The organism is Volucribacter psittacicida, assembly GCF_004339025.1.
In the GTDB taxonomy this organism is placed as follows: Bacteria; Pseudomonadota; Gammaproteobacteria; order Enterobacterales; family Pasteurellaceae; genus Volucribacter; species Volucribacter psittacicida.
Genome location: NZ_SMFT01000002.1, coordinates 469,744 through 581,966, shown reverse-complemented (window position 1 = coordinate 581,966; position 112,223 = coordinate 469,744). Strand labels below are relative to the sequence as shown.

Here is a 112,223-nt window from a genome sequence, read left to right as displayed (position 1 = left end):
TTGGCATAAACTCAAGGCTTATAAAAGCCATTATCGGCATATCATATAACTAAAATAAAAAGGGTTAGTAACTCGCTAACCCCTATGAAAATATATTAAATATCTACGGGTTTCCAATCTTTACCCTCTAATGGTGGCAAATAGGATAAACCTTGTAATTGTTGTTGCCACAAATTATCAGGAAAATCATAATGATCTGTACGCTGAGGATCGATAGTGATTTCAATTTTTTGTTCTTGTCCTGTTTTAAGTAAGGTGGCAAGATTAGGATTAATCATGACCGCTTTACCAACCGCAATAAATTCAGCCCACCCCGTATTAAAGGCATCTAGGATTTGTTGCCCCGATAATAAAGATCCCACCCCAATTAAAGGTAACTTTCCATCAATATGTTGATGAATTTGCTCTATTCGGGTTAATTCTGGATTTGCGCCACGGCGTGCTTTTTTATAGAAATCCCAAAGTGAAATATGTAAATATTGGAGCGGTTTTTTGACTAAAGCATCAAGCAAAGCAAAGGTGTCGCTCATCGTCAATCCTCTTTCGCCTGGCTCTTCTGGTGAAAAACGATAACCAATAATAAAATCAGGGCGTTGATGTTGTTGACGTACCTGATCAATAGCATCAATAATGGCTAAGGGAAAACGCAAACGATTTTCCAATGAGCCTCCCCATTGATCCGTACGCTGGTTAGTTTGTGCCGAGAAAAATTGTTGGATTAAATAGCCATTTGCCCCATGAATTTCCACGCCATCAAATCCAGCTTGAATCGCCAAATCAGCAGCTTGAGCAAAATGATTAATAATATCAATAATTTGTTTTTCAGTTAATGTTTCAGTTTGATGCGTTCCTGAGGGAGAAACTGGCAAAGTACCTTCAAGCAACTCAGGTAAGGCTTGATCACCGCCATGATGAATTTGCAAAACCGCCTTAGCCCCCTGCTGTTTGATTATATCCGCCTGCGCTTGCAAGCTGGCTAAATCCGAAGCTTGAGTAGCATAGGGTTGCCCCACAAAAGCTTTCCCCTCTAATGAAACGAGTGTTGCAGCGGTAATAAACAGACCAAAATCCGTTGCACGATGCGCTAAAAAGCGGCGTTCTTGTTCGCTTATACTGCCATCTGAATGAGAGCCATAATGCGTCATTGGGGCAACCACTAAACGATTTTTAATCGTTACACCGTTATTTAATTGATAATGTTGAAATAAAGGACTAAATTTTTCTACTTGCATATTTTCTCCTATTTACATTTCCTTAAATCTAAAAAAATAGATTTATAGACTGATAAAAAAATGCGATAAACGCACCGCACTTTTGTTTATAAATAATACTGTAATTGCTGTAAGAATCTCTCAATCGCTTTTGGATTATAACGATAATAGGTCCATTTACCCACACGTTTTGATTCAACCAACCCAGCTTGTTTCAATGAATTTAAATAACCCGATACCACAGATTGTGCTAAACCTGCTTTAGTCGCAATAGCTCCTACACAAACGCCACCCTCAAAATTTTTTTCCTCAGTTGCCATTTGATAAACAGAAAAATGTTGCAAGGGCGCTTTTAACCATTGCAACATTTGCAAACGGTATTCATTACTTAAAATCTTTAAAATTTCGTTTATTTCCATAATGGGAGCAAATCATATCTATATTTTTAGATTTGTCAATATAAAAATACAATTATTCTCTCTTATTTCAAACTAGAATGAGTAGAAAATAACTCCCATTAAATCATAACACCATCTCTTTTATGTCTTTTTTTTCATCAAATAAACCAAAAAGTGAAAAACAACGATTGACAGATTTCAAGAAGTCAGTAAAATGCGCCTCACTGATTACGAATATTAAAAAAGCGTACTCAGAGCAATGCGGGAATAGCTCAGTTGGTAGAGCACGACCTTGCCAAGGTCGGGGTCGCGAGTTCGAGCCTCGTTTCCCGCTCCATTGCCCGAGTGGTGAAATCGGTAGACACAAGGGATTTAAAATCCCTCGGCTTTCGAGCTGTGGCGGTTCAAGTCCGCCCTCGGGCACCATTTAAAACGTCAAAAAAAGATAAATAAAATCACAAAGTTAGTCGCAGTAAGCGGCTTTTTTTATACCTAATTTTTGCTAATTCCTCACTCGCTTATTTTGCTAAATGTTCATCTAGTGGCTGTTTGGTGGCTGTTCAGTGGCTGTTGTGTATTTTGGGCAACCTTTTTATAAAAAATTCTGGTGGCTGTAACAGCCACCAAAGCGAATAAAAAACAATCAAAAGATGACGTAAAATATAAAATATTATTATTTATCAGTATGTTATGAATTTATGTTGATTTTTCAGATCATTTTTAACTGAAAACCACTGAAATTCACTGAAATTTTTTCAGTTTAGATCATTATTGCGATCCCTTTTGCGTACTGGTTTTATCTCATTTTTATCCTGAAATTTAACTGAAAAATCAGCAAAATTTTTCAAAAATTCCGCGGGGGAGGAAGTGGATTTTTCGTGACGTGAAGTTTTACGTAAAAATTTTACGTGGAAAATAAAAAATGCCTTTGGGATTAGCAAAGGCATTGATGATGTATTTTAGGATAAAGGAAAGATTATTCTATGATTGGCGTTAGTTTTGCTTTTTCTTGGTCGGCTCTATTCTTATAGTTAGTAAAGGTTCCAGCTTGATCAGGGGGTGGGCTTCCTCTATGGGTATGTGAACTTACCGTATTAGATAAATCTGCTACAATTTGGATCAGCTCCTCTAATATTCTAAAAATATTTTGGTCTTGTGAACCCATATAGCTTTGAGGGGCAACCATTCTATTTTTAGTGCCGGATAAGCGTTCAGCTACGCCCTCGATACGTTCATTAAGATCTCCGCCAACGCCTGATATTTTGTTGCTTGCGGTGGTTTGTTGAATATTGCCAAGCACATTAACGATTTGATTGCCGCCAATATTTTCAGTTATATCAGAATCAATATTGTGCGTAGCTGTGCCAATGGTTTTATTTTCCTGATCCGTTTCAATGGTTCGAGTAAAAGACTTATCTTTTATATCCTGGTCTGTTTCACGAATTTTATTCCCAGCGGAATCGGTACGCTCGTACACGCCAGGGCGTTGTTGTTTTAGCTGTTCGCCTATGCCTACGGCTGGCACTGTTTTTCCTTGAGCCAACATAGTGCGAACGAAAGGCTTATCAGAACGCCCATAAGCAAAACCAACCTCAACTATCGTTCCCACTTCAGGAAAGGCAAAATCGCCCCCTTGTGAACCTGTGCTTGTTACAGGTAGCGGAACGGCTGGATAAACTGGCACAGTGCTATCCTCGTTGCCGTTTTCATCTAAAATTTGTAATTCAACGGCGTATTTGGGGCGAAATGGATCGGAAATATCGCCACCGCCAGAGGGATCAGCAACGCCAATAATTTTTGCATATTTGGGTAAATGATAGCCACCTGCTAATTCAGGGAAACATTTTTCCATTTGCCGTTGTTCAGGGCTTTTTTCTAAAGGCTTTCCTACTTGATCTAAGTTTTCCCAGAATAAAACATTAATATCACCGCTTAATTCTACTTTGGTAATTTTATTGCCATTAATCATTATTCCTGGGCGAATCTCGGGCATAATAGGGATTGTTAGTTCATTACTGCCATTTGATAAGGTCACTTCGCTATCTAATACGATATTCTTACCAAACCAACTTGAATCATTATGCGAACCAATAAACAATGAGCCATCAGGCGATTGTTGCCACATATAATGAGGAATTGAAAATTGTCTGCCAATATTATGCAATAATTGATAGCCACTGCCATTGTGGGTAAATAATGGGATAGGTTCGTCCGCATAATCAGCAACGGGGATTTTGACTTCAATCCCCGTTTGCTGGCTAATCCATTTGGCTAATTCTCTTAAAGTAATATGACGATGTGAGCAATTTAACGGCTTTTCAAAAATGGCGACTTTCTCACGAATAAACAATTTTTTATAGCCATTATCAGTATGTTGTTCACGTTCAACAATACCATTAAACCATTTATAATAATTATCGTAAGTACCAATTTCTAGCTCCACGCTTTTCCCTACGCAATCTTTATCGGTTAAAACAGTAATAAACCCTCGCCCCGTATTATTCAATTCTAAAACTAAATATTCTTCGGCAAGTTCTAAGGTTTCGCCATTTATTAGGCAATTTTTAATTATCTTCATTTAATTTCTCACTTTTCCAACAGCGTCATCAAGAGTTTTCCAAAAAGAATTATCCTCTTGTTCTGGTTGGCTCTCTTGTGTTTGCTCTGTCTGCGGTTTCGCTACAGGGGCTTGCTCCGATTGCACTTTGGCTTGTGGTTTTGCTTTTCTCGCCTCTTTCTTCTCCGCAATAGAATTAACTTCTCGCAAGGTAAAAGAAATTTGCCAAGCCATATTATTTTGCTGTTCCGTTGCGGTAATGCTATCGCTAAAGGTAACTTCACGCATATTCACTGATTCAGCAATAATTGCTGATACACGATATTTTACTTGCTCGCCTTTTTCATCTTCCGCCTCTGCCAATTTAAATAAATCCGTCAACCATTCTTTACATTTATAAGGAATAATCCCATTAACGGTTAATTCTTTTGCTTTAATACCTTTATCACTTTTCTTTGTACTTGATTTTTGTCCGCTCATATCTTTTTCTTCTCGTTTAACGGACAAACTCATAATGATATTATTTAAATAAATCGGTGTGCCATTGAGTGCAAGCTGTACACTAGGTTTTTTAATTGTCATATAACATTCCCCGAATTGCAGATAAATCTTGACCAATAAATAAAACGCAAGCGGTAAACACATTACTTGCTGACGGTATATTCACTCGCATTTTTGCTTGAGCGTTCTCTAAAAAATCTTGGGTTGAGAAAGCAAAAATTGAACCTTGTGCAGAGGTTATTTGTTTTACTTTTTGTTGATTCTGCTGTTCTCGTTGTTGTTTAAGTTTTAATAAATTTTGAATGGCAATCATAGGATCACCTGTTTTTGCCGCATTGGCGATTGAATTAGCATTACGCAAAATACTTTGCAACGTACGATTAGAACCTGGTGTAATATCCGCTGACTGACTAAATGCAGGGCTTGCTATTGTTGGTGTCTTAATCATTTTGCTATCCGCCAAATTTCGGCTTGATTTTGCGTAATCTAATGCCTGTTGAAAGCAAGGCTCGGGCAACAAAACTTGTACGCTTTCTAATTGCAAGATAAATTCATCAATATTTGAACTGGTTACCATAATGGCAATAATATCTTGTCGGTCTTTTGGGCGATTAGGATCGCTATAGTCCAGCATTTTATCGGCAAAAACTTTAACGGCATTTTCAGGGGACAAATAACGATTTGATTTTTCTTCTATGCCATGTGTCCAGTTATGCACGCCAATTTTTGTTCCTTTTACGGTCAAATTAATATTTTTGCCATTCATTAATGCGGTTTCTACTTGTTCTGACACTTTAAGCTGTTTTTGTTGCCACATCATCAATCCTTACTTAATTACTTCAAAATCCGCAGGATATTGCCGTCTTAACACCTCGCTTTCATAAGCGGTTTTACAGTGGTTTGGGTCAAAAAATAGCTTATTCACAAAGCTGTACCAAAACCGCCAACGCTTTTTAGGATTTTTAGCTAATATCGCTCCACGATAGCAACGGCTAGAAAAGGTTTCATCTGCACCGCCGCCTGTTAGAGCATTAATAAGTTGATCAATGGCTATTAATACGTGATAGCCCCATTTTTTAGCTTTCTTAATGGTTTTCTTCATAACATTTACTCCAACCTGTTGAATAATCATAAGTTAATGGATCATCAGCCAATAACATTTGTTGTTTATGGTATTCTGCGTTTAAATGATCGGCATTTTCTGCTTGTACCATAGCGATAAAGATTTCATCTAATAAAGTGCGGTTCATTTTGACCACAGTATTATCGTAAGTTTTCCAATCAATTTCGCCGAGCTTATCAATCACACGATCTAAACCGAGATACTTGGTTTTTTCTTCCTCGCCTGTTTGAAACCACTTGCCAATACTTTCTACATACACCCCACCTAAGCCATTTTGGTAGCGTTTTTCTTTGATACGCTCCCACATTTCGGCTTGTTGTTGTGCTTTAATCTCGGCTTGTTTGGTTTCGTCAATAACCCACTTCTTACCGTCCCAATAACAAGGGTAATCTAACGGAACAAGTGCGGTTAAATTTTCAGGAATTTTCCCTAATTGGGTAATCTCTACCTTTTCCCCTGTTTCCGTTGAATAAAATGTTTTGCCTCGATAATCTTCAATCTCAAGCCAAGTATTTGTGCCTTTATCGTATTGATAAATTACGCCCTCTTTAAGCTCTGGCGGTGCAATATCTACCGCATTAAACGGCAAGAGATAGATCCCTTCTTCAAGTGGCGATTTATCTGCCACCGTTGCCCCAATAAAATAGCCGTTATTATCTAACTGGCTGACTATTTTTTCTGTCATATCCTCTCCTAATATTTAATGCAGTACAGTAAAGCCACGTTTCTAGGACGGGTTTCATTTCCGCCAAAATTTTCTGTGCTATATTCTTTTCCTGAACCAGTATGTAAAGCCCCTTCCCAAGGTCCAACATTTCCTGCGGCAACACCATTTATCTTTAATTGATGTTTATGTTCTTTTATTTCATCATTTTGCCAAGAACCAAAACCTCGACTACTATCAACACCTCGGCCGTCATCAAAGCCTCTAACAAACTCACCACGCAAATCAGGTAAGTTAAACGTGGTTGAACCATTTCCTGCTCCAAAAGTCGTACCAATTGCTTGAAATAAATCCGCATAAGTTGTTCTTGATACTGCTGCACCATTACATCTTAACCAGCCTGCAGGTGGTGTAGTCATCGCAAATGCACATATAGCCCCTGTAAATTGTTGAGTAACCCAACTTTGATAAGCAATTACTTCCCGATTGGTATAAACTGTAGGAAAAGCAATATATTTCTGCACTCCCACTTTGGGTTTATAAACCATATTTAATCGGGTTTCTTCATTGGACTTTGGGTGAAATTCTATCCGCCACTGTCCGCCATTGTGGGTAGTGCCGTTATCATATAAATTAAAAAACAATCCATTCCAATTTGGCGTGGTACAATTAAATGTAAAATCATTAACAACGATTTTGCCGTTAATCACCAAATCCCCAGTAATGGTATCTCCTGCACGGTCAACCTTATTATCATTTAAAAATTTCCCCTGACGAGCAGATAAGCCTGCGGTTTTGCTATCACTATTTAAATTATCAATTACATCGCCGATAATCAGCCAATTTTCAAACCCACTGGCTTGATTGGTTCGGCGAATATAGATAATTTGATTATCAAACGGCACATAAAGTTGAATACCTTGATAAGCAGATGGCAAAACAAATAGCGTTCCTGCTTTTTGCTCTGGATAGTTTAATGCTGTAAGAGCATTGCTATTACTACTTTGCGAATAAACACCGTATTTTCTTGCCCCTTTTAAATCATTTAAATTGGTCGTATTGTCCAAGGAAGAGGTAGCTGAAAAATTTTGAAAGGGTGTGCCTAATCCGTCAATAAGGCGTTTTAACTCTCGCCCTTGCTTAGCAGTAAGAGCCATATTGTTGGCATTACTTAGTAAATTATCGACTAGTTGCACAATTCCAGTAATTGAGGTACTGGCTTTAGCTATCTCATGCGTATGCCCTGTATTATCCGCCGTATTTTTTGTATTTTCATCAATCTTTTTCGGGGTAATTTGTTTAACAAACGACAATAATCGGCGATCAGTAACATTTGCATTACGATCAATATCCGCAATAATCTGTACATAATGTTGATAACCTGCCGAATCGATATAATCATTTTTATTTTGTTGTAAGAACTTAATTTCTGTTTCGTAGCGACCTGTTACCGTACAATGATGCACCACATCAATATAAATAGAACAAGGAAGAGTTGCGGCAGTAATGGTTTGCTTGCTTGTTAGATCAGCCCGTACGCCCTCAATATATGCTGTGCCTTTTTCAATATAAAATTGATTGCCGCTTTTTCTCGTGACTAAAAAACTTTCATCAAAAAAGACCGCTCTTCCATAAAGATCACGATTAGTTAAACGAATTTTTTCATCAATTCCCTGTAATCTGGCAGTAAAATCAATTTGCCATGTATTGGCATTAACATTGATATTGGTTAATTGCTTTGCTCCTGCAAATTCCAATAGTACAGAACGGGTAATACTATTGCCCTGAATATTGTCCTTATTCTTGATTTTCTTAATTGTGTTCGTGCTAATAGCTACGGCAAGCATATTATTTGATTTGTTAATTAAGCCTATAAAATTAAAATCAAAATCGCCAATTTCAGTACCAATAGTTATAGAATAGACAACGGAATTTTCATTCACTACGCCTTTTTGTGATATTGCTTGTCTATGCACAATTTGGCTATTGTTCGGTATCGTTAAATAATTTGCTAAGTTTTGCTCGGTTAATCCTGGAATATTAGCGAAAATAAATTCATCTAAAATAACCGTACCGCTATTTGTGGTTTGGTTTGCAATATATTTTTCAAATTCTTTTGTGATTAAACTTGCCATATAACACCTTTTTTCTAGTTATTAATGGTTAAATGAAAGCATTGATAATCGTGATTAAACTCGCCTTGGTAAATAATCACTTGTTCATTGGTTAAAATTTCAAATGTATATCTTCGGCAAGTTCTGCCATATTTTCTAATGATTAAATTCAATAGCTCGTGATTTTTAGATAATTGCGAATCACTTAGCCTAATTTTGATAACGTCCCAATTTTCGTTATCAAAACGTTCTTCAATTTCTACATAGCCAATGCCTAAGCGTTCAAAAATACGAATAAAACCAATTTTGCTACCTGATTCTTTGGCATTGATATAGGCATATTTAACCCGTTTTCTAAATAAAGAAAGTGGTTCATTATTAAAACGTTCTATATCTCGTTGGTAGGCAATAAGGTTTAATATTCTTTCACTACAATTTTCTTCATCTAAGATATTAAATTGAGTCTGCAATAAATTCAGAATATATCCCCACCAATTTTCAAACAGGCGTGCAATTTTTACTAACTCGCCTTTATTTAGCCAAAAAGGTAATGTAATTTTTATCATTGCATAGCCTCAAGTGTTAAGGTTTCAATACGTGGAATACTTAACTCGCTTTTTATATCAGTTTGCCCCCAAGTAATAGACTGAATTTCAGTAAAGGTTTGATGTATTTCTTCGCCAAGTTTTGACCAAGAAAATAAGGTAAATGGATAAGTTTTCGTTACCTGATAATTATTATTTTCACGAAAGGCACAACGGATCATATTTTCCACCGCTGTTAGAATTTCGGCTTTTCTATTGGCGGTAATACTGTTATTTAAATAAAGTTTGCAACTGATTCTGTGCTTGGTTTCAGGCATAGCAAAACACATTAAATCATCACCATGCCCATGGTAGCCCTCGGTTTGGACATGATGATTTACTTTATCAACAAAGGGCTGACTAATAACCCCCGTATCTAATAATAAATAAGCATTAGCCGTACCTGGCCCACGTGGGGCTTCATGTTGAAAATAAATGCGATCAACGGATAACCCTGCAACTTTGGCAATAATGCCTTTGTAAACGGAATCAATATGATGTTGTCCCACACTAGAAAACTGCGTGCGATAACGTTGTCTTAATTCTTCGTCCGTTTCTTGATCTGCACCTGGTTCAATAAGCCAATCTTCTTTATTTTCAACACTTTTTACGCCGTTAATATGTTCAGTAAGAATACGATAATATCCGCTTGCCAAGTTATAATTTGCCCCAGCATTTTCAGCGATAACTGGCACAGGGGCAGTTAATGTACCTTTAGGGATTAAGGTATCTTCGCTCACAATTAAACGATAAATAACATCATTAATGCGTTCTGTTTGTACAAGTGTGCCTTGTTTAATGGTTAAATCTGTTAAATCGCTTTCTTTGGTAAAATGAATAACCCCTACGGATTTTGTGGCGGCTTTAAAATCAAGCCCAATCGCCCAAGCTTGAAGTTGTAACCATTTTCCCTTTGCGGTTTTAACAAATAAATTGGGCAAAATATCCTCAATTAAATAATCGGTTAGCCATTTCACTGGTTTTACTGCAATGGCAGTAATTAACCGCCAAAATGGCGACATTTTAGAGGTATTTGTAATAATGCCTGCTTGTTGGGTTAAATTTTCAAACTCTTGCTTTATTTGGCTTTCTTCGGTCGGTAAGCCTTGTTCTTGTAATAATTGTTTAAACTCACTCATAGCTAATTCCTTGCGTGATTGTGCCAAAGTCATAAGTTTCTGAGGTTAAAAAAAGCCGATTATGACTTTCTTCGGTAATACTAATTGACCCAGGGATTAAACGTTGATCTTCTTCTACCAATAGGATAATTCTTAAAATAATATCTCGTCTTAAAATACGACTACGCTCGCCAATTAATAGGGTAACTAAACCGCTTTCTAAAATGGCGTGTTTAATATCTTGAGCAATAGAAATACGGTTATTACAAATAATCGGCATATTGCCCGAATCTAACGTAATATCCTCATCTGTAATCAATAAATCTAAATAAAGCTCTTGCATAATTACCCTTGTAATTGCTGATGATTTCTAATGGTTTGCATGATATTTTCTTTATCATCATGACTTACATTTAAATTCTGAATATTGACTGAATTATTAATATTACTGGTTGAATTATTAACTTTATTTCTTAATGCCCCTTGTTGAACATCAGTATTAGGCTTCATCTCATTTGGCATTGCTATCGGTGCTAACTGTGCCGATTGCATTGCAATACCTGCGATATTTGTTGCCATTAAGGCACTTTGACTAGCAACTGCCGTATCTGCTCCAGCTTCAGCAGGACTAATCGCATTTTCATCAACAATAGGGATTAAAGGAATTTCCACGCCAGGCACTTTATTAATTTGTTCAATCGCCCAGTTAATCATATTGATAAAGGCATTTTTAACGCCTGTGATCATTGTTGAGAATACCGCTAAAATCCCCTCACAAATTGCCATTAATGCCCCTAAAATATCGCCCTCTTCAAAGCCTTTAATCACTTTTTGCCACATTGTGATGACAATATTGACAACATTAACGAAAGTATCAGCAAATATACCAATACCATTAGCCATAGCCTCTATAAGAGAAATAATAATATTTAGTGCCTCGCCGAAAACACGTCCTGATAATTCCCCATAATTAGCCCAAGTAGAGATCTCATCATTTGCTCCAAATAACAAATTAATCACTCTACCAATGGCACTAGCAATTTTTTGAATAGATTGCCAAACGTTATTAAAGGCAGAGAATAAAGGGTCAAAGGATACGCCTGCTTGTTTAAACCCTTTGATAAAACCTGCAATAAAATCTGCAATATAATTTCTTAATAAATAAATGACACCAACCACTAACATAATTTTGGCGGCTAAAATAACCACTGGAATAACGATTGCCACAAAAGCGACTGCAACAATTTTCAATACGGCAATAAAACCGCTGAAAATGGTAATAACCCCAACAACAGCCCCCATACTCATAAAAATGCCAACGATTACCCCTAATAACCAAGCCAAATTTTTATAGGTAGATAACCAGTTTTGAAATGCTTGCCCCATATTGGCGATTTTGGTCATAATAGGATCAAGGGTGCGTAAAATTTCCGTACCAATGGCAACTTTAATATTTTGGATAATTTCCGCTAATCTTGCCCAAGGATCGGTAGTCATCTTAGAAAGGCGAATGGCATCATCAAGGTTGTCAATATCGCCAATTTCTTTGATGTTATCTTTTAGTTGATCAATCTTAGGTAATAAGTAATTGATAACTGCTACTGCATCATCAGAACCAAAGGCTTTACTTAATTGCAATGCCTCTACTTCGTCTATGGTGTCGCCATAACTATTTTTAATTTGGGTTAAAATTTCAGTGATAGGACGCATTCTATTTTGGCTGTCCAGAAAATCTAAGCCTAGTTTCTGTTGGGCTTTTCCTACCCCTTTTAAAAATGCGGCGTATTTCGTACCCGACATACCGCCAGGCATAACTGATTGTAAATTACCCAATACTGCAAATTGTTCAGCTAATGCAATCCCTTTTGATTGCCCTGTGGACATTAAATTTGTAAAGGCTTGGCTAAGGCTTTCCCCTGATGATTTAAACATATTGGCGGTTAATGTGGCTTGCCCAGCCATCATTTTGACCCATTTAGCCTTGCCCATTTGATCAGCCTCTTGTTGGAAAATACCGTACATAGTAGATAAGTACGATCCCATTTCTTGTACGCTAGACCCTGTGGCTTTGGCTAAAATATTTGAACCCTCGGCAAAGCTAATTAATTCATCTTCGGTTAAACCGTCAATGGCTCGGGCAATTTCATTAACTGAATTAACGACTTCTTTTGATGATATGCCAAAGGTTGAAGAAAAATCTAAGGCAAATTTACTGACTTTCTGCAAACCGCTAGCCGATACGCCAGCCGCCTCAACTTCCGCTAATGCTCGATTAAATTCAATGGCAGGATCAAGGGCATTTTTGAGCGCTAGACCCGCACCAACAACAGCCGCCATACCCATACCAATTTGCGATATAGCTTCTTTGCCCTTTGAGCCTAGTTCTTCAATTTGCTTGCTAATCCCCCTTAATGGGGCGGATATTTGATCCGTCAAGCTGATAATATATTCAAGTCCTTGTACTGCCATTTTTTATCCTAAAACACTTTGGCGATTCCACTGGCTACGGCGGTGGCTAAATTTTCAAAATATTGTTTATTTAGCCAAATAGCTCTTGCCAAATTAATATCGCTATCATCTTCGTGCGGTAAATAATGTTTACGCAAAGCAATGGCTTGTGATAAACCGTTGCTTTCAATATTTTCCACACGAATAGCTATTTTTTTAGCGATAACTCAATTTGTGGAATTAAGGCTTTATTAACCATACCTGCAAGATTAATCGCCAGTCCTGGCACATTGATAATTTGTAATAAGTCCTCACGTTGTTCACGTTTAACAATCGCTAATAAATAATCTTTCATTGGGGTAACTTTATTATCAGTATTAATTTCATTAATCATGGCATCATAAGCGGAATTATCACGCACAAAGGTAAAATCAACGCCTGCCACCGAAACGGTAACTTCGTTTGAGGTTAAGGCATTTAATTTTTCTAATAATGAAGTTGCTTGATTTGTGGTTGTCATAATGTTTCCTTTTTATGGTTTATTATTAATTAAATTCATATTGTTATGATTTTCTATGCAATCATTTAATACTTGGTAAGCAATAACACAATGGGATAATGTGGTTAAGCTATTGTGCAAGGCTTGTACTAAATCCTTATTTTGCTTAATCCTAAAGTTACTTAGTGTTTTGCAATCGCTCGTTATGGGGCAAATTATCGGCGTTTTTATGGGTGTTACTTGCCTTGTTGAACAAGCGAATAACATCATTAGGCACAGGCTGATTAGCCCAATCTTGATGATGTTGTAAGGCTTGATTAAGCGCATTTTGTCGTTGCTCCGTTTGTTGGGTTAATTGATTAATCTGCAGTGTCATTGCTTTAGTTTGCTGATAAAAATCAGCGATTTGTTGATGACTATCAACAAGTTGTAATTGCAATGTTTGTTTCTCAATTTGGCTAACTTGGTATTTGTGATAAGTGGTTTTATATTGCCAATAGAAATAACTTAGCCCTAATAAACTCACTGCACAGAAAAACAATAAGGCTCTTTTTACCAAATCCATTAATTACCCTCTTGTAAACACAGTGCCTTTTCTTGCTGACGGCGTTTTACCAAGCCATTTAACTTTTTACCGTTTGAATATACCCAACGTTCAAACTGGTTACACATCTCTGGCGTATAGCCCTGATTTGCCATTTTAAATAAGGTAGATTGTCGCATTTTGCCACAGCCCACATTAAAGCTGATTGATACCAAAGCATCAAACGCCCCCTGTGGCATTGCTTTACCATTAGCATAACGATTAACGCATTGCTCGGCTTGGCGTACATCATTGGCAAAGCGTTCGGCAATTTCAGCTTCACTATATTGCCGTTGCTGAATAGGTTGCCCTGTTTGGGCGGTAGAGCCAATGCCGACCGTTAAAATACCTGCTGGGCAATAATAGGGCTGTTGGCGGCAACTTTCCGCATTGCCGATCACCAATAAACCTTGTTCGCTAGTGCGTAATTGTGAACTGGGATAATTGGCAACCACTAAAGCCACAATGCTACTGACCGCACAGGTGGCAATGATTTTTTTAGTGAGTTTCATCTTCTAGCCCTTGTTTTAAACGAGCCATTTTAATAGCGTGTAATTCTTCGGCTCGCTGTTGTTCACGTTGCTTGATTTTGCGTTCTTCATTACGGTTGTATAAATTAACCACTGAGGTAACCACCCCTAAGGCCAAACTAAGAATCATCAAATTTTGATGGTCAGAAAACCAAGCTAAAATACTGGTAATAATTGACCATAAATAACTTTGGGTACTTGAGTCTTTAAACATTTTTTATCCTTAAGATAGGGGATAAGTCGCTCTTCCATTTATTATTATTGTTATGCGTAGTGTTCGACTTCCCCTAATTCTGTTTACTAACCGATTAAATCCCTTGTATCGTCATTGGATAAATAAGGAATACCATTGATCCGCACAAAATCAGGACTAGTTACAAAAAACTTAATTTTTTTGGTTGATTTAGCGCCGCCTTTTGGATCAATATTTAAAATATCGGATAGCACTAATTTATTACCAAAACTTTCTACTTTATCCCGTACTCCGCCACGTTGAGCAAAAAAGACAAAATCCACTTCAGGAATATCCCGATAACTGCCAGCGGTAGCGGCGGCAAGGGTTAATTTTTGAAAGTTTTTGGCATCTAATTCAATTTCGCCCTCGGCAGTAACATCACCCGATACCCAACCATCAGGAATACCCCTTGTTTGTGCGACTGTTGAATTATCAGTAATACTTAAACTTACAGATTCGGCGTGAACTGGGGCACCAAATACATAAAAATCAAAACTCATTCCGCTAATACGTTCAGCCATTTTCTAATCTCCCAAGGTTTCTAAATCTAATAAAATATTGACACTAATATCTTTCGGGCAATCATACGGACGAACCGTAATATAAATTTTTACAGTGGTTTTATTAACCCAAGTAATCACTACAGATTCATCACTTGGCGGATAACATTCCCCTGGAAAATCCTTGCCATTGACTGTCGTTGATTTGCTCATTTCTCGCATAACAGCAGCAAAATAATTTTTATGATATTCAATGCTTGATAAGGTTGAGTTAAACGAGCGATCCGCAATTTTTGCAATGGCTTTTAATCGCACTCGGCGAGCTACTTTATCCACGACTCGGACATATTCCACACATTGAAAATCTCCGCCCTCAACGTCAAGCATACGTCCGTCCGCCCAATAGTAGCCGTCATAATCGGGATACCACATAGGCACAGAATAACGGGCTTGCTCTAAGGATTTTAAGTGGGATAAATTCAACTCTACGCCGTCTTTATCTTTCGGTTTTTCGGCTGAACCTAAATCTAATAATGCTCCAGTCAGTACACGGGCAGGGCTATCCGCAATAGATACCGCACGATTAGCTAAACGCCCAGCAATCACGCCCACTTCATTACCAAATAACAAAGGTACTAACATCACATGATCCGCAACCACCGTATTTTGTAGTGTGGTTAAACGTTGAATATATTTATCCCAGCTTTCGCCGTTAGTTTGATCATTATTGATTTTTTCAATGGCTTGAATCACAAAGGTACGCCGCCCAAATTTGGTTAATAGATCGGTATATAAACTTTGTAATTTATTGATTTTGGCTTTATCCACGCCTGTGGTATAAGTATTCACAACATATTCAAAAGAGCCCACATTATTGGCTTCTAATACCGCTTTGGGAAAGTCATAGTTATCTTGAGAAAGAATATAAACATAGGCTAACCAGTTTTGCCCTGCATTACGCATTGCAGAACGCACATAGGTTTTTAATTCCGTTTCGGTACTACCGAAAACTTGATCAAAATCGCTATCAGGCGATACTGATAAAATTTTGCCAACATTATGCGTACCAACCCCAACAAATAGGGCTGTACGTTCAATTTCTTTTACTTCGCCACTTAATTGGTTCAGTGAGTTAATTTGTACGGTTGGGAACATTTTTATTTCCTCTTGTTATTATTTTTATTAAGAAATTCATTAATAATTTTTAAGATAATTTCCGCATTTTCTTTTTCTCTTGTATCTAAAAATGCGCGTTTTTCAGTGGGAATAATCCACTCGGTTAAATTCCTACCTTGTTTTTTCCCGTTTCTTTCCTCTAATTTTCTAATAATTAAACTGGCTTTCGCTCGTGATAATGATGTTCTTATTTCTTTTAAACTGGGTTTGCGTTTTTTCTTTATCCCTTTTTTATTTACCCCAGCAGAAACGCTATAACCTAAATCTTTTAGTTTTTTTGCTTGCCGTAGTGTGCAAGGTTCTTTCATTGAACCGCCTTTATTTTTGCCAGTAAAATCAGATTTTTTAAAAATATGATCTATACCCTCTTGATGCTCTGTGGCAATTTGTCCCGTTCTTTTGTTTTTATAAAATAATTTACCTTGTTTATTTTCTGCCTGACTGTTTGCTAATTTAGCAATACGCCTTAGCATTTTTGCTGTACCAGTTTTTCTTTTCTTCCAAGATTTACCACTTGGATCTTGCTGTTTCGTGGTGTTTCTAACAGAAACACGCTTTATCATTTGCAATGATCTGATTAATATCTCTTTTTTCTTTTTAGGGGGTAAAGATAAGAGTTCTAAATCTCTTAAAAATGCTTTTAAATCTTTGGGATTTAACTCCATAGCGATATTTTTATTCATAATTAATCAGTCATACTAAAATCATTAGCAATATAAATTTCTATTTCTGATAAGCGATAAGGTTTATTATTGATTGATAAATTCCCTTGTACATCTTCAAGTGCGGTCAGTTTTTCTAAAAATTCAATGGTAAAGGTTAAATCTGCGATTTTTTCATCAACAATATCAAGTTCAAATTTAATCTCATATTCATCTAAAATATCTCGCATTTCGTCATTATCATTGAGCCATAACTGAATAATCGCCATTAAATAGCTTGCGGATATTTCACGATAAGGAAATTCATCAAAAAATAATACGGCATCATATTTAATATGAGCGATTTCTACGCCTTGTTCAGTAACATTCTTGCCCTGGTTTAATAAACTTCCATTTTCAATCCAGCTATAAAAATGATTTCTATAACGGATTGGCAACTTAGTTAAAATATGTTGCGTGAGTTGCTGATATTTCATTGCATTTTCTAAATTAGCCATACAGCACTCCGTTTCTTTCCCTTTAATGTTCTAATGGCAAAAGTTGCCTCGGCTAATAAACTTTTCTGTTCATCAGCATATTTTCTATTTTCGTGAATTTCTCGGGCAGATAGCGTATTAAACTCGCTAAGTAAATCGGCTTTAGCTCGTGCAAATACCGCTTTTTTGTATAAAGTTTCCGCATAATTTTCATTATTAATCATTACGCTAGATACTTCGCTTACCTTCGTTAAGCCTTTGTTTTGGTATAAGCTCGCCACGTCCGCTAAATCAATTTCAACACCTTGCATTGCGGAAACTAATACCGATTTAACCATTTCATCAGGAATATTAAAGGGAATAGCCCTTGTTTTCTGAAACTCACTTACCGAAATATCACACCAAAAGCCACTGTTTAAAATTACAGTATCATCATAATCCGTTTGGCGACCATTAAACATTTGTTAGCCCGTCCTTTTCATTCGGATTAGGTGGGCAGGAGCGTAACTTTTCAATGATTAAATCAAAATTGATAGCCTCATTTTCAAAGCTAAGTCCTGCCACTGGGGGAATTCTTTTATCTTTTTTTCTAAGGGCATTTAATCGCATTACGCAACGTTCAATCATTGTTTTAACCCCAATTTTAGGATTAAGCTGAAAGGCTTTATTGCATAGCTGAATTGCCAATATTAAGCGTTCATAATCAATCACACCCGAGGCATTAACTATCCCTTTGTTTCGGTTACGCAATAATAATTCCGCCGCCATTTTTAGCCATTTTGCGGTAACCACTTCATGCAAATTCCACTGGGTCGCCACGTTTTGCAAAGTCTGGCTAAAATATGGTTCAACGGATAAGCCCACTGCGGCGGTTTTGTCTGCCCATTTGTAAATCTGATCAGCCACAAAGGTAGGCAAATTTGACGAAAAGCGATCAGGCATTGCTTGATTTTGTTCAATCGCCTGTTCTGCCAGTGCCAATGCACGATCAAAATCGCCCACATCAAAAAGATAAATAATGCAGTAAATGAAATAATCATTTTGATAAACCTGTTTATCTGCTAAATATTGTTCAACAAAAGGTAGCCACTTCGGTAGAAATTCTTGCCGTTTAACCTCTTTGCGTTGTTCAAAAGTCGGTAATGCACGAATACGATTTACATCATTCTGCAAGGCAATTAACAAGGTTTCATACTCGCCACTTTGTTGCTGAATAATTTGGACTTGTTCCGCTTGGCTTGCCTTATTGATTTGCTCTACTTGCTCTAATGCTTTCATTCTGGCTTGAAATTCACGCATTACCATACCTTTTCCCCTTATTCGCTATCGCCAAGTTCCACTTTGCTATGATCAATGGCGGTCATTAAGCCAAGATCTTCAACTACATAGCCCTCTTGACGATAGTAAGAATTGCGAATACCTTTGCGGTCTTCATCGTTATAAATGGCTCGGCGTACGCTTTCCCCTTGGGTATAAATACTCAAGTTGCTAAGTGTCGTTACTACCGCACCTTTAGCTGGGAAATTCGGCGGAATAATGGCTTGCATACCGCCAAAGCTACCCATTAAATTATGCGAACCTAACGCCGCTTTTTCCGTTGGGGTTAAGCCATGTTGTTTTTGGATAAGTTTGGTTTCTTTACCCACTAAATCCGCTCCCACTAAGAACACCAAATCATTACGATCACGATGTCTTAAATCTAAGCCTTGTTTTAAGTCAAAGGCGAGATCATCTAAATTGACGTAGTCAGCCCCAGCACCAAAAATTTTAATTTTGCCTGTTTCTTTTCCTTGTGTAAGGAAGTTTGCCGCTCGTTGTTCGGCGAGGAGTTTTAACCAGCCTTTGTTTACATCAGATAAATCGGCTTTTGTGGTATTAGCCGCAACACTTTGCCCATGCCAGCCAATTTGCAACATATCCAAAGCAATTTGGGTTTGTACATATTCGCCATAACGTTCAACAAGTCTATCTTTGAAAGTGGCAAAGGTATCAAAAATTTCCCAAGGCAAAATAACGCCTGAATCGGTTTCGGATAATTCATAGCCTTGTTCTGAATGTTCTAAGGTGGCAATATAACGTCCGCTTGCTTTTCGTCCTGTAATCCCTTTTTCGGTTGCCCCTAACAATTTAGTGCCTTTTAAGTGGGAAACCGTCAACATATTAATCTGTTTTAAAAAGTCAGATTTCTTTTGAATATTTTCACCTAATTGTGCCGCTTGTGGCACAGTAAGTGAAAAACTTTGACCTCGTAAAATAGAATTTGAATCGCTGTTATATTCCTGTGCAATATCTTCAACTAATTCATAAAATAATTTGATATTTTTCATTGTTTAAAATCCTTTCAAGTTAAATCTATTGGTGTTTGTAACTGCGGGTTCGCCATTTGGTACAGCAGTTACTTCTTTGGTCATTTGGTTAAACTGTTTTTCTAAGTTTTTAACCGTTTCTATTAGCTGATTAAATTGTTCAGTCGTAACAACGCCTTTTTCTGCGGTTTGTTCGGTTTCCTGTACAGGCGTTACATCAGCTTGTTTCGCTGAAAAGGATTGATCAATCTTGCTACTTAAACCATTTACCGCCTCGATCAGCTGGTTAAATTGTTTTTCATTCATTGTTTGTTCCTCATTATTATTGTTATCGTTATTAGAGTGATTTTGAGTAAAAAAGGCTTTTAATACATTGAAAAATGAACGCTGTTCTTGATTAAGTTCTTCCTCATTTTTTAAGCCAAAATTGACTTGAAAATTTTCAGAAATAAGCGTGTTCTGTGGAATCTTAATATTAAAATTGAGTTGATCTGTGCCAACACTGGCAGGGGTATCGGTTACACCTAAACCGAAAAGATAATTTTCACCGCTATTGCGGAAATTTGGCACAATTTCTACACTGGTAAATAAATATTGCCCCTCTTTATTCCAGTTAATTAAATGTTCAGAGGGACTAATCACCGCATAAAGTTTTGTTTCGCCGTTGTCTTGGTCTTCGGCTTTTAATTCCAATACCTGCCCTAAGTTTATCCAACGTTTATGATCGGGCCACAAATTGGCGGTATAAAAATTAGGATCATAATTTTTTGCCATTTCGTGCAGTTCTTGGCTGGTAATTTGGCGACCGTCAACGCTATAGCCTGACGTGGCTACACAAATAAAATCGGTTCTTAATTTACTTTTATTCACAGTTTCAAATCCTCAAAATGGCTAAATATCAATAGAAGTGCGGTTAGTTTTACTGATATTTTTTATAAAATCATTCTCATTTATTCGGATATTTTCGGATATAAGCCAAATTTGCCCTATATCCGAAAATAGCCGAATTTATCTATAAGAAATTTGCTTGTGATATTGCCAAAATACGCCTAAACCAATTAAAAAACAGAGAAACAAGGGCGAATATGGTCGCAAAATTAAGAATAAGAAAAAGCAAGCGATATGATGACGAGATAATTTACTCGGCACGCTTTTTGTATTTAAAAAAATATACCCCTAAGGAAATAGCGAAAGAGTTAGGGCTTAATTCCGCACGTCCTATTTATTATTGGGCTGAAAAATATAACTGGCGTAATTTAATTAGCGAGGGCGGTATTGAAGAAATGATCGCCTTGCGGATATTAACTCTAACAGATAGAGAAAATAAAACCGATCAAGAAATCAAAGAATTAGAAGCCTTAATTGATAAGGATATTCAATATAAAAAGCAACGAGCAAGCCAACAAGCCAAAACTCAATCACTCACACAAGCGGATAATGGGCTTATTATTGATGAAACTGCACCAACAGAAAAGAAACGCAGTAAGAAAAGCAAAATTAAAAATGATATATCCCATATCACGCCTGAAATGGTTCAGCCCTTTATTGATTCTTTATTTGAATATCAAATTATTTGCCGTAACAATAAACATCAAGATGTCCGTAATATTTTAAAAAGTCGGCAAATAGGCGCAACTTACTATTTTGCTTTTGAAGCGTTAGAAGATGCAATTTTTAGCGGCGATAATCAAATCTTTTTATCCGCCTCTAAACGACAATCAGAAATATTTAAAAACTACATTGTTAAAATGGCTAAAGCCTATTTCAATGTGGAATTAAAAGGCAATCCTATTATTTTATCCAATGGGGCGGAGTTGCACTTTTTAGCCACAAATGCCAATACTGCACAGGGTAATAGCGGTCATGTTTATGGTGATGAATATGCGTGGATCAGAGATTTTAAACGTTTTAATGATGTAGCCAGTGCTATGGCAACACATAAAAAATGGCGAGAAACCTATTTTTCTACCCCCTCATCAAAATTTCACGAGTCTTATGGCTTTTGGTCTGGCGAAACTTGGAAAGATGCAGATCCAAAACGTAAAGAGATTGTTTTTCCACATTTTAACGAATATAGAGACGGTGGGCGATTATGTCCTGATGGGCAATGGCGATATGTGATTACCATTGAAGACGCTTTAAAAGGCGGAGCAGGTGTATTATTTGATATTGATAAACTCAAATTGCGTTATAGCAAACACACCTTTAATCAGCTTTATATGTGTGTTTGGGTTGATGATGCCAATTCTATTTTTAATGTCCAACAGTTGCTTAAATGTGCCATTAATGCCGAGAAATGGAAAGATTTTGATCGCAATTCTGCTCGCCCTTTCGGTCATCGTGAAGTTTGGGCGGGTTATGATCCTGCTCATAGTAGCGATTCTGCGAGTTTTGTCATTATTGGCGTGCCTGTTTTACCTAATGAAAAATGGCGTGTGCTAGAACGTCATCAGTGGCAAGGCTTATCTTACAAATGGCAAGCTGAACAAATTAGGAAAATCAATGAAAAATATAATATTACCTATTTAGGTATTGATACAACGGGCGTAGGTTATGGGGTTTATGAAACCATTCGGGAATTTATGCGGCGACAAGCTACCCCCATTAATTATAGCCCTGATGTTAAAACCTCAATGGTATTAAAAGTACATGATCTGGTTGAACATAACAAAATTGAATGGTCAAACGAGGAAAAGGATATTTTGGCCAGCTTTTTAATGATTAAACAAACCACAACAAGATCAGGTACCGCCACGACCTTTGTTGCGGATCGCACCGTAAAAACACAACACGCTGATGTATTTTGGGCGATTTGCAATGCCATTAACCATAAACCAATCACAGATAAACCACGTAAAAGACGTGGCTGGAGAATCTAAACAATGAAAAAACAGAAACAACAAACCGCTAAATTTTCTATTATCCCTTTTGCCGAGCATAACGAAACCGCAAGCCCAGCGTTAGATTATATGGGATTGAGTGTTGATCAGGATTATCACTGTTATTTGCCGCCAATTAATCGCTTTGCTTTGGCGAGATTACCCCAGCAAAATGCCCAACATGGCGGAATTTTACATAGTCGGGCGAATATGGTAAGTGCCAGTTATCAAGGTTCATCATTATTAAGCCGTATTGATATGCGGGCATTATGCTTGAACTTAATCCAATTTGGCGATGTGGCTTTATTAAAAATCCGTAATGGTTTCGGTAAAGTGGTTCGTTTACACGTGCTATCTAGCTTATATCTGCGTGTGAAAAAAGACGGTAGTTACAGCTATTTAATGAAAAAATCCCTTTATGACACCGTAAATAATGATATTTATCATTATTCCCCAGAAGATATTATTTTTATAAAGATGTACGACCCTTGGCAACAGGTTTATGGCTCGCCTGATTATGTAGGCGGTCTTCAATCAGCTTTACTAAATTCTGATGCAACAAGATTTAGACGGCGTTATTTTAGTAATGGGGCACACATGGGCTTTATTTTATATTCTACTGATCCTGAATTAAGTGAGGAAATGGAAGAAGAAATTGCCGCCAAAATTACAAGCTCAAAAGGGGTAGGGAATTTCCGTTCTATGTTTGTAAATATCCCTAATGGACACCCTGACGGCTTAAAAATTATTCCCATTGGCGATACAGGCACTAAAGATGAATTTGCTAATATTAAAAATATTTCTGCTCAAGATGTTTTGACTGCACACCGTTTTCCGCCAGGGCTAGGGGGAATTATCCCCAATAATACAGGTGGATTAGGTGATCCACTCAAATATAGGGAAGTTTATCATCAGGACGAAGTACAACCCTTACAAGAAATTATAGCGGAAACTATCAATCATAATTTAGGTTATGAATTAATCAAGTTTAAACAAAATTTCATCACTAAAAAGGAGTAAAAACAGTGTATAAAAAAACAGTTATTATGCTATAATTCTTAAACCTTAATTTTGTTTGGGATTGTTAAAATGGCAAGGACGACAAATATTTATTGTAAAATCTGTGGTAGTAAATCGGTAGTAACACGCACTGAAAGAATGACCAGTGATTATAGCCGATTATATTGTTCTTGCCGTAATCCTGATTGCCGTCATAAATTCGTGATGAATTTAGAATTTAGTCATAGTACAAGCACTTCTCAACTTACCAAAGATCAATTATTTTCCTACCTGATTAAAAATTTAAGTGTGAATGATAAAAAAGACCTGAAAAAGCTACTTGATGAATAAATTTTTTTGAGAAAAGTAAAAATAATTGTTGATTTTATTATAGTATATAATATAATAACAACCATCTAGCAAGGGGCTAGATACAAGAAACCCCGACTTGTAGAAATCGGGGAAACCTGGAGTAGGTAAGATGACTTTAACTCACAAAATCATCATTATCTTAATCCTGTTAATAGTAAGCCAGCCAGCTTACTAGGATTAAACCAAGGGGGCGAAGCACCGCCCCTGCGGTTCTCCAAATACTATAACGAATAACACATTAAAAAGTCAAGGGGAAATAATATGGCAAACGCAATGACCGAACACAGTAAAAAATTAAGAGCTAAAACCGCCAATGAATACAATAAAAAAATGCGTGAACAAGGTAAAATTCGTACCATTTTATTAAGATTAGACAGCAATTTAGCGGATAGACTAGATAATGTGTTAAATGAATTAGGCGAAAGCCGACCAACAGGCATTAAAGCCTTGCTTGATTTCTATGATAAGCATAAATAATAATGGGGCGATTGCCCCATTATTTAATCCTATTTTTTGCTAATTCAAAATAATATTGATTTATTTCAAAACCAACACAGTCAAATCCAAGCATTTTGCAAGCCACTAAACTACTTCCACTGCCAACATGGGTATCTAATATAAGCTGGCCAGCTTTAGCATATTTTTGTAATAGCCATAAATAGAGATTAACAGGCTTTTGGGTAGGGTGAATGCGTTTTTCATTCAACTTTTTATTTCCTTGTTGAATATGACCTTCTTCAATGCTTTTCCCTTGCATCATTCCATTCCACATATAGCGAAATTGTCTTACACTATTGTGTAAACTGCAGTATGCGATTTCGCAATCACTGAATGAGCTTTTACCATTGACTTTATCCCATACAATTCGGCCAGAACCAAAATTGTAATTGTTAAAATAATTAACACCCCAGATTATTTGATGTTTACTCACCCGAAATAATTCATCAAAATATTCAACAGTAGGTAAATCCCAAGTACCTGTTTCAGCATATAATCGCTGAACGCCAATAGAGCTTGCTTTATTGCCATAATAGTTTCTTTTTTCTGGCCCACTAAAATAAGGTGGGTCAACGATAGCTAAATCAAAGAATTTATCAGGATATTTTTTCAGTCCTTGTAAGCAATCTTCATTTCTAAAATCAATCACTGAATCCCCCTAATTTATAAACCATTCAAAGCCTCAACATAACCCTTTGCTTGGCGAATATTGATATAGCTTGTCATCATATCGCCACGGTTTTCTATTGGTGCAAACATAACTAACATTTGCCCTTTACTATTGCCCTTGGTTTCTAAGCCTGTTTCATTATGGATAAAGGCAACACGTCCCCCTGTAATAAATACAATTCGAGTGGCATATTGGGTACAAAGCTCAAACCATTTTGTAGAGTTATCAACATTAAGTAACATAACAACCGTTTTTCCCTTGCTTTGTTCCTCGATAGCTTTCTCAATAAAAGGCAATGGGTTTGAATAAGGGGGATTGCACCAGCAATACTTACCATTCCAGGCTGTTTTTAACGTATCTTGTTCAGGGGTAATAAAGTTATTAGGCACTTTGGTGTTATATTCCAATGCACAAACATCAAGATCAAATTTTTCATCACATAAATATTTTTCTGCAAAATGGAATAGCCACCAAGGTGTAGCCCAAAGATCTTTATCTTCCTTTTTGGTATTAGATTTATTTATTGCCATTATCGCCACCAATTAAGTCAAAAAAGCGTTGGGAGTAGCCATTTATTGTATGGCTATAGTTATAATGGCTTGCTACACTGATAGGAACAGCGATTGAGCTATAATAATCAAAAGAATTAATAACCTCTTGACTAGATTTAAAACGCCCATTTTGCAATAACTCAATAATTTCTAATTTAGTAATATAATCTTTCGCTAATTTTATGGTTTTAATATAAGACTCAAGGGGCATAGAAAGATGAATATCAAAATCCGCAAGAATCTTTTTTAAAATTTGTTGTTCTAATTGAGCAAAGTAACGTTTGATATAGGATTGATTTTTTAGTGGGGTGCAAATATTACCAATAATCGCTTGTGGTGAATCATATAATAGTCCTACTAGTTGAAATTCTTCGTTATAGCCCATCTGGGCTAAAGCCTTAGATACCGCAACAGAATGATCCGTAGAAAATCTTCCGTTACCATTAAATCTTCGGATTGATGATAACTGTTGTGAGATATAGCCAATACTTAATTTATAGCTTGTCGGATCGTTAAAATCAAAACATTGTCCGTTTGCTAAAGCAATTTTATTCATAGTGTTATCCTCTCTAACTCACTAAATGACGTAATTTTTTTAAATAATCAGGTTCATCAGCAAAATGTAGTTGTGCTGTGTCGTTGGTGTTGATAATGACTTCGCCATTTTTTATGTCTATACGTTGATAATTATTTAAAATCAGCTTTTTATTGCTTATTAAATAATCTATTTGATAGTCATTTAATGGCAAACGAATAGGAATTAATGCTTTTTGTATTTTATCTTTCAGATCCTCCCGTGATTTTTCGGTTACAGTTACTGACACAAGTCCAAGGCGACCGTTGGTCGCTGTTTGTGCGGTGCTTTGCACCGCATTAGTTTGATTGTCTGACTTCGGTTTTCTCTTAATAACCCATTTTTTGAGCCTTGTTTTAATAAACTCAAAGGCTTTTTGGGCTAATTGTATGCCGTCAATCTTTTTCCGTTTCTCGCCGTATTGATTTGGTTCTTCCTCGCTATAATGTAATTTAACAGGTTGATCCGCTCGTTTTGCCAATGCACCGCCTTGCCGTTTTAAATAAGAGGCATAGCAACCCAAATCGGCACAGATTCGCATTTCTTCAATGATGTCATCATCACATTGCCCAGCCACTAAACGGCGTAATTCACGCCATACCGAAATTGAGGCACCTCCATAAAACTGGAATTGACGAATACCCCAAAGGCTAGACCAGCCTTTGGCTCGCATAGCATTTTCTTTTAAAGGTAAATCAGGATTTTCATCAGAAACTTCATCATCTAAGGCGAAACCGTCCATATTTTTTGAAATGTATTTAGCAACATAAGCGGTAGCAGAGCCTTTACTTTTATCGCATTCTTCCACTTTAAAACGGTGTTTCTTCGCTCCCTTTTCGTTACCGTCCATTTCTAAGGCTTTTGCTTTAAATAGGCGAATAACTTCATCTTTATCTTCAAGTGGCACATAAAACAATAAATGCCAATGGGGTGTGCCGTCATGGTGCGGTTCAGCTACACGCATACCATAGGCTTTAATTTTGCGTTTACTTAATAACGCACGATATTGTTTCCATACTTGGTTTAAATAGGCTTGGGTTTCTTTGGGGCTTGCACCATTCCACTTAGGATTATTTTCCCCATTATGTAACGTTGCGTGATAGGCAGAGGGGGCAGTTAGCGTTATAAATAATCCTTTATGACCGCTTTCGTCCGCCCATTTTTCTATGCCGTCTAATCTTGTCATCATTTCTATACGGCGTATAGCAGGATTGCTTGATGAACGTAAATACATATTCAGCAATTCCGCTTGTTCATCAGGATTATCAATATTTTCAACAATCATTGTTTTTAAGAAATTGAGATTTTTCTTAAGCTGATAACGATAATCTCTTAGTCCGTTATGGGAAATATACATACTGGTTTGCTTTCTTACTTCGCCGCAAGCAATGGAAATATGTTCAACCATTTGCTTTTGCACTTTTCGCATTGTGCGAAACCAATATTTTTCACAAGCGACTTTGCTTAAAGCAATATCAATAAGTTCCCCTTTAATTTTTTTGTTGGCACAATACTTTGCCCAGTGCGGAATAGGAAAGCCTATCATTTCACAGGCTCGCCCACATTTGGCATAAATATTTAAGGTAATCTCTGCTAATTCTGCCGAGCTAAAACTGCGGTCTTGGCTAGCTAATTGTGTAATAAAATCATATTGTTGCTTGCTTAATAACATTGCTATTTGATAGGCAATTTCCTTTAGTTTGCTTTCTGTTATCAGATAAAAAGGTAGGCTCGCTTTTTGGCGTTCAACCTTGAAATAATGTTGAACATAGCTAGGGATTTTCTCTAATTCTTGCTTGAGCAAGGTATATTCTTCCCTTGTTGGTACTGTGACTAAATTAAGCTGATATTTTGCTTCTAAGTTAATATCCTGTACCCAGTTAGGTTCAGTGTTAAAGGATTGCAAAAAGGACACATTACATTTGTATTGTTCCAAGACCTTACGCAAACGATAGCCCAAAATATCCCGCAAGAAAGCATTTGCTCGCTTGGTTTGTAAATTGCCGCAAGCAAAGGCGATACTGCCGTCATCAGCCACAGAATGATATTCTTTTAAATAGAGCTTTCTAAAATGCTCCCGTTGGCGTTGTCTTGGTAATTGTTTTAATAAATTCTCGACAAATTGATAATGATCAGGAACAGTAGCAAATAATTCTAACTGGCATACCGTTTTGGCGGATTGAGGTAAAGGGCGGTCTGTTTTTGCGTTATATTTTTTATGCTGATTTTGCGAGTTTTGATAAACAGGCATAATCTCGTCTTCCCATTTTGCGAGTGGGATAGAACCTTGAGAACTGACAAAACAAGAAGACGATAGCATAATGAAGACAATTAATAAGATTGGCTACGACAAATCACATCACGAATTTCCGCCAAAATGGCTTGTTGTACCTTTTTGCAATCTTGCAAACTCAATACATCTTCTTGGCTTAATTCGCATTGTTCTAAATACTGGATAACGCTTTCAAAATTCGGGCAATGTTGCTTAGTTTGGATTTCATATTGCCCATTTTGATTAAGCATAAGTTGATTAACCATAAAGCCACGATCACTAACAGCAATTTGATAACGATGAGAAAGCTCAATAATATGTTGTTCGTTCATAATAAATCCTTAATGTACTGGGCTTGGTGTTGAACTTGTGGCTAAACGAATAAGCCAAGCTAAACTTTGATATTGTTCTCGGCATTGTTTCGCCTTTTGCAAATATAAGTCTTTTTCTGCAGGGCGTTTTTTAGCTAAGGCTAAATTGACATTATGCGTATCTAACCAAAGTAACATTGCCTCGCGGCATAATTTCACATTGATATGTTTTGGGTTAAGGTAAAAGTTATTCATAAGATACCTCGGCGTTATAGTTAGGATCAGTTTTATAAAAATCACTTGTTGACATTGTTTGGGGAAAAGCATTAACAATATTTCTAATTAGGCGTACCGCATAAGCAATTTTGCCTTGTCCTTTAGGGCTATAATGGCTTAATTGATAGCCTGTTAAATGGGGTTCTCTTAAATCTTCGGCAGGAAGAATATTAGCTAGCACAATAATGATTTGCTTTTCTTTAAGGGGTAAACCATTAAAGGCACGTTCAACGGCGTAACGGCTTTTATTCAATAAATTCCATTGGCGAGCAAACCATAGTTCTTTTTCTTGTTCCGTCATATCTTCCCCCTTTAAACAGGATTATTTGTTGTCAATGCTTGAGCTTTTGCGGTATGCTTTATAGCAAAGTCGCCCAATTTCACTATTTAATTGCAGGAGTTTTTCACATGGCGGACGTTCAGAACCCAGAATTGTTGCAACAGCTTCAAGTGCAGATAGCTCAACTTCAGGCAAATCAGATAATGCAAGAGAAAGTAATTTCTGTTTTACTTCGTTTACTCGCTCAACAGCCCGATTATCTTGATCAGATAGAGGCTGACTTTTTTGAGCTTGTTGGCGAAGTCGCTGAAAAGTCACCGCCAGCGAGCGATGAGCTTGAACGTTATCTTGTTCGGTTGTTGAACAAATCCCTTGATGATATTCATCAACAAAAATAATTAAGCCTTTTTGTAGTTTCATAATTTTTCCTTACATTAAAAATTTGCTAAAATTGACCGCACTTTGATGTGCGGTTTATTGTTGTGCTAATGCCTCTTTCATTAAGGCAATCATATTGATATAGATTTTTCCTTTACCTGATGGGCGATTTCTAATGGGTAAAACACCTTTTCCCACAAGTCTTCTAACAGCTTTTGCATCTACACCGTTGCGACGGGCAAATTCTTCTACAGGTAAAAACGGCATATCCACTTGGATAATGATGGGCTGATTCATTTCTTCCTCCTTTCTCGTGTATCAATCGCTTCTTCAATCAACTTGGCACACATTTGCGACATATTTCTGCCGTCTTTAATGGCATATTTTTTAATAATGTCGTAGTAACGACGTGGGACATGAGTTTGTAGTCTTACCCTTTTAATCATTGAATCTTCTGTATTTTTATCCATATATAAAAATCCCCTTTGTTATGTTATAGTCTCTACAGACTTTAAATAGAGTATCGATAGAGGTTCATTTGAGAGTTTTAATATATAACTCTCATTTGAGGGTGTCAATATATTATTTTCTCTCATTTTTATGATTAAAGAATTTTTAGGCGGAAAAGAAGTTATAGATAGACTTCAAAAAGCATACGGTTTTTCAAAAAGAAAAGAGTTTGGGGATTACTTAGGAATTCCATCAAATACCTTTAGTACTTGGGTTAAACGCAATCATTTCCCTGCTGATCTTGTTGCAAAATGTGCAATAGAAACAGGAGCAAGATTGCAATATTTGGCATACGGCGAAGAGCCGATTTTTGACAATTTAGCGGACTTGAAATATTTTCATACAATTAAATTAGATAACGGAAAATCTTTCATAATGGATAATAAGCCATTCTTATTAAACTATTTTCCTTATCTAAACAGCCGAGAAGATTTTGATAAGATTTTCTGTGTGATTGAAGATAAACACACCTATTTTTGTATTAATGAATTTGATTTAGTTGACGGCGAATATTTCGTTGTTGTTGAAAATTCCCACCTTATCCGCTACATCACTGTATTACCACAAGGCAAAATTCGTGTAGATGGCGGCAAATTTTCCTTTGAGGCGAATGTTGATGATGTGCAAATAGCTGGGCGTGTTATTTTGAAAATGGAGAAGTCTTGATGAAAAAAATCACAGTATTCGCATTTATACTGTTGGCATTTGCCCAAGTATCTGTTGCAAATAGTATTGATAACCAATGCAAAATAGCAAAAGGCATATCATCAGAGGGAGAATCTTTATTATCAGAACTATTAGCCCCCTTTGATAATGTACAAACAGCCGATCCTAAACAATTATCAGATAGAAAAGTAAAACTTTTTAATCCTAAATACACTAAATTCAAACAAAAATACCCAATCAAAACGCCAATTCCTTTTGATCAAGAACTACTAGAAGAGGCAAATAATGTTAAGGTAGGGATTGGTGTTATTGCAAATTATTTTGTTCGTATCGCAAAAGCTCCAACTAAGAAAGAAAAAGAAAGGCTATTAAATGAATTAAAGGGTAGTTGGCTAAAATCTTTTTCAAATCTAAATGAAATGATAAAAGAGCAATGTAAATAATTTCTATCTAAAACCTAACCATAAGGAAAATATCAAATGGCTTATAAATACAAAATGGTTCAAGTACCACCCAATATTATTGCTGATCGTAGAAACATTAAAACTGCGGCGGCAGATTATTTAGAAACTTTAGTTAATAAATATGCTGAACAAGGTTGGGAATTTTACCGAATAGATCAGTTTTCTACAGAGGAAAAAAAAGGTTGTTTATCTGGTGGAAAAATGACTATGGCTTTTTATAATGTTGTTACGTTCAGAAAAGAAGTTTAATCGTGTTAGTTAAACTAAGCATAAAATTTATTAAATTATACCAACGATTAGCCCCCACGAAAATTCGTGAGGGCTGTCGTTTTGAGCCGACTTGCTCAAATTACGCTATTTTAGCTTTAACTAAATATGGTTTTATTAAAGGTTGGAAAATGGCAATCAACCGATTAAAACGCTGTAAATATCCTAATGGTGGTGAGGATTATCCTTAATGAAAAAGTATATTATTGGTGCTGTAATAATCAGTGTTTTCCTTATTATCATTGATGTTTTATTAAATATTTATTTTCCTAGTTTATCTAATTTTATTACTAATTGGGTTATGGCTATAGGAACTGTTTTTTTGGTTTGGATTGCATATAATACTTCTGATTCATGGGTAAAACAGAGTAAACCCAATGTAATATTAGGTATAAAGAAAGAGTTTGATGATCTATTATCTAAATTTATTAGATTCGATGAATATGTTCATAAAGAAGATAAATATAGTAGCTTTTTCTTAAAAGTAGGGGAACCTGAGGACAATCTGAGACCTTCAATTGCACCAGAAATTAATTATGTAAAGGATATGCATAATAAGTTTCTTTTAGGAATTGAAAATAATTTTAATAATTTTTTATATTTATTAAAAACACATAGAGATTATTTTTCTAAAAATAATGAATTTGATAATTCTATTTTTTCTTTAGCTAAAGAATTTAATGATTTTAAGGATATATATAATAAAGAAGAAATTGACAAAAAATTTAGAGAATATTATGAAAAATGCAAAGATAATATTTTATACAGCATGCGTAGTATTCCCGTTGAGATATTTTTACTTGAGAATGGATATTACTCTGAAACTGCAAAAAACTCAAGGTTTTATAGATATATAATTAAAAATGATAAGAATAAGCTAGAAGTTATTAATAATAAAGCATATTTTGTTTTTTATAATGAAAATGATGAACCATTTAATATGGAGGTTTCTTTATGTTTATATAAAAAAATAATTAAAGATTATATTGATAAATTTCAAGAGGAAGTAGATAAAGTGATCTCTCATAGCATATAGAAATTAATATGGCAGTCCGCAAAGATAACACCAAAAATGGCAAATGGTTAGCTGAATTTTATAAAAACGGTAAACGTGTTCGCAAATGGTTCTTAACCAAAGGCGAGGCATTACGCTTTTATAATGAAAACCAAGCACCAGTAGATAACTATTCAACTATTATTTCAAATATTACTGGCAAAGAATTTCAACAAGAGTCGCCAGCATTAAGCTATTTTGTTCAAGAGTGGTACGAATTACATGGGCAAACCTTATCTGATGGTGAGGCACGATTAGCTAAATTAGAAAATCTATGCAAAAACTTAGGCGATCCGCCTGCTAATAAATTTACTACGGAAGACTTTGCCGAATATCGTAAATTACGACTTGCTGGCAAGTTTTCCGCTAATCCAAAACGCCCTCCTAAAGAGGCTACAGTTAATCGTGAACATTCCTATCTGCGTGCGGTATTTAACGAATTAAAATATCTGGGTAAATGGACGGGTGAAAACCCTTTACAAGGTATTAGACAATTTAAAGAAACAGAAACCGAACTCGCTTTTTTATATTCTGATGATATAAAGCGATTGTTAGAGGAATGCGACAACTCAAGAAACCCTGATTTAGGCTTAATCACTCGTATTTGCCTTGCCACTGGGGCAAGGTGGAGCGAGGCGGAACAATTACGCCAATCGCAAATAATGCCTTATAAAATCACTTATACCAACACAAAATCTAAGAAAAATAGAACAATCCCTATTAGCAAAGAGCTTTACGACCTTTTGCCGAAAAAAAGAGGGCGTTTATTTAATGATGCTTATGAATCTTTTGAAAATGCAATTAAACGGGCAAATATTGACTTACCCAAAGGACAATTAACCCACGTCTTACGCCATACCTTTGCAAGCCATTTTATGATGAACGGGGGAAATATTTTGGTGTTGAAAGATATTCTAGGACATTCCACTATTGAAATGACTATGCGATATGCTCACTTCGCCCCATCACATTTAGAAACCGCTGTAACACTAAACCCACTAAATAACCTAGATGACGACTAAAAAAGGGATTTAATCCCTTGTACTTTAACCGCAAATTCAGGTGGCTGTTATTCTTTCTATTCGTCTTTATTAGTCCAAGATTGTCTATTAAATTTCTTTAAATAACAATAACTAATTGATTTATAACTTGTTATTTTAGGATTTAAAATCCCTCGGCTTTCGAGCTGTGGCGGTTCAAGTCCGCCCTCGGGCACCATCTATACGCACATCATAAAGCGTATCAATAGAGCTACTTATTTAGCTTTATGGTACCCAAGCCTAAACAAGAATTTTAATCATATTAAAATCCGTGACTTTACTAAAGTAGTTATTATATAGTTATCTTGTAGGACAAATTTTCGATTAATTTTTATAGCGAGAATTTGTTATGCAAAATCAAATAAATCCTTTCATTGTTACTGTTATGTCCACAAAAGGTGGCGTAACTAAATCAACTAATGTTGCAAATATCGGGGCATTTTGTGCAGATCATGGTATCAAAACCCTGATGATAGATACTGATACTCAACCCACTATTTCATCTTATTATCATATTGCTGAACAATCTAATTTTGGTATAGTCCTTTCAATTTAAAATAAAACAAGTCGGTATACAAAATAGCTATAAACAAAAAGAACCTAGTATTGTAAAATACCAGGTTCTTTTTTAGATAAAATTAAAAACCTAAGGTTTTACCATCCGGATTACGAGGATCAGAATAACCGTAAAATCCCTCTTGTTCAGCTTGGATAATTTGCACACGCCCCATAGGTGCTTTTAATTGAATGCGATGTCCTTTTTCTTGTAGGATTTTCAAGGTATCTACACTAATACCTTCTTCAATTCTTAATTCATCGGGTAACCATTGATGATGTACTCTTGAAGTAACTATTGCTTCAGCAGGATTCATACCATGATCAATCACATTAGAAATACTTTGCAAAACTGTGGTAATAATTCTTGCTCCGCCTGGGCTACCTGTAACTAACCAAGGTTTATTATCTTTTAGCACAATAGTTGGAGTCATTGAAGAGAGAGGGCGTTTTTTCGGGGCAATGGCATTGGCTTCTCCACCAATCAAGCCAAAAGTGTTTGCGACACCAGGCTTAGCCGAAAAGTCGTCCATTTCATTATTGAGTAAAATCCCTGTGCCTTCCGCAACGATACCACTGCCAAAATTGAGGTTTAAGGTATAGGTTACCGCTACCGCATTACCTTGTTTATCCATGACTGAGTAATGTGTGGTTTGATCGCTTTCAAAAGGTTGAGGATTGCCAGGTTTAATGTCTTTGGCAGGACGAGCCTTTTGTTCATCAATTTGCTCAATCAATTGTTTAGCATATTGTTTATTGATTAAACCAGCTATAGGAATATTGACAAAATCAGGATCGCCTAAAAACTCTGAACGATCAGCATAGGCTAACTTCATTGTTTCTGCTAAATAATGGATTGTTTTGGCACTATTTGCCCCATATTGATCTAAGGGATAGTTTTCTAACATATTAAATATTTGTACTAAATGTACACCGCCAGAGCTTGGTGGTGGCATTGTGATAATTTTATAACCTCGATAATCGCCCACAATAGGTTGTCGTTCAATGGCTTGGTATTGTTGCATATCTTGCATACTTATTAAGCCACCATGTTTTTTCATTTCAGCGACAATTTTTTCTGCAATTTCTCCCTGATAAAAAGCCTTTGAACCCTGTTCCGCAATAAGGTTAAGGGAATGAGCAAGATCTTGTTGAATAAGGAGATCGCCAGCTTTTAAGGTTTCTCCATTTTTAAAAAAGATCGCTCGGGTCGCTTCCCATTTTCCTAAGGTATCTTGTTCTCGTTTTAATTGCTTGGCTAAAGTGGAGCTTACGATAAAGCCCTCTTGAGCCAGCTTAATAGCAGGTGCCATTACTTGTGGTAAAGATAAACTTCCCCATTTTTTTAATGCTAATTCTAAACCTGCAACTGTTCCCGGCACACCAACGGCAGAATGAGTAAGAATAGATTTGCCTTCAATTATCTGTCCGTTGTCATCTAAATACATATTTTTACTGGCTTTTAAAGGAGCAGTTTCTCGGAAGTCAATGGTAATGTTTTCGCCTGTTTTAGCATCATGTAAAACCATAAAACCACCGCCACCAATATTACCTGCATTAGGTAATACCACTGCTAGAGCAAAACCTACTGCGACGGCGGCATCAACGGCGTTTCCCCCTTGTTGCAAAATATCCACACCAATTTGTGTGGCTAATTCTTGTTCAGAGGCAACCATTCCTTGTGTCGCATAAATAGGGTGAAAAATATCTTTACTACTGTCATAACGAGCGGCAGCTTGTTGAACTAAAGAAAGCGGTGCTTGTGTATTTGTTTCGTTACTGGATACAGGCAAAGCAAACAATAAAGAACAGCTTAATAAACTGATTTTTAGGGTTTTATTAATGTGTTGTAGCATATTTTCTTTTCCTTATTGGCAATAAGATGATGTTATGGTTGAAAAAGATAAATATCATAATTTATTTATAAAGAACAAATAATATTTCATTCCGAATTAATCTTTTTGGTTATATTAAGGAGGAGTAGTGTGATAAAGAAAGGTTTATTATAGTCCTACTATAGTCGTCCCACTTTAAAATGATACAGCCTTGTTACATCTCGCCGTACTACTTGTACTGATTTCAATATACCGCCTTATCTCCATTTTTAATTGAAACGACTATAAAAATACCACAAACACTACTTAAAATGTGATCGAGTTAGCAATTTTGTTCTTTTTCGCTCATAAATACTGATTATTTCTGCTAAAATAATAACAATTTATTCGTAAACGAATTTTTATTAGGTTTTGTGGGGATACTATGATGCAATTAGCGACAAATTTGCAGGCTAATATGCGTATGCAAACCGATGTGATTATTATTGGTGGTGGTGCGACAGGCGCTGGAGTTGCACGTGATTGTGCTTTGCGAGGATTAAGTTGTATTTTGCTTGAGCGGCGTGATATTGCTACGGGAGCAACGGGGCGAAATCACGGATTATTACATAGTGGGGCACGTTATGCCGTCAATGATCAAGAATCAGCCAGAGAATGTATTGAAGAAAATAAAATCCTTAAACATATTGCTCGCCATTGTATTGAGGATTCAAAAGGCTTGTTTATTACCTTACCTGAAGATGACCTTGCTTATCAAAAAACCTTTTTACAAAGCTGTGAGGCTTCTGGCATAGAAGCGGTAGCGATTGAACCTGACTTAGCCAAAAGATTAGAACCTTCAGTTAATCCTAGTTTGATTGGGGCGGTTGTTGTACCTGATGGTACGGTTGATCCTTTTCGTTTAACCGCGGCGAATATGCTTGATGCCAAAGAAAATGGCGCACAGATATTTACTTATTGTGAAGTAAAAGGCTTAATTCGTGAAGGTGGGCGAGTCATTGGGGTTGAGGTTTATGATCATAAACATAATATTCAGCGACAAATGTTTGCACCTGTGGTTGTCAATGCTGGAGGAATTTGGGGACAAGGTATTGCGGAATATGCGGAGTTAAAAGTCAAAATGTTCCCAGCCAAAGGGGCATTGCTCATTATGGGGCATCGCATTAATAATTTAGTGATTAATCGTTGCCGTAAGCCTGCCGATGCGGATATATTAGTACCGGGTGATACCATTTGTGTTATTGGTACAACATCAAGCCGAATTCCTTATGATCAAATTGATAATATGGAAGTGACCCCTGAAGAGGTAGATATTCTATTCCGAGAGGGCGAAAAATTAGCACCGAGTTTACGCCATACTCGGGTGTTACGTGCTTATGCAGGGGTGCGTCCGTTAGTGGCGACAGATGATGATCCTTCTGGGCGTAATGTAAGCCGAGGTATTGTCTTGCTCGATCACGCTCAACGTGATGGGTTAGAGGGATTTATTACCATCACAGGTGGGAAATTAATGACCTATCGCTTAATGGCAGAATGGACAACAGATTTAGTTTGTCAAAAATTAAATCATCATAAATCTTGTGAAACCGCACACCGCCCTTTACCGGGATCAAATGAAAGTGCAGAAGATACCCATCGTAAAGTGATTTCATTACCTAACCCTATTCGCATTTCTGCGGTTTATCGTCATGGTTCAAGAGCCGCACGATTATTGGCTAAAGATCGGCTAGATCGCAGTTTAGTCTGTGAATGTGAGGCAGTAACCGCAGGAGAAGTGCGTTATGCCGTTGATGAGCTTAATGTGAATAATTTAGTGGATTTACGCCGCCGTACCCGAGTGGGAATGGGAACTTGCCAAGCGGAGCTTTGTGCTTGTCGTGCCGCAGGTTTAATGGCAAGGTTTCAAGTCGCCACACCACGCCAATCTACCACACAATTAGCGGCTTTTATGGAGGAACGCTGGCGTGGTATTGAGCCTATTGCTTGGGGGGAAGCTATGCGTGAAGCAGAGTTTACAAGCTGGGTGTATTACAGTTTATTAGGATTAAATGATGTTCAACCGCTTGATGACCAAGCGCAAAAAGGGACAGATAGCAATGAATTTTGATGTCGTGATTATCGGAGGCGGATTAGCGGGGCTTACTTGTGGCATACAATTACAGCAACAAGGGCAACGCTGTGCCATTATCAATAATGGGCAAGCGGGCATTGATTTTTCTTCAGGATCATTAGATTTATTAGCCTGTTTACCTGATGGAAAAAAAAGTTTATCTTTTGACCGTACTTTTGAGCAACTAGCTCAACAAGTCCCACAACATCCTTATGTTTTATTGGGGAAAGAGCAAGTATTAGCTCAATTACAAGTTTTTGAACAACTTGCTCGTTCGCTTGAGTTAAATCTCATTGGTTCAACCAAGCAAAACCATTATCGTGTTACCCCATTAGGAGGATTGCGTGCCACCTGGTTATCGCCAAATAGCGTACCTACCGTACAAGCTAGCGAACCTTTTGCTTATGACGATATTGCCGTATTGGGCATAGAAGGATACCACGATTTCCAACCGCAAATGTTAGCGGATAATCTTAAACAGCAATCGGCTTTTGCCCATTGCACATTGCGTACAGGCTATTTACATATCCCAGAATTGGATCAACTTCGCCAACAGTCGCGCGAGTTTCGTAGTGTTAATATTGCCCAATTATTAGAGCATAAATTGGCTTTTGGCGATTTAGTGCGTGAAATTAAACAATCGGCACAAGGGGCAAAAGCCGTCTTTTTACCAGCCTGTTTTGGTTTGGAAAGCCAAGAATTTTTTAATCTCTTGTGTGAAGCCACAGGACTGGCATTATTTGAACTTCCAACACTGCCTCCCTCTTTGTTGGGTATTCGCCAACATAAACAATTACGCCAACATTTTGAACAACTTGGCGGCTTAATGATGAATGGCGATAGAGCGTTGTATGCCGAGTTTAAAGGGCATTATGTCAGTAAAATCTATACCCAAATTCATCAAGATGTAGCCATTTCTGCCAAACATTTTGTCTTAGCCACAGGCAGTTTTTTCAGTAATGGGCTTATTGCCGATTTTGATCGTATTTATGAACCCGTTTTTGGTGCTGATATTTACCAAACTCAAGATTTTATTGCCAACGAACGCTTATCTTGGACGACCTCTCGTTTTAGCCAACCACAGCCTTACCAAGCTACAGGTGTCATCATTAATCAACATTGTCAGGTACAAAAGGGCGGTCAGTTTTTAGAAAATTTATTTGCAGCAGGTAATGTGATTGGCGGATATAACCCTATCCAATTAGGTTGTGGCTCAGGAGTAGCCATAGCCACAGCGTTATCTGTGGCAAAATACATAGGGGGACAATATGAACATTAATCAACTGATTGAGCAAGCAAAACAAAATACCCTACCCACTATCACGCATCAATATGTTGATGAAAGTTTTGAAAGCTGTATAAAGTGTACCGCTTGTACTGCCGTTTGCCCGGTTTCTCGTCAAAACCCTTTTTACCCGGGGCCAAAACAAGCTGGGCCAGATGGCGAAAGATTACGCTTAAAAAGTGCCGCACTTTATGATGAAGCCCTAAAATATTGCACAAATTGCAAACGTTGTGAAATTGCTTGCCCTTCCGATGTAAAAATTGGCGATATTATTGTTCGTGCCAGAAATAATCATCTCGATCAACAAAATAAAAAACTTATCCACAAACTGCGTGATGCCGTATTAAGTAATACGGATATTATGGGCAAAATGAATACGCCTTTTGCACCTATTGTCAATAAAATTGTCGGCTTAAAAGCCACACGTTTTTTACTGGATAAAACCCTCAACGTCAGTCGTCATCGCACCTTACCTAAGTATTCTTTTGGCTCGTTTCGTCATTGGTATAAAAAACACCAAATGGAACGGCAAGCACTATATCCTGAAAAAATCGCTTATTATCACGGTTGCTATGTCAACTATAATAACCCACAGCTAGGCAAAGAACTCATTGATGTATTCAATGCAATGAATATTGGCGTCTTGTTGTTAGAAAAAGAAAAATGCTGCGGTTTACCCCTTACAGTAAACGGTTTTCCTGAACGAGCTAAAGCCCAAGCAAAATTTAACCTCGCACAATTAGAAAATACCGTTTGTGAACGAGAGCTTGATGTGGTGGGAACTTCTTCAAGTTGTACCATGAATTTACGCGATGAATATCATCACGTATTAGGTATGGACAATAGTAAAGTACGCAATCATATTGATATTGTTACCCGTTATTTATATAAACTTTTTGCCCAAGGTAAACAATTACCTTTGGCAAAATTGCCGTTGCGTATTGCCTATCATACTGCTTGCCACGTGGAAAAAGCAGGCTGGGCACCTTATACCCTAGACGTATTGCGTAAAATTCCGGGTTTAGAAATTGTCAAATTACCTTCACAATGTTGTGGTATTGCAGGGACTTACGGATTTAAAACCGAGAATTATGATACAGCTCAAGCCATTGGCAAAAGCCTATTTGATCATATTAATCAAGGCGGTTTTGATTATGTGGTGTCTGAATGTGAAACTTGTAAATGGCAAATTGATATGTCAAGCCAAGTACAATGTATTCACCCGATAACCTTATTATCAATGGCGCTGGTTAAGCACTAGTATTGATAAGATAAAATTTAGGGGCTAAATTTATTAGCCCCTTAAAGTTTTATACATCATAAGTACTCGAAGACACATTACCGCCTGTGCCTGTCCAGTTGGTGTGGAAGAATTCACCGCGTGGTTTGTCGGTACGTTCGTAAGTGTGAGCACCAAAATAATCACGTTGTGCTTGTAGTAAGTTAGCAGGTAAACGTGCGGTGGTGTAGCCATCTAGGAAGGTAATGGCTGATGCCATACAAGGCATTGGGATGCCAATTTCAATAGCTTTCGCCGCCACTTTACGCCAGTCGGCTAGGCAGTCTTCTAAGATAGCTTTAAAGTAAGGATCTGAGCCTAGGAATACAAGGTCTGGGTTGTTTTCATAAGCATCACGAATATTGCCGAGGAATGCACTACGAATAATACAACCTTCACGCCATAATAATGCGGTGCTGCCATAGTTAATATTCCAACCGTTATTTTCTGATGCTTCACGAATAAGCATAAAGCCTTGTGCGTAAGAAATAATTTTTGAGGCAAGTAGGGCTTTGCGTACTGCTTCAATCCAAACTTGTTTATCGCCCTCCACTTTGCCAATTTGTTTATTAAAGGCTTTTTCTGCGGCAACACGTTGTTCTTTGAAAGAGGAGACACAACGTGCAAAAACGGATTCAGTAATTAAGGTTAATGGAATACCTAAATCAAGGGCATTAATGCCTGTCCATTTTCCTGTTCCTTTTTGTCCTGCGGTATCGAGGATTTTTTCTACTAATGGCTGACCATCGCTGTCTTTGTAACCGAGAATATCGGTAGTAATATCAATAAGATAACTATCTAACTCTGTTTTTTTCCATTCCGCAAATGTGGCTTGCATTTCTTCATAGCTTAAGCCTAATCCGTCTTTTAAGAATTGGTAAGCTTCACAAATTAACTGCATATCGCCATATTCGATACCATTATGTACCATTTTGACAAAATGCCCTGCCCCTTCTTTACCAACCCAATCACAGCAAGGTTCGCCTTTATCGGTTTTAGCTGAAATAGCTTGTAGAATAGGTTTTACATACGGCCAAGCCTCTTCATTACCACCCGGCATAATGGAAGGTCCGTGTCTTGCTCCCTCTTCGCCACCTGATACACCGGCTCCAACAAAACGAATACCTTTTTCACGCAAAGCCTCAACGCGGCGATTGGTGTCAGGGAAGTTTGAATTACCACCATCAATAATGATATCGCCTTGTTCTAAATGTGGCACAAGGGCATCAATAAATTGATCGACCACTGAACCCGCTCTTACCATTAACATAACACGACGCGGTTTTTCTAATTTGCTAACTAAATCTTCAATAGAATAAGCCCCAATAATATTAGTGCCTTTTGCCGCTCCCTCAAGAAATTCATCAACCTTTGAAGTGGTTCGGTTATAAGCCACCACTTTAAAACCGTGGTCATTCATATTTAAAATTAAGTTTTGTCCCATTACCGCTAAACCGATAACGCCGATATCGCCTTTTACTGACATTGTTTGTTTTCTCCTGTTGTTTGGTAACCACAAAAAGTGCGGTTAGATTTTATTATAGTCGTCCCACTTTAAACTAATACGGCGTTGGTACGCCTCGCCGTACTATTTGTACTGTCTTCGGCGTACCGCCTTGTCTTATTTTAAATTGAAACGACTATGTTTATTTTTGCAATAAGTTAGCGGCATCTTGATCAAGATACCAATCTGTTTTACCGTTTTTTGCCTTAATTTTGGCGGCAGGATAAGGTAATTGCTCTGCATCATTATCTTGAATTTGTTGCAAAATTTGTGCTTTCGCTGCCCCTGTGACTAAATAAGTAATTCGTTTTGCTTGTTCAAGCAAATAAGCGGTTTTGGAAATGCGTAATTGCCCTGTTTCAGGGTGTTTTGCAATCACTGCCCAATGCCTGTCATTAAAATCTGTTTGGTGTGGAAATAATGAAGCCGTATGTCCGTCAGTCCCCATACCTAAAATAATCCAGTTAAATTGCCCTGTGGGGATATATTGTTTTAATTCCGCACTAAAACGTGCCAATTCTTGTTCAGGCTCTTGCTCACCACGGATACGATGAATATTTTCCGCTGGGATACTGATATGATCAAATAATAAATGTTGAACTTCGCCATAATTACTTTCTGGATCGGTAGGGGCAACCATACGTTCATCGCCCCACCAAAAATGCAAATTTTGCCACTGAATCCCCTGTTGATAAGGGGCTTGAGCGAGGGTTTTGAACAATAATTTTGGCGTACTGCCCCCCGACAAAGAAATATGCACAGGGCGATCTTTCTGACTATAAGCCAACAGCTCTTGTGCAATTTGCTCTACGGCTTGTTGTGCTGTAGCAAAAATGGTTTTATTCATATTAAAGCTCACAATAATTGGTATTGGTTAAATTTTTACAAGGAAAACGCCATTCACGTTGACTTCTTGTCATTAATTGATCTGCCGCTTCTGGCCCCCAAGTACCACAAGCATAGCCATGTAATTTAAAATCAGGTTTACTTTTATAATCCAAAATCGGTTGGACAAATTGCCAACAGGCTTGCACCGCATCACTACGGGTAAATAAGGTGGCATCGCCTTTAATAGCATCTAATAATAATCGCTCATAGGCGGTCAAAACATGAGACTCATCTAAATTACCATAATGGAAATCCATAGAAACTTCTTGAGCCTCAAAACCAGCCCCTGGTTTTTTCAAACCAAAGCTCATAACAATCCCTTCATCAGGCTGAATACGAATAATCAATTTATTTTCAGGGGCATTTTGGCTAAATACTGGGTGTGGTGTACTTTTGAAATGAATGACAATTTCTGTCACACGGGTTGGCAAGCGTTTACCTGTACGCACATAAAACGGCACGCCGCTCCAACGCCAGTTATCAATTTGCATACGCAATGCCATATAGGTTTCGGTGCGAGATTCTGGATCAACGCCTTTTTCCTCGCGATAACCTGCTAAGGCATTACCTCGTACTTTTGAGTCCGTATATTGCCCAAGCACCAAATTTTCCTCTAAATCTTGTTCCGATAACGGATGTAGGCTTTGCAACACTTTTACCACTTCATTACGCAACGAGTCCGCATTAATCACTGCTGGCGACTCCATAGCAACCAAGGCTAATACCTGCAATAAATGATTCTGGAACATATCACGCATTGCGCCAGCGCCATCATAATAGCCGCCACGATCTTCCACCCCAATGGATTCCGCCCCAGTAATTTCCACGTAATTGATATAATTACGATTCCACAAGGGCTCAAATAAACCATTTGAAAAGCGTAATACCAATAAATTTTGCACCGTTTCTTTACCAAGATAATGATCGATACGATAAAGTTGATGTTCTTGGAAATATTGATGAATTTTATCATCAAGTTCAATGGCAGATTGCAAATCATAACCAAAAGGTTTCTCTACCACTAAACGCTTCCAACCTTGTTGCTCAGAATTTAACTGATGTGCGGCTAAACATTCTGGAATAACGCCATATAAGCTCGGCGGTGTAGAAAGGTAATAAACCACATTACCTTGAGTATGGTGTTGTGTTTCTAATTCCGCTAAACGCTCTTTTACCTTAGCGTACTCACTCACTTCCGAGGTATTCACCGGCACATAATAAATATGCTGTAAAAAGCCTTCTAATAAAGGGGTTTCATCAATTTTCTCATACTCAATTAAGGCTTGTTTAACCTTATCACGATAGGCTTGATCGCTATAATCCGTACGGCTAATTCCCAAAATGGCAAAATCCTCTGGTAATTTGCTATGGAGAAACAAATTATAAAATGCCGGGATCAATTTACGCTGAGTTAAATCCCCAGAAGCACCAAAAATGGCGATAATACTATTTTCTGGTTTTGTCATATTGCCTTCCTATTTCATCTCGATTTTTGTTATTGTCGTTTCAATATAAAGTATCATAACTATATTACCGATTAATTTGATTTTCACTAATTGATTTTACCTAATGTTATAGTCGTTTCAATTTAAAATAAGACAAGGCGGTACGCTGAAGACAGTACAAAGAGTACGGCAAAGAGTACCAACACAGTATTATTTTAAAGTGGGACGACTATAAAAACGGAAAACCTTTTGCCAATCCCGTTGTCCTTGTGCCACCATCACAAAATCTGGGTTAATCAAACTATGCCGTTGATTATAGGTTAAGGGTTGAAATTGAGAATCAAAAATTTTGCCCCCCATTTCACTCAGAATAATCTCCGCTGCCGCGGTGTCCCACTCGCCTGTATTGCCTAAACGCACATAACAATCACATTCGCCCGTTGCTACCAAGGTACTTTTTAATCCACTTGATCCATACACCAAAAATTCACAAGCAAAATTTTCTGGCAAAATCGACCGCACTTTTTGTTGGGAATAACTTGAACCTATCGCAATCTTCAACGGCTGATGCCAGTTTGGTGCTTGCCGAGATAATCTTTGCGTACTCTGTGGCGATTGTTGATAAGCACCATAACCCTGCATAGCATAAAAACTACGTTGCAAAATAGGAGCGTGAATAATGCCTAATGTCGGACGATGCTGTTGCACCAAAGCGATAAGAATGGCAAATTGATCGGTACGATCAATAAATTGTTGTGTACCATCAAGGGGATCGATCAACCAATATTGTTGCCATTGTTGACGTTCAGAAAAGGGAATATGGCAATTTTCCTCTGATAGCACAGGAATATTCGGCGTTAATTGGCTTAATTGCTGAGTTAAAAATTGGCTCACAAATAAATCCGCTTCCGTAACAGGGGTATTATCCGCTTTTAATTGCACATTAACCTCAGCAGATTGCTGATAAAATCGCCGTAAATGTTCGCCTGCTTGTATCGCAATGGCTAATACGGACTGCAACAACGCCTCTGATCGTGCTAACATTCTATTCCTCCCCCTTTAATTTTCACTTGCTGTCTTGGCTAAATAATCCCGTAACGCATATAACGCCACCAAGTTACGAGCCTCGCAAAAATCAGGATCTTGTAATAATTGATCCAACTGACTTAAAGGTATGCTTATCCGTTGCAAAGGTTCAGGCTCATCGCCCTCTAATTGGCTCGGATAAAGATCTTGAGCAATAAAAATGTGCATAGGATTATTCATAAAACTTGGCGATGTATTTACCGTACGCAAAGGAATAAAATGCCTTGCCGCCAAACCGATTTCCTCTTGCATTTCTCGATTGGCACTCTGTTCTGGCGTTTCGCCCACTTCCATTAACCCCTTGGGAAACCCCAGCTCATAACGCTCTGTGCCTACGGCATATTCCTTCACCATCAACAAATTACCCTTTTCAATAGGCAAAACCATTACCGCCGCACGCCTACTGGGCTTAAAGCGTTCATAAGTGCGTAATTCGCCATTAGAAAATTTCAACTCAACCGCTTGAATTTCAAAAAGACGCGATTGTGCCACAACAGAAACAGATAAAATTTGTGGTTTTTGTAATGCTGGCATACTGACCTCAAGTTTTACAAATGAGAGCAATAACGATACCATAAAATACACAAACCACAAATGCGATTATCGTCATTTCAATAAGGACACAAAACGACAATAACAAAACGGAGAAACACAAAATCTATGGCAAAACACCGTTCTCAACCACAAGACAACGAAAAGGATAACAACGTACGTTTAGATAAATGGCTATGGGCCGCCCGATTTTACAAAACAAGAACCCTCGCCAAAGAAATGATTGACGGCGGAAAAGTCCATTACAATGGACAACGAAGCAAGCCCAATAAAAATGTGGAAATTGGGGCAAAAATCCGCTTACGGCAAGGTAACGATGAAAAAGAAGTAGAAGTGCTTGCCTTATCTAGCCAACGGCGAGGCGCTCCTGAAGCACAATTACTTTACCAAGAAACTGAACAAAGCCTTATCCAACGTGAAAAAATGGCATTAGCACGCAAAATGAATGTTATGCCTCACCCTGATCGCCGCCCAAATAAAAAAGAACGGCGTGAACTGATCCAATTTAAAACACAACGATAATTATATGGCTAAGGACGATAAATTCGTTGCTCCTTGATAACCTAATTGTCGCCAAGCCTCATAAACCGCCACTGCCACCGAATTGGATAAATTCATACTACGGCTATTGGCGGTCATAGGAATACGAATTTTTTGGCTCAGGGGCAAACTGTCTAAAATCGTCATAGGAATGCCTCGGGTTTCTGGACCAAACATTAAATAATCCCCCAAAGCAAATTGCACTTCGCTATGCGCGGGTTGCCCTTTGGTAGTCAAGGCAAAAAGACGGCGAGGTTGTTCACTCGTTAAAAAGTCTTGATAAGTTTTATGTTTTTTTATCTGAGCAAATTCGTGATAATCCAAGCCTGAACGGCGTAATTTTTTATCGTCCCAAGTAAACCCTAACGGCTCAATTAAATGTAAACGAAAGCCTGTATTAGCACATAAACGAATAATATTCCCCGTATTCTGTGGAATTTCAGGTTCATACAATACAATATCTAACATCATCATTACCTTAAGCAATTAATCAATAATGCAGGCATTTTAGCAAATTTTATTGTAAAAAACTGTGAGAAAAATGACCGCACTTTAATCCTCATCTCTCCTTAAAAAAACAAACAAAAGTCAATTTTGTGATCAACGCCAAATATTTTTGATTTATATTCACGTATAGTAACTACTCTCTATTTTTTCATTTTAACAAGGAAATACCTCAATGACGGCGACCGAATTATTACAACAAGGTATCAATTTAATGTTCGTAGGTATGGGATTTGTCTTATTATTTTTACTTATATTAATTTATGCCATTGGTTTAATGTCAAAATTCATTAATCGTTTTTTGCCTGAACCTATTCCTAGCAGTAAAAACATTAAACCAACAAGCAAAACAGATAATGATATTGACCGTTTACGTCCTGTTATTGTTGCCGCCGTTCATCATTATCGTCGTCAACAAGGACAGAAATAATTGCCAAGGAGAAAAACCATTATGACAACAACAAAGAAACCTATTTCAATCACCGAATTAGTCTTGCGTGATGCACATCAATCCCTGTTTGCCACACGTTTACGCCTTGATGATATGTTACCCATTGCTGCGGAACTTGATGATATTGGTTATTGGTCTTTAGAGGCTTGGGGTGGGGCAACCTTTGACGCTTGTATTCGTTTTCTTGGTGAAGATCCTTGGGTACGCTTGCGAGAATTAAAAAAGGCTTGCCCCAAAACCCCATTACAAATGCTATTAAGAGGGCAAAATTTGCTTGGTTATCGCCACTATGCTGATGATGTGGTGGATCGTTTTGTGGAGCGTTCGGTCGCCAATGGTATGAGTATATTTCGTGTTTTTGATGCCTTAAATGACCCTAGAAATATGCGACAAGCACTGAAAGCGGTTCGCAAACAAGGGGCTCACGCACAAGGGGCATTAAGCTATACCACAAGTTCCGTTCATCATTTGCAAACTTGGTTAGACACCACAGAGCAACTATTGGAAATTGGCATTGATTCTTTGGTTATCAAAGATATGTCAGGTATTCTCACCCCAATGGCTGCGGCAGAATTAGTGGCTGAAATTAAAGGGCGTTATGGCGATGATGTCCGCTTACATTTACATTGCCATTCCACTACGGGTATGGCAGAAATGGCATTACTTAAGGCGGTTGAAGCTGGTGTGGACGGTATTGATACCGCCATTTCTTCTATGAGTGGCACCTATGGGCACCCCGCAACGGAATCCTTGGTAGCCACCTTACAAAATAGCCCTTATGATACAGGGCTTGATCTGCACCGTTTAGAAAAAATTGCGGCATATTTCCGAGAAGTTCGCAAAAAATATGCGGATTTTGAGGGAAAATTGCGTGGTATTGATAGCCGTATTTTAGTGGCTCAAGTACCCGGCGGTATGTTGACTAACTTAGAAAACCAGTTAAAACAGCAAAATGCCAGCGATAAATTGGATCAAGTTTTACAAGAAATTCCTAAGGTGCGTGAGGATTTAGGTTTTATTCCCTTAGTGACCCCTACATCACAAATTGTGGGAACGCAAGCGGTGATGAATGTGTTAATGGGCGAACGTTATAAAACCATTGCAAAAGAAACAGCAGGCATTTTAAAGGGCGAATATGGCAAAACACCAGCACCGGTTAATCCGCAATTACAAGCAAGAGTTTTACAGGATAAGCCCGCTATTACAGATCGTCCTGCCGATCATTTAGCCCCAGAAATGGAGCAATTAAGCCAAGATATTCAGCAGCAAGCGAAACAAAAAGGGATTCAGTTAGCGGAAAATCAGATTGATGATGTGTTAATTGTGGCGTTATTTCCACAAATTGGCTGGAAATATTTAGAAAATCGTCATAATCCTGATGCCTTTGAACCAGCCCCTGCATTAGCGAGTGAAAAAATATCTGAAAAAGACACCGCACTTGGTGCAAACACTTCCTGTGGAGTGGCGGTATATACCGTTGAATTAGAGGGCAAAGCCTTTGTGGTTAAAGTTAGCGAAGGGGGCGATATTCAACAGATTGAACCTCGTACTCATATTGAGCATCAATCCTGCTCATCAGAAACGAAAAAAACAGCTGAGCAAACACCTTCCTCAACAACTGGCGTGGCAGTGAATGCACCTATGTCAGGTAATATTTGGGAAGTTTGCGTAAGCGAGGGCGAACAGGTCGCCAAAGATCAGGTGTTATTGGTGCTAGAAGCTATGAAAATGGAAACAGAAATTCGTGCCGCTCAAGCAGGAACGGTAAAAGGAATCACTGTGAAAAAAGGCGATGCCGTTAATGTGGGTGATCGCTTAATGCAATTAGTGTAGGTGGCTTATGGAAAGTATTGTGGCATTATTACAAGGCACAGGTATTGCTCATTTAAGTTGGGGGCAAGCGGTAATGATTTTAGTGAGTTTACTGCTACTCTGGCTTGCCATTGTCAAAAAATTTGAACCTTTATTATTGTTGCCGATTGGTTTTGGTGGCTTATTGTCAAATATTCCTGAGGCGGGTATGGCATTTACAGCCTTGGAAAATTTACTCCATAGCCAAAATAGCCAACATCTTGCACAGCTTGCCGAATGGTTAAACTGCTCACCTAATATAACCGCCATTCAAGCCGCTTTGGCACAATTACCTGCCGCCTATCAACAACAAGCGGAATTATTGGCTAATGATCTAGGATATAGTGCAGGTATTTTAGCCTTGTTCTACCAAGTGGCTATTGGTTCTGGTGCCGCCCCCCTAATTATTTTTATGGGGGTAGGGGCGATGACAGATTTCGGGCCCTTACTGGCAAACCCGCGCACCTTGCTATTAGGTGCGGCTGCACAATTTGGTATTTTTGCTACTGTGCTAGGGGCATTAGCATTAAATTGGACAGAACTGATAGATTTTAGCCTACCGCAAGCGGCGGCTATTGGTATTATTGGCGGTGCTGACGGCCCTACGGCGATTTATCTTGCCAGTAAACTTGCCCCTGAATTACTGGGTGCTATTGCGGTCGCTGCTTACTCTTATATGGCATTAGTGCCTTTAATCCAACCGCCGATTATGCGAGCCTTAACCAACCAACAAGAACGCCAAATAAAAATGGTACAGCTACGCAATGTTAGCCAGCGTGAAAAAATTCTTTTTCCAATTATCCTGTTACTTCTCGTGGCATTATTATTACCTGATGCCGCCCCCTTATTAGGTATGTTCTGTTTTGGTAATCTTATGCGTGTTAGTGGCGTGGTAGAACGTCTTAGCGATACCGCTCAAAATGCCTTAATCAATATTGTTACCATTATTTTAGGTTTATCCGTAGGGGCAAAATTAGTGGCAGATAAATTTTTACAGCCACAAACCTTAGGTATTTTAGTGTTGGGTGTCATCGCTTTTGCTATCGGGACAGCCAGTGGCGTATTAATGGCAAAATTAATGAATAAATTTAGCCAACATAAAATTAACCCACTTATTGGCTCCGCAGGGGTCTCCGCAGTACCAATGGCAGCCCGAGTATCTAATAAACTAGGATTAGAAGCCGACTCACAAAACTTTTTATTAATGCACGCCATGGGGCCTAACGTGGCTGGCGTAATAGGTTCTGCCATCGCAGCAGGTGTGATGTTGCGGTATATTAGTGTGATGTGAATCTATTTATAGTTGTTTTAGCATGGGACGACTATGATAATGGTATTCCCCTAAAATCAGTCCCTTTTCTTTTCATTGGCTAATGATTAGGGGGCAGAAAGAATAAACCGCCAATGGCGGTTTATTAGGTTTATTTTTAGAAACGGTAAGCAAAATCTATGCCCACTGCTCTGCCGGGTTGCCAGAAATCATTACGATAACTCCCTCTACGACCTGCTACATCGTCCCAGCGTAAATATTGTTTATTAAATAAGTTATACAGGGTTAATGAAGCATTGAAAGCCTTGTTTGGTTCATATTTCACACCAAGATCAACGGTAGCATAACCTGCCACTGGGTCGACTTTTCCACCATAAACTGGATCTGTACCAATATCTTTTTCTTTTTTCTTAGCGGCGAAGTTGGTACGTACGAACATATCCCAATGTTGGGTAGCATAGCCTAAACGGACATTTCCCTCTAATGGGCTAATACTATTAAGTGGCTGATTGCGATGAGTATCTTTACCTTTTGCCCAAGCAATATTGGTGGATAAAGTTAAACCACGCAATCTTTCATTAATCCAAGAAAAATTTACTTTAGCAAAATATTCTAGTGCATTAACTCTCGTTTTTGGCACATTTTCTAATCTTACCATCCAGTCAGTGGAGGTAATTTGCAAATATTGCATATTCATATAAATCATATCGGTATAGCGAGTATGAGAAAGTGTAATATTTTGCTCTAACCAATCATTATGATATTGCCAAGCTAAAGAAATAGCTCTTGCCGTTTCAGGTTTTAAATCAGGATTAGGTTCTGCTGGCCAATGGAAATAATCTGCTACATTGGTTTCCGTATAACTTGGTACACGCGTTGATTGTGCTAAGTTTAAGGAAAGTAAATGTTCAGGGTTGACTTGCCAATCAAATAATAATCCTAGGTTTAATGGGGTATATTTATAAGTACGGTAAATTTCCTCGCTAGTATCAGTTAAACGATCAAAACTATTTTCATCTGCTTTGATTTTAAATTTTTGCCATTTTAGAGAAGGAGTGATGCTAAAACCTGTATTCCCAAAATGTATTCTATCACGAATAAAAAGACCTATATTTTTACGTTTACTGCGAGGGATATAAGATTGTTCACTCTCACTACTTGAGGTTGATCCAAATAGTGTTTGTGAGTTAAATAAGGATTTTATTTGTTCTAGATCTTCTCTTCCCCAATCTACACCATAGGATAAATTATGTTCTAATGTTGCAGTATTAAATACTTTCTCAGCAATAATATTACCGTAATAGCCTTTCAAATCAAAAGATGTACCTGTACGGTTAATTAATTGCCCAATAGGTGCAAAAATAGGACCAAGCGGTTGGTTTATATAATTAGAAAATTCAGTGTTTGTTTTCTGCCAACTGGTTTGCCAAGAAAGTTTATCAAGTATGCCTAAATTGACCAGATGGCTACCACTCACCGAAATGAATTTACGGCTAGTGTCGGTAAATTTAGGTGGTTCAGTTGTACCAAAAGCGGTTAATTTAGGGGGTGTTTTTTGACTGCTATGATAACGCCCAGCTTGTAGTGTAAAATGGTTTCTTTCATTTAGTTCCCATTGCCATTTAGTAAAAAAGTCTTCACTACGGCGTTTATAATCAGTCAATAATTTTTGATAGTCGGAATGGGTTTTGGCTTCGGAAGATTGACGATGCGTATAGGATACTAAAGCAGACAAGCCGATAATATCGGTATCAAATGCTCCACTAACGTGCTTCATTTGCTCGTGATAGCGGGCATCGTACCCCCCCCCTAGCTCAATACCAATTGGACGGTTGTTAACCAATACATCTTTGGCACTGCGGGTTGTTAAAGATACTGTTCCCGCTAAACCTGTTGAGGTAGGAGAAAAGCTTGGCCCTCGAGAAACAGTCATTGTTTTAATATTGGCTAAATCAAAATAGGCACGTCCTTTGGTATCTTCATGTCCAAATTTAAAACTCGGTGGAACAGGAATACCATCAATTTCTAATGCTACACGCCCACTACCAACCCCCATATCATTGGCTTTTCCACCAACGCCACGAATTTTTACATCTTCTAATATACCGCCATCACCTCCGATAAAACTGACTCCGGGTGTATCGGAAAATAACTCGCGCAATGAAGTCGCTTGTTTAATTTGTTCAGTTGTTGTGCCAGGTACATAATCCTTATTATCTTCTTCCTTTACGATAATAGGGGCTAATTTAGTGGGTTCTTCCTTAGATTCTGTTTCTGCCATGACATTTGTGGCAAAACCAGCAAATAATAAACAATAAATTGGTGAATAACGCATAGTAAATCCTTTGCATTTAATGAAAATGAGAATGGTTACTATATTTGATAACAATATCTTTTGCAAGATAATCCTTTAAAATGTCAGTTATCTTTATTTAACATTTAGTTTAAATTTTATTTAACAAATAAATTTATGATGTAAATGTTTGAAGTGCGGTGAGTTTTTGATTTATTTTTATTATTGAACAGCTATATTACTCATTTGTTATAATAAAAATAATTATCACTTTTAATTGTTTGCCTCAAACAATGCTATATAATACGGACGAGATTTATATTACTCTTATGATTAGTTTTAGCAGTAAATAATCATTACCTAATTTTCTATATTTTATTTAAATCAATCAATGAGGTTATTCATTATGGACAACAATCGCCAAGAAGTTTTAAATAACAAAATCAATACGGACATTGCTGAATTTAGAGAACAATGTTTAACTCTTTATCTTGCTACAGTTGATCAAGAGGGAGTACCCAATGCGAGCTATGCACCTTTTATCTATGATAATAATCAATATGTCGTGCTTATTTCAGATATGGCTAAACATGCACGTAACCTCAAACAAGTTAATAGTGTATCTTTAATGTTGATTGAAGATGAAAAAACCGCGCGTGAATTATTTGCACGTAAGCGTTTAACTATGAACGCCATTGCCCGTTTAGTAGATAAAGAAACAGAAGAAGGGCAACAATTATTGGCTAAATTACAGCAACGCTATGGTGAGCGTATTAATGAATTAGGGGAATTAGGCGACTTTAATTTGTTTGTGTTTGAGCCATTAGATGGGTTATTTGTGAAAGGCTTTGGAAAAGCGTTTAAATTAGATAGTGAGGGGAAGATAATTCATCTTCGTGGTGGGCATAAAAATATGCCACATAGTGAGCAAGGTAATCATTAATATAGTCGTTTCAATTTAAAATAAGATAAGGTGGTACGCTTCGTAATACATATAGGAGTGCGAGGCATACCAACGGTATTATTTTGAAGTCGGATAACTATAAATAAGGGGCTGTACTGGATAACTAGAAAAAATTACTCTTAACTAATCGTTTTAAAACGCCATTCACACTCTTTTAAATATAGCTCAAAATGTGCTTTAGGAATGCTATTAATATGATTATGATGTTCAGCAGAATGTGTGCTGTGATTGATGAGAGAATAACTAAATTCTCTCACATCAAACACATCATCACTGCGATAAGTATCGGTGTAAACAAATAGTATTAGGTCAAATAATAGGAGGTCAGGTCACAATTTTGTATTAGGGACAGCAACGGTATAAACTTTACTATTACGCTGCAAAAGCCAGAATATAGTGACTTCACTTGCTGTGTCACACCCTAGTTTACCCTATAAGCTCCACCAAAATTACTTTCATCAGCTTCAACTTCTCCCTCAATATTTCTAAATGAAGACTATTTTGATAAATGAATAAGCGTAAGCGATGAAAATAAAAGCAGCTGTATTTTTATTGACATTCACGAGTTCAGAGACTGTTTTTTGCAGTAATGCTAGCCACGAAAGATTCAATAAGTTTGTGTTTATAAAGAGTTTTTTAAATCAAGAAAGGTTGCTGATAATTTGAAAAAATGCTTATTAGCAACCATTTTGTCCATTACACCTATAAGTTTGATGCCGCAATGAGTCGTTTTGTATAGTCTTGTTGAGGGTTGTTGAAAACCTGTTCCACATCGCCAGTTTCCACGATTTTCCCTTGATTCATGACGATAATGCGATCACTTAATGCGCGAATAACCGCTAAATCGTGGCTAATGAAAATATAGCTTAAGCCGTATTTTTGTTGTAAACGGTTAAGCAGTTCTACCACGGTAATTTGGGTAGCACGATCTAAGGCTGAAGTTGGCTCATCAAGGAGCACAAATTGGGGTTCAAGGATAATTGCCCGTGCGATGGCGATACGTTGCCGTTGACCTCCTGAAAATTCGTGGGGATAACGGTTTATCATGGTTGGGGATAAGTTCACTTCTTGTAGCATTTGGCAAACTTTTTCTCGCCGTTCTGCTTTACTTAGTGTTGGGCAATGTACCGTTAATCCCTCACCGATAATTTCGCCGATAGTTAAGCGTGGTGATAAAGAATTAAAGGGATCTTGAAACACCATTTGCATATCTTTTTTCAGGCATTGATGTGTCACTTGATCTAATTGTGCAAGGTTAATACCATTAAAACTCAAGCTACCCTGATAAGGTAAAATTTGCATAATAGCACGTCCTAAGGTAGATTTTCCTGAACCTGATTCACCGACAATGCCTAGGGTTTCGCCTATTTTTAGCTCTAAGGAAAGAGTTTTTACGGCATTAAAAATTTTCTTTGGCTTACCAAAGAGATTACGTTTTAATACATAATCTACGGAGAGTTGTTGTGCTTTAATTAATGCTTCTGTCCTTGAGCTTTGTTGTGTTTTGAGATGAGTTGGAATAGGGGTAAGCAATTCGATAGTGTAGGGATGTTGTGGTTGTGCAAATACTTGTTGGGTTTCGCCTTGTTCAATAATTTCACCATTTTTCATGACACAAACGCGATCAGAATAACGGCGGACTAAGCGTAAATCGTGAGAAATAAGGATAATTGCCATTCCTATTTCTTGTTGCAATTCAAGCAATAGATCGAGGATTTCTGCTTGGGTTGTGACATCAAGGGCTGTGGTTGGCTCATCAGCAATGAGTAAATCAGGCTGATTAATGATTGCCATGGCGATCATTATTCGTTGTAATTGCCCACCAGAAAACTCGTGCGGATAACAATCTAATTTTTTCTCTGCCTGCGGAATTTTTACTTTGTGAAGTGCCTTCAATGCCATTTGTTTGGCTTGTTGTTTATTAATCTGTGGCTGGTGGATATGCAAGGCTTCGCTAATTTGTTTGCCAATGGTCATATAGGGGTTTAATGAGGTCATTGGTTCTTGAAAAATCATTCCAATACGATCGCCACGTAATTTTTGTAAGGTTTTTTCATTGAGATCAAGGAGAGAATGCCCTTCAAAGAGTATTTGAGAGTCTGGTCCATAACGCACAATATTTTTAGGCAAAAGTTGCATAATTGCCATTGAGGTAACGGATTTTCCTGAACCAGATTCTCCAACAATGGCAAGGGTTTGTCCTTTATCAAGTTGAAAGGAAATTGAACGTACTGCTTGTACATATTGATCGTCAGTTTTAAGTTGTACTTGTAAATTTTTTACGTCTAATAATGCCATCACAATACCTATTTATCTTTTGGATCGAGGGCATCTCGTAAGCCATCGCCAATAAAATTAAAACAAAATAAGGTTAAACAAAGAAAGAATGCAGGAAAAATCAGTAACCAAGGCGAGGTTTCCATTTGCATTGCGCCATCACTTAATAATGCACCCCAACTGCTCATGGGTTCTTGAGTCCCTAATCCGAGAAAGCTCAGAAATGATTCAAATAAAATTAATGAAGGAACTTCTAAGGAGGCATAGACTACCACAATACCTAATACATTAGGAATAATGTGTCGCCAAATAATTTGGCGGCGAGAAACGCCACAAACAACGGCGGCTTCAATAAATTCTTTATTTTTTAGGCTAAGGGTTTGTCCTCGTACAATACGAGCTAAATTGAGCCACGCAATCATACCGATTGCAACAAAAATTAATAGAATATTTTTACCAAATAGAGTGACTAGTAGAATCACGAAAAACATAAAGGGAAAAGAGCTTAATATTTCTAAAAAGCGCATCATTATCATATCAGTTTTACCACCGATGTAGCCTGAAATAGCACCATAAATCGTGCCAATGAATACAGCAATCAATGCTCCTGCAATGCCAACCATTAATGAGATTCGTCCCCCTATTGCTACCCGTACTAACAAATCACGCCCAGAACTGTCAGTACCAAAATAATGCCCAGAGGTAAAATCTGGGGCAACACCCATCATATTCCAGTCGGTATCTTCATAGCTAAAAGGCATAAACATAGGGACAAAGATAATAAATAACACTATCAGTAGTAAGGTAATTAAACTGGCTACTGCGGCTTTATTGCGGAAAAAACGGCGGCGGGCATCTTGCCACAGACTACGCCCTTGTATCCTTTGTTGGCTAAGTTGTTGAGCAAACTGTTGTTTTTCTTTATTTAGCATAATTATCCTTATGAATAGCGAATTTTAGGATCGATCACGGCGTATAAAATATCCACAATGGCATTAAAAAGAATGGTTAATGTGCCGACAAGAATGGTTAAGCTTAGCACTAAAGAATAATCACGATTTAATGCGCCATTAACAAAAAGCTGTCCAATGCCGGGTAGTCCAAATACGCTTTCAATCACCATTGAACCTGTAATAATGCCTACGAAGGCTGGACCGAGATAGGTGATTACAGGTAACAAAGCAGGACGTAATGCGTGTTTAAAAACAATTTGCCACATAGGAAGCCCTTTGGCTTTTGCGGTACGAATAAAATTGGTATGTAATATTTCGATCATTGAGCCTCTTGTTATCCTTGCAATGCCTGCTACATAACCAATTGTTAAGGATAAAACGGGCAATACCATATAATAAAGTTGCCCGCCATTCCAGCCGCCAGCAGGTAACCATTGTAAATGAATTGCAAAAAATAGCACTAATAGAGGAGCAAAAACAAAACTTGGCATAATGACTCCTGTCATTGCGAAGGACATAATAAAATAATCCCACCAGCTATTTTGTTTAAGAGCAGCGGTAGTCCCTGCGGATAACCCAATAACAACGGCTAACACAAAAGCTACAATACCTAACTTAAAAGATACTGGGAAAGCAGAAGCAATAAGGCTATTGACGCTTTGATCCTTATATTTAAATGAAGGTCCAAAATCCCCTTGTGCAAGATTTTTTAAATATAAGACATATTGTTTGGATAAAGGCTCATTAAAATGATATTTCGCTTCAATATTCGCCATTACCTCTGGTGGATAAGCCTTTTCTGAGGTAAAAGGACTACCCGGAGCAAGCCGCATAAGAAAAAAAGAGACGGTAATTAAAATAAATAAGGTTGGAATTGCTTCTAATAATCGTTTAAATATAAATTTCAGCATTATTTTCTCCGTTTTTAGTCAAAAATACCCTTAAGGTTTGATGCTTAAGGGTATTTTGTACAACTTAATGCTTAATAATATAAAGGTTTCTTAACAAAATATCATCTTGTGGATCTTTGCCCGTATAGCCTTTCACATAAGGTTTTACTAAACGAGGATTAACATAATTATAAACAGGGATAATAGCAAAATCTTCTGCAAGTATGCGTTCAGCTTTCGCATAAACTTCAGCACGTCCATTAGCATCTGCCATTTGATAAGATTGTACAATCACATCATCATACTTCTTATTCTTATAGAAAGCAGTATTATTGCTAGAGTTGGATAAGAAATAATTGGTAAATGAGCTTGCTTGGTTATAATCCGCAGACCAGCCAGCACGAGCCACATCATAATTACCTTGACGGCGACTATCAATGTAAGTTTTCCATTCTTGGTTTTCTAATTTCACATCAATTAGACCTTTGGTATTAGCTTTCCAAATAGAGGCGGCGGCAATCGCTACTTTTTTATGATTTTCGTTCGTGTTATATAAAATAGTAAATTTCAGTGGGTTTATTTTACTAAATCCTGCTTCTTCCAATAATTGAATGGCTTGTTGGTTACGTTCCGCCATAGATTGTGTTGCATACTCTGGCTGTGCAATTTTTTCGCCCTCTTCAATATAAGTCGGGGTAAATGCATAGGTTGGAGTTTGACCTTGAGCTAGTACCTTGTCAGTAATAATATTGCGATCTAAGGCAAGATTTAATGCTTTACGTACACGAATATCATTAAAAGGGGCTTTCGCATTATTGATTTCATATAAATAGGTTGCCAATGTTTTACTGACAAAAATTTCATCAGGCATATCTTGTTTCAATTTAGCGAATTGTTCTGGTGGTAAAGCATAATGAGTAATATCTAAATCGCCTGCACGATAGCGTTGTACATCGGTAGTTGGATTTTCAATGGCTAAAAATGTGGCTTTATCAATCACAGTTTGTTTATCATTCCAATAATGTGGATTACGTTTAAACACAATTTTCTCATTAATAACGTGTTCAGCTAGAGTATAGGCCCCATTTCCTACATGATTACCGATTTTTACCCAATTTGCACCATATTGCTCAATGACTTTGCGAGGAACGGGTAATAAAGATTGATGAGTGGTTAACCCTACTGCATAAGGAACAGGTTGTTCAAGCTCCACAACGAAAGTGTAATCATCAATGGCTTTAACTCCAAGCTCTTCGGGTTGTTTATGGCCATCAATAATCTCCTGGGCATTTTTTACCTGTAAATAAACAAGAAAACTTGAATAAGGGGAAGCGGTAGCAGGGGTAACTAAACGTCGCCAAGAATAAACAAAATCCTCTGCGGTAATAGGATCACCATTTGACCATTTCGCCCCTTTGCGTAAATGAAAAGTCCAAGTTTTAAAATCAGGACTACTTTCCCAAGACTCCGCTACGCCGGGTTGTTCCTGCCCATATTCATCTTTAGTTACTAAACCTTCATATAATTGAAAAGCCACTTGTGCTTCTGGTAAGCCTTCTGTTAATTGAGGATCAAAACTTTGTGGTTCAGAACCATTATTGATAGTGATATGTTGCTTGTCTGCTAACACAGTTCCTTCAGGCACGTTAGCCGCAAACACAGAAAAAGATAATCCATAAGCCACAGAGGCAGCGAATAAATAACGGGTAAAAGCAGTTGTCATATTATGTTCCTTTTATTTAGCAGAAATAGGGTTATTAGTAACTTAAAATATGGGGGTTGTAAAGAGATTAAGGGGGATTTGTGTTAAAAGTCGTTTGTTTTGTAATAAATTTTATAATAAATAAAATAATCAATGACCTTTTATTCTTTATCACTATTTTATTTCAAAAGAATATGAAATATCAGTCTTTTAAATATTTAATAATAACATTTCGTGATCATTCTCACAAATTCAACAAATAATCAAGGAAATTTTAATAATAATCGCCTTTTATGTGCTAAATTATATCAACCTATTCATAAGTATCATGCTAAAAACGAAAGTAAACGAAAGGAGGTATTATGACAATTTCACGTCGTAGGTTTATTCAAGGGGTGGCTACTGGTGGAGCAGCTGTTGCTCTCGCTGGTAAAATAACCACTGCTCAGGCAGAGGAGCAAGGTAAAAGTAAGAAAGCTACTAAGCCACTAAATTTACTATTGGTATTTCCCGATGAAATGCGTTCAATGGCACAAGGCTTTAAAAATGAAGATCCTGTGATAACACCGCATTTAGATGCCTTTGCTAAGCAGGCTAAAGTGATGGATCAAATGGTATCTAATTATCCATTATGTTCGCCATTCCGAGGTATGTTCCTCACAGGGAAATACCCTATTTCCAATGGTGTAACGGGTAATACTCACGATTATGGCGGTAAAGTAGGAATCGAATTGTCGCCTTATGAAACCTGTTGGTCTGATGTATTAAAACAACAAGGTTATTCTTTGGGATATATTGGAAAATGGCATTTAGATGTGCCACAAGAGCCTTATATTAAGAGTTATAACAATCCTATGGAAGGGCGTTATTGGAACGATTGGACGCCACCAGATCGTCGCCACGGTTTTGATTTCTGGTATTCCTATGGCACTTACGATTTACATTTAAAACCGATGTATTGGGGCAATGATACACCGAGAGAATATCCGCAATATGTGGATCAATGGGGACCTGAACACGAAGCAGATATGGCGATTAAATATTTGCGTAATGAAGGTAACCAATATCGTGATCCTAATAAACCTTTCGCTCTAGTTGTATCTATGAACCCTCCTCACTCTCCTTATGATCAAGTACCACAAAAATATCTTGATATGTATAAGGATAAGACCTCAAAAGATCTCAATATTCGCCCAAATGTACAATGGGATAAAGAATACCTTGAAGGTTATGGGCCACAGTATTTCAAAGAATATTTAGCAATGGTTACAGGGGTTGATGAACAATTTGGACGAATTTTAGCGGAGTTAGAAGCTCAAGGATTAGCAGAAGACACTCTAGTGGTATTCTTCTCTGATCACGGTTGTTGTTTAGGTTCGCACGGTGCTCCAACTAAAAATAACGCTTATGAAGAATCAATGCGTGTGCCAATGATGTTCCGATTACCAAATCGCATTAAAGTAGGGGTGAATCAAAGTTTGATGTCTGCCCCTGATATTTATCCGACTATTTTAGATTTGTTAGGCTTTAAGGATAAAATCCCGGGGCAAGTGCAAGGGGTCAGTTTAGCGGAGCAAATTCTATCAGATAGCGGCGAAGCACCGACCTCTCAGCTTTATTTATTTGTGCCTTATGGGCAACCGTCCTTTGGGCGGCGTGGGGTGCGAACGAAAACCCATACTTTAGTAGTGGAACGACAAGACGGCGAGCCATTAAAATATACCCTATTTGATAATATCAATGATCCTTATCAAATGACCAATATTGCCGAGAAACAGCCTGAATTAGTACAAAAACTCATTAAGGAAGAATTGATTCCTTGGTTAGAGAAAACCAACGATTCTTGGCGACCCGTTGAATTTACCAGCGGTTTTACCAATCGCTTAAAAAAACAGCTTGCAGAATGTAAAGCGTAATGGTTGTATCCCCTTTGTAGTCGTTTCAATTTAAAAATGAGACAAGGCGGCACACCGAAGACAGTACAAATAGTACGGCGAGGCGTGCTAACGCTGTATCATTTTAAAGTGGGGCGACTATAGTTTCGGCTAAAGGGGAATATTAAGGAGTTGTACCTATGTCAGAAAATATTCGTTATAACCAACGCCCACGTTTGGCACACGAACACCCCACTTGGCGAGATTATTGCCGTTTTTTATGGCAAAATTTATGCAGCCTCCCCAAACGCAAAAAAGCCTTTAATCAATTAGATCGCCAATTACACCAACAATTTACTCAAGCAGACTTTTCATCATCACAATTTGATTTTTTAATTGATTATTTTGTCCAATCCTTTTTACATTATGCCGATAAGGATTATGCACGAGCTTATTATCCAGGCTTTCCCTCTGAACAAGGCATACAATCAGACAGTATTGAGGGTGTAACCCGTAATTTGCCCCTATTGGCGGTATTTTTACGCAACCGCAATCCACAACACCCACTGTATTGTCAGGTACAACAAGCGGTCAGCCAAAGTTTTGTGGCAGCAACCGATCCGAAAAACCCTAATTATTGGGGCGAATTAGGCGATTATCAGCAAGCGGTTTGTGAAGCCGCCGATTTTGCCTTAGCCTTATGGTTAAGCAAAAAACAAGTTTGGGCAACTTACTCATCAGCTCAACAACAGCAAATAATCGCTTGGCTTAAAGGCATCAATCAGGTGAAAACGGTGGATAATAATTGGCATTTATTTGTGTTATTGGTGCAATTTGTCATCAAAGATCTCACAGGGGAAGACCATATTAATTGGGATCGTTACCAACGCATTAAAGAATTTTATGTGGGCGAAGGCTGGTTTCGTGATGGAGCAAAAGGCAATTTTGATTATTATAACTCTTGGGGTTTTCATTACGGCTTATTCTGGTTAGATCAAATTAATCCTGATTTTGACCGCACTTTTATTCAACAAAGTGCGGTAGATTTTTGCAAAAAATTTAAATATTTATTTAGCACACAAGGTTTTGCTTTTTTCGGACGCAGTATTCCTTATCGTTTTGCCGCCCCTTGTGCCTTGATTAGCACAATGATCCAACAACAGAAAACTGACGGACAAAGCAAACGCGTTGTGGCTCAACTTTTTACCTTTTTCATTAAAAATGGCGGCATCAAAGCAGGGAATTTTACCCAAGGGGTATTTGCACAAGATCGCCGTTTAATTGATCCTTACAGCGGACCAGCTAGCAGTTTATGGTCTCTGCGTAGTTTGATTTTATTGCTTTATGGTGCAGAACAAATCCATTATTGGCAAACGGAACAACAGCCTTTAGCCATTGAACAAGGGGATTATGATATTTATATTGAACCAATCCAACTTAGAATTATTGGCACACAACAAAGCCAAGAAGTGGTCGCCATTTTTTCGCATAATCAATACTCTGATATTCCAATAACAGAGGGGGCATTAGTGCAACAACCTTGTTATTATCAATGGTTAGAAACCCTATTTGCTCGTTCAACCAGAGGGAAAAACAACTTACTACGCAAAGGGGTAACCTGTTATTCCTCAAGGTTAAATTTATATGTGAAAACGGATAAATAATGTTAATTACCTTGAATAAAGAGATTATTAATACATTATCAGAAACCGAATTACGCATTGTTCAGTTTATTAACCAAAATGCGGAACGTCTTTCGCAACTTTCCATTATGGATATTGCTTTTGAAACTTACTCTTCGCCTGCGAGTGTTTCTCGTGCCATTAGAAAATGCCATTTATCTGGTTTTAATGAACTACGTTATAAATTAACCCATAATTCAGTACATAATGATGTACTGAATTTAGGCGAAGTCATCAATAAATCCTTGCGTGAAGTACAACAAACCATTGAACAAATTGCGGTTGCCAAAGTACTAGATATTATTGAGCAAATTAAACAAGCTAAACGTATTTTTATTTTTGCGCGTGGCTTAACGGAAGAAGTGGCGAGCGAATTTGCTTTAAAATTACAGTTATTGGATTTTAATGCGGTAGCAATTCGTGATCCTAATATTATGAAAATCAAAAGCCAAACAATGACCAAACAAAATTTACTCTTTTTATTTTCATTAAATGGTTATACCCAAGAATTGATTGAGTCGGCGCAAAATGCCAATTACAGTGGGGCAACAGTAATGAGTTGCACCTGTAATCCTGATTCGCCATTATTAGCTTATTCAGATCATTATTTATTAGGCTATAAAAATAGCAACGTCGCCATTAAAACCTACGAAGTCGCCTCTCGTTTACCGTTGCAAATTATGGCGAGGATTATCATTGATTATTTGGTGTTGAATGGGGATAACAAGTAATCTTTAACAACCCCATTCTCATTTCCAAAATCTGAAAACATTTTCAGCGTTTTTTGCCTTATCTTATTCCTTATAAAAAATATGTTGAAAATCCACCGCACTTTTATAGTCGTTTCAATTTAAAATGAGACAAGGCGTTACGCCGAAGACAGTACAAAAAGTACGGCGAGACGTACTAACGCTGTATCATTTTAAAGTGGAATGACTATATCTAAAAAGGAAAAGAGATTATGCTTTATACCCTTACCACCAACCCTGCCATTGATATGAATATTGCTTGTAATGGGCTATTGGCAAATCAGGTTAATCGTACCTTCAATGCAGTTTATACGCCAAATGGCAAAGGGCTTAATGTGAGTTTTGTTTTACAACATTTCGGTATCCGTTCTACCATACTGGGCTTTTTTGGCGGTTTTTCGGGGCATTATATTGTTGAGCAAGTGAAACAGCGTGATATAGAGATTTTACCGATTTGGTTGGACGACATTACGCGTATCAATGTGTTTGTGAATGATAATAAACAAGAATATAAGTTAGTCAATGAGGGAGCGTTCGTGCCGAAAGAGAAACAACAAGCCTTATTAGACCAACTGGAACAATTATACGATCTTGATGTATTAACCATTAGTGGGAGTTTGGCGAAAGGTATTGAACCTGATTATTATCATTCGCTTTTGCAATGTTGCCAACGAAAAAACAGCAAAGTCATTTTGGATATTAGTTCGCCTAATTTGGCAGAGTTATTGGCTTATCGTCCTTATTTAATCAAACCCAATGATGAAGAATTAACACAAATCTTTGGCATAACACTTGAGCGACAATCTGATGTAATTGAGGCATTGCGATATTTGCATCATCTAGGGACTCAAAATATTTTGCTGACCTTAGGGGAAAAAGGGGCATATTTTTTTAATGGAGATCAGTTTTATTTTGTCAGCGCTAAACCTGTTGAGTTAGTGAGCTCTGCTTGTGCGGGCGATGCGAGCTTAGCGGCTTTTTTATCGCTATGGTTAGCCCACCCCTCTCAGTTGATTCAGGCGTTAAAGCGGGCGGCAGCAACAGGGGCGAATGTAGCGGAGAGTAATGGGATTGGCGATTTGGCGCGTGTTATGCAATATCAGCAGTATATTGAAGTAAAACTTATTGATTAAATGATGGAGGGTAAAAGATGAAAAAGAAAATTATTGCGGTAACAGGTTGTCCTACAGGGATTGCTCATACTTTTATGGCAGAAGAAGCCTTAAAAAAAGCGGCGGCAAAATTGGGTTGTCAAATTAAAGTAGAAACCAATGGTGCGGCTGGGGTAGAAAATGGGTTGACCGCAACGGATATTCGTGAGGCTGATGCGGTGATTGTGGCTTGTGATCGTAGCGTAGATTTAGAACGATTTAATGGTAAACCAACCTTAATTACTTCCGTAAAAGAGGGGATTAATAAAGCGGATAAATTGATTGAACGTTGCTTGACAGGCGATGTGCCTATCCGTAAAGGTGTCGCCAATTTAACTGAACATTCAACCTCATCAACTTCAATTTGGCATGATATTTACAAACATTTGATGAACGGTGTTTCCCATATGTTACCCTTAGTTGTGGCAGGTGGTGTGCTTATTGCTGTTTCTTTCCTATGGGGAATTTATTCTTTTGATCCAGATTCTAGCCAATATAATCCTATTGCAGCAACATTAAAACAAATTGGTGGTTTTGCAATGGGATTGATGGTGCCTGTTTTGGCGGCATTTATTGCCCAATCTATTGCCAATAAACCCGGTATGCTGGCAGGTTTTGTGGGTGGCGTTGCCGCAGTACAAACAGGTTCAGGCTTTATCGGAGGAATTGTTGCGGGCTTTTTTGCGGGTTACTTTGTATTACTGTTACTAAAACTATTGGTTAAATTACCTCGCCAATTAGAGGGGTTAAAGTCTATCTTTCTTATTCCTATTATTTCGGTAACAGCCACAGGTTTATTAATGTTAGCTATTGGCGAGCCTTGTTTAGCCATTAACAATGCCTTGATGTCATCGCTTTCTCAGCTACAACATTCCAATCCTTTGTTGTTAGGGATTATTATTGGTTGTATGAGTGCCTTTGATATGGGCGGTCCAGTGAATAAAGCCGCTTATGTAACCGGCACTGTGTTATTGGGAGAGGGCAATTATTTGTTTATGGCTGGTGTATCGGCGGCTTGTATTACTCCACCATTAATCATTGCTTTAGCCGCAACCTTATTTAAAAATCGTTTTGCTAAAGAAGACAAAACTGCTGCTTATGTCAATTATGTGCTTGGTTTTACCCATATTACAGAAGGAGCGATTCCTTTTGCCGCCAAAAATCCGCTCAAGGTTATCCCTGTTTTAATGATAGGCTCTTCAATTTCCGCTGTCTTAACCTATATGGCACAAATTGAAGTGCCTGCACCTCACGGCGGTTTTCTTATTCTCAGCTTAGTCAATAAACCATTGTTATGGGTTGGTTGTATTTTAACTGGATCATTTGTAGGGGCATTATTATACGCTATGGTAACACCAAAAGTTGGTGATAACATCACGATAGAAACTAAGGTTTCATCGGATTTGCCATCAAACAACATTTCACTTTATCAAAAAGACACTATTAAACTTAACCTTACCGCCAATAATAAAGCAGAAGCAATTCGTGAAATGGTACAATTATTAGACCAAGAAGGCGTCTTAAATAATGCACAACAATTTGAGCAAGACATTTATCAACGAGAAAACTTATCGTCCACTGGCTTTGAAATGGGCGTTGCCATTCCTCACGCGAAAAGTAGTGCCGTGAACACCCCAAGAGTTGCCATTGGTATTTCCCAACCAGGTATTGATTTTGACAGCGAAGACGGTCAATTAACTCATCTTATCTTTATGATCGCCACAACAGACAAAGATAACGGCAATACCCATTTAAAAGCATTGGCTAAACTTTCTGCGAAATTGGTTGATCAGACGTATATTCAGCGAATTCTTTCTGCTAAAACAGAACAGGAGATACTTGATATTATGAATAGAGATGATGATGTTTAATGACATTTTTATATAGTCGTCTCAATTTAAAATAAGACAAAATATAGCAACATCATATTATTTTAAAGTGAGACGACTCTAAACTTACTGAATATTTTAATTATTCTTTCTAAAAAGATAATTTTATCTATCTATATCTACAATATTAATTTCCGCTGGAGAAATCAATATTTTTTCAATAAGAGGAAAATTCTCTACAAAATGAGGTTGCTGAAGATGAAGCTCGAGATCCGCCATATTTTCCCAATGTTCAATAAAAACATAAGTACTTTCTTGATTATCTAATTTACCATAACGATAATAAATACAACCCCGATCTTGTTGTGAAGCAACAACCATTTTATCAGCAATTTGCTTAAAAGTTTCTTGTTGTTCAGGTTGAACACGACAAATTGCATACACAATTTTCATTTATAACTCCTTAACTTTTAAATATTTCATTATCTTCATTGTCAAGTACGGTAAAATCAATGACCACTTTACAGACTTGACTCTGTATATCATAACATCTATTAAGGTAGCATAAACGTATTATTTATTCAGTTCTAGTCGCCAACCCACACCTTAACTCGCAATAAATCATAGCCCCAATTAAAGAAAAAAGCATAAACGGTAATTAATAGGGTTAAACCAATATCCGCCAGCAAGGCTTGTAGCCAAGTGAGTTGTAGAAAATAAGCGATCACAGGAATGGTAAATAACAATAATCCCCCTTCAAAACTTAAGGTATGGAAAATTCTTAATTTTACCGAGCGTTGCTCCCGTTTGCCTGTTGCCCATTTATCAAAAAAATAGTTAAACACAAAATTCCAAAACATCGCAATCGTGCCAATCAAAAAGGTCGTGGTAAAGGCGGTTTGCGCAGTTGCTTGCCCTGTTAACATAACGGCAAGTGCGGAAACACTGATTGCACCGATTTCAAATAATATTGCGTGAAAAATACGTTCTTTTAATGGCATAAATTCTTCTCCATAAATAATTCAGGCAGCCTATTTTCCATTGTTATTTTAGATAAATAAAATTATTATCTATCATTATTTGTGATGGATGGAGGGGTTAATGTATAGCTTAGAGCAGTTAAAAATTTTTGTGATGGCGAGTGAAAAAGGTTCATTAGCAGAAACGGCAAGAGCCTTAGGTCGGGCACAATCAGGGGTAAGCCAAGCTATGGCGAATTTAGAGGTGGACTTAAATCAAACGTTATTTATTCGGTCAAAAAGCGGACTAACGCTGACGTCGGCGGGGAAAAGTTTATTGCCTCTGGCTCGCCAATTATTACGCCAAGCCGATTTTTTTGATCAACAATTATTGGCGTTGCAACGCAATGAAGAGGCGGAAATCAGTGTAGCGATAGATGAAAGTTTATGGAGCGAGGGGCTTTTACAGGCATTTACCCCATTGCAACAACAGTTTCGCCAAACACGTTTTCACCTGATTACCGCCTCAACCTTTGACATTGAGCAAATGGTGGCAGAGGGCAAGGTGCAGTTAGGGGTGATTTATAAGGATTTTGATATGGCGAAATTTGTGGAATTTGATTTCCATTTTTTAGGCAATTATCGCTTTATCACCGTAGCCTCGCCACAACATCCGCTCGCCCAGTTAGCGGAAGTATCGCCTCAAGATTTGATGAATTATGTGCATTTAACTCATCGTAGTTTAAACGGGCAAGAGCTATGGTTTGCAGGCAGCGATAGCGAACATTGTTGGTATGCCAATGATCGGCTTACCATTTACCAATGGGCACTACAAGGCATTGGCTGGGCGGATTTGCCTGAGCAAATGGTGCAAGCGGATCTCGCGAATGGACGTTTAATCCGTTTACCGCTGGCGGTAGAGCCTGAGGGCAATCAAGTGGGGGTTGTATGCTTACGTTCACGCAGCCATTCGCATGGTGCAGTATCCGAATGGTTATTGGTAATGTTTAAACAGTTTTTTGCTCACATTAAGGGCTAAAAGTGCGGTGGGTTTTTATGATATTTTTGCGTTACCTTTGACGACAATTTTGAAGGAGAAAAAATGAAACAATATTGGCAACCTATTGCGATAACAGAGCAAGATCTTGAAAAGGTTTATCAGCTTTGTTTAAGCAATCCAAATTATTATCAAGCAATGAAAGAACCTTTAACACTTGATAAAATTCGCCAGAATTTGACCGCACTTCCGCCACAAGCCAAAGCGGAACATAAATTTTATTGGGGGTATTGGCATAATCAAACCTTAATTGCGGTTTTGGAGGGCGTTTTTCATTACCCCACAGAGGATTGTGTGCTTATCGGCTTTTTTATGGTGGATCAATCTTGGCAACGACAAGGGATTGGAGCAAGCATTATTCAACAATTCCTAAATCAATTAGATAAAAGCGGAATTTCCCAAGCCATTTTGAGTTACCCCTCAGACAGTGAAAGCAGCCACCGCTTTTGGCTAAATTGCGGTTTTACCCCAACCGGCGAATGTGATGAGTATGAGGATTTGACATTGGTGGTGATGGCGTGGGGGGAATTTTAAGAAAATATAAGGATAATGATGGGTAATTTTAGGGTATTATTTGAATTGAGTAAAAATATCAAAATAGCAAACAACTTTTACTAAACACCTAGAATGCAACACAATATGTTCTATATTGATTAAGAATAAAAATTCAACGACTGGCTAGCGAGCGAGAATAATATATTCAAAATACCGATAAAGAAATCAAATAACCCCGTTGTACAGTAGTGATTGTAAACACCTAGAAGAAAAATTGTATTGATAGAAAAATAATGGGAGTTAGAAAGTAAATATAATAAACATAATAGGAATGATTTGCTAATAAGATGAAATTGATGTAGTGTGAAATGAATTGATTAAAGTATATAAATTCAAAAGAAAGAATTATTTATAATTGAATAGGAGATTATGTAAATGAAGAATAAGAATAAAAAAGATAAGAAAACATATAGTCTTTCAATCTTTTTATTAAAAGAATCGTTAGAAAAAGATGATGAGGCTATTCAAGATATAACCAAACTTAAGAAAACAGAAGTTAAAATAGAAAATGAAGGATTTGATTTATACTCTAGGCAAAACCCTTCTCACACACCATCATGGGTAAATATTTTTAAACCATATACAACAACAGATAATTTAAATGATTTATCTAATTCAGGATGTTCGGCAGTCTTGTTAGTAAAAAATAATGATAGGAAATTTGCTTTAACTTTTGGGTATGGTCATTATCTTCTTAAGCCAGACTGTTTTGAAGAAAACTTTGGTTTGCGTGTTGTTCTTAATAGCGTAGATCCTCGTAAATTAAGATGTGTGGATGCACATACGTTGGAGGCAACTCCTGTTCATAAGAAAAATCAAGCAAGTGTTTCTACGAATTTCACTGATTTCGGTTTTGATGTCGAGCAAGATTTAATGTATGCTGCAACAGGATCTCCGATAGATAAAAATTTTTGTAAAAAACTTTCTGGAAAAGATTCACTAAAAATTTCTTTATCTTTTGATTTAAATGATCTCCCTATTCTTTTAAGTAAAGTATTAGAACTATTTGAGGCTGAATCTTATAAAAAAATTTTGCTTGGATAGATAGACTGTCTGAAGTTAGAAATTCTTCAACCAAGGATAAGTTAGATAAAAAGCTAGTTAACAAAATTGTTAAAAAGGATTTTTCACGAACATGGCTTTCGATTCCCGAGGTTATAAATTGGGAGAATATTTCTGGTTTTAGATATCAAAAACCTAAAAGAGGAAAACTTTATAATGATATAAGTTGGGAAGATTATGTGAATAATGATGATAAAGAAATTTCTATAAGTAAGCTAAGAGAACAATGTATTTACTGCATTGATACAGTGAGTGAAAATCCTGTATACAAATGGAAAATTTATCAATGTATTTACTGTGAGATTGAGTTAGAGAAGAATTTATATACTTTGATAAATGGAAAATGGTATAAAATTGATATCGATTTTTTATCACTGTTAAATGAAAGAATTCAAGAGATTCCTGTATCAAATATTTCTTTGCCAGATTATGATGTGAAATCTGAAGAAGAATATAATAAAAAAGTTGTTGAAAATAATAAAGAATTTGTTTTGATGGATAAGAAAAATATATCTTACGGTAGTGGTGGGAGTAGAATAGAACTTTGTGATATTTACACTAAAGATAAGAAACTTATTCATGTTAAAAGATACGATGGATCAAGCGTATTAAGTCACTTATTTTCTCAAGGCTTAGTTTCTACGCAATTAATCCTCTCTGATGGAGAATTTCGCTCATTAGTTAATAAAAAATTACCAAAAACACATAAATTGCCAGCTAAAAATAAGAAACCTAAAGCTAGTGAATTTGAAATTATATATGTAATTGCAAGTAATGATAGTAAGACAACGGCTTTAGATTTACCTCTATTTAGTAAGATAAATCTACGTAGTTGTTATAATCGTCTTCAGTTAATGGGGGTATCAGTTAGTATTCGTATCGTTCCCATAGTTAAAGTAAGATCTTAATACCCAGGCGATAAACGAAAAGATGCTAAAAGAAAAGAATATTTTGTTTATGAAAAAGGATTGTTTTTTATCTATCATTACTCGTTATTTATCTGTTTGCTCCCTTTGAGAGAGTAAACAGATATTTTTAAATAATAGATTGAAATGTTATCTCCCCATTTCCACCACCACTCTGCCACTGGTTTCGCCATTGAGGAGTTTTTGGGCATAATCAATGGCTTGTTCTAAGTAGATAGTTTGGCTGGCTTGGTTGAGTAGGCTGAGATCGAGTTGGCTTAATTGTTGCCATGCCTTAAGGCGAGTTTCTTTTGGACAGATTACGCTGTCTATACCGATTAAGCGAATGCCACGCAAAATAAAAGGGGCGACAGTGGCAGGAAAATCCATACCTTGAGCCAAACCACAACAGGTTACTACACCGCCATATTGTGTGCTTGCACAAGCGTTTGCTAAGGTATGGCTACCGACACTATCTATCACACCCATCCAACGTTCTTTCATTAAAGGTTTAGCGGGCTCAGTGAGGTCTTGACGAGCGATAATCTCCCTAGCGCCTAATTGACGTAACCAATCTGCTTGTTCTGTTTTACCTGTTGAGGCAATGACTTCATAGCCCAGCTGTGCCAATATGGCAACGGCAAAACTGCCTACGCCACCTGTTGCACCAGTTACCAGTATTTTGCCTGATGAAGGGGTAATACCTTGTTGTTGTAATGCCATTACCGACAACATGGCGGTATAACCCGCTGTACCGATTAACATCGCTTGTTGTGGTGAGAGGGATTTGGGGAGGGGAATAAGCCATTGTGCTTTAAAACAGCCAAGCTCTGCTAAACCGCCCCAATATTTTTCGCCAACGCCCCAGCCATTGAGTAGCACTTGATCGCCGATATTAAAGGCATCAGATTGGCTTTTTAATACTGTTCCTACACAATCAATACCCGCCACCATCGGAAATTGACGCACAACAGGGCTTTTGCCCGTTATGGCGAGAGCGTCTTTGTAGTTAAGGGTGGAATAATCAATTTTTACCAACACTTCCTCTTGCGGTAATTGGCTTTCTGCTATGGCTTGGAGTTTGGCTTGGTAGTGTTGTTGATCTTTTTCAATTAAGATGGCATTGAACATCGTTATCTCCTAATAACTGTTTGAAATAATAAATAAAATTATCTAATGGTAAGGCAGATTGGCTAAGTTTGGCACGCATCACCGCACCTTCCCAACCTGTCCAAAAGAATGTCGCGAGAGCTTGACAATCTAATGTTAGGGAAATTTGTTCAGCTTGTTGAGCGAGGTGTAAACATTGAGCAATTTTGTTTTGCCATTGTTGCAAAATTTGTTGCAGTAAGATGTGGTAATCCGTTGGTAATAAAGCACTTTCTTGAGCGACATTGCCAATTAAACAGCCACGTTTAAAAGCATATTTTTGCATACCTTGACGGCAATCTTGCGTGAAATTAAATAGACGTTGTAAGGGCGGAATATTTTCTGCTAAAAGAAAACGATCTAATTTTTTGGCAAAATATTCGCCGTAGCCCTGAATAACCGCCAGTCCAAAGTCTTGTTTATTTTTAAAATGATAATAAAAAGAGCCTTTAGGCACATTGGCTTGTTGCAAAATTCCATTAATATCCGCATTGAGATAGCCTGTTTCGGTAAGCCAAGCAATCCCTGTACGGATCAATAAGGTTTTCGTATCGTTATTTTCGGTTCGTTTTTTAATTGGGCGACCACGTTTTTCCATAGTGTATCATTATGATTGGACTGAATAGTCTAAAATATTATGGACTAATTGGTCTAATGTCAAGCAAGAAAAAATAGTAATGGTTTAGAGACTATTTTTCACCCAAAAGATAAATTGCCTATTTTGTTGATTTCAAGGTAAACTATGCCACCTAGTAGAACAAAAGAAACAAGAGTGTTATGCGGTTATTGACGGTCATTTTAGCGGGGTTGTTGATTTATTTTCAGCTTAATTTTTGGTTTGGTAAAAATGGATATACCACTTATCGTGCGGTAGAAAAAGAGATTGTGGTACATAGAGCCGAAAATGAGAAATTAAGTCAGCGTAATCAATTAGTTGCTGCTGAAATTAAAGATCTCAAAGAAGGGATTGAGGCGGTAGAAGAGCGAGCAAGGCTGAATTATGAGATGGTAAAACCGAATGAGACCTTTTATCGTATTGTGAAAGAAAATAAATAATGACATATTCAAATAAGATTTGGGCGGTAGTGCCTGCGGCGGGGATTGGTAGCCGTATGCAAGCTGATCGCCCCAAGCAATATTTGACATTGCAAGGTAAAACCATTTTAGCCCATACATTGCAATGTTTAATCAATTATCCTGCGATTTATCGTATTGCGGTAGCCGTTTCTCCTTCTGATCAGCATTATTTAGCACAATTAGCCGAGGTTCAACATTCTAAGGTTTGTTTGGTTAATGGCGGGCAAACCAGAGCGGATTCGGTGTTGGCTGGTTTGCAATGTATTGAAAACCCTGAGCAAAGTTGGGTATTGGTGCATGATGCGGCACGCCCTTGTTTACGGCATGAAGATTTGGATAAATTATTGCAGGTCAATGATGAGCATGGGGCTATTTTAGCGGTTCCTGCGGTGGATACCATTAAACGCAGTTTGGATCAGAAGCGTATTCAACAAACAGAGGATCGTAGTCAGTTGTGGTTGGCTTTAACTCCACAATTTTTTAAAGCCGATGTGTTGATAAATGCTTTATTACAAGCAAAGGCACAGGGGTTTAATGTTACCGATGAAGCCTCTGCCATGGAGCTGGCAGGCTATTATCCGCGTTTAGTGGCAGGGCGAGCGGATAATATTAAGGTTACACGCCCAGAGGATTTGGCATTAGCCGAGTTTTATTTAACGAGGAAATAAGATGATACGTATTGGACATGGTTTTGATGTGCATGCTTTTGGGCAACAACGTCCTTTGATTATTGGTGGGGTAGAAGTGCCTTATCATACGGGGTTTATTGCCCATTCTGATGGCGATGTGGCTTTGCACGCACTGACTGATGCTTTATTGGGCGCAGTGGCACTAGGGGATATTGGTAAACTTTTTCCTGATACCGATCAACAGTTTAAGGATATTGATAGCCGTATTTTACTTAGAGAGGCTTTTGCACGAGTACGTCAGCAAGGGTATCAGATTGGGAATGTGGATTTGACCATTATTGCACAAGCGCCGAAAATGCGTCCGCATATTGATGCAATGCGAGCGGTGATTGCAGAAGATTTGGCTTGTGATGTTGCACAAGTGAATGTTAAGGCTACAACCACTGAAAAATTAGGTTTTACAGGGCGTGGCGAGGGCATTGCTTGTGAGGCGGTGGCGTTATTGGTGAAAGCTGTATGTTAGCCTTAGCCTATTTAAAAACGTTGCCAAAACAGACCGCACTTTTGAAAGCACAATGTGAAGACTTTTGCGTGGTGGAGGACTTGGGTTATCCTTTGACTTGCGAGGGAGAGTTTGTGCTATTGTGGGTGCGAAAACGTGATTGTAATACCTTGTTCGTGGCAGAGAAATTAGCCCAATTTGCTGGCATTCCTCTTCGTCAAGTGAGCTATGCGGGCTTAAAGGATCGCAAAGCGGTAACGGAACAATGGTTTTGCTTGCATTTGCCTAAACAAACACCTGATTTTAGCCAATTTCATTTAGAGGGCGTGGAAATTTTGCAAGTGACTCGTCATCAACGCAAAGTTCGTATTGGTAGTTTGGCGGGTAACCATTTTCAGCTGTTATTACGCAATGTGGTGGAAGAACCAGCGTTGCTTGAACGCTTACAAAATATGGCTCAACAAGGTGTGCCAAATTATTTCACAGAGCAACGTTTTGGGCGTGATGGGCATAACTTAACCCAAGCCATTCGTTGGGCGAATGGCGAAATTAAGGTAAAGGATCGGCATAAACGCAGTTTTTATTTGTCGGCGGCACGCAGTGAAATATTTAATCAAATTGTGTCGGCTCGCCTTGAACAAGGCTTAATTGAACAAGTGATGATGGGGGATATTGTGCAATTAAGCGGTTCACAGAGTTGGTTTAAAATCGCCCCAGAGGACGATTTGACGGAATTACAGCAACGTTTGCAACAACGGGATCTTTATTTAACTGGGGCGTTAATTGGCGAGGATATTGAGAAAGCAAGTTCAGCCTTTGAACAAGAGATTATTCCGCAATATTCGGCATTATTAGCTTTAATGCAACGTGAAAAAGTGAAAACCCTTCGCCGTCCGTTATTGTTATTGCCACAGCATTTTACTTGGCAATTTGTGCCAGAGGGATTGCAATTAGCCTTTTATTTGCCTGCGGGCAGTTATGCCACTGCGGTGGTGCGAGAATTAGTCAATATTGAGGAAAATTAATGCATATTTTATTAAGTAATGATGATGGTATTCATGCAGAGGGGATTCGTGTGTTAGCACAGGCTTTGCGTCAATTTGCGGAAGTTACGGTGGTTGCTCCCGATCGCAATCGTAGTGCGGCGTCTAATTCCTTGACTTTAGTTGAGCCTTTGCGTCCGCATAAATTAGATAATGGCGATTATTGTGTCAATGGTACACCGGCGGATTGTGTGCATTTAGCCTTAAATGGCTTTTTAGCTGGACGAGTTGATTTGGTGGTATCAGGCATTAATGCAGGAGCAAATTTAGGCGATGATACCCTGTATTCAGGCACTGTTGCGGCGGCGATGGAGGGACGCCATTTAGGCTTGCCTGCTATTGCGGTGTCTTTAGACGGTCGTCAGCATTATGAAAGTGCGGCTCGTATTGTGAGTGATTTAATTCCTAAATTGCATCATCAATTACTTGAAGGGCGGCGTGAAATTATTAATATTAATGTGCCTGATTTGCCTTATGAACAAATTAAAGGCTTGAAAGTGTGTCATTTAGGTTATCGTGAATCTGCCGCCGAGGTAATTTCACAACAAGATCCACGCAATGAACGGATTTATTGGATTGGGCCAAGTGGTTTACCTGAATATGCCAGTGAGGGGACAGATTTTCACGCGGTGCAACAAGGTTATGTGGCGATTACGCCATTGCAAGCGGATATGACAGCACATCATTCTTTAGCCTTATTACAAAAATGGGTGGATAATTAATTATGCCGACACCAGAACAGCGAAAATTGGTGCAACAGTTATATCAGCAAGGCATTACTGATGAACGTGTGTTGCAAGCCATTTATGAAACCCCTCGTCCGCATTTTGTTGATGAGGCGTTTGCACATCGTTGTTATGAAGATATTGTCCCTATTTCAGAAGGACAAACCCTAACCCACCCTTATACCTCCGCACGAATGACCGAATTATTACAGGTTGAACCTCATCATCATATCTTGGAAATCGGTACGGGTAGCGGTTATCAAACCGCTGTGTTAGCCAAGCTAGCTGACAAAGTGTTTAGTGTGGAACGGATAAAAAAGTTACAATGGCAAGCCATACGCCGCCTTAAACAACTTGATTTGTATAATATTCAATTTAAACATGATGATGGTTGGCAAGGTTGGCAAGCCAAAGCCCCTTTTGACGGAATTATCGTTACGGCGGCACCTGAAACCGTACCTATTGCATTATTGCACCAGTTAAAGGACAATGGACGGCTTATTATTCCTGTGGGTAATGAACATCAGCAAGTATTACAACGCATTACCCGTTATGGTGATGATTTTTATGTGGAAAATATTGAACAAGCAAAATTTGTTCCCCTAGTAGAAGGAGAAATTATTTGAATATTTTTGGTGCGATGTATGATAAAACCATGCAATGGTCAAGGCATAGACTTGCCCCTTTTTGGTTATCCTTTGTGAGTTTTATTGAAGCCATTTTCTTTCCTATTCCCCCTGATGTGATGCTGATTCCTATGTCAATGTCTAAACCGAAAAAGGCTTGGCATTATGCGTTATATACCACTATTGCGTCGGCATTAGGTGGGGCAGTGGGTTATGCCATTGGTTATTACGCCTTTGATTTTGTTCATCATTATGTGGTGCAATGGGGTTATGAAGCCCATTGGGCAACCGCTATGTCGTGGTTTGAACGTTGGGGCGTATTAATTGTTTTTGTGGCAGGTTTCTCGCCAATTCCCTATAAAGTGTTTACCATTTGTGCTGGTGTAATGCAAATGGCCTTTTTACCCTTTATTCTTACCGCTTTTATTTCTCGTGCTGCTCGTTTTATCTTAGTGGCAAAATTAGCGGCTTGGGGCGGGCAACGCTTTGCGACACAATTACGTCGTTATATTGAAATTATTGGTTGGGCAGTCGTTGTTTTAGCGGTGATTGCTTATCTTCTGTTACGTTAACATTCATTCTGTTTTAGAAAGGATATATCAATGAAAAAATCATTTTTCTTATTACCTTTAGCGGGGTTAGTATTGAACGCTTGTAGTTCTAGTACCCCAGCGCCTGTAGAAAACGCAGACGGTACATTAACGCCAGGCATTATGCAACCTATCGAATCAACAGGAGCTACAGGCGGTACTTGGGAACCTGAAATTCAACAACAAAGTATGCCAGCAAGTATGCAAGTTCCTGTAAATCAACCTTCAACAACACCAAGCTATACTCAGCCTGTGCAACAACCTGCTCAAACCAGCGTACAACAACAAAATTCTGCCCAGGTATCACAGGACTTTACCATTCCTCGTAATGCCCAAACGAATGCACCAGATTACAGCAAAATAGACAAAGGTTTTTATAAGGGCGAAACCTACCAAGTGCGTAAGGGCGATACTATGTTCTTAATCGCCTATATTTCAGGTTTAGATGTAAAAGAACTTGCCGCATTAAACAATATGAGCGAGCCTTATCAATTAAGCATTGGGCAAGTATTAAAAGTGTCTAATGGGAGCAATAATCGCGTTCAACCTGTCAATCAAACCACAGCGACAACAACACAAGTGGTAAATGAGCCGACGGTAACCTATACGCCAGCAGCGAATGGTACACAATATGGTTCTGACGGCACCATTATTGGCCCTGTCAAAGCGACAACAAGTACCAATGCACCGGCAAAATCCACAGGGATCTCAACCCCTAATCCAACGCCAATTACCACACCGACTACCACCACAACCATCACAAATACCGCACCAACGGTAACCCCAACCAGCAATATTGCGTGGCGTTGGCCAGCAAATGGTAAAATTATCCAAGGCTTCTCAAGCGCTGACGGTGGTAATAAAGGCATTGATATTAGTGGTTCAAGAGGACAAGCGGTAAATGCTGCCGCTGCTGGTACAGTGGTTTATGCAGGTAATGCTCTACGTGGTTATGGTAATCTTATCATTATTAAACATAATGATGATTACCTCAGTGCTTATGCCCACAATGAAAGCATTTTAGTCAAAGAACAACAAACCGTTTCCGCAGGGCAACAAATCGCCAAAATGGGTAGCTCTGGCACAAACGAAGTCAAACTGCATTTTGAAATCCGTTATCGTGGTAAATCCGTTGATCCATTGCGTTATTTACCGAAGAGATAAAGAAACAAAAAAGGAACACATTTATTTCGTGTTCCTTTCTTTTTAACTACGCTTTTACTGCTTCCAATTCCTCAAGGCATCAGCAAAGGCATTACCCATTGCTGAATTTTGGTTTTTATGGTTTTGTTGGCGAGTAGGCTTCGTTGCTTTTGTTGCTAAAGTGCGGTCAGTTTTGGCATTATTTTTGTCGCCAATATTTTCATCTAATCGCATTGTCAAAGCGATACGTTTGCGAGCCACATCTACATCAAGTACTTTCACTTTTACAATATCCCCTGTTTTAACCACTTGATGAGGATCATCGACAAATTTATCGCTTAATGAGGAAATATGTACCAAACCATCTTGATGAACACCAATATCCACGAACGCCCCAAAGTTGGTTACGTTGGTAATTGTTCCCTCCAAAATCATACCTGCTTTGAGATCATCAATATTTTCTACGCCGTCCATAAAGGTGGCGGTTTTAAACTCTCCACGAGGATCTCGTCCGGGTTTTTCTAGCTCTTTGAAAATATCTTGTACGGTAGGTAAACCAAATTGCTGATCGGTAAATTGTTTGGCATCAAGTTGGCGAATGACACTGGTATTCCCCATTAGCTGTTGAATAGATTGTGCGGTGGCTTGTAAGATTTTTTCTACCACAGGATAGGCTTCTGGGTGGACACCAGAGGCATCTAAGGGATTGTTGCCTTGGGCAATACGCATAAAGCCTGCACATTGTTCAAAGGCTTTTGGACCGAGCCTTGGCACCTTTTTCAAGTCGTTACGGCTGGCAAAGCGTCCATTTTCATCACGGTAAGCCACGATATTTTGTGCGAGGGTTTTGGTCATACCTGCTACCCTTGCCAATAAAGGGGCAGAGGCAGTATTGAGATCCACCCCAACGGCATTTACACAATCTTCTACCACTGCATCAAGTTTGCGTGCTAATTGACTTTGATTAACATCGTGTTGATATTGCCCAACGCCAATGGCTTTTGGCTCAATTTTAACTAATTCGGCAAGGGGATCTTGTAATCGGCGTGCAATGGATACGGCACCACGCAAAGACACATCAAGCTCGGGAAATTCTGTCGCAGCTAATTCGGAGGCGGAATAAACGGAAGCACCCGCCTCACTTACCACCACGGTTTGCGGTTTGTTTTCGCCACATTGTTTGACGACCTCTTTGGCAAATCGTTCCGTTTCTCGAGAGGCTGTACCGTTACCAATGGCAATAAGCTCTACTTGATGGGTTTTGATCAAGTTAAATAAACTGAGCATTGCTTTTTGTTCTTGTCCTGTATGGGGATAAATAGTGTCGGTTGCCAGTAATTTGCCCGTGTTATCCACAACGGCCACTTTTACCCCTGTGCGTAATCCAGGGTCAAGTCCAATAGTGGTTTTCGCGCCAGCAGGCGCGGCCATTAATAAGGCACTGAGATTGCGGGCAAAAACATTAATCGCCTCTTCTTCGGCTTTTTCCCGTAATGCGGTCATTAATTCAGTTTCTAAATGCAGAGAAATTTTGATTTTCCACGTCCAAGCGATCACTTGCTCATGCCATTTATCCGCAGGTTGTTGCTGTAAATGGACATTGAGATGTTGGCGAATAATTTCTTCACAATAACTATGGCGACTATTTTCATCGGCCTCAGGATCGGCGTTTAAACTCAGTTGTAAGATACCCTCATTGCGTCCTCGCAACATCGCTAAAGCACGATGGGAAGGCACTTGGCGTAATAATTCTTGGTGATCAAAATAATCTTGGAATTTTGCCCCATCATTTTCTTTACCTGCAATGACTTTAGAGATCAATAAGGCATTTTGTTTTAAATATTGGCGAATTTTCGCTAATAATTCCGCATCTTCGGCAAAACGTTCCATTAAAATATAACGCGCCCCATCTAATACCGCTTTGCTATCAGCAAAACCTTGCTCTGCATTAAGATAATCTGTGGCAGCAAGTTCAGGATCGGTTTGTGGATTTTGCCATAATAAATCCGCAAGGGGTTCAAGCCCTGCTTCAATGGCAATTTGCCCTTTGGTACGCCGTTTTGGTTTATAAGGCAAATAAAGATCTTCAAGTTCGGTTTTACTTTGGCAAGCGAGGATTTTTTGTTGCAAAGCGTCGGTTAATTTGCCTTGTTCATCAATGGATTTCAAGATAGTTTGGCGGCGATCTTCTAATTCACGCAAATAGGTTAGACGGCTTTCAAAATGGCGTAATTGGCTATCATCAAGCCCCCCTGTTACCTCTTTGCGGTAACGTGCAATAAAAGGAATGGTATTACCATCATCAAGTAAGCCTATGGCGGCGAGAATTTGTTGAGGTTGTACCGCTAATTCGGCGGCAATAATTTGGCTGATTTGTTGATTTAACATAAGTTTCATTGTGTTAAGTTAAAATTGCCCATAGGATACTTGTTTTAGCCTGTTGGCTCAAATTTTTATGTTAAAATAACCCCTAATTATGGATATTTTGGATTAAATGATGAGCAAATATAATAAATTAAGAATTGAGTGGGATTGTCGGCGTGGTATGTTGGAGTTAGACAATATTATTATGCCCTTTTATCAACAGCATTTTGACCATTTAACCGAGCAACAAAAAGAGGTTTTTATCCGTTTATTGGCTTGTTCTGATTTGGAGCTGTTCTCTTGGTTATTTAAAGGCTCTCAACCACAAGACCTTGAATTGCGGGAGATGATCACCCATATTCAACAAACATTGGAAAGATAGGCTATTAGGTTCATCTTTACAAAAAAGATTGAACTTTTTTTTGGTTATTCGCTCTAACTCAACGTACAAGCTTGCTGTCTTTGATATTGAAGATTGTTAGAGAGAAACAGATTTAAGGAGATTCACTGTTCATGAGTGAACAGCTAACAGATCAAGCTTTGGTAGAAAGAGTACAGCAGGGAGATAAAAAAGCCTTTAATTTATTGGTATCTCGTTATCAGAATAAACTGGCTGGACTGCTGAGTCGCTATGTATCTGCTAATGATATACCTGATGTTGTGCAGGAATCCTTTATAAAAGCGTACCGCTCTTTGGATTCGTTTCGTGGCGAAAGTGCTTTCTATACATGGCTTTATAGAATTGCAGTCAATACTGCTAAAAATTATTTAATGGCACAAGGTCGCCGTCCGCCGAAAGAAGATATTTTAGCGGAAGAGGCGGAAAGTTATGAAGTCGGTAGCCATTTACGGGATGTAGAAACACCAGAAAACTTAATGTTATCTGCGGAGTTAAAACAAACCGTATTTGATACCATTAATAGTTTGCAAGAAGAATTAAAAACGGCGATTACCTTGCGAGAAATTGAAGGTATGAGTTATGAAGAAATTGCAGAAATAATGGAATGCCCTGTTGGCACTGTACGCTCAAGAATATTTCGTGCGAGAGAAATTATTGAAAGCAAAATCGCCCCTTTAATGCAACGCTAATTTGAAAACACAAATGCCCAAATTACATTGCAAAGATAAACCGAACGTTGGAGTATGAATATGCAAAAAGAGTTACTTTCGGCCTATATGGATGGAGAACAAGTAAGTAACCAATTTATTGATGAAATTCACCAAGATCCGAAATTACAGCAGACTTGGCATCATTTTCATCTTGTTCGTTCTGTGATGCGTCAGGAAACGAGCCAAGTGATTCTAGGGGAAGACTTTACGGCGAAAATGGCATCAGTGATTGCAAAAGAGGAAAGCTATCAAGAGCAGCCTTCTATTGCTGAAACGGAAAAATCGCCTTTTGTGCAAAAAATACGCCGTTTATTTATGCCCATTACTCAAGTTGCCGTTGCCGCTGGGGTTTGTTTGGTTGCTGTATTAGGCGTGCAATCTTTTAATGGCAGTGATAATATGGCAAATGCCGATGTGGATACCCCTGTGCTACAAACCTTGCCGTTTAATAATAATGTGCAAGCGGTAAGTTACAATGCACCAACGCAAGATGTTGTTACTGCGGATCAGCTAGAACAAAAAAGTAAACGCATTGAAGCGATGTTACAAGATTATGAGTTGCAACGTCGAGTAAATAGCCATTCGGCACAAAATCAGTAACGCATTAATCATTAACGTTTTAACAAAAATTAAGGGGAAAAGTGAAGACTTTTCCCTTTCTAATATTGAAGCCCGTATATGAAAAAAACATTACTAAAACTGACCGCACTTTTGCTAACATTAACCCATAGCTTACCTACTTGGGCTGATGAGCAGGCACAAGCATTACTCGTAGAAATGTCCCAAGCCACCCAAAAAGGCAATTATGACTTATCTTTTATCGCCATTAATCCGCTTGACACGCTATCCTTACGTTATCGGCATATTTATGAGAATGATAAAACCTATGCCCAATTATTAAGTTTAGATAATAGCCCACAAGAAATTATCCAACGTGATAACCTCATCAGTTATTTTGGTAATAATTATCAACCTTTCTCCTTATATGCCAATAATATTGTTGATAATTTACCCAATGTTTTGCGTACCGATTTTACAGGCTTAACCGAAAATTATGATTTTACCAATATTGGACGCAATCGCATTGCTAATCGAGTAGTGCAAACCATACGTATTCAACCTAAAGATAATTTCCGCTATCAATATGTTTTATTCATTGATGAACAAAACCACTTATTATTGCGTAGCGACTTACTTGATCGTGAAGGGAATCTATTAGAACAATTTCGCGTATTAAATATGTATATGCTTGATGATCCTAATCCCTTGCTTAATTACATTAATTCCGCCTATTTTCCACCAAGCATTAATCAAAAAAATGTTGAACCATTGATAGAAAAAATGGATTGGGCACCGAGCTGGGTACCTAATGGTTTCCACCAAATAAAAACCGCCCGCCAACAAGTGGATAATGACCTGATCGAAAGCCAATCTTACAGTGATCAGCTATTTTCTTTTAACTTATATGTTTCAGACAGTGCATTACCTGAAAATCAAGAAATGGTGTGGAAACAAGGGGCTTACACCATTTATAGTGAAACCATTAATAATAAAGAAGTGACTTTAATCGGGCAAATCCCCCTGACAACAGCAAAACGCATTGTGCAAGATGTTCAATTTCATTCCAAATAAAGGGGAGAAGTATTATGTTGACAGAAAATGCGGTGGTATTGAGTTACTGTAATGGCATAGCGAAAGTACAATGTGAAAGCCAATCCGCTTGTGGTAGTTGCGCGGCAAAGCAAGGTTGTGGAACCGCGGTACTTTCTGAATTAGCGGGAGAAAAAGGGAAACATATATTTACCGTAGAAAGCCTAACGCCACTTAAAGCAGGACAAATTGTGCAAATCGGATTAGCCGAAAAATCCCTTATTTTTACCGCACTTTTAATGTATATCGTCCCCTTATTAAGTATTTTACTAACCACTTTCCTCACTGAAGGTATTTTTACAAGCGAACTGACCCGCGCAAGCCTAATTCTTCTCACAACCACCTTCAGTTTCATTTTTGTCCGCTGGTACAGCAAACGCCTTAACCAACGTGAAGCCTATCAACCTATTTTGTTGAGGGTTGTTGGGTAAGTGTAATTATTCTCGATACCAAATCCGATTAATATACAAGGTATTTAAACCCGAAGGGGTTTGTACCTTGATTTCATCGTCAATTTGCTTGCCAATCAAGGCTCTTGCTACAGGCGAGTCAATGGAAATCCAATTTTTAGCGGGATCAAATTCATCGCAACCAACAATACGATATTGTTTGATTTCTCCTTGTTGATTTTCTACTTCAACCCAAGCACCGAAAAAGACTTTGCCTTCTTGGCGTGGATGATAATCCACAATTTGTAAAACTTCTAATCGTTTCATTAGAAAACGTACTCGGCGATCAATTTCTCGTAAACGTCGTTTTCCATAAATATATTCTGCATTTTCACTGCGATCGCCTAATGCCGCCGCCTCTGAAACCGCTTGGGTAACTTTTGGGCGTTCTTCTTTCCAAAGGTATTTTAATTCTTGATCTAAGGCATTCCAGCCTGCTCGAGTAATATAGTTTGATTTTGCCATGGTGATGTCGCTGTGTTTATTGTGGCATACCTCGCAATCCTACCACAGGTTCAAAAGGTGGGGTAGATGTTGGGGCGGCTTGTTGGCTAAATAACAGAATAAAAGGTTTTGCTGGGGTGATTTTTTCGTTACGCCATAGACTACTAATACTCACTAATTGAATATCAGGGGGTAATTGACGTAAACCTGCTTGCAAAACTTTAATGGTATTAGGGCGAGGGTGCCCAATGACTACGGCTTTTCCTTGTTTGCGTGCATATTGAATTGCTCGTTGGAACTGGTTTTGTACATCATGGAAGTGATCGCTATCATCTAAGAAAATATCACGATCGAGCGCTTTTATACCCTGTTGGCGAGCAATTTTACTGGCAACACTGCTTCCAATAGTGCGGCTATCAAGAAAAAATAAATGATGTTGTCGTAAAGCCAGCATTAAATTTTCCATTAAAGGGGCATTAGAGGTTGCCGCACTTCCTGTATGATTATTTAATCCTATGGCATAGGATACGATGTTTTTTGCATTAGCAACACGTTGTGCTACTTCATTTTGGCTCATACCCAGATAAATGCCGCCAAGTTCTAATTTCATATTGTTTTTGGCTTGCATAGGTAAGTGAATAAGAATATCTCGCCCTTGTTGATAAGCTAGCTGATTACGTTGTTTGGCATAGGGGGCAGCGGGAATAATGGCGACAGCAATTTGTGGCGGTAAGGCATAAATCGCACTGTCTTCACGTTGACGATAACCTATATCATCAATCACAATGGCGAGTTTACCAGCATAAACTTGAGGAATAACAGAAAAAATCATGCTAAAAATTACCGCACTTTGTCTCAATTTTTTGATCATTTTAACCAACCTATTGGATTTACTGCATTACCTTGACGGCGGATTTCAAAATACAGGGAAGAACGTCCTTGCCCACCAGAGTTCCCAACTTCGGCGATTTTTTGTCCCGCTCGCACTAAATTTCCCTCTTTGACAGCCAGTGCTTGATTATAACCATATAAGCTCATATCGCCTTTACCATGATCAATGACGACAACTAAGCCATAGCCTTGTAACCAATTCGCTAAAATCACTCTTCCATCAGCAATGGCTTTGACCGCTGTGCCTGTCTTGGCACCAATAACAATACCTTTCCATTTTAATTCGCCTACTTGGCTTGCGCCATAACGATGTAAAATATTGCCTACCACTGGGAAGGCATATTGCTTACGAGGCTGTCCAAGCCCTGCGGTTTGACGTAATAATTGTTGCTCTTGTGCAGTGGGTTGATAAGGACGGTTATTTTTACGCTCGGCCTCCGCTTTTTTCTGGGCATAGGCCTCTCGTTCTCGTTGTTCTTGCTGACGAGCGACTTTTTCTGCCCGTTGAATTTGCTGTTTTAATGCGTTTTCATTGGCTTTTAATTGTGCTAAGCGATTTTCATCTTGTTGCAAGGTTTTGTTTAATTGATTAAGGGTTTTTTGTCGTTCGTTTTGTGTGCGTTGTAATGCTTGTTGTTGCTGTTTTTGGCTTGTTAATTGTTGTTGCTGTTGTTGCCTTTGTTGTTCAATAAAGGCTTGATTTTCGGCTAATTGCTGTTGTGTTTGTTTTAACTCTTCAATTAATTCTATGCGAGCCTGATTGATATGCTCATAATATCTTTTCATACGATCGGCATCTTGTGCTTTTTCTGATAATAATTTTTCTAATAAAGCAGGGTTGGTGCCAGTACGATAGGCTGAGTCTAATTGTTTAGCTAATTGCGCTTTTTGCCGTTGTTGTTGTTTTTCAAGTTGTTGAATTTGTTGTGCCGTTTCTTGAATGAGTCTATTGCTTTCTCGTAATTCACTTTCTACTTGACGTAATTGATTAACCACTTGATTAATATGGGTTTCTTGATTTTTTAATTGGTTTTGTAATTGCTGCTGTTGTTGTTTTTGCTGGGCTATTTGCTGTTCAGTCTGTTTAATTTGTTGCTGAATTTGTGAAAGATCATTGGCAAATAAGTAGGGTAAATAACCACAACTCAATAAAAGTGCGGTATAAATTTGCCGAGTTTTTCCTTTTAGCCAAAATCTGATCATATTTTTTAAAATTACATTCCCAAAACAAATTAAGGGGACTAAATATAGCATTTTTTCGCTTAATGCGAAATATTGGCTTTTGTCTAGGGTTCATTATAATATTGCCTTCATCATTCAGAGGAGAAAAATATGCTACAACGTTCAGTGCTGTTTGTTTGCCTAGGTAACATTTGCCGCTCGCCTATGGCTGAATATTTATTGCGTGATAAATTGAAAAAAGCCAAATTGGATAAGCAAGTCATTGTGGATAGTGCAGGCACCGCTGGCTATCACGACGGCGAAGATATGCATCAAGGTACAGCAAAAATATTGCGTCAATATCATATTGATAAACAAGGCTTTGTCAGTCGTAAAATACGTTCGCAAGATTGGCAACAATTTGACTATATTATTGCGATGGATAATCAGAATTTGCGAGATTTACAGGCTTTTTTCCAAGCAGATAAACAAAAATTATTTAAAGTGACCGATCTTTGTCCAACATTAGACTATGATCATATCCCAGATCCTTGGTATACAGGTGATTTCCAACAAACCTATGATTTACTCGATCAATGCTGTGATGCGTTGATGGTAAAACTACAACAACAATTAACGAAATAATCATTGAGGGCAGTTTGCCCTCGTAAATGAATATTAGGGTTTAATATCACGCTTAATCGGATTTTGCATAGAAATTAAGGTTTCAGTGGATTGAATTTCATCAATTAATTGAATTTTTGTTACAAGGACATGATGTAATTCTTCAATCGTATGGGTCATTACTTTAATAAAGATAGAATAATTTCCTGTTGTGTAATAAGCCTCTACCACTTCATCAAAACTTTCTAACTGCTTAATGACTTTTTCATAGTCTTTGGCACTCTTTAGGATAATGCCAATAAAACAGCACACATCATAACCAAGTTTACGCTCATTAATTCTAATTTTGGTGCCTTCAATAATGTTCGCCTGTCGCATTTTTTCAACCCTAACGTGAATAGTGCCAGGGCTGACACCAAAGTTTTTTGCCATTTCAGCGTAAGGTGTGCGGGCATCTTTAGTTAATACGCGTAGTATATTTTGATCTAAATTATCAATTTGGTGCATAATTTTGCTCCGTTTTTATATTTTTTATGAAATAAGCCTATCTTTATTATATATTATCTATATCGTTTGCAAATAATGATTAAATCTATTGAATTAGATCAACATATTATTGAATAATGCGCGCAATATAAATAAAAATTATAAAAATGTATTCTACAAAGGCGATATAAGATGAAAAAATCATTTATTTTACAACAACAAGAAATTAGTTTTGCCAAAAATACCTTTACTGAAAAATTAATTGAGCATTTAGGTATTGTTGAAGTTCAAGGTCCAATCTTAAGCCAAGTGGGCAATGGTATTCAAGATAATCTTTCAGGTACAGAGAAAGCTGTGCAAGTAAATGTGAAGCAGATCACAGATGCCACCTTTGAAGTTGTGCATTCTCTCGCCAAATGGAAACGTCATACCCTAGCACGTTTTGGGTTTAAACCAAATGAAGGGCTATTTGTTCACATGAAAGCATTGCGTCCTGATGAAGATTCTTTAGATCGCACGCACTCTGTTTATGTGGATCAATGGGATTGGGAAAAAGTTATGCCAGAAGGATCGCGTAACTTAGATTATTTAAAACAAACTGTACGTTCCATTTATGCGGCAATTCGTGAAACGGAAGCCTTAGTCGATGAAAAATTTGGATTAAAATCATTTTTACCTGAGCAAATTACCTTTGTACATACCGAAGATTTGGTTAAGCGTTTCCCAGAAATGAATGATAAACAACGTGAAAATGCGATCTGTAAAGAATACGGAGCGGTATTTTTAATTGGGATTGGTGGCGAGCTATCTAATGGTAAACCACATGATGTTCGTGCGCCAGATTATGATGACTGGACGACGCCATCAGAAGGTGAATATAAAGGCTTAAATGGCGATATTTTAGTATGGAACCCTGTATTAGAGAGTGCATTTGAGCTTTCTTCAATGGGGATTCGTGTTGATGAGGTCGCTTTACGCCGCCAACTTGCCATTAAAGGCGATGAAGAACGCTTAAAATTTGATTGGCACCAAGATTTAATTAACGGTCGTTTACCGCAAACTATCGGCGGTGGCATTGGGCAATCTCGTCTTGTTATGTTGTTATTACAGAAAAAACATATTGGCGAAGTGCAATGTAGTGTATGGCCAAAATCAGTGATGCAGGAATTTGAGCATATTTTATAAGTTATCCTTGCTGATTGAATGTAGAAGTGCGGTCAAAATATTTTTATTTTTGACCGCACTTTTCTTTTTTATAAAAGGATAACATTGCCTTTCTTTCACTTCTTAGGTAGTATGAGCCAATTAATACCCTATTGGTATTGATACTGAAATAGATTAAGTTTAATTATTTTAGGATTTATTATATGAAAAAAATTCTTTTCGCCCTCAGTCTAGGGGCTTATTCTACGGCTTTCGCCAATCCTGTTGCTCTTTCTTCTCCTTATACAGATGTTCATCTTTATGAACTTCTGCAACATTATCATTTAGAAACGCCAAAAGGTTCGCAAGGGCAAATGCAGTTGTGGGTGCCTGTGCCCTTTGATACGGCTTACCAGCAAGTGAAATCCATTCAGTTTGAAGGAAATTATCAACAGGCTTATATTACTGATAATAATAGTTATGGCGCGAAAACCCTGTTTGTAAGCTGGGATAGTCAAGAATCACAACCTGATTTAACTTTAACATTGATTATTCAAACGCAAGATCGTGAACCTGAGAAACAACAGTTATTACAATCTTACCAAGCGCCAGAAAATATTATTTATCCTGTTGATGTTGTTGAGTTTTTAAAGCCTACGCAACATATAAAAATCGATGGTATTGTTAAACAATTTGCCGATAAGATTGTTGGTGATGAGAAGAACCCATTGCAACAAGCAAAACTTATTCATCAATGGATTGTGGATAATATGGAGCGTGATAATGATGTGATTGGCTGTGGCGAGGGTGATGTGGCGAAAATCTTAACCACAGGGGTATTAAGAGGAAAATGTACCGATATTAATTCCGTTTTTGTTGCTTTAGCCCGAGCTGTGGGGATTCCTGCTCGAGAAGTTTTTGGGCTTCGTTTGGGGGCTTCCGAGAAATTGGCACAATATTCTGCAACCGCCTTTGGTAGTGCTGATGCGAACGGTGTGGCACAAGTGAGTGGTGGGCAACATTGTCGTGCTGAGTTTTATTTAGTGGGGTTTGGCTGGGTGCCTGTAGATTCTGCGGATGTGACCAAAATGCGTTTAGCGGAAAAGAAAGCTGTTGATGATCCTGCAACGCAAGCGGTGGCAGATTATTTATTTGGTAACTGGGAGATGAATTGGGTTGGTTTTAATTATGGACGTGATTTTGATCTTTATCCGACACCAGAATTAACCCCACTCAATAATTTTGGTTACCCTTATGCAGAAGTCGGTGGCGATCCTTTAAATTTCTTTGATCCAGCAAGTTTTAAATATGAATTTACTGCCAAAAAGCTCGATAAGTAAATTATTTTTAGCCACATTTACGGCTTTAATGAGTGCAATAGGGGCTAGCCTATGTTGTATTGCCCCTTTAATATATTTATTGTTTGGCATTTCATCGGCTTGGTTAGTGAGTTTACATCAACTGAGCTTTTTGCAATATCCCTTATTGATCATCTCTTTATTGACCTTTGCCTATGGCGGTTGGCTACTGTTTTTTAGCCATAAAATTCTTTGCACAAAGTATATTTCTCGCTTGGGATTGCAAATAGGTTATTTAGTGGTTTTTATTCTTTTATTATTTTTACTCAGTTATCCTTATATATTGCCTTGGTTATTAGGAGGAAGTGAATGAAAAAATTAGTGGCTGTTTTTTTGATTTTATATGCTCAAATGGTGGTTGCCAGTGAAAAGCAAGTTTTATTACAGATTAAAGAAATGACTTGTCAATTATGTGCTTATACCGTTAATAAAACCTTGCGTGATGTACAGGGCGTAATCACCACAAAAGCCAATATTCAAAACCAAACTGTGCGAGTTACCGCACAGCAAGATCTTGATAATCAGCGACTGATTGAGGCGATTGAAAGCCTGAATTATTCAGCGGTGGTACAAAAATAATTTGAAATTTGACCGCACTTTTATTCCGCCTCTACCAGACTTAATGCCTGTTCTACCACTTCAACCCCTGCTTGGGGTTTAAAGGCATTTTCGCTTAAATAACGTCGCCATTGTCTTGCGCCTTTGCATTGCTGGAAGGCGTTAATCATATGGCGTACGATATGGTTAAGTTGAGTACCTTGGCTTAGTTCCTGTTCTATATAGGGAAACATTTTGGTCACAGCTTGGCGAGGGGTAACAATGGGGCAATGGGGATCAAATAAGGCTTGATCAATATAACCGAGTAAACTTGGGTTTTGATAGGCTTCTCGCCCTATCATAACGCCGTCAACATAATTTAAGTGTTGTTGTATTTCGTCAATGGTTTTGATACCGCCATTAATGACGATCTTTAATTCAGGAAAATCTCGTTTTAGTTGATAAACTCGGGCGTAATCCAGCGGTGGAATTTCACGATTTTGTTTCGGGCTAAGTCCCGATAACCAAGCCTTACGTGCGTGAATAATAAATTCTCGCCCCCCAATTTGAGCGATATGTTGAATAAAATCCACTAAAAAGGCATAACTATCTTGTTCATCAATGCCGATACGTGTTTTTACTGTAACAGGGAGTGACGTCGCTTGTTGCATTTGTTGTACACATTCGGCAACCAAGGCTGGTTTTGCCATTAAGCAAGCCCCAAACATACCATTTTGCACCCGATCGGAAGGGCAACCTACATTAAGATTAATTTCGTGGTAACCGTATTGTTCCGCTAAGCTAGCACAATGGGCGAGTTGTTGGGGATCGCTGCCACCTAATTGTAGTGCCACAGGGTTTTCACGAGGGGTAAAGATGAGATGATCATATTTACTATGAATAATCGCCCCTGTGGTAACCATTTCACTATACAATAAGGCGTGCTGGCTAAATTGGCGATGAAAATAACGGCAGTGGCGTGTTGTCCAATCAAGCATTGGTGCAACAGAAAATCGCCCACGATAAAGGTTGTTTTGCATAATTTGTTTTACTCAAAGTGCGGTGTGTTTTACTAAAATTTTGAGGCAGAATTATAACAAAGTTTTACCCAAGTAAAGAGAAGAGTTTGTTATGCAAAATCTTGAATTGCTTGGTTAATGGCGTAAAAGTGCTTGCATTCATTAAGTGATTTGTGTAGAATACGCCCACTTTCTTTTTTGAAAGTCATTTGATGTAATCATTTATCAAATGGGTATGGAGATATTTCATACTAACAATGTTCCCGATTTGGGGACTATATAAGAGGTTAACTGCACTTCCTTTTCTTTTTATTAAATGATAGAAAAGTGATGGTGTCAGTTTTATTATTAGCTAATTTTTATTGGAGCTCTGGTCTAATGCAGAACCAAAGAATCCGTATCCGCTTAAAAGCATTTGATCATCGTTTGATCGATCAATCTACTGCGGAGATCGTAGAAACAGCTAAACGTACTGGTGCACAAGTTCGTGGTCCAATTCCTTTACCAACTCGTAAAGAACGTTTTACAGTATTGATTTCACCACACGTCAACAAAGATGCACGTGATCAATATGAAATTCGTACTCACAAACGTTTAGTTGATATTGTTGAGCCAACAGAAAAAACTGTTGATGCATTAATGCGTTTAGATTTAGCTGCCGGTGTTGACGTGCAGATTAGTCTAGGTTAATAGAGGTTATTACAATGATTGGTTTAGTCGGTCGTAAAGTGGGTATGACACGTATCTTCAATGAAGATGGCGTTTCTGTACCTGTTACTGTTATCGAAATTGAAGCCAACCGTGTTACTCAAGTTAAAACTGTTGAAACAGATGGCTATTCTGCAATTCAAGTTACCACTGGCTCAAAAAAAGCAAGTCGTGTAACTAAGCCAGAAGCTGGTCATTTTGCGAAAGCAGGTGTTGAAGCTGGTCGCGGTTTATGGGAATTTCGTACTGAAGGTGAAGAATACACCTTAGGTCAAGAGATTAATGTTGACATCTTTGCAGATGTTAAAAAAGTTGATGTTACTGGTACATCTAAAGGTAAAGGATTTGCTGGCGGTGTTAAACGCTGGAATTTCCGTACTCAAGATGCAAGTCACGGTAACTCTTTATCACATCGTGTACTTGGTTCTATTGGTCAAAACCAAACACCAGGTCGTGTGTTTAAAGGTAAAAAAATGGCTGGACACTTAGGTAATGAACGTGTAACTGTTCAATCCCTTGAAGTTGTTCGTGTTGATGCTGAGCGTAAATTATTATTAGTAAAAGGTGCTGTTCCAGGTGCAACTAATAGTAATGTTATCGTAAAACCAGCAATTAAAGCATAAGTCTAGGAGATAGAGATGGAATTAGTAACTAAAGATGCACAAAGTGCATTGACTGTTTCTGAAACTACCTTCGGACGTGAGTTTAACGAAGCGTTGATCCACCAAGTTGTTGTTGCTTATGCAGCAGGTGCTCGTCAAGGTTCTCGTGCCCAAAAATCTCGTGCTGAAGTGTCTGGTTCAGGTAAAAAACCTTGGCGTCAAAAAGGTACTGGTCGTGCCCGTTCAGGTGATATTAAATCACCAATTTGGCGTTCTGGTGGTGTAACTTTTGCAGCGAAACCACAAGATCACAGCCAAAAAGTGAACAAAAAAATGTATCGTGGTGCGATTAAAAGTATTCTTTCTGAATTAGTTCGTCAAGAGCGTTTAATCGTTGTTGAGAAGTTTGAAATTGATGCACCAAAAACGAAAGTTTTAGTGCAAAAATTAAAAGAATTAGCACTTGATGATGTATTAATCATCAAAGCAAGTGTAGATGAAAATCTATTCTTAGCTGCACGCAACTTATATAAAGTTGATGTTCGTGATGTGCAAGGTATCGATCCAGTAAGTTTAATCGCTTTTGATAAAGTGGTGGTTACTGTTGATGCGGTAAAACAAATTGAGGAGATGTTAGCATGAGTCAAGAACGTTTGCTAAGAGTGCTTAAAGCACCGCATGTCTCTGAAAAGGCAACAAATAACGCTGAGAAGTCTAACACTATCGTGTTCAAAGTCGCTTTAGATGCAAATAAAGTAGAAATCGCTAATGCGGTTGAACAATTATTCGAAGTGAAAGTGGATTCTGTTCGTACTGTGGTTGTTAAAGGTAAAACCAAACGTCATGGTGCAAGAATTGGACGCCGCAGTGACTGGAAAAAAGCTTATGTAACGCTACAAGAAGGTCAAGAATTAGACTTTGTTGATAGTGCGGTAGAGTAATTCGGAGGATTAGAAGAAGATGGCTATCGTAAAATGTAAGCCGACCTCCGCTGGTCGTCGTCATGTTGTTAAAGTTGTTAACCCAGATTTATATAAAGGTAAGCCTTATGCACCTTTATTAGCAACTAAATCTAAAACAGGTGGTCGTAACAACGTAGGCCGCATCACTACTCGTCATATCGGTGGTGGGCATAAACAACATTATCGTCTAATTGATTTTAAACGTAATAAATTAGATATTCCTGCGGTTGTTGAGCGTCTAGAATATGATCCAAATCGTTCTGCAAATATTGCTTTAGTGCTATATAAAGATGGTGAACGTCGTTATATCTTAGCACCTAAAGGTTTATCTGTAGGCGATCAAATCCAAGCTGGTGTGAATGCAGCAATTAAAGTTGGTAATAGCTTACCAATGCGTAATATCCCAGTAGGTTCAACTGTACATAATGTTGAATTAAAACCAGGTAAAGGCGGACAAATTGCGCGTTCAGCTGGTGCTTATGTACAAATTATTGCACGTGAAGGTAACTATGTAACCTTACGTTTACGTTCTGGTGAAATGCGTAAAGTATTAGCAGAATGTTGTGCAACTATCGGTGAAGTAGGTAACTCAGAACATATGTTACGTGTACTTGGTAAAGCAGGTGCAAGTCGTTGGAGAGGTATTCGTCCAACTGTTCGCGGTACAGCAATGAACCCGGTAGATCACCCTCATGGTGGTGGTGAAGGTCGTAACTTTGGTAAACATCCTGTGACTCCATGGGGCGTTCAAACTAAAGGTAAGAAAACTCGCCATAACAAACGTACTGATAAATATATCGTACGCCGCCGTGGTAAATAATTTTTTTTGATTAGATAGAGGATAAACCATGCCACGTTCTCTCAAGAAGGGTCCATTCCTTGACCTACACTTGTTGAAGAAGGTAGAGAAAGCGGTGGAAAGCGGGGATAAAAAACCAATTAAAACTTGGTCCCGTCGTTCAATGATCATTCCATCAATGATTGGATTGACCATCGCTGTCCATAATGGTCGTCAGCACGTTCCTGTATTTATTTCTGATGAAATGATCGGTCATAAATTAGGTGAATTTGCACCGACTCGTACTTACCGCGGTCACGCTGCGGATAAGAAAGCTAAGAAGTAAGGGGTAAAAGATGGAAACTATTGCAAAACATCGTTACGCTCGCACTTCAGCACAAAAAGCTCGTTTAGTTGCGGATTTAATCCGCGGTAAAAAAGTCGCTCAAGCGTTAGAAATCTTAACTTATACTAATAAAAAAGCAGCAGCTTTAGTTAAGAAAGTGCTTGAATCAGCGATTGCTAATGCAGAGCATAATGACGGTGCAGATATCGATGATCTTAAAGTTGCTAAGATTTTTGTAGATGAAGGTCCTAGCATGAAACGTGTTATGCCACGAGCTAAAGGTCGTGCAGATCGTATTTTAAAACGTACAAGCCACATCACAGTGGTTGTGTCAGATCGTTAAGAGTAGAGGAATAGCAAATGGGTCAAAAAGTACATCCACATGGTATTCGCCTAGGTATTGTTAAACCTTGGAACTCTACTTGGTTCGCGAATACACAAGATTTCGCTGATAATTTAGATGGCGATTTCAAAGTACGTAAATTCTTAAATAAAAAGTTAGCGAATGCTTCTGTTTCACGTATCACTATTGAGCGTCCAGCAAAAAGTATTCGAGTAACTATTCACACAGCTCGCCCGGGTATCGTAATTGGTAAAAAAGGCGAAGATGTTGAAAAATTACGCAATGCAGTAGCAACTATTGCTGGTGTACCTGCACAAATCAACATCGCTGAAGTGAAAAAACCAGAATTAGATGCAAAATTGGTTGCAGAAAACATTGCTTCTCAACTTGAGCGCCGTGTGATGTTCCGTCGTGCGATGAAAAAAGCCGTACAAAATGCAATGCGTTTAGGAGCAAAAGGTATCAAAGTTGAAGTAAGTGGTCGTTTAGGTGGTGCAGAAATTGCACGTTCAGAATGGTATCGTGAAGGTCGTGTACCTCTTCATACTCTTCGTGCAGACATCGATTATAGCACAGCTGAAGCACATACAACTTACGGCGTTATCGGCGTAAAAGTATGGATCTTCAAAGGTGAGATTTTAGGTGGTATGGCTGCAGTGGCACAACAACCAGAACAACAACCTGCCACGCCGAAAAAGGCACCTCGTGGTAAAGGTCGTAAGTAAGGAGAACTGCTAAATGTTGCAACCAAAACGTACAAAATTCCGCAAAGTCCACAAAGGTCGTAACCGTGGTATTGCTGGTGGTACAGAAGTGAGCTTCGGTACTTACGGTTTAAAAGCAATTGGTCGTGGTCGTTTAACTGCGCGTCAAATTGAAGCCGCTCGTCGTGCAATGACGCGTGCTGTAAAACGTCAAGGTAAAATCTGGATCCGAGTATTTCCAGATAAACCAATTACAGAAAAACCATTAGAAGTCCGTATGGGTAAAGGTAAAGGTAACGTTGAGTACTGGGTAGCCCTAATCCAGCCGGGTAAAGTATTATATGAAATGGACGGTGTATCTGAAGAAGTTGCTCGCAATGCTTTCGCATTAGCGGCGGCAAAACTTCCATTCAAAACAACGTTCGTAACTAAGACGGTGATGTAATGAAAGCTCAAGAACTACGTACAAAAAGTGTTGAAGAGCTGAATGCTGAATTGGTTAACTTGTTAGGTGAGCAATTCAAGTTGCGTATGCAAGCAGCCACCGGTCAGCTTCAACAAACCCATCAGTTAAAACAAGTGCGCCGTAGTATCGCACAGGTAAAAACTGTTCTAACAGAGAAGGCGGGTGAGTAATGACTGATAAAATTCGCACATTGCAAGGTCGTGTAATTAGCGACAAAATGGATAAATCTTTTACAATCGCGATTGAGCGTTTCGTAAAACACCCGTTATACGGTAAATTTATCCGTCGCACTACAAAATTACACGTGCATGACGAAAACAATCAAGCTAAAGAAGGTGATATTGTTGAGATTCGTGAATGTCGTCCAATCTCTAAAACAAAATCCCACACTTTAGTTCGTGTTGTTGAAAAAGCAGTAAATGCTTAATTATTGCTTTTAATCATAAAAATAAAAAACCGTGCTTTAATAGTACGGTTTTTTTATCTAATCAATATCTATATTCTTTTCTCTACTAATAATTTTGAAGCAGTATACTGCTTTTACTTGTTATTGACATAACAAGTAAAGTATTACTGTTTAATATTAAGGAGAAAATAGTATGAAAAAAATTTTAATAGGCTTTTTATCCGCTTTCTCTATTGTATCTTGTGATCACGCCTCGTTAGTTGATGAGTATTCTAATCTCTCTGAAAAGCAGAGATTGGAACGACTAAATGACTTAACTTTAAATGATGTTGGGCATATTACTATGAGAGAATTTTGTACTAATGAAGAATATTATGAATATATAGGAAGGGCGACTGTTAATGATTATGGAGAATATCATGATGTAACCAGAGCTATTGCATCTGGTTTAACGCGTATTGCAATGCTTTGTACGAGTAATGGTAGAACAGAAATTAGTATATGTGATCGTATCGATGAACTGCCAAGAAAACAACAGAAAAAAATGGAAGAGTTGTGTGAAATGACTATCGCTGAAGGGATCATCATACCAGTGGAAGAAGCTTTTGAAGCTATGAATAAATAGATATGGATATATGCTTTTTTGGGGTTTACAAAAGGTTTTTGGAACTAGAAGTGTTAGAGATTTATGTTAACTTACCGAATTAGTGAAAAATAGCATTGTAATTGTTGTTGATATTATGATAAAATCCACGCCCACTTGCCTGTATCGGTAAGTGATTCGTCCCCGAAAGGGTTTTGTTTATATTTTAGCGGAGTACTAAGATGATCCAAGAACAGACTATGCTTGACGTGGCAGATAACTCTGGCGCACGTAGCGTAATGTGTATCAAGGTTCTAGGTGGATCGCACCGTCGTTATGCTGCTATTGGCGACATTATCAAAATTACTGTGAAAGAAGCAATTCCTCGTGGTAAAGTGAAAAAAGGTGATGTGTTAAAAGCAGTTGTTGTGCGCACCAAGAAGGGTGTTCGTCGCCCAGATGGATCAGTTATTCGCTTCGATGGTAATGCTTGTGTCGTTTTAAATAACAATACTGAGCAACCAATCGGTACACGTATTTTCGGACCAGTGACGCGTGAACTTCGTTCTGAGAAGTTTATGAAGATCATTTCTTTGGCACCAGAAGTACTGTAAGGAGAAGTGAAAATGGCTGCAAAAATCCGTCAAAACGATGAAGTTATTATGATTGCTGGTAGCACTGAAAAAGGCAAAGGCAAACGTGGTAAAGTAACAAAAGTATTACCGAATGGTAAAGTAATTGTTGAAGGTTTAAACGTTATTACTAAACATGAAAAACCTGTACCAGCTTTAGGTAAAGCAGGTGGTTTAGTGAAAAAAGAAGCACCTATTGATGTTTCAAATGTAGCGATTTTCAATCCTGAAACAAATAAAGCTGACCGTGTAGGTTTCCGATTTGAAGATGGTAAAAAAGTGCGTTTCTTCAAATCTACTGGTAAAACAATTTAATTAACTGGAGTAATGCGATGGCGAAACTGCATGATTACTACAGAGATACAGTAGTGAATGAATTAAAATCAAAATTCAACTACAAATCTGTCATGCAAGTCCCACGAATCGAAAAGATAACCCTGAATATGGGTGTGGGTGAAGCATTGACCGACAAGAAATTGCTAGATAACGCAGTAGCGGATTTAGCAGCAATCAGCGGTCAAAAACCTTTAGTAACTAAAGCTCGCAAATCTGTTGCTGGCTTTAAAATCCGTCAGGGATATCCAATCGGTTGTAAAGTGACCCTACGTGGTGAGCGTATGTGGGAATTTTTTGAACGATTAATCTCTATTGCTGTTCCACGTATCCGTGATTTCCGTGGTTTAAGTGCGAAATCATTTGATGGACGTGGTAATTATAGCATGGGTGTGCGTGAACAAATCATCTTCCCTGAAATCGATTATGATAAAGTGGATCGTGTACGTGGTTTAGATATTACTATTACTACTACGGCGAAAACTGATGAAGAAGGTCAAGCACTACTTGCTGCCTTTAACTTCCCATTCCGTAAATAAGGCAGGTTATAAATGGCTAAACAATCAATGATCGAGCGCGATTTAAAACGTGCTAAATTAGCTGAAAAATTCTACGCTAAACGTGTTGAATTAAAGAAAATTATTTCAGATGTGAACGCCTCTGACGAAGATCGTTGGAATGCGGTGTTAAAGTTACAAACTTTACCACGTGATTCTAGCCCAAGTCGTCAGCGTAACCGTTGCCGTCAAACTGGACGTCCACATGGTGTGTTACGTAAGTTTGGTTTAAGTCGTATTAAAGTCCGTGAAGCTGCGATGCGTGGTGAGATCCCGGGCCTTAAGAAAGCAAGTTGGTAATTTACCACTTTATTTTGGAATCGGAGTAAAAGCACATGAGCATGCAAGATCCAATCGCAGATATGTTGACTCGTATTCGTAACGGTCAAGCTGCGAATAAAGTTGCGATCAACATGCCTTCCTCCAAGCTAAAAGTGGCTATCGCCAATGTATTAGCGGAAGAAGGTTATATTGAGAGCTTTAAAGTATTAGAAGGTGTAAAACCTGAGTTGGAAATTACATTAAAATATTTCCAAGGTAAACCAGTTGTAGAAAGCATTCAACGTGTAAGCCGTCCTGGTCTTCGTATTTATAAACGTAAAGACGAATTACCAAGAGTAATGGGTGGTTTAGGTGTTGCTGTAGTATCTACATCTAAAGGTGTGATGACTGACCGTGCAGCTCGCCAAGCGGGTTTAGGCGGTGAGATTATCTGTTACGTAGCTTAATAGAAGAGGTAGGAAATGTCTCGAGTTGCTAAAGCACCCGTTAATATTCCTGCCGGCGTAGAGGTAAAACTCGACGGTCAGCTATTAACGGTAAAAGGTAAAAATGGCGAGTTATCTCGCAAGATTCATAATGCAGTTGAAGTAAAACAAGATAATGGTGCATTAACGTTTTCTCCTCGTGAAGGCGTGGTAGGTGCAGATGCACAAGCAGGAACTTCACGTGCATTAGTTAATGCAATGGTTATTGGTGTTACTGAAGGTTTCACTAAGAAATTACAATTAGTAGGGGTAGGTTACAGAGCTCAAGTTAAAGGTAATGCAGTAGCTTTATCTTTAGGCTATTCTCACCCTATTGAACATACTTTGCCTGCGGGGATTACTGCAGAATGCCCATCACAAACTGAAATTGTTTTAAAAGGTATTGATAAACAATTAATCGGTCAAGTGGCAGCAGATATTCGTGCTTATCGCCGTCCTGAGCCTTATAAAGGTAAAGGGGTACGCTATGCTGATGAAGTGGTGCGTACAAAAGAGGCTAAGAAGAAATAATTAAGGTAACACTATGGATAAGAAATCAGCTCGTATCCGTCGTGCAGCACGTGCACGTCATATGATGAGAGAACAAGGAGTAACTCGTTTAGTTATTCACCGTACTCCTCGTCATATCTATGCACAAGTGATTGCACCAAACGGTTCAGAAGTGCTTGCCGCTGCTTCAACTGTTGAGAAAGTAATTAGTGAGCAAGTAAAATATACCGGAAATAAAGATGCTGCTGCAGTAGTGGGTAAAACTGTTGCTGAGCGTGCATTAGCGAAAGGCGTAAAAAGCGTAGCTTTCGATCGTTCTGGTTTTAAATATCATGGTCGTGTCCAAACGTTAGCGGACGCTGCCCGTGAAGCTGGTCTACAGTTCTAATAGAGGTAATTTGAGATGGCAAGCATCGAAAAACAAACTGGTGAACTGCAAGAGAAGCTAATCGCGGTGAACCGTGTATCAAAAACTGTAAAAGGTGGCCGTATCATGAGCTTTACTGCTTTAACAGTAGTAGGTGATGGTAATGGTCGTGTAGGTTTTGGTTACGGTAAAGCTCGTGAAGTTCCGGCAGCTATCCAAAAAGCGATGGAAAAAGCACGTCGCAATATGATTAACGTAGCTTTAAATGAAGGGACATTACAACACCCTGTTAAAGGTACTCACACTGGTTCTCGTGTATTTATGCAACCAGCGAGTGAAGGTACTGGGATTATCGCAGGTGGTGCAATGCGTGCAGTATTAGAAGTAGCAGGCGTTCGCAACGTTCTTTCTAAAGCGTACGGTTCAACCAACCCAATCAACGTTGTTCGTGCAACTATTGATGCACTAGCAAATATGAAATCACCAGAAATGGTTGCTGCAAAACGTGGCAAAACTGTTGATGAAATTTTGGGGTAATTGACTATGGCAAAAACTATTAAAGTAACACAAACTCGTAGCTCAATTGGTCGTTTACCAAAACATAAAGCTACGTTACGTGGTCTAGGTCTTCGTCATATTCGTCATACCGTTGAATTAATTGATACCCCTGCGGTACGCGGTATGATTAACCAAGTTTCATACATGGTTAAAGTGGAGGAGTAATAGATGCGTTTAAATACTCTATCTCCGGCTGAAGGTGCTAAGCATAGTGCTAAGCGTTTAGGTCGTGGTATTGGTTCAGGTTTAGGTAAAACTGGTGGTCGTGGTCATAAAGGTCAAAAATCTCGTACTGGTGGCGGTGTTCGTCGTGGTTTCGAGGGTGGTCAAATGCCTTTATACCGTCGTTTACCAAAATTTGGTTTTACTTCAATGAAGTCAGCGGTAACTGCTGAAGTTCGTTTGAATGACCTAGCCAAAGTAGAAGGTAATGTAGTCACTTTAGATTCATTAAAAGCTGCGAATGTTATTACTAAAGATATTCAATTCGTTAAAATTATTTTAGCGGGTGAAGTGAAAGGTGCAGTAACAGTTCGTGGATTACGTGTAACTAAAGGAGCTAAAGCAGCGATTGAAGCTGCTGGCGGTTCAATTGAGGAATAATTGACAAATGGCTAAGCAACCAGGTTATCAAAATAGAAGTACTCAAAGTGGTACAGGTGAATTGAAACGCAGACTTTGGTTTGTGTTAGGAGCGCTTATTGTTTTTCGTATAGGCTCTTTTATTCCCGTTCCTGGTATTGATGCAGCCGTTTTAGCTCAATTGATTGAACAACAAAAAGGCACCATCATTGATATGTTTAATATGTTCTCTGGTGGTGCATTGAGCCGAGCATCAATTTTTGCATTAGGGATCATGCCGTATATTTCGGCATCGATTATTATACAATTATTGACAACGGTCCACCCAGCATTAGCTGAATTAAAGAAAGAGGGAGAGGCAGGTCGTCGTAAAATTAGCAAATATACACGCTATTCGACTTTAGGCCTTGCGACCATTCAAGCCATAGGTATTTCAACGGGTTTACCAAATATGTTACCTGGTTTGGTACCAAATCTTGGATTTGGTTTTTATTTTACTGCGGTCATTAGCTTAGTAACAGGAACAATGTTCCTTATGTGGTTAGGCGAACAAATTACAGAACGCGGTATTGGTAATGGTATTTCTTTAATTATTTTTGCGGGTATTGTGGCTGGGTTACCATCTGCAATTGGTCAAACTATTGAGCAGGCTCGTCAAGGACAAATGCACGCATTAGCATTATTATTAATTGCAGTGATTGTATTTGCGGTAACTTATTTTGTGGTCTTCGTTGAAAGAGGACAAAGAAGAATCAAAGTTGAATATGCTAAACGTCAACAAGGTCGTCAGATTCTTGGTGGACATAGCAGTCATTTACCATTAAAAGTAAATATGGCTGGTGTTATTCCTGCTATTTTTGCTTCAAGTATTATTTTATTCCCCGCGACTTTAAGCCAATGGTTTGGACAAGGAGCGAGTGCGGATTGGTTAACTGACTTATCTATGTTATTAGCACCTGGACAACCTCTGTATATGATATTATATGCAGTATCAATTATCTTCTTTAGTTTTTTCTATACAGCGATGCAATATAATCCGCGTGATACCGCTGATAACTTGAAAAAATCTGGTGCATTTATACCTGGAATTAGACCCGGTGAGCAAACATCACGTTACATTGATAAAATTATGACTCGCCTAACATTAATTGGCGGTCTATATATTACATTTGTATGTTTGATTCCTTACATTATGATGTCAGCTTGGAATGTTCAGTTTTATTTTGGCGGAACATCTCTCTTGATTGTCGTCGTGGTAATAATGGATTTCATCGCTCAGGTTCAAAGTCATCTTATGTCGACTCAATATGAATCTGCGTTGAAAAAAGCAAACCTTAAAGGTTTTGGGCAATAGTAATATTGTCTTTTGATAGAAAAAGGGATAAGCAATGAAAGTTCGTGCTTCCGTGAAGAAATTATGTCGTAACTGTAAAGTTGTTAAACGTGAAGGGGTTGTACGTGTATTATGTTCAGACCCTAAACATAAACAACGTCAAGGTTAATTGAAATATTTTCTTGCAAAGAACCAGCTGAGCGGATATACTGCTCAGCTCATTTATGTCCTTGATATACTGTTTGAGTATCCTGAAACGGGCTTTTCAAGATCAGTATATCAAATTAGTTAAAATATAGGAGTGCATAGTGGCCCGTATTGCAGGCATTAACATTCCTGATCATAAACACACTGTGATCGCATTAACTGCTATCTATGGTATCGGTAAAACCCGAGCACAACATATTTGTGCGGCAACGGGAATTGCTGAGAATGTTAAGATCAGTGAATTGTCTGAAGAGCAGATTGATAAACTGCGTGACGAAGTTGGTAAATTTACTGTTGAAGGTGACTTACGTCGTGAAGTAACACTTAACATCAAACGTCTATTAGATTTAGGATGTTATCGTGGTTTACGTCATCGTCGTGGTTTACCGGTGCGTGGTCAACGCACTAAAACTAACGCGCGTACCCGTAAGGGTCCTCGTAAACCGATCAAGAAATAGTCGGGGTAATATAAATGGCTAAAACACCAGTTCGTACACGTAAACGTGTAAAAAAACAAGTTGTAGATGGCGTGGCTCATATTCATGCCTCTTTCAATAACACAATCGTTACTATTACTGATCGTCAAGGTAACGCTCTAGCATGGGCAACAGCTGGCGGTTCAGGTTTCCGTGGTTCTCGTAAATCTACACCGTTTGCTGCACAAGTTGCTGCAGAACGTTGTGCCGAAATGGTAAAAGAATTCGGCTTAAAGAACTTGGAAGTTATGGTGAAAGGACCAGGTCCTGGTCGTGAGTCAACTATTCGTGCATTAAATGCAGCGGGTTTCCGTATTACGAATATTACTGATGTGACTCCGATTCCTCATAACGGTTGTCGTCCACCGAAGAAACGTCGTGTTTAATGGCGTAATAGGATAGTTGGAGAAAGAAAATGGCAAGATATTTGGGTCCTAAGCTCAAGCTGAGCCGTCGTGAAGGTACCGATTTATTCCTTAAATCAGGTGTCCGCGCGATTGAGTCAAAATGTAAAATTGATACAGCACCAGGTCAACACGGTGCTCGCAAACCACGTTTGTCTGATTATGGTAGTCAATTACGTGAGAAACAAAAAGTTCGTCGTATCTATGGCGTATTAGAGCGTCAATTCCGTAACTACTATAAAGAAGCAAACCGTTTAAAAGGTAACACAGGTGAAAACCTATTAGTGTTGTTAGAAGGTCGATTGGATAACGTTGTTTATCGCATGGGATTTGCTGCAACTCGTGCAGAAGCTCGCCAATTAGTGAGCCATAAAGCGATTGTTGTAAATGGTCGTGTTGTGAATATTCCATCTTTCCAAGTTTCTGTTGATGATGTTATTTCAGTGCGTGAAAAATCTAAAAAACAAGCTCGTATCAAAGCATCATTAGAATTAGCAGAACAAAGAGAAAAACCAACATGGTTAGATGTTGATGCTGCTAAAATGGAAGGTGTTTTCAAACGTGTTCCTGAACGTTCTGATTTATCAGCAGATATTAACGAACATCTGATCGTCGAGCTTTACTCTAAATAATAGTTAAAGTTTCGCGCAGCAAAGAGAGGATAAAATGCAGGGTTCTGTTACAGAATTTTTAAAGCCACACTTAGTAGATATTGAACAAATTAGTTCAACTCATGCTAAAGTGATCTTAGAGCCGTTAGAGCGTGGATTTGGTCACACATTAGGTAATGCATTGCGTCGTATTCTTTTATCTTCAATGCCGGGTTGTGCCGTAACTGAAGTTGAGATTGATGGCGTATTGCATGAGTATAGTAGTAAAGAAGGTGTTCAAGAAGATATTCTTGAAGTGCTTTTAAACTTAAAAGGCCTAGCGGTTAAAGTACAGAATAAAGATGATGTTTTATTAACATTGAGCAAATCTGGCATTGGCCCTGTTGTTGCAGGTGACATCATTCATGATGGTGATGTTGAGATCGTAAATCCTGAGCATGTAATTTGTCATTTGACTGACGAGAACGCATCAATTCAAATGCGTATTCGTGTACAACGTGGTAGAGGCTATGTTCCTGCTTCTGCTCGTGTTCATGCTCAAGATGAAGAGCGTCCTATTGGTCGTTTATTGGTAGATGCTTGTTATAGCCCAGTAGATCGTATTGCTTATAATGTAGAAGCAGCTCGTGTTGAACAACGCACTGACTTAGACAAATTAGTAATTGAATTGGAAACTAACGGCACTATTGATCCAGAAGATGCAATTCGTCGAGCAGCAACGATTTTAGCAGAGCAACTTGATGCATTCGTTGATTTGCGCGATGTTCGTCAGCCTGAAGTTAAGGAAGAAAAACCGGAATTTGATCCGATTTTACTACGTCCTGTTGATGACTTAGAGTTGACAGTTCGTTCTGCTAACTGTTTGAAAGCAGAAACAATTCATTATATCGGTGATTTAGTACAACGCACAGAAGTTGAATTATTAAAAACACCTAACTTAGGTAAGAAATCTCTTACTGAAATTAAGGACGTTTTAGCTTCGCGTGGGCTATCACTAGGTATGCGCCTTGAAAATTGGCCACCAGCAAGCATTGCTGAAGATTAGGTCATTTAGGTTAAGATTTTTCTGAGAAGGATAAGATCATGCGCCATCGTAAGAGTGGTCGTCAACTAAACCGTAATAGTAGCCATCGCCAAGCGATGTTCCGTAATATGGCAAGTTCATTGGTGACTCATGAGATCATCAAAACAACTTTACCTAAAGCGAAAGAATTACGCCGTGTAGTTGAGCCGTTAATTACTTTAGCAAAAGTAGATACTGTGGCAAATCGCCGTTTAGCTTTTGCTCGTACTCGTAACATTGATGTTGTTACAAAATTATTTAATGAATTAGGTCCACGTTTCGCACAACGTGCAGGTGGATATACTCGCATTTTAAAATGTGGTTTCCGTGCAGGCGATAATGCACCAATGGCATACATTGAATTAGTTGATCGCCCAGAAGTAGCAACTGAAGCCGCTGCGGAATAATTCTGATCATAAGGATAAAAACCTGCCTAAGGCAGGTTTTTTTATGCGTGTTTATCTTTAAAGTTAAGATTGCACTTAATGTGAAAGAATAATAACTCATAAAGTGCGGTCGTTTTTATAAAAAATTTATAGACCCATCAACTTATAGTTGTTCAATTTAAAATAAGATAAGGCCACCAACTTCAAAGTAATACGATATATTGATTATGTAGCAATAATTCGTTTTGTGTACATAAATTTCTTTTAGGGTTTCAACTCGCTTTAATGTATGATAACCAACATTTTTAAGCATAACTAAGATAAAAATAATGAACAAATTTAATGCTCATAAACAGCTTGATGCCATAGGGCTTCGTTGTCCAGAACCTGTGATGTTAGTACGAAAAACTATTCGGCAAATGCAGGAAGGCGAAATTTTACATATTACTGCTGATGATCCGGCAACAACGAGAGATATTCCGAGTTTTTGTCAATTTATGGATCATACTTTGCTAAATCAACAAACTGACACTTTACCTTATCAGTATTGGATTAAGAAAGGAATTTCTTGATCTTGTTTTGGTATATACCTTAATTTTTTTCAAAACCTACCGCACTTGTATTTTTAAGTTGAAATTATTATCGTCTCATATAAACAAAACATCGCTAGTTTTTTGTAGACGAACTGATAAAATACATCGCTAATATGTGAAAAGGATCAAAGAAAATGAAACAAAAAGTGGTGTTAGCAACCAGTAATCAGGGCAAAGTCAAAGAAATGGCTGATGTGTTAGCCGAATTTGGTTTTGAAGTCATTGCCCAATCGGAACTCAATATTGAAAGCCCTGAAGAAACGGGCTTAACTTTTGTGGAAAATGCGTTATTAAAAGCACGCTATGCGAGCGAAGTGTCGGGATTACCTGCGATTGCCGATGATTCTGGCTTAGTGGTTCCCGCATTAGATGGCGAACCAGGATTATATTCTGCTCGCTATGCTGGAGTAGAGGGCGAGTTAGCGGATCAGCATAATCGCCAAAAATTATTGCAAAAAATAACTGCACTTACTGATGAACAACGACAAGCGAAATTTGTGAGTTGTATTGTGATGTTACAGCATGCAAAAGATCCCTCGCCGATTATTGCGGAGGGAGAATGTGTGGGGACAATTTTAACCGAAGAAAAGGGCAATAATGGCTTTGGTTATGACAGTCTATTTTTTAGCCCAGAACTCAATGCCAGTTTTGCCGAAGTGGAAACCTGTGAAAAGAAAAAAATTTCGCATCGTGCCAAAGCCTTGCAAGAACTAAAACAAAAATTAAGCCAAAAATCAATTAGGTAATGCTGTGTTAACACTTCCGCCGCTGAGTTTGTATATCCATATTCCTTGGTGTGTACAAAAATGCCCTTATTGCGATTTTAATTCACACGCACAAAAAGGCGAAATCCCTGAGCAACAATATCTTTCTCATTTGCTCAAGGATTTACAGGCGGACTTACAAGATTTTTCCGCCAGTATTCAACAACGCCCCTTGCAGTCCATTTTTATTGGCGGCGGCACACCTAGCCTATTTCAGGCAGAAAGTATCGCCTACCTATTGGCACAAATTCAACAAATGATCCCCTTTAGCCCACAAATTGAGATTACCCTTGAGGCAAACCCTGGCACAGCAGAGGCAAGCCGTTTTATTGGTTATCAGCAAGCAGGTGTAAACCGCATTTCAATGGGGATTCAAAGTTTTGCCGATGACAAATTGCAAAAATTAGGACGTATTCATAATAGCCGTGAAGCAAAACAAGCGGTACATTATGCCCAACAGGCAAGGTTGCGCAGTTTTAATTTAGATTTAATGCACGGCTTGCCCGATCAAACCCTTGAACAAGCTCTTGATGATTTACAACAAGCCATCGCCCTAAATCCCCTGCATCTTTCTTGGTATCAACTGACCATTGAACCAAATACTATGTTTGCTTATCGTCCGCCGCCCTTGCCTGACGACGATGAATTATGGGCTATTTTTGAACAAGGTCATCAATTATTAAGCCAAGCAGGCTACCAACAATACGAAACCTCCGCCTATGCCAAAGCGGGTTATCAATGCCAACACAACCTCAATTATTGGCGATTTGGCGATTATCTTGCCATTGGTTGTGGGGCACATGGCAAGCTTACCTTTCCTACTGGCGAAATTCTTCGTTATAGCAAAACCAAACACCCTAAAGGCTATATGCGAGGCGAATACCGCTATGAACAAAAAAATATTGCAGAAATCGACCGCCCTTTTGAGTTCTTTATGAACCGTTTTCGCCTACTTGAACCGACACCAAAAACGGACTTTGAACAATTTACAGGTTTATCCCTAAACAAAATCCAGCCTCAAATCCAATGGGCAATGGATCAACAATATTTAATTGAAACCGCCTCTCATTGGCAAATTACCACTCACGGCAAATTATTTTTAAATGATTTGTTGGAAGGGTTTCTCGCTTAAAACTTATTTTTATTAATTCTTATATAGAAAAGATAATTATTCTTATCGCAATCGGTTGCAATAAGTAAACTTCTGTTAGTTTATTATGTTAAAGAAAAGTTAGCGGGGGGGGGGGTAAAAGTCTTAATATCCTGTTAATAACTTGTTGCTAGTCGTGTATATTGTGTCGAATTTTTCTCAAACTTAAACATAGTTTAAAGAATATTAGCTGTGGTTTTTGTTTTTTATTTTAGTTCAGCATAGTATTTGCGAGGTATAAATGCTTTCCGTTAAGAAATTTATTATTGTATTTTGTTATCTTTTATTAACAGGTTGTACGGTTCAGAGCCTGACTTGGGATAATACGGAATCTTTGATTTATCAAACAGACGTTCCTAAAGATAAAGCATCAATTATCGTTTATCGTGAGTTACAAGCAATAGAAGGTAATGCGGTTAATATTTATATTAATGGTGAATATTTAACCTCATTACAACCTAACGCATATTCTCAATATAATGTTTGTCCTCATAGTCAAAGATTATATAGCGAGTTTACTGGTAATGATCCTGGTTATAAAAATAAAGCTAAACTAGGTAGTTATTATGACTTAGGCGAAAATCAATTAAATTTCTTCAAAGTTATCAATCTTAATGGACATCCTACATTGCAAGCTGTTTCCGAGCAGCAAGCAAAGGTTGAGCTTAAACAAATTCCAAAACAGGTAAATACACTACCACGAGTAGAAGAAAAAAATTGTGAAAAAATTAAACATTATAATTTATCTGCTTCAGCATTATTTGCTTTCAATAGTGGTAATAGAATTATTCCTTATGGTGAACAAGAGATCGCTAAAATTGCAGAAGATATAAAGCTTAATCAGTTAAATGTGAATTATATTGAAGTAATTGGTTATACCGATCCAGTTGGTAAAAGCAGTTATAACAAAACATTGTCATTACAAAGGGCTGAAACGATTAAATCTGTTTTAGTTCAAAATAATATTTCCGCTTCAATCATTAAAACAGAAGGAAGAGGCGCTGAAAATCTTCTCGTCGCACATTGCGATCGTCAATATCCGCAAAATAAAGCTAAACAAAATGAATGCAATCAACCAAATCGCCGAGTAGAGGTGATCTTACATTTAGCAAACTCTCATTAATTTTAAAAGAATATTAATTTAAGGAAATTGTATTATGACAAAGAGCATTACATTAAAAATCAATTCAAGCAAAGATACAATTAAAACGATTAAGCTAGAAAAAAACCAACAAGTAAAAATTCAAGCACAAGAAAAAGTAAATTATCAATTTATTGATGATGAAACGGAATTTGCCCCAGAAAATATTATGATCAAACGAGAGGGCGATGATCTTTTAATTGCCTTTGAAGGGACAGAAATTGAAACACCAAACTTAATTATTGAAAATTATTATCAGGTTGAGAGTGATAATTTATTAATTGGTCAATATGAAAATGGTGAGATTTATCCTTATGTACCAGAAAGTGGTTTAAAAACCGATGCGGTAACGGAATTATCAGAAAGTACATCGGCAGGACAGGCTTTAGGTGGAGAACCTATCAAAGCGGTTTGGGCTATATCACCTTGGCTATTAGCTTTAATTCCATTAGCGGGTATTGGTATTGGGGCTGCGGCAAAAGGGCATAGCAAAAAACATAACGAAGATACGCCGAATACGCATATCGATACTAAAGTGCCAAGCATTACCGTGGACGCGCCAGATCTGACTAATGACAACACCCCAACCATTACCGGGACAACGGATGCGCCAGTGGGCTCAACGGTGACGGTAACCATTACGGATAAGAACGGTGATACACAAACCGTGACAACCACCGTGAAAGAGGGCGGTAGTTATGAAGTGGAGGTGCCAGAAGCCTTGCCAGAGGGTGAGTATAAGGTAACAGTAGAAGTGACCGATCCTGCGGGCAATAAGGGTGATAACAACGGTAAAGGCACCATTGACACCACAGCTCCGACGGTGACGATTAGTTTAGACAAGATCGCCGGCGATGATGTGGTTAATAAAGCGGAATCAGAAGGCGATATTACCATTACTGGTGAAGTGAGCGGTGAGTTTAAAGCTGGGGATACGGTAACGGTGAGTGTGGATGGCAACAGCTACACCACCACCGTGGATGCAGAAGGGCATTTCAGTGTTGAAATCCCAGGTAGCGTATTAGCAGGTGCAGGCACTCCGACGGTGACAGCCAGCATTCGCACCCAAGACAGTGCGGGTAACCCAGGCAGTGGCAGCACAAGCCGTGACTATACGGTGGATGTGACTAAACCAAGCATTACGGTCGAGGTCCCAGAGAACACCAATGACAGCACCCCAACCATTAAAGGGGAGACCGATGCACCAGCAGGCTCAACGGTGACAGTGACCATTATCGATAAAGAGGATAAGACACAGACAGTGACCACCACGGTGAAAGAGGACGGCAGCTATGAAGTGGAGGTGCCAGAAGCCTTGCCAGAGGGTGAGTATAAGGTAACAGTAGAAGTGACCGATCCTGCGGGCAATAAGGGTGATAACAACGGTAA

Annotated in this window: 135 protein-coding genes, 2 tRNA genes and 3 pseudogenes; 81 read left to right on the top strand and 59 right to left on the bottom strand. The window is 38.2% G+C overall.

Translation table 11 applies throughout. The features are described from left to right. Positions 1–95: 95 nt before the first annotated feature. Complete coding sequence (locus EV694_RS06205) at positions 96–1,232, bottom strand: NADH-dependent flavin oxidoreductase (RefSeq protein ID WP_132690588.1); 1,137 nt, start codon at positions 1,230–1,232, stop codon at positions 96–98. Between the two features lie 86 nt (positions 1,233–1,318). Continuing rightward, positions 1,319–1,630 carry an ArsR/SmtB family transcription factor gene (locus tag EV694_RS06200; RefSeq protein ID WP_132690586.1) on the bottom strand — a complete coding sequence of 104 codons (312 nt, stop codon included), beginning with the start codon at positions 1,628–1,630 and terminating at the stop codon, positions 1,319–1,321. A gap of 240 nt (positions 1,631–1,870) precedes the next feature. Between EV694_RS06200 and EV694_RS06195 the strand changes: the two genes are divergently transcribed. Continuing rightward, a tRNA-Gly gene (locus EV694_RS06195) sits at positions 1,871–1,946 on the top strand. Positions 1,947–1,948: 2 nt separating this feature from the next. Continuing rightward, positions 1,949–2,035, top strand: a tRNA-Leu gene (locus EV694_RS06190). A 550-nt stretch (positions 2,036–2,585) separates the two neighbouring features. Here EV694_RS06190 and EV694_RS06185 read toward each other — a convergent pair. The 24 genes from EV694_RS06185 to EV694_RS06070 form a co-directional block, all read right to left on the bottom strand. Further along, positions 2,586–4,187 carry a hypothetical protein gene (locus EV694_RS06185; protein ID WP_132690584.1) on the bottom strand — a complete coding sequence of 534 codons (1,602 nt, stop codon included), beginning with the start codon at positions 4,185–4,187 and terminating at the stop codon, positions 2,586–2,588. Further along, entirely contained in the window at positions 4,188–4,748 is a 561-nt protein-coding gene (locus tag EV694_RS06180; protein ID WP_132690582.1) for a baseplate complex protein, read from the bottom strand. Continuing rightward, positions 4,738–5,484: a hypothetical protein gene (locus EV694_RS06175; protein ID WP_132690580.1), complete on the bottom strand. Its 747-nt coding sequence runs from the start codon at positions 5,482–5,484 to the stop codon at positions 4,738–4,740. The genes EV694_RS06180 and EV694_RS06175 overlap by 11 nt, the downstream gene beginning before the upstream one ends. Before the next feature lie 9 nt (positions 5,485–5,493). Continuing rightward, the gene (locus EV694_RS06170) at positions 5,494–5,769 is read right to left on the bottom strand and encodes a hypothetical protein (RefSeq protein ID WP_132690578.1); all 276 of its coding nucleotides are present in this window, start codon (positions 5,767–5,769) and stop codon (positions 5,494–5,496) included. Further along, the gene (locus EV694_RS06165; protein WP_132690576.1) at positions 5,753–6,475 is read right to left on the bottom strand and encodes a DUF4376 domain-containing protein; all 723 of its coding nucleotides are present in this window, start codon (positions 6,473–6,475) and stop codon (positions 5,753–5,755) included. Before EV694_RS06165 ends, EV694_RS06170 begins: the two co-directional genes overlap by 17 nt. 8 nt (positions 6,476–6,483) lie before the next feature. After that, entirely contained in the window at positions 6,484–8,589 is a 2,106-nt protein-coding gene (locus EV694_RS10940) for a phage tail-collar fiber domain-containing protein (RefSeq protein WP_207859794.1), read from the bottom strand. Between the two features lie 14 nt (positions 8,590–8,603). After that, positions 8,604–9,131 (bottom strand): phage tail protein, encoded by a 528-nt coding sequence (locus EV694_RS06150; protein ID WP_132690858.1) that lies wholly within the window; start codon positions 9,129–9,131, stop codon positions 8,604–8,606. Further along, positions 9,131–10,291, bottom strand: coding sequence for a baseplate J/gp47 family protein (locus EV694_RS06145; protein WP_132690574.1), 1,161 nt, complete (start codon positions 10,289–10,291; stop codon positions 9,131–9,133). The genes EV694_RS06150 and EV694_RS06145 overlap by 1 nt, the downstream gene beginning before the upstream one ends. Then, positions 10,284–10,613: a DUF2590 family protein gene (locus EV694_RS06140; protein WP_132690572.1), complete on the bottom strand. Its 330-nt coding sequence runs from the start codon at positions 10,611–10,613 to the stop codon at positions 10,284–10,286. Before EV694_RS06140 ends, EV694_RS06145 begins: the two co-directional genes overlap by 8 nt. A 2-nt stretch (positions 10,614–10,615) precedes the next feature. Next, a complete protein-coding gene (locus EV694_RS06135) occupies positions 10,616–12,739 on the bottom strand; it encodes a phage tail tape measure protein (RefSeq protein ID WP_132690570.1) in 2,124 nt (707 codons plus the stop codon). Positions 12,740–12,747: 8 nt separating this feature from the next. Next, positions 12,748–12,918 carry a DUF6890 family protein gene (locus EV694_RS10890; protein WP_165865503.1) on the bottom strand — a complete coding sequence of 57 codons (171 nt, stop codon included), beginning with the start codon at positions 12,916–12,918 and terminating at the stop codon, positions 12,748–12,750. 8 nt (positions 12,919–12,926) lie between these two features. Then, on the bottom strand, positions 12,927–13,238 hold the full coding sequence (locus EV694_RS06130) for a putative phage tail assembly chaperone (RefSeq protein WP_132690568.1): 312 nt from the start codon (positions 13,236–13,238) through the stop codon (positions 12,927–12,929). A gap of 12 nt (positions 13,239–13,250) precedes the next feature. Further along, positions 13,251–13,484, bottom strand: a complete 234-nt coding sequence (gene lysC / locus EV694_RS11040) for an Rz1-like lysis system protein LysC (protein WP_132690856.1) — start codon at positions 13,482–13,484, stop codon at positions 13,251–13,253. After that, entirely contained in the window at positions 13,396–13,782 is a 387-nt protein-coding gene (locus EV694_RS06120) for a hypothetical protein (RefSeq protein ID WP_132690566.1), read from the bottom strand. Before EV694_RS06120 ends, lysC begins: the two co-directional genes overlap by 89 nt. Next, positions 13,782–14,312 carry a lysozyme gene (locus EV694_RS06115; protein WP_132690564.1) on the bottom strand — a complete coding sequence of 177 codons (531 nt, stop codon included), beginning with the start codon at positions 14,310–14,312 and terminating at the stop codon, positions 13,782–13,784. The genes EV694_RS06120 and EV694_RS06115 overlap by 1 nt, the downstream gene beginning before the upstream one ends. Next, positions 14,299–14,544 (bottom strand): HP1 family phage holin, encoded by a 246-nt coding sequence (locus tag EV694_RS06110; protein ID WP_132690562.1) that lies wholly within the window; start codon positions 14,542–14,544, stop codon positions 14,299–14,301. The genes EV694_RS06115 and EV694_RS06110 overlap by 14 nt, the downstream gene beginning before the upstream one ends. Positions 14,545–14,630: 86 nt before the next feature. Then, the gene (locus tag EV694_RS06105) at positions 14,631–15,086 is read right to left on the bottom strand and encodes a DUF2597 family protein (RefSeq protein ID WP_132690560.1); all 456 of its coding nucleotides are present in this window, start codon (positions 15,084–15,086) and stop codon (positions 14,631–14,633) included. 3 nt (positions 15,087–15,089) lie between these two features. Continuing rightward, positions 15,090–16,220, bottom strand: a complete 1,131-nt coding sequence (locus EV694_RS06100) for a DUF2586 domain-containing protein (protein WP_132690558.1) — start codon at positions 16,218–16,220, stop codon at positions 15,090–15,092. A gap of 2 nt (positions 16,221–16,222) precedes the next feature. After that, positions 16,223–16,924, bottom strand: a complete 702-nt coding sequence (locus EV694_RS06095) for a hypothetical protein (RefSeq protein ID WP_243645980.1) — start codon at positions 16,922–16,924, stop codon at positions 16,223–16,225. A gap of 2 nt (positions 16,925–16,926) precedes the next feature. Then, positions 16,927–17,400, bottom strand: a complete 474-nt coding sequence (locus tag EV694_RS06090; RefSeq protein WP_132690556.1) for a phage tail protein — start codon at positions 17,398–17,400, stop codon at positions 16,927–16,929. Continuing rightward, entirely contained in the window at positions 17,388–17,840 is a 453-nt protein-coding gene (locus tag EV694_RS06085) for a head completion/stabilization protein (protein ID WP_132690554.1), read from the bottom strand. Before EV694_RS06085 ends, EV694_RS06090 begins: the two co-directional genes overlap by 13 nt. Then, on the bottom strand, positions 17,833–18,678 hold the full coding sequence (locus EV694_RS06080) for a phage terminase small subunit (RefSeq protein ID WP_243645979.1): 846 nt from the start codon (positions 18,676–18,678) through the stop codon (positions 17,833–17,835). The genes EV694_RS06085 and EV694_RS06080 overlap by 8 nt, the downstream gene beginning before the upstream one ends. Before the next feature lie 17 nt (positions 18,679–18,695). Further along, positions 18,696–19,706 (bottom strand): phage major capsid protein, P2 family, encoded by a 1,011-nt coding sequence (locus tag EV694_RS06075; protein ID WP_132690550.1) that lies wholly within the window; start codon positions 19,704–19,706, stop codon positions 18,696–18,698. 3 nt (positions 19,707–19,709) lie between these two features. After that, complete coding sequence (locus EV694_RS06070) at positions 19,710–20,555, bottom strand: GPO family capsid scaffolding protein (protein ID WP_132690548.1); 846 nt, start codon at positions 20,553–20,555, stop codon at positions 19,710–19,712. A gap of 215 nt (positions 20,556–20,770) precedes the next feature. Between EV694_RS06070 and EV694_RS06065 the strand changes: the two genes are divergently transcribed. The 4 genes from EV694_RS06065 to EV694_RS06050 all read left to right on the top strand — a co-directional run bounded on the left by EV694_RS06065 (position 20,771) and on the right by EV694_RS06050 (position 24,412). Then, the gene (locus EV694_RS06065; protein WP_132690546.1) at positions 20,771–22,564 is read left to right on the top strand and encodes a terminase large subunit domain-containing protein; all 1,794 of its coding nucleotides are present in this window, start codon (positions 20,771–20,773) and stop codon (positions 22,562–22,564) included. 3 nt (positions 22,565–22,567) lie between these two features. Then, positions 22,568–23,584, top strand: coding sequence for a phage portal protein (locus EV694_RS06060; protein WP_132690544.1), 1,017 nt, complete (start codon positions 22,568–22,570; stop codon positions 23,582–23,584). A gap of 69 nt (positions 23,585–23,653) precedes the next feature. After that, complete coding sequence (locus tag EV694_RS06055; protein WP_132690542.1) at positions 23,654–23,914, top strand: ogr/Delta-like zinc finger family protein; 261 nt, start codon at positions 23,654–23,656, stop codon at positions 23,912–23,914. A gap of 282 nt (positions 23,915–24,196) precedes the next feature. Next, positions 24,197–24,412 carry a hypothetical protein gene (locus EV694_RS06050; RefSeq protein WP_132690540.1) on the top strand — a complete coding sequence of 72 codons (216 nt, stop codon included), beginning with the start codon at positions 24,197–24,199 and terminating at the stop codon, positions 24,410–24,412. Between the two features lie 19 nt (positions 24,413–24,431). Here EV694_RS06050 and EV694_RS06045 read toward each other — a convergent pair whose 3' ends face one another. Genes EV694_RS06045 through EV694_RS06000 form a run of 10 tightly spaced genes read right to left on the bottom strand, consistent with a single transcriptional unit; the run spans position 24,432 to position 30,215 of the window. Next, complete coding sequence (locus EV694_RS06045; protein ID WP_132690538.1) at positions 24,432–25,082, bottom strand: DNA-methyltransferase; 651 nt, start codon at positions 25,080–25,082, stop codon at positions 24,432–24,434. A 14-nt stretch (positions 25,083–25,096) separates the two neighbouring features. After that, the gene (locus tag EV694_RS06040; RefSeq protein WP_132690852.1) at positions 25,097–25,627 is read right to left on the bottom strand and encodes a phage N-6-adenine-methyltransferase; all 531 of its coding nucleotides are present in this window, start codon (positions 25,625–25,627) and stop codon (positions 25,097–25,099) included. After that, positions 25,620–26,210: a hypothetical protein gene (locus tag EV694_RS06035; protein ID WP_132690536.1), complete on the bottom strand. Its 591-nt coding sequence runs from the start codon at positions 26,208–26,210 to the stop codon at positions 25,620–25,622. Before EV694_RS06035 ends, EV694_RS06040 begins: the two co-directional genes overlap by 8 nt. A gap of 13 nt (positions 26,211–26,223) precedes the next feature. Next, a complete protein-coding gene (locus tag EV694_RS06030; RefSeq protein ID WP_132690534.1) occupies positions 26,224–28,548 on the bottom strand; it encodes a replication endonuclease in 2,325 nt (774 codons plus the stop codon). 11 nt (positions 28,549–28,559) lie between these two features. Then, positions 28,560–28,832: a hypothetical protein gene (locus tag EV694_RS06025; RefSeq protein WP_132690532.1), complete on the bottom strand. Its 273-nt coding sequence runs from the start codon at positions 28,830–28,832 to the stop codon at positions 28,560–28,562. Positions 28,833–28,841: 9 nt separating this feature from the next. Then, positions 28,842–29,066, bottom strand: a complete 225-nt coding sequence (locus tag EV694_RS06020) for a hypothetical protein (protein ID WP_132690530.1) — start codon at positions 29,064–29,066, stop codon at positions 28,842–28,844. After that, positions 29,059–29,388 (bottom strand): hypothetical protein, encoded by a 330-nt coding sequence (locus tag EV694_RS06015; protein ID WP_132690528.1) that lies wholly within the window; start codon positions 29,386–29,388, stop codon positions 29,059–29,061. The genes EV694_RS06020 and EV694_RS06015 overlap by 8 nt, the downstream gene beginning before the upstream one ends. A gap of 21 nt (positions 29,389–29,409) precedes the next feature. Next, positions 29,410–29,787, bottom strand: coding sequence for a hypothetical protein (locus EV694_RS06010; RefSeq protein WP_132690526.1), 378 nt, complete (start codon positions 29,785–29,787; stop codon positions 29,410–29,412). A 54-nt stretch (positions 29,788–29,841) separates the two neighbouring features. Next, positions 29,842–30,042: a DNA-binding protein gene (locus EV694_RS06005; protein ID WP_132690524.1), complete on the bottom strand. Its 201-nt coding sequence runs from the start codon at positions 30,040–30,042 to the stop codon at positions 29,842–29,844. Then, the gene (locus EV694_RS06000) at positions 30,039–30,215 is read right to left on the bottom strand and encodes a hypothetical protein (RefSeq protein WP_132690522.1); all 177 of its coding nucleotides are present in this window, start codon (positions 30,213–30,215) and stop codon (positions 30,039–30,041) included. Before EV694_RS06000 ends, EV694_RS06005 begins: the two co-directional genes overlap by 4 nt. 130 nt (positions 30,216–30,345) lie before the next feature. Between EV694_RS06000 and EV694_RS05995 the strand changes: the two genes are divergently transcribed. The 7 genes and pseudogenes from EV694_RS05995 to EV694_RS05965 form a co-directional block, all read left to right on the top strand. Next, a complete protein-coding gene (locus EV694_RS05995; RefSeq protein WP_243645978.1) occupies positions 30,346–30,921 on the top strand; it encodes a phage repressor protein CI in 576 nt (191 codons plus the stop codon). After that, positions 30,921–31,364 (top strand): hypothetical protein, encoded by a 444-nt coding sequence (locus tag EV694_RS05990; protein ID WP_132690520.1) that lies wholly within the window; start codon positions 30,921–30,923, stop codon positions 31,362–31,364. The genes EV694_RS05995 and EV694_RS05990 overlap by 1 nt, the downstream gene beginning before the upstream one ends. Positions 31,365–31,400: 36 nt before the next feature. Beyond that, on the top strand, positions 31,401–31,634 hold the full coding sequence (locus EV694_RS05985; RefSeq protein WP_132690518.1) for a DUF4177 domain-containing protein: 234 nt from the start codon (positions 31,401–31,403) through the stop codon (positions 31,632–31,634). Positions 31,635–31,636: 2 nt separating this feature from the next. Beyond that, entirely contained in the window at positions 31,637–31,843 is a 207-nt protein-coding gene (yidD, locus tag EV694_RS05980; RefSeq protein ID WP_132690516.1) for a membrane protein insertion efficiency factor YidD, read from the top strand. After that, complete coding sequence (locus EV694_RS05975; protein ID WP_132690514.1) at positions 31,843–32,688, top strand: hypothetical protein; 846 nt, start codon at positions 31,843–31,845, stop codon at positions 32,686–32,688. Before yidD ends, EV694_RS05975 begins: the two co-directional genes overlap by 1 nt. Before the next feature lie 8 nt (positions 32,689–32,696). Next, complete coding sequence (locus tag EV694_RS05970) at positions 32,697–33,728, top strand: site-specific integrase (protein WP_132690512.1); 1,032 nt, start codon at positions 32,697–32,699, stop codon at positions 33,726–33,728. A 367-nt stretch (positions 33,729–34,095) separates the two neighbouring features. Continuing rightward, positions 34,096–34,287, top strand: a pseudogene (locus EV694_RS05965) (ParA family protein); the annotation flags it as partial. A gap of 97 nt (positions 34,288–34,384) precedes the next feature. On the opposite strand, the gene ggt reads toward EV694_RS05965, so the two are convergent. Continuing rightward, positions 34,385–36,157 carry a gamma-glutamyltransferase gene (gene ggt / locus EV694_RS05960; protein WP_132690508.1) on the bottom strand — a complete coding sequence of 591 codons (1,773 nt, stop codon included), beginning with the start codon at positions 36,155–36,157 and terminating at the stop codon, positions 34,385–34,387. A gap of 406 nt (positions 36,158–36,563) precedes the next feature. Here ggt and glpA point away from each other — a divergent pair, with 406 nt between their 5' ends. From glpA to glpC, 3 genes are read left to right on the top strand one after another with little or no spacing between them, the layout of a single operon-like run. Beyond that, positions 36,564–38,243, top strand: coding sequence for an anaerobic glycerol-3-phosphate dehydrogenase subunit A (gene glpA / locus EV694_RS05955; RefSeq protein WP_243645977.1), 1,680 nt, complete (start codon positions 36,564–36,566; stop codon positions 38,241–38,243). Continuing rightward, positions 38,233–39,525, top strand: coding sequence for a glycerol-3-phosphate dehydrogenase subunit GlpB (glpB, locus tag EV694_RS05950; protein WP_132690504.1), 1,293 nt, complete (start codon positions 38,233–38,235; stop codon positions 39,523–39,525). Before glpA ends, glpB begins: the two co-directional genes overlap by 11 nt. Beyond that, positions 39,515–40,792: an anaerobic glycerol-3-phosphate dehydrogenase subunit GlpC gene (gene glpC, locus EV694_RS05945; RefSeq protein ID WP_132690502.1), complete on the top strand. Its 1,278-nt coding sequence runs from the start codon at positions 39,515–39,517 to the stop codon at positions 40,790–40,792. The genes glpB and glpC overlap by 11 nt, the downstream gene beginning before the upstream one ends. A gap of 49 nt (positions 40,793–40,841) precedes the next feature. Here the strand turns inward: glpC and gnd are convergent, their stop codons facing one another. The 5 genes from gnd to nudE form a co-directional block, all read right to left on the bottom strand. Then, positions 40,842–42,296 (bottom strand): decarboxylating NADP(+)-dependent phosphogluconate dehydrogenase, encoded by a 1,455-nt coding sequence (gene gnd / locus EV694_RS05940; protein ID WP_132690500.1) that lies wholly within the window; start codon positions 42,294–42,296, stop codon positions 40,842–40,844. Positions 42,297–42,456: 160 nt separating this feature from the next. Continuing rightward, positions 42,457–43,161: a 6-phosphogluconolactonase gene (gene pgl, locus EV694_RS05935; protein ID WP_132690498.1), complete on the bottom strand. Its 705-nt coding sequence runs from the start codon at positions 43,159–43,161 to the stop codon at positions 42,457–42,459. A gap of 1 nt (position 43,162) precedes the next feature. Then, positions 43,163–44,668, bottom strand: coding sequence for a glucose-6-phosphate dehydrogenase (gene zwf, locus EV694_RS05930; protein WP_132690496.1), 1,506 nt, complete (start codon positions 44,666–44,668; stop codon positions 43,163–43,165). A 189-nt stretch (positions 44,669–44,857) separates the two neighbouring features. Beyond that, positions 44,858–45,691 carry a 3'(2'),5'-bisphosphate nucleotidase CysQ gene (gene cysQ, locus EV694_RS05925; protein ID WP_132690494.1) on the bottom strand — a complete coding sequence of 278 codons (834 nt, stop codon included), beginning with the start codon at positions 45,689–45,691 and terminating at the stop codon, positions 44,858–44,860. 15 nt (positions 45,692–45,706) lie between these two features. Next, positions 45,707–46,267, bottom strand: coding sequence for an ADP compounds hydrolase NudE (nudE, locus tag EV694_RS05920; protein ID WP_132690492.1), 561 nt, complete (start codon positions 46,265–46,267; stop codon positions 45,707–45,709). 126 nt (positions 46,268–46,393) lie between these two features. Here nudE and hslR point away from each other — a divergent pair, with 126 nt between their 5' ends. After that, a complete protein-coding gene (gene hslR / locus EV694_RS05915) occupies positions 46,394–46,807 on the top strand; it encodes a ribosome-associated heat shock protein Hsp15 (RefSeq protein ID WP_132690490.1) in 414 nt (137 codons plus the stop codon). On the opposite strand, the gene trmL is transcribed toward hslR, so the two are convergent. Next, positions 46,808–47,293, bottom strand: a complete 486-nt coding sequence (gene trmL, locus EV694_RS05910; protein WP_132690488.1) for a tRNA (uridine(34)/cytosine(34)/5-carboxymethylaminomethyluridine(34)-2'-O)-methyltransferase TrmL — start codon at positions 47,291–47,293, stop codon at positions 46,808–46,810. Between the two features lie 211 nt (positions 47,294–47,504). On the opposite strand from trmL, the gene EV694_RS05905 reads away from it, so the two are divergent. From EV694_RS05905 to EV694_RS05895, 3 genes are read left to right on the top strand one after another with little or no spacing between them, the layout of a single operon-like run. Beyond that, positions 47,505–47,759 (top strand): oxaloacetate decarboxylase subunit gamma, encoded by a 255-nt coding sequence (locus EV694_RS05905; RefSeq protein WP_132690486.1) that lies wholly within the window; start codon positions 47,505–47,507, stop codon positions 47,757–47,759. A 21-nt stretch (positions 47,760–47,780) separates the two neighbouring features. Then, a complete protein-coding gene (oadA, locus tag EV694_RS05900) occupies positions 47,781–49,613 on the top strand; it encodes a sodium-extruding oxaloacetate decarboxylase subunit alpha (RefSeq protein ID WP_132690484.1) in 1,833 nt (610 codons plus the stop codon). Positions 49,614–49,620: 7 nt separating this feature from the next. After that, entirely contained in the window at positions 49,621–50,922 is a 1,302-nt protein-coding gene (locus tag EV694_RS05895) for a sodium ion-translocating decarboxylase subunit beta (protein WP_132690482.1), read from the top strand. 136 nt (positions 50,923–51,058) lie between these two features. On the opposite strand, the gene EV694_RS05890 is transcribed toward EV694_RS05895, so the two are convergent. Then, positions 51,059–53,236, bottom strand: coding sequence for a TonB-dependent receptor domain-containing protein (locus EV694_RS05890; RefSeq protein WP_132690480.1), 2,178 nt, complete (start codon positions 53,234–53,236; stop codon positions 51,059–51,061). Between the two features lie 364 nt (positions 53,237–53,600). Here EV694_RS05890 and EV694_RS05885 point away from each other — a divergent pair, with 364 nt between their 5' ends. After that, positions 53,601–54,137, top strand: a complete 537-nt coding sequence (locus EV694_RS05885; protein ID WP_132690478.1) for a HugZ family pyridoxamine 5'-phosphate oxidase — start codon at positions 53,601–53,603, stop codon at positions 54,135–54,137. A gap of 140 nt (positions 54,138–54,277) precedes the next feature. Here the strand turns inward: EV694_RS05885 and EV694_RS05880 are convergent. From EV694_RS05880 to EV694_RS05860, 5 genes and pseudogenes are all read right to left on the bottom strand, one after another. Further along, positions 54,278–54,770 (bottom strand): annotated as a pseudogene (locus EV694_RS05880) (IS1595 family transposase). 90 nt (positions 54,771–54,860) lie between these two features. Further along, positions 54,861–56,456, bottom strand: coding sequence for an ABC transporter ATP-binding protein (locus EV694_RS05875; protein WP_132690476.1), 1,596 nt, complete (start codon positions 56,454–56,456; stop codon positions 54,861–54,863). Positions 56,457–56,464: 8 nt separating this feature from the next. Then, positions 56,465–57,367, bottom strand: coding sequence for an oligopeptide ABC transporter permease OppC (gene oppC / locus EV694_RS05870; RefSeq protein WP_132690474.1), 903 nt, complete (start codon positions 57,365–57,367; stop codon positions 56,465–56,467). 8 nt (positions 57,368–57,375) lie between these two features. Continuing rightward, positions 57,376–58,299, bottom strand: coding sequence for an oligopeptide ABC transporter permease OppB (oppB, locus tag EV694_RS05865; protein WP_132690472.1), 924 nt, complete (start codon positions 58,297–58,299; stop codon positions 57,376–57,378). 64 nt (positions 58,300–58,363) lie between these two features. After that, a complete protein-coding gene (locus tag EV694_RS05860; protein WP_132690470.1) occupies positions 58,364–60,001 on the bottom strand; it encodes an ABC transporter substrate-binding protein in 1,638 nt (545 codons plus the stop codon). A gap of 341 nt (positions 60,002–60,342) precedes the next feature. Between EV694_RS05860 and EV694_RS05855 the strand changes: the two genes are divergently transcribed. The 5 genes from EV694_RS05855 (at position 60,343) to EV694_RS05835 (ending at position 67,307) form a co-directional block, all read left to right on the top strand. Continuing rightward, complete coding sequence (locus tag EV694_RS05855; protein WP_132690468.1) at positions 60,343–61,896, top strand: sulfatase-like hydrolase/transferase; 1,554 nt, start codon at positions 60,343–60,345, stop codon at positions 61,894–61,896. A 158-nt stretch (positions 61,897–62,054) separates the two neighbouring features. After that, positions 62,055–63,518 carry a DUF2264 domain-containing protein gene (locus EV694_RS05850; protein WP_132690466.1) on the top strand — a complete coding sequence of 488 codons (1,464 nt, stop codon included), beginning with the start codon at positions 62,055–62,057 and terminating at the stop codon, positions 63,516–63,518. After that, a complete protein-coding gene (locus tag EV694_RS05845; RefSeq protein WP_132690464.1) occupies positions 63,518–64,267 on the top strand; it encodes a MurR/RpiR family transcriptional regulator in 750 nt (249 codons plus the stop codon). The genes EV694_RS05850 and EV694_RS05845 overlap by 1 nt, the downstream gene beginning before the upstream one ends. A gap of 230 nt (positions 64,268–64,497) precedes the next feature. Further along, positions 64,498–65,418 (top strand): 1-phosphofructokinase, encoded by a 921-nt coding sequence (gene pfkB, locus EV694_RS05840; protein WP_132690462.1) that lies wholly within the window; start codon positions 64,498–64,500, stop codon positions 65,416–65,418. Positions 65,419–65,435: 17 nt separating this feature from the next. Beyond that, entirely contained in the window at positions 65,436–67,307 is a 1,872-nt protein-coding gene (locus tag EV694_RS05835) for a fructose-specific PTS transporter subunit EIIC (protein ID WP_132690460.1), read from the top strand. 123 nt (positions 67,308–67,430) lie between these two features. Here the strand turns inward: EV694_RS05835 and EV694_RS05830 are convergent, their stop codons facing one another. After that, positions 67,431–67,718, bottom strand: a complete 288-nt coding sequence (locus tag EV694_RS05830; RefSeq protein WP_132690458.1) for a putative quinol monooxygenase — start codon at positions 67,716–67,718, stop codon at positions 67,431–67,433. A 134-nt stretch (positions 67,719–67,852) separates the two neighbouring features. Continuing rightward, a complete protein-coding gene (locus tag EV694_RS05825) occupies positions 67,853–68,266 on the bottom strand; it encodes a PACE efflux transporter (protein ID WP_132690456.1) in 414 nt (137 codons plus the stop codon). A 100-nt stretch (positions 68,267–68,366) separates the two neighbouring features. Between EV694_RS05825 and EV694_RS05820 the strand changes: the two genes are divergently transcribed. From EV694_RS05820 to EV694_RS05810, 3 genes and pseudogenes are all read left to right on the top strand, one after another. Then, on the top strand, positions 68,367–69,263 hold the full coding sequence (locus tag EV694_RS05820) for a LysR family transcriptional regulator (RefSeq protein WP_165865502.1): 897 nt from the start codon (positions 68,367–68,369) through the stop codon (positions 69,261–69,263). Positions 69,264–69,326: 63 nt separating this feature from the next. After that, positions 69,327–69,815: a GNAT family N-acetyltransferase gene (locus tag EV694_RS05815; RefSeq protein ID WP_132690452.1), complete on the top strand. Its 489-nt coding sequence runs from the start codon at positions 69,327–69,329 to the stop codon at positions 69,813–69,815. 396 nt (positions 69,816–70,211) lie between these two features. Further along, positions 70,212–71,806, top strand: a pseudogene (locus EV694_RS05810) (DUF6119 family protein). A gap of 147 nt (positions 71,807–71,953) precedes the next feature. On the opposite strand, the gene acuI reads toward EV694_RS05810, so the two are convergent. Both acuI and acuR read right to left on the bottom strand, forming a co-directional pair. Next, positions 71,954–72,934 carry an acrylyl-CoA reductase (NADPH) gene (acuI, locus tag EV694_RS05805; protein WP_132690450.1) on the bottom strand — a complete coding sequence of 327 codons (981 nt, stop codon included), beginning with the start codon at positions 72,932–72,934 and terminating at the stop codon, positions 71,954–71,956. Then, positions 72,912–73,550, bottom strand: a complete 639-nt coding sequence (acuR, locus tag EV694_RS05800; RefSeq protein WP_132690448.1) for an acrylate utilization transcriptional regulator AcuR — start codon at positions 73,548–73,550, stop codon at positions 72,912–72,914. The genes acuI and acuR overlap by 23 nt, the downstream gene beginning before the upstream one ends. Before the next feature lie 179 nt (positions 73,551–73,729). On the opposite strand from acuR, the gene ftsB reads away from it, so the two are divergent. The 8 genes from ftsB to nlpD are packed head-to-tail and all read left to right on the top strand — an operon-like array spanning position 73,730 to position 79,308. Beyond that, positions 73,730–74,008 (top strand): cell division protein FtsB, encoded by a 279-nt coding sequence (gene ftsB, locus EV694_RS05795; protein ID WP_132690446.1) that lies wholly within the window; start codon positions 73,730–73,732, stop codon positions 74,006–74,008. Then, complete coding sequence (ispD, locus tag EV694_RS05790; RefSeq protein WP_132690444.1) at positions 74,008–74,697, top strand: 2-C-methyl-D-erythritol 4-phosphate cytidylyltransferase; 690 nt, start codon at positions 74,008–74,010, stop codon at positions 74,695–74,697. The genes ftsB and ispD overlap by 1 nt, the downstream gene beginning before the upstream one ends. Position 74,698: 1 nt before the next feature. Further along, a complete protein-coding gene (gene ispF, locus EV694_RS05785) occupies positions 74,699–75,181 on the top strand; it encodes a 2-C-methyl-D-erythritol 2,4-cyclodiphosphate synthase (protein ID WP_132690442.1) in 483 nt (160 codons plus the stop codon). Further along, positions 75,175–76,185 carry a tRNA pseudouridine(13) synthase TruD gene (gene truD / locus EV694_RS05780; protein ID WP_132690440.1) on the top strand — a complete coding sequence of 337 codons (1,011 nt, stop codon included), beginning with the start codon at positions 75,175–75,177 and terminating at the stop codon, positions 76,183–76,185. Before ispF ends, truD begins: the two co-directional genes overlap by 7 nt. Beyond that, positions 76,185–76,925 (top strand): 5'/3'-nucleotidase SurE, encoded by a 741-nt coding sequence (gene surE / locus EV694_RS05775; protein WP_132690438.1) that lies wholly within the window; start codon positions 76,185–76,187, stop codon positions 76,923–76,925. The genes truD and surE overlap by 1 nt, the downstream gene beginning before the upstream one ends. 2 nt (positions 76,926–76,927) lie before the next feature. Next, on the top strand, positions 76,928–77,554 hold the full coding sequence (locus EV694_RS05770; protein WP_132690436.1) for a protein-L-isoaspartate(D-aspartate) O-methyltransferase: 627 nt from the start codon (positions 76,928–76,930) through the stop codon (positions 77,552–77,554). Next, a complete protein-coding gene (locus EV694_RS05765; protein WP_132690434.1) occupies positions 77,551–78,126 on the top strand; it encodes a YqaA family protein in 576 nt (191 codons plus the stop codon). Before EV694_RS05770 ends, EV694_RS05765 begins: the two co-directional genes overlap by 4 nt. Before the next feature lie 30 nt (positions 78,127–78,156). After that, positions 78,157–79,308 (top strand): murein hydrolase activator NlpD, encoded by a 1,152-nt coding sequence (nlpD, locus tag EV694_RS05760; RefSeq protein WP_132690432.1) that lies wholly within the window; start codon positions 78,157–78,159, stop codon positions 79,306–79,308. A gap of 54 nt (positions 79,309–79,362) precedes the next feature. On the opposite strand, the gene EV694_RS05755 is transcribed toward nlpD, so the two are convergent. Next, a complete protein-coding gene (locus EV694_RS05755) occupies positions 79,363–81,675 on the bottom strand; it encodes a Tex family protein (RefSeq protein ID WP_132690430.1) in 2,313 nt (770 codons plus the stop codon). A 109-nt stretch (positions 81,676–81,784) separates the two neighbouring features. Between EV694_RS05755 and EV694_RS05750 the strand changes: the two genes are divergently transcribed. The 5 genes from EV694_RS05750 to EV694_RS05730 all read left to right on the top strand — a co-directional run bounded on the left by EV694_RS05750 (position 81,785) and on the right by EV694_RS05730 (position 84,842). Continuing rightward, on the top strand, positions 81,785–82,033 hold the full coding sequence (locus tag EV694_RS05750) for an FAD assembly factor SdhE (RefSeq protein ID WP_132690428.1): 249 nt from the start codon (positions 81,785–81,787) through the stop codon (positions 82,031–82,033). 131 nt (positions 82,034–82,164) lie between these two features. Further along, positions 82,165–82,740, top strand: a complete 576-nt coding sequence (gene rpoE, locus EV694_RS05745; RefSeq protein WP_132690426.1) for an RNA polymerase sigma factor RpoE — start codon at positions 82,165–82,167, stop codon at positions 82,738–82,740. Between the two features lie 60 nt (positions 82,741–82,800). Further along, positions 82,801–83,361: a sigma-E factor negative regulatory protein gene (locus tag EV694_RS05740; RefSeq protein WP_132690424.1), complete on the top strand. Its 561-nt coding sequence runs from the start codon at positions 82,801–82,803 to the stop codon at positions 83,359–83,361. Between the two features lie 78 nt (positions 83,362–83,439). Beyond that, positions 83,440–84,393 carry a sigma-E factor regulatory protein RseB gene (rseB, locus tag EV694_RS05735; RefSeq protein ID WP_132690422.1) on the top strand — a complete coding sequence of 318 codons (954 nt, stop codon included), beginning with the start codon at positions 83,440–83,442 and terminating at the stop codon, positions 84,391–84,393. 14 nt (positions 84,394–84,407) lie between these two features. Continuing rightward, positions 84,408–84,842, top strand: a complete 435-nt coding sequence (locus EV694_RS05730) for a SoxR reducing system RseC family protein (protein WP_132690420.1) — start codon at positions 84,408–84,410, stop codon at positions 84,840–84,842. Positions 84,843–84,848: 6 nt separating this feature from the next. On the opposite strand, the gene greB is transcribed toward EV694_RS05730, so the two are convergent. Genes greB through envC form a run of 3 tightly spaced genes read right to left on the bottom strand, consistent with a single transcriptional unit; the run spans position 84,849 to position 87,398 of the window. Then, positions 84,849–85,325, bottom strand: coding sequence for a transcription elongation factor GreB (gene greB, locus EV694_RS05725; protein WP_132690418.1), 477 nt, complete (start codon positions 85,323–85,325; stop codon positions 84,849–84,851). A gap of 16 nt (positions 85,326–85,341) precedes the next feature. Further along, positions 85,342–86,136, bottom strand: a complete 795-nt coding sequence (locus tag EV694_RS05720; RefSeq protein ID WP_424580051.1) for a divergent polysaccharide deacetylase family protein — start codon at positions 86,134–86,136, stop codon at positions 85,342–85,344. A 35-nt stretch (positions 86,137–86,171) separates the two neighbouring features. Then, positions 86,172–87,398, bottom strand: a complete 1,227-nt coding sequence (envC, locus tag EV694_RS05715) for a murein hydrolase activator EnvC (protein ID WP_132690414.1) — start codon at positions 87,396–87,398, stop codon at positions 86,172–86,174. Between the two features lie 129 nt (positions 87,399–87,527). Here envC and EV694_RS05710 point away from each other — a divergent pair, with 129 nt between their 5' ends. After that, positions 87,528–88,001 carry a low molecular weight protein-tyrosine-phosphatase gene (locus EV694_RS05710; RefSeq protein ID WP_132690412.1) on the top strand — a complete coding sequence of 158 codons (474 nt, stop codon included), beginning with the start codon at positions 87,528–87,530 and terminating at the stop codon, positions 87,999–88,001. A gap of 33 nt (positions 88,002–88,034) precedes the next feature. Here EV694_RS05710 and asnC read toward each other — a convergent pair whose 3' ends face one another. Continuing rightward, positions 88,035–88,487, bottom strand: coding sequence for a transcriptional regulator AsnC (gene asnC, locus EV694_RS05705; protein ID WP_132690410.1), 453 nt, complete (start codon positions 88,485–88,487; stop codon positions 88,035–88,037). A 171-nt stretch (positions 88,488–88,658) separates the two neighbouring features. Between asnC and asnA the strand changes: the two genes are divergently transcribed. From asnA to EV694_RS05685, 4 genes are all read left to right on the top strand, one after another. Beyond that, complete coding sequence (gene asnA / locus EV694_RS05700; RefSeq protein WP_132690408.1) at positions 88,659–89,651, top strand: aspartate--ammonia ligase; 993 nt, start codon at positions 88,659–88,661, stop codon at positions 89,649–89,651. 182 nt (positions 89,652–89,833) lie between these two features. Then, positions 89,834–90,949, top strand: coding sequence for a transglutaminase-like domain-containing protein (locus tag EV694_RS05695; RefSeq protein ID WP_132690406.1), 1,116 nt, complete (start codon positions 89,834–89,836; stop codon positions 90,947–90,949). Next, positions 90,918–91,280 (top strand): hypothetical protein, encoded by a 363-nt coding sequence (locus EV694_RS05690; RefSeq protein WP_132690404.1) that lies wholly within the window; start codon positions 90,918–90,920, stop codon positions 91,278–91,280. Before EV694_RS05695 ends, EV694_RS05690 begins: the two co-directional genes overlap by 32 nt. Next, entirely contained in the window at positions 91,277–91,546 is a 270-nt protein-coding gene (locus EV694_RS05685; RefSeq protein WP_132690402.1) for a heavy-metal-associated domain-containing protein, read from the top strand. Before EV694_RS05690 ends, EV694_RS05685 begins: the two co-directional genes overlap by 4 nt. Before the next feature lie 20 nt (positions 91,547–91,566). On the opposite strand, the gene dusA is transcribed toward EV694_RS05685, so the two are convergent. Further along, positions 91,567–92,544, bottom strand: a complete 978-nt coding sequence (dusA, locus tag EV694_RS05680; protein ID WP_132690400.1) for a tRNA dihydrouridine(20/20a) synthase DusA — start codon at positions 92,542–92,544, stop codon at positions 91,567–91,569. A gap of 357 nt (positions 92,545–92,901) precedes the next feature. Here dusA and rpsJ point away from each other — a divergent pair, with 357 nt between their 5' ends. The 34 genes from rpsJ to EV694_RS10885 form a co-directional block, all read left to right on the top strand. Beyond that, entirely contained in the window at positions 92,902–93,213 is a 312-nt protein-coding gene (gene rpsJ, locus EV694_RS05675; protein ID WP_001181005.1) for a 30S ribosomal protein S10, read from the top strand. A gap of 14 nt (positions 93,214–93,227) precedes the next feature. Next, on the top strand, positions 93,228–93,854 hold the full coding sequence (rplC, locus tag EV694_RS05670) for a 50S ribosomal protein L3 (protein ID WP_132690398.1): 627 nt from the start codon (positions 93,228–93,230) through the stop codon (positions 93,852–93,854). Positions 93,855–93,869: 15 nt separating this feature from the next. Then, positions 93,870–94,475, top strand: a complete 606-nt coding sequence (gene rplD, locus EV694_RS05665; RefSeq protein ID WP_132690396.1) for a 50S ribosomal protein L4 — start codon at positions 93,870–93,872, stop codon at positions 94,473–94,475. Further along, positions 94,472–94,774 (top strand): 50S ribosomal protein L23, encoded by a 303-nt coding sequence (gene rplW, locus EV694_RS05660; protein WP_132690394.1) that lies wholly within the window; start codon positions 94,472–94,474, stop codon positions 94,772–94,774. Before rplD ends, rplW begins: the two co-directional genes overlap by 4 nt. Before the next feature lie 19 nt (positions 94,775–94,793). Continuing rightward, on the top strand, positions 94,794–95,615 hold the full coding sequence (gene rplB, locus EV694_RS05655) for a 50S ribosomal protein L2 (protein ID WP_132690392.1): 822 nt from the start codon (positions 94,794–94,796) through the stop codon (positions 95,613–95,615). A gap of 28 nt (positions 95,616–95,643) precedes the next feature. Next, on the top strand, positions 95,644–95,919 hold the full coding sequence (rpsS, locus tag EV694_RS05650; protein WP_100289142.1) for a 30S ribosomal protein S19: 276 nt from the start codon (positions 95,644–95,646) through the stop codon (positions 95,917–95,919). Between the two features lie 10 nt (positions 95,920–95,929). Then, the gene (gene rplV / locus EV694_RS05645; protein ID WP_050692961.1) at positions 95,930–96,262 is read left to right on the top strand and encodes a 50S ribosomal protein L22; all 333 of its coding nucleotides are present in this window, start codon (positions 95,930–95,932) and stop codon (positions 96,260–96,262) included. A 17-nt stretch (positions 96,263–96,279) separates the two neighbouring features. Then, positions 96,280–96,987 carry a 30S ribosomal protein S3 gene (rpsC, locus tag EV694_RS05640; RefSeq protein WP_132690390.1) on the top strand — a complete coding sequence of 236 codons (708 nt, stop codon included), beginning with the start codon at positions 96,280–96,282 and terminating at the stop codon, positions 96,985–96,987. 13 nt (positions 96,988–97,000) lie between these two features. Continuing rightward, the gene (gene rplP / locus EV694_RS05635; protein WP_132690388.1) at positions 97,001–97,411 is read left to right on the top strand and encodes a 50S ribosomal protein L16; all 411 of its coding nucleotides are present in this window, start codon (positions 97,001–97,003) and stop codon (positions 97,409–97,411) included. Then, positions 97,411–97,602, top strand: a complete 192-nt coding sequence (gene rpmC / locus EV694_RS05630; protein ID WP_005717924.1) for a 50S ribosomal protein L29 — start codon at positions 97,411–97,413, stop codon at positions 97,600–97,602. Before rplP ends, rpmC begins: the two co-directional genes overlap by 1 nt. After that, positions 97,602–97,859, top strand: a complete 258-nt coding sequence (gene rpsQ / locus EV694_RS05625; protein ID WP_132690386.1) for a 30S ribosomal protein S17 — start codon at positions 97,602–97,604, stop codon at positions 97,857–97,859. Before rpmC ends, rpsQ begins: the two co-directional genes overlap by 1 nt. Before the next feature lie 172 nt (positions 97,860–98,031). After that, entirely contained in the window at positions 98,032–98,463 is a 432-nt protein-coding gene (locus tag EV694_RS05620; RefSeq protein ID WP_132690384.1) for a hypothetical protein, read from the top strand. A gap of 200 nt (positions 98,464–98,663) precedes the next feature. Next, complete coding sequence (gene rplN / locus EV694_RS05615) at positions 98,664–99,035, top strand: 50S ribosomal protein L14 (protein ID WP_126599516.1); 372 nt, start codon at positions 98,664–98,666, stop codon at positions 99,033–99,035. Between the two features lie 12 nt (positions 99,036–99,047). Beyond that, positions 99,048–99,368 (top strand): 50S ribosomal protein L24, encoded by a 321-nt coding sequence (gene rplX, locus EV694_RS05610; protein WP_132690382.1) that lies wholly within the window; start codon positions 99,048–99,050, stop codon positions 99,366–99,368. 17 nt (positions 99,369–99,385) lie between these two features. Then, positions 99,386–99,925, top strand: a complete 540-nt coding sequence (gene rplE, locus EV694_RS05605) for a 50S ribosomal protein L5 (RefSeq protein WP_132690380.1) — start codon at positions 99,386–99,388, stop codon at positions 99,923–99,925. 12 nt (positions 99,926–99,937) lie between these two features. Continuing rightward, positions 99,938–100,243 (top strand): 30S ribosomal protein S14, encoded by a 306-nt coding sequence (gene rpsN / locus EV694_RS05600; RefSeq protein ID WP_132690378.1) that lies wholly within the window; start codon positions 99,938–99,940, stop codon positions 100,241–100,243. Positions 100,244–100,278: 35 nt separating this feature from the next. Beyond that, positions 100,279–100,671, top strand: coding sequence for a 30S ribosomal protein S8 (rpsH, locus tag EV694_RS05595; protein WP_132690376.1), 393 nt, complete (start codon positions 100,279–100,281; stop codon positions 100,669–100,671). A 15-nt stretch (positions 100,672–100,686) separates the two neighbouring features. After that, complete coding sequence (gene rplF / locus EV694_RS05590; protein WP_132690374.1) at positions 100,687–101,220, top strand: 50S ribosomal protein L6; 534 nt, start codon at positions 100,687–100,689, stop codon at positions 101,218–101,220. Between the two features lie 13 nt (positions 101,221–101,233). After that, complete coding sequence (rplR, locus tag EV694_RS05585; protein WP_132690372.1) at positions 101,234–101,587, top strand: 50S ribosomal protein L18; 354 nt, start codon at positions 101,234–101,236, stop codon at positions 101,585–101,587. 15 nt (positions 101,588–101,602) lie between these two features. Further along, positions 101,603–102,103 (top strand): 30S ribosomal protein S5, encoded by a 501-nt coding sequence (rpsE, locus tag EV694_RS05580; protein ID WP_132690370.1) that lies wholly within the window; start codon positions 101,603–101,605, stop codon positions 102,101–102,103. A gap of 6 nt (positions 102,104–102,109) precedes the next feature. Then, entirely contained in the window at positions 102,110–102,289 is a 180-nt protein-coding gene (rpmD, locus tag EV694_RS05575; protein WP_132690368.1) for a 50S ribosomal protein L30, read from the top strand. A 3-nt stretch (positions 102,290–102,292) separates the two neighbouring features. After that, the gene (rplO, locus tag EV694_RS05570; protein WP_132690366.1) at positions 102,293–102,727 is read left to right on the top strand and encodes a 50S ribosomal protein L15; all 435 of its coding nucleotides are present in this window, start codon (positions 102,293–102,295) and stop codon (positions 102,725–102,727) included. Between the two features lie 7 nt (positions 102,728–102,734). Continuing rightward, positions 102,735–104,060, top strand: a complete 1,326-nt coding sequence (secY, locus tag EV694_RS05565; RefSeq protein ID WP_132690364.1) for a preprotein translocase subunit SecY — start codon at positions 102,735–102,737, stop codon at positions 104,058–104,060. A 34-nt stretch (positions 104,061–104,094) separates the two neighbouring features. Continuing rightward, positions 104,095–104,208 (top strand): 50S ribosomal protein L36, encoded by a 114-nt coding sequence (rpmJ, locus tag EV694_RS05560; RefSeq protein ID WP_005543607.1) that lies wholly within the window; start codon positions 104,095–104,097, stop codon positions 104,206–104,208. 139 nt (positions 104,209–104,347) lie between these two features. Next, positions 104,348–104,704, top strand: a complete 357-nt coding sequence (rpsM, locus tag EV694_RS05555) for a 30S ribosomal protein S13 (protein WP_132690362.1) — start codon at positions 104,348–104,350, stop codon at positions 104,702–104,704. 14 nt (positions 104,705–104,718) lie between these two features. Beyond that, entirely contained in the window at positions 104,719–105,108 is a 390-nt protein-coding gene (rpsK, locus tag EV694_RS05550; protein WP_132690360.1) for a 30S ribosomal protein S11, read from the top strand. A 29-nt stretch (positions 105,109–105,137) separates the two neighbouring features. After that, complete coding sequence (rpsD, locus tag EV694_RS05545) at positions 105,138–105,758, top strand: 30S ribosomal protein S4 (protein WP_132690358.1); 621 nt, start codon at positions 105,138–105,140, stop codon at positions 105,756–105,758. A gap of 34 nt (positions 105,759–105,792) precedes the next feature. Continuing rightward, on the top strand, positions 105,793–106,782 hold the full coding sequence (locus EV694_RS05540) for a DNA-directed RNA polymerase subunit alpha (RefSeq protein WP_132690356.1): 990 nt from the start codon (positions 105,793–105,795) through the stop codon (positions 106,780–106,782). A gap of 38 nt (positions 106,783–106,820) precedes the next feature. Further along, on the top strand, positions 106,821–107,207 hold the full coding sequence (gene rplQ / locus EV694_RS05535) for a 50S ribosomal protein L17 (RefSeq protein WP_132690354.1): 387 nt from the start codon (positions 106,821–106,823) through the stop codon (positions 107,205–107,207). Between the two features lie 308 nt (positions 107,208–107,515). Beyond that, positions 107,516–107,758: a sulfurtransferase TusA gene (gene tusA, locus EV694_RS05530; protein ID WP_132690352.1), complete on the top strand. Its 243-nt coding sequence runs from the start codon at positions 107,516–107,518 to the stop codon at positions 107,756–107,758. A 155-nt stretch (positions 107,759–107,913) separates the two neighbouring features. Beyond that, positions 107,914–108,525 carry an RdgB/HAM1 family non-canonical purine NTP pyrophosphatase gene (rdgB, locus tag EV694_RS05525; protein WP_132690350.1) on the top strand — a complete coding sequence of 204 codons (612 nt, stop codon included), beginning with the start codon at positions 107,914–107,916 and terminating at the stop codon, positions 108,523–108,525. Positions 108,526–108,529: 4 nt separating this feature from the next. Continuing rightward, complete coding sequence (gene hemW / locus EV694_RS05520; RefSeq protein WP_132690348.1) at positions 108,530–109,675, top strand: radical SAM family heme chaperone HemW; 1,146 nt, start codon at positions 108,530–108,532, stop codon at positions 109,673–109,675. A gap of 259 nt (positions 109,676–109,934) precedes the next feature. After that, on the top strand, positions 109,935–110,816 hold the full coding sequence (locus EV694_RS05515; protein WP_132690346.1) for an OmpA family protein: 882 nt from the start codon (positions 109,935–109,937) through the stop codon (positions 110,814–110,816). A gap of 34 nt (positions 110,817–110,850) precedes the next feature. Further along, positions 110,851–112,223: Ig-like domain-containing protein (locus EV694_RS10885; protein WP_165865501.1), on the top strand; the 1,373-nt coding region annotated here is incomplete at its 3' end.

Excerpts from the sequence above, each read along its gene's own strand:
- EV694_RS06000 (WP_132690522.1), bottom strand. The coding sequence starts at position 30,215 with ATGGATAAAAATACAGAAGATTCAATGATTAAAAGGGTAAGACTACAA.
- EV694_RS06030 (WP_132690534.1), bottom strand. The coding sequence starts at position 28,548 with ATGCTATCGTCTTCTTGTTTTGTCAGTTCTCAAGGTTCTATCCCACTC.
- rplQ (WP_132690354.1), top strand. The coding sequence starts at position 106,821 with ATGCGCCATCGTAAGAGTGGTCGTCAACTAAACCGTAATAGTAGCCAT.
- EV694_RS05820 (WP_165865502.1), top strand. The coding sequence starts at position 68,367 with ATGTATAGCTTAGAGCAGTTAAAAATTTTTGTGATGGCGAGTGAAAAA.
- tusA (WP_132690352.1), top strand. The coding sequence starts at position 107,516 with ATGAACAAATTTAATGCTCATAAACAGCTTGATGCCATAGGGCTTCGT.
- acuI (WP_132690450.1), bottom strand. The coding sequence starts at position 72,934 with ATGTTCAATGCCATCTTAATTGAAAAAGATCAACAACACTACCAAGCC.
- rplD (WP_132690396.1), top strand. The coding sequence starts at position 93,870 with ATGGAATTAGTAACTAAAGATGCACAAAGTGCATTGACTGTTTCTGAA.
- rpsS (WP_100289142.1), top strand. The coding sequence starts at position 95,644 with ATGCCACGTTCTCTCAAGAAGGGTCCATTCCTTGACCTACACTTGTTG.
- rpsJ (WP_001181005.1), top strand. The coding sequence starts at position 92,902 with ATGCAGAACCAAAGAATCCGTATCCGCTTAAAAGCATTTGATCATCGT.
- EV694_RS05855 (WP_132690468.1), top strand. The coding sequence starts at position 60,343 with ATGACAATTTCACGTCGTAGGTTTATTCAAGGGGTGGCTACTGGTGGA.
- EV694_RS05850 (WP_132690466.1), top strand. The coding sequence starts at position 62,055 with ATGTCAGAAAATATTCGTTATAACCAACGCCCACGTTTGGCACACGAA.
- EV694_RS06080 (WP_243645979.1), bottom strand. The coding sequence starts at position 18,678 with ATGCGTGAATTTCAAGCCAGAATGAAAGCATTAGAGCAAGTAGAGCAA.
- pfkB (WP_132690462.1), top strand. The coding sequence starts at position 64,498 with ATGCTTTATACCCTTACCACCAACCCTGCCATTGATATGAATATTGCT.
- zwf (WP_132690496.1), bottom strand. The coding sequence starts at position 44,668 with ATGACAAAACCAGAAAATAGTATTATCGCCATTTTTGGTGCTTCTGGG.
- rplP (WP_132690388.1), top strand. The coding sequence starts at position 97,001 with ATGTTGCAACCAAAACGTACAAAATTCCGCAAAGTCCACAAAGGTCGT.
- EV694_RS06020 (WP_132690530.1), bottom strand. The coding sequence starts at position 29,066 with ATGAATAACTTTTACCTTAACCCAAAACATATCAATGTGAAATTATGC.
- EV694_RS06005 (WP_132690524.1), bottom strand. The coding sequence starts at position 30,042 with ATGAATCAGCCCATCATTATCCAAGTGGATATGCCGTTTTTACCTGTA.
- EV694_RS06175 (WP_132690580.1), bottom strand. The coding sequence starts at position 5,484 with ATGTGGCAACAAAAACAGCTTAAAGTGTCAGAACAAGTAGAAACCGCA.
- rplE (WP_132690380.1), top strand. The coding sequence starts at position 99,386 with ATGGCGAAACTGCATGATTACTACAGAGATACAGTAGTGAATGAATTA.
- EV694_RS06140 (WP_132690572.1), bottom strand. The coding sequence starts at position 10,613 with ATGCAAGAGCTTTATTTAGATTTATTGATTACAGATGAGGATATTACG.
- glpB (WP_132690504.1), top strand. The coding sequence starts at position 38,233 with ATGAATTTTGATGTCGTGATTATCGGAGGCGGATTAGCGGGGCTTACT.
- EV694_RS06055 (WP_132690542.1), top strand. The coding sequence starts at position 23,654 with ATGGCAAGGACGACAAATATTTATTGTAAAATCTGTGGTAGTAAATCG.
- EV694_RS06145 (WP_132690574.1), bottom strand. The coding sequence starts at position 10,291 with ATGAGTGAGTTTAAACAATTATTACAAGAACAAGGCTTACCGACCGAA.
- rpsK (WP_132690360.1), top strand. The coding sequence starts at position 104,719 with ATGGCTAAAACACCAGTTCGTACACGTAAACGTGTAAAAAAACAAGTT.
- EV694_RS05540 (WP_132690356.1), top strand. The coding sequence starts at position 105,793 with ATGCAGGGTTCTGTTACAGAATTTTTAAAGCCACACTTAGTAGATATT.
- EV694_RS10940 (WP_207859794.1), bottom strand. The coding sequence starts at position 8,589 with ATGGCAAGTTTAATCACAAAAGAATTTGAAAAATATATTGCAAACCAA.
- rplB (WP_132690392.1), top strand. The coding sequence starts at position 94,794 with ATGGCTATCGTAAAATGTAAGCCGACCTCCGCTGGTCGTCGTCATGTT.
- rplW (WP_132690394.1), top strand. The coding sequence starts at position 94,472 with ATGAGTCAAGAACGTTTGCTAAGAGTGCTTAAAGCACCGCATGTCTCT.
- oppC (WP_132690474.1), bottom strand. The coding sequence starts at position 57,367 with ATGCTAAATAAAGAAAAACAACAGTTTGCTCAACAACTTAGCCAACAA.
- rdgB (WP_132690350.1), top strand. The coding sequence starts at position 107,914 with ATGAAACAAAAAGTGGTGTTAGCAACCAGTAATCAGGGCAAAGTCAAA.
- rpsQ (WP_132690386.1), top strand. The coding sequence starts at position 97,602 with ATGACTGATAAAATTCGCACATTGCAAGGTCGTGTAATTAGCGACAAA.
- EV694_RS06105 (WP_132690560.1), bottom strand. The coding sequence starts at position 15,086 with ATGGCTGAACGTATTAGCGGAATGAGTTTTGATTTTTATGTATTTGGT.
- nudE (WP_132690492.1), bottom strand. The coding sequence starts at position 46,267 with ATGCCAGCATTACAAAAACCACAAATTTTATCTGTTTCTGTTGTGGCA.
- EV694_RS06090 (WP_132690556.1), bottom strand. The coding sequence starts at position 17,400 with ATGGCTAATTTAGAAAATGCAATGAAATATCAGCAACTCACGCAACAT.
- rplC (WP_132690398.1), top strand. The coding sequence starts at position 93,228 with ATGATTGGTTTAGTCGGTCGTAAAGTGGGTATGACACGTATCTTCAAT.
- gnd (WP_132690500.1), bottom strand. The coding sequence starts at position 42,296 with ATGTCAGTAAAAGGCGATATCGGCGTTATCGGTTTAGCGGTAATGGGA.
- EV694_RS05740 (WP_132690424.1), top strand. The coding sequence starts at position 82,801 with ATGCAAAAAGAGTTACTTTCGGCCTATATGGATGGAGAACAAGTAAGT.
- rpsE (WP_132690370.1), top strand. The coding sequence starts at position 101,603 with ATGGCAAGCATCGAAAAACAAACTGGTGAACTGCAAGAGAAGCTAATC.
- hslR (WP_132690490.1), top strand. The coding sequence starts at position 46,394 with ATGGCAAAACACCGTTCTCAACCACAAGACAACGAAAAGGATAACAAC.
- EV694_RS05970 (WP_132690512.1), top strand. The coding sequence starts at position 32,697 with ATGGCAGTCCGCAAAGATAACACCAAAAATGGCAAATGGTTAGCTGAA.
- rpsH (WP_132690376.1), top strand. The coding sequence starts at position 100,279 with ATGAGCATGCAAGATCCAATCGCAGATATGTTGACTCGTATTCGTAAC.
- EV694_RS05905 (WP_132690486.1), top strand. The coding sequence starts at position 47,505 with ATGACGGCGACCGAATTATTACAACAAGGTATCAATTTAATGTTCGTA.
- EV694_RS06170 (WP_132690578.1), bottom strand. The coding sequence starts at position 5,769 with ATGAAGAAAACCATTAAGAAAGCTAAAAAATGGGGCTATCACGTATTA.
- ggt (WP_132690508.1), bottom strand. The coding sequence starts at position 36,157 with ATGCTACAACACATTAATAAAACCCTAAAAATCAGTTTATTAAGCTGT.
- EV694_RS06015 (WP_132690528.1), bottom strand. The coding sequence starts at position 29,388 with ATGACGGAACAAGAAAAAGAACTATGGTTTGCTCGCCAATGGAATTTA.
- dusA (WP_132690400.1), bottom strand. The coding sequence starts at position 92,544 with ATGCAAAACAACCTTTATCGTGGGCGATTTTCTGTTGCACCAATGCTT.
- oppB (WP_132690472.1), bottom strand. The coding sequence starts at position 58,299 with ATGCTGAAATTTATATTTAAACGATTATTAGAAGCAATTCCAACCTTA.
- acuR (WP_132690448.1), bottom strand. The coding sequence starts at position 73,550 with ATGGAAAAACGTGGTCGCCCAATTAAAAAACGAACCGAAAATAACGAT.
- rplF (WP_132690374.1), top strand. The coding sequence starts at position 100,687 with ATGTCTCGAGTTGCTAAAGCACCCGTTAATATTCCTGCCGGCGTAGAG.
- EV694_RS06165 (WP_132690576.1), bottom strand. The coding sequence starts at position 6,475 with ATGACAGAAAAAATAGTCAGCCAGTTAGATAATAACGGCTATTTTATT.
- asnC (WP_132690410.1), bottom strand. The coding sequence starts at position 88,487 with ATGCACCAAATTGATAATTTAGATCAAAATATACTACGCGTATTAACT.
- EV694_RS06075 (WP_132690550.1), bottom strand. The coding sequence starts at position 19,706 with ATGAAAAATATCAAATTATTTTATGAATTAGTTGAAGATATTGCACAG.
- EV694_RS06065 (WP_132690546.1), top strand. The coding sequence starts at position 20,771 with ATGGTCGCAAAATTAAGAATAAGAAAAAGCAAGCGATATGATGACGAG.
- EV694_RS05770 (WP_132690436.1), top strand. The coding sequence starts at position 76,928 with ATGCCGACACCAGAACAGCGAAAATTGGTGCAACAGTTATATCAGCAA.
- rpmD (WP_132690368.1), top strand. The coding sequence starts at position 102,110 with ATGGCAAAAACTATTAAAGTAACACAAACTCGTAGCTCAATTGGTCGT.
- cysQ (WP_132690494.1), bottom strand. The coding sequence starts at position 45,691 with ATGTTAGCACGATCAGAGGCGTTGTTGCAGTCCGTATTAGCCATTGCG.
- EV694_RS05895 (WP_132690482.1), top strand. The coding sequence starts at position 49,621 with ATGGAAAGTATTGTGGCATTATTACAAGGCACAGGTATTGCTCATTTA.
- EV694_RS06085 (WP_132690554.1), bottom strand. The coding sequence starts at position 17,840 with ATGTTTAATGGTCGCCAAACGGATTATGATGATACTGTAATTTTAAAC.
- EV694_RS05860 (WP_132690470.1), bottom strand. The coding sequence starts at position 60,001 with ATGACAACTGCTTTTACCCGTTATTTATTCGCTGCCTCTGTGGCTTAT.
- EV694_RS06115 (WP_132690564.1), bottom strand. The coding sequence starts at position 14,312 with ATGAAACTCACTAAAAAAATCATTGCCACCTGTGCGGTCAGTAGCATT.
- EV694_RS05830 (WP_132690458.1), bottom strand. The coding sequence starts at position 67,718 with ATGAAAATTGTGTATGCAATTTGTCGTGTTCAACCTGAACAACAAGAA.
- EV694_RS05995 (WP_243645978.1), top strand. The coding sequence starts at position 30,346 with ATGATTAAAGAATTTTTAGGCGGAAAAGAAGTTATAGATAGACTTCAA.
- EV694_RS06130 (WP_132690568.1), bottom strand. The coding sequence starts at position 13,238 with ATGACAACCACAAATCAAGCAACTTCATTATTAGAAAAATTAAATGCC.
- EV694_RS05690 (WP_132690404.1), top strand. The coding sequence starts at position 90,918 with ATGAATTTACTGCCAAAAAGCTCGATAAGTAAATTATTTTTAGCCACA.
- rpoE (WP_132690426.1), top strand. The coding sequence starts at position 82,165 with ATGAGTGAACAGCTAACAGATCAAGCTTTGGTAGAAAGAGTACAGCAG.
- EV694_RS05685 (WP_132690402.1), top strand. The coding sequence starts at position 91,277 with ATGAAAAAATTAGTGGCTGTTTTTTTGATTTTATATGCTCAAATGGTG.
- EV694_RS05620 (WP_132690384.1), top strand. The coding sequence starts at position 98,032 with ATGAAAAAAATTTTAATAGGCTTTTTATCCGCTTTCTCTATTGTATCT.
- EV694_RS05750 (WP_132690428.1), top strand. The coding sequence starts at position 81,785 with ATGAGCAAATATAATAAATTAAGAATTGAGTGGGATTGTCGGCGTGGT.
- EV694_RS06110 (WP_132690562.1), bottom strand. The coding sequence starts at position 14,544 with ATGTTTAAAGACTCAAGTACCCAAAGTTATTTATGGTCAATTATTACC.
- EV694_RS05730 (WP_132690420.1), top strand. The coding sequence starts at position 84,408 with ATGTTGACAGAAAATGCGGTGGTATTGAGTTACTGTAATGGCATAGCG.
- greB (WP_132690418.1), bottom strand. The coding sequence starts at position 85,325 with ATGGCAAAATCAAACTATATTACTCGAGCAGGCTGGAATGCCTTAGAT.
- rpsN (WP_132690378.1), top strand. The coding sequence starts at position 99,938 with ATGGCTAAACAATCAATGATCGAGCGCGATTTAAAACGTGCTAAATTA.
- rpmC (WP_005717924.1), top strand. The coding sequence starts at position 97,411 with ATGAAAGCTCAAGAACTACGTACAAAAAGTGTTGAAGAGCTGAATGCT.
- glpA (WP_243645977.1), top strand. The coding sequence starts at position 36,564 with ATGCAATTAGCGACAAATTTGCAGGCTAATATGCGTATGCAAACCGAT.
- EV694_RS05825 (WP_132690456.1), bottom strand. The coding sequence starts at position 68,266 with ATGCCATTAAAAGAACGTATTTTTCACGCAATATTATTTGAAATCGGT.
- EV694_RS05875 (WP_132690476.1), bottom strand. The coding sequence starts at position 56,456 with ATGGCATTATTAGACGTAAAAAATTTACAAGTACAACTTAAAACTGAC.
- rseB (WP_132690422.1), top strand. The coding sequence starts at position 83,440 with ATGAAAAAAACATTACTAAAACTGACCGCACTTTTGCTAACATTAACC.
- EV694_RS06135 (WP_132690570.1), bottom strand. The coding sequence starts at position 12,739 with ATGGCAGTACAAGGACTTGAATATATTATCAGCTTGACGGATCAAATA.
- EV694_RS05815 (WP_132690452.1), top strand. The coding sequence starts at position 69,327 with ATGAAACAATATTGGCAACCTATTGCGATAACAGAGCAAGATCTTGAA.
- EV694_RS05845 (WP_132690464.1), top strand. The coding sequence starts at position 63,518 with ATGTTAATTACCTTGAATAAAGAGATTATTAATACATTATCAGAAACC.
- EV694_RS06120 (WP_132690566.1), bottom strand. The coding sequence starts at position 13,782 with ATGGATTTGGTAAAAAGAGCCTTATTGTTTTTCTGTGCAGTGAGTTTA.
- secY (WP_132690364.1), top strand. The coding sequence starts at position 102,735 with ATGGCTAAGCAACCAGGTTATCAAAATAGAAGTACTCAAAGTGGTACA.
- EV694_RS05710 (WP_132690412.1), top strand. The coding sequence starts at position 87,528 with ATGCTACAACGTTCAGTGCTGTTTGTTTGCCTAGGTAACATTTGCCGC.
- EV694_RS06200 (WP_132690586.1), bottom strand. The coding sequence starts at position 1,630 with ATGGAAATAAACGAAATTTTAAAGATTTTAAGTAATGAATACCGTTTG.
- EV694_RS06185 (WP_132690584.1), bottom strand. The coding sequence starts at position 4,187 with ATGAAGATAATTAAAAATTGCCTAATAAATGGCGAAACCTTAGAACTT.
- rpsD (WP_132690358.1), top strand. The coding sequence starts at position 105,138 with ATGGCAAGATATTTGGGTCCTAAGCTCAAGCTGAGCCGTCGTGAAGGT.
- EV694_RS05890 (WP_132690480.1), bottom strand. The coding sequence starts at position 53,236 with ATGCGTTATTCACCAATTTATTGTTTATTATTTGCTGGTTTTGCCACA.
- EV694_RS06180 (WP_132690582.1), bottom strand. The coding sequence starts at position 4,748 with ATGACAATTAAAAAACCTAGTGTACAGCTTGCACTCAATGGCACACCG.
- EV694_RS05985 (WP_132690518.1), top strand. The coding sequence starts at position 31,401 with ATGGCTTATAAATACAAAATGGTTCAAGTACCACCCAATATTATTGCT.
- truD (WP_132690440.1), top strand. The coding sequence starts at position 75,175 with ATGTTAGCCTTAGCCTATTTAAAAACGTTGCCAAAACAGACCGCACTT.
- EV694_RS05975 (WP_132690514.1), top strand. The coding sequence starts at position 31,843 with ATGAAAAAGTATATTATTGGTGCTGTAATAATCAGTGTTTTCCTTATT.
- EV694_RS05835 (WP_132690460.1), top strand. The coding sequence starts at position 65,436 with ATGAAAAAGAAAATTATTGCGGTAACAGGTTGTCCTACAGGGATTGCT.
- EV694_RS06025 (WP_132690532.1), bottom strand. The coding sequence starts at position 28,832 with ATGAACGAACAACATATTATTGAGCTTTCTCATCGTTATCAAATTGCT.
- EV694_RS05755 (WP_132690430.1), bottom strand. The coding sequence starts at position 81,675 with ATGTTAAATCAACAAATCAGCCAAATTATTGCCGCCGAATTAGCGGTA.
- rplO (WP_132690366.1), top strand. The coding sequence starts at position 102,293 with ATGCGTTTAAATACTCTATCTCCGGCTGAAGGTGCTAAGCATAGTGCT.
- rpsC (WP_132690390.1), top strand. The coding sequence starts at position 96,280 with ATGGGTCAAAAAGTACATCCACATGGTATTCGCCTAGGTATTGTTAAA.
- surE (WP_132690438.1), top strand. The coding sequence starts at position 76,185 with ATGCATATTTTATTAAGTAATGATGATGGTATTCATGCAGAGGGGATT.
- ispF (WP_132690442.1), top strand. The coding sequence starts at position 74,699 with ATGATACGTATTGGACATGGTTTTGATGTGCATGCTTTTGGGCAACAA.
- asnA (WP_132690408.1), top strand. The coding sequence starts at position 88,659 with ATGAAAAAATCATTTATTTTACAACAACAAGAAATTAGTTTTGCCAAA.
- EV694_RS06100 (WP_132690558.1), bottom strand. The coding sequence starts at position 16,220 with ATGTTCCCAACCGTACAAATTAACTCACTGAACCAATTAAGTGGCGAA.
- lysC (WP_132690856.1), bottom strand. The coding sequence starts at position 13,484 with ATGTTATTCGCTTGTTCAACAAGGCAAGTAACACCCATAAAAACGCCG.
- EV694_RS06060 (WP_132690544.1), top strand. The coding sequence starts at position 22,568 with ATGAAAAAACAGAAACAACAAACCGCTAAATTTTCTATTATCCCTTTT.
- rpmJ (WP_005543607.1), top strand. The coding sequence starts at position 104,095 with ATGAAAGTTCGTGCTTCCGTGAAGAAATTATGTCGTAACTGTAAAGTT.
- EV694_RS06035 (WP_132690536.1), bottom strand. The coding sequence starts at position 26,210 with ATGAATAAAATTGCTTTAGCAAACGGACAATGTTTTGATTTTAACGAT.
- EV694_RS06010 (WP_132690526.1), bottom strand. The coding sequence starts at position 29,787 with ATGAAACTACAAAAAGGCTTAATTATTTTTGTTGATGAATATCATCAA.
- pgl (WP_132690498.1), bottom strand. The coding sequence starts at position 43,161 with ATGAATAAAACCATTTTTGCTACAGCACAACAAGCCGTAGAGCAAATT.
- EV694_RS06050 (WP_132690540.1), top strand. The coding sequence starts at position 24,197 with ATGGCAAACGCAATGACCGAACACAGTAAAAAATTAAGAGCTAAAACC.
- EV694_RS05990 (WP_132690520.1), top strand. The coding sequence starts at position 30,921 with ATGAAAAAAATCACAGTATTCGCATTTATACTGTTGGCATTTGCCCAA.
- EV694_RS05515 (WP_132690346.1), top strand. The coding sequence starts at position 109,935 with ATGCTTTCCGTTAAGAAATTTATTATTGTATTTTGTTATCTTTTATTA.
- oadA (WP_132690484.1), top strand. The coding sequence starts at position 47,781 with ATGACAACAACAAAGAAACCTATTTCAATCACCGAATTAGTCTTGCGT.
- EV694_RS06205 (WP_132690588.1), bottom strand. The coding sequence starts at position 1,232 with ATGCAAGTAGAAAAATTTAGTCCTTTATTTCAACATTATCAATTAAAT.
- rplV (WP_050692961.1), top strand. The coding sequence starts at position 95,930 with ATGGAAACTATTGCAAAACATCGTTACGCTCGCACTTCAGCACAAAAA.
- glpC (WP_132690502.1), top strand. The coding sequence starts at position 39,515 with ATGAACATTAATCAACTGATTGAGCAAGCAAAACAAAATACCCTACCC.
- EV694_RS06095 (WP_243645980.1), bottom strand. The coding sequence starts at position 16,924 with ATGAATAAAAATATCGCTATGGAGTTAAATCCCAAAGATTTAAAAGCA.
- nlpD (WP_132690432.1), top strand. The coding sequence starts at position 78,157 with ATGAAAAAATCATTTTTCTTATTACCTTTAGCGGGGTTAGTATTGAAC.
- rplX (WP_132690382.1), top strand. The coding sequence starts at position 99,048 with ATGGCTGCAAAAATCCGTCAAAACGATGAAGTTATTATGATTGCTGGT.
- rplN (WP_126599516.1), top strand. The coding sequence starts at position 98,664 with ATGATCCAAGAACAGACTATGCTTGACGTGGCAGATAACTCTGGCGCA.
- ispD (WP_132690444.1), top strand. The coding sequence starts at position 74,008 with ATGACATATTCAAATAAGATTTGGGCGGTAGTGCCTGCGGCGGGGATT.
- EV694_RS05720 (WP_424580051.1), bottom strand. The coding sequence starts at position 86,136 with ATGATTTTTTCTGTTATTCCTCAAGTTTATGCTGGTAAACTCGCCATT.
- envC (WP_132690414.1), bottom strand. The coding sequence starts at position 87,398 with ATGATCAGATTTTGGCTAAAAGGAAAAACTCGGCAAATTTATACCGCA.
- trmL (WP_132690488.1), bottom strand. The coding sequence starts at position 47,293 with ATGTTAGATATTGTATTGTATGAACCTGAAATTCCACAGAATACGGGG.
- EV694_RS05695 (WP_132690406.1), top strand. The coding sequence starts at position 89,834 with ATGAAAAAAATTCTTTTCGCCCTCAGTCTAGGGGCTTATTCTACGGCT.
- ftsB (WP_132690446.1), top strand. The coding sequence starts at position 73,730 with ATGCGGTTATTGACGGTCATTTTAGCGGGGTTGTTGATTTATTTTCAG.
- rplR (WP_132690372.1), top strand. The coding sequence starts at position 101,234 with ATGGATAAGAAATCAGCTCGTATCCGTCGTGCAGCACGTGCACGTCAT.
- EV694_RS05885 (WP_132690478.1), top strand. The coding sequence starts at position 53,601 with ATGGACAACAATCGCCAAGAAGTTTTAAATAACAAAATCAATACGGAC.